This window comes from Nonomuraea sp. IBHARD001 (assembly GCF_056106265.1).
The window spans coordinates 1,755,677-1,868,048 of the sequence record NZ_JBWBBW010000002.1; the positions used below are offsets into that span (position 1 = coordinate 1,755,677).

At 70.4% G+C, this 112,372-nt stretch carries 107 protein-coding genes, 1 tRNA gene and 1 riboswitch (1 of these 109 only partly in view); of the genes, 65 read left to right on the forward strand and 43 right to left on the reverse strand.

Annotated elements, in window-relative coordinates; translation table 11 throughout:
* Positions 1–310: the 5' portion of a hypothetical protein gene (locus ACTWNK_RS10235; protein WP_474303645.1), read on the reverse strand. Its footprint begins 254 nt before the window's first position; the window shows 310 of its 564 coding nt (coding positions 1–310); its start codon is at positions 308–310; the stop codon falls past the left edge of the window.
* 113 nt (positions 311–423) lie between these two features.
* Here ACTWNK_RS10235 and ACTWNK_RS10240 point away from each other — a divergent pair, with 113 nt between their 5' ends.
* Positions 424–1,002 (forward strand): YqgE/AlgH family protein, encoded by a 579-nt coding sequence (locus ACTWNK_RS10240; RefSeq protein ID WP_474303646.1) that lies wholly within the window; start codon positions 424–426, stop codon positions 1,000–1,002.
* Between the two features lie 187 nt (positions 1,003–1,189).
* Here the strand turns inward: ACTWNK_RS10240 and ACTWNK_RS10245 are convergent, their stop codons facing one another.
* Positions 1,190–1,807: a TetR family transcriptional regulator gene (locus ACTWNK_RS10245; RefSeq protein ID WP_474303647.1), complete on the reverse strand. Its 618-nt coding sequence runs from the start codon at positions 1,805–1,807 to the stop codon at positions 1,190–1,192.
* Between the two features lie 158 nt (positions 1,808–1,965).
* Between ACTWNK_RS10245 and ACTWNK_RS10250 the strand changes: the two genes are divergently transcribed.
* Positions 1,966–3,525 carry a DHA2 family efflux MFS transporter permease subunit gene (locus tag ACTWNK_RS10250; RefSeq protein WP_474303648.1) on the forward strand — a complete coding sequence of 520 codons (1,560 nt, stop codon included), beginning with the start codon at positions 1,966–1,968 and terminating at the stop codon, positions 3,523–3,525.
* 113 nt (positions 3,526–3,638) lie between these two features.
* Here the strand turns inward: ACTWNK_RS10250 and ACTWNK_RS10255 are convergent, their stop codons facing one another.
* Positions 3,639–5,045, reverse strand: a complete 1,407-nt coding sequence (locus tag ACTWNK_RS10255) for a cellulase family glycosylhydrolase (RefSeq protein WP_474303649.1) — start codon at positions 5,043–5,045, stop codon at positions 3,639–3,641.
* A gap of 88 nt (positions 5,046–5,133) precedes the next feature.
* Here ACTWNK_RS10255 and ACTWNK_RS10260 point away from each other — a divergent pair, with 88 nt between their 5' ends.
* From ACTWNK_RS10260 to ACTWNK_RS10285, 6 genes are all read left to right on the forward strand, one after another.
* The gene (locus tag ACTWNK_RS10260) at positions 5,134–5,622 is read left to right on the forward strand and encodes a hypothetical protein (RefSeq protein ID WP_474303650.1); all 489 of its coding nucleotides are present in this window, start codon (positions 5,134–5,136) and stop codon (positions 5,620–5,622) included.
* 9 nt (positions 5,623–5,631) lie between these two features.
* A complete protein-coding gene (locus ACTWNK_RS10265) occupies positions 5,632–5,895 on the forward strand; it encodes a DUF3039 domain-containing protein (RefSeq protein WP_474303651.1) in 264 nt (87 codons plus the stop codon).
* A gap of 91 nt (positions 5,896–5,986) precedes the next feature.
* Complete coding sequence (locus ACTWNK_RS10270) at positions 5,987–6,883, forward strand: zinc metalloprotease (protein WP_474303652.1); 897 nt, start codon at positions 5,987–5,989, stop codon at positions 6,881–6,883.
* 41 nt (positions 6,884–6,924) lie between these two features.
* Entirely contained in the window at positions 6,925–8,313 is a 1,389-nt protein-coding gene (locus ACTWNK_RS10275; protein ID WP_474303653.1) for an MFS transporter, read from the forward strand.
* Between the two features lie 85 nt (positions 8,314–8,398).
* Positions 8,399–9,052: a hypothetical protein gene (locus ACTWNK_RS10280; RefSeq protein ID WP_474303654.1), complete on the forward strand. Its 654-nt coding sequence runs from the start codon at positions 8,399–8,401 to the stop codon at positions 9,050–9,052.
* Between the two features lie 168 nt (positions 9,053–9,220).
* On the forward strand, positions 9,221–10,972 hold the full coding sequence (locus ACTWNK_RS10285; protein ID WP_474303655.1) for a DEAD/DEAH box helicase: 1,752 nt from the start codon (positions 9,221–9,223) through the stop codon (positions 10,970–10,972).
* Between the two features lie 77 nt (positions 10,973–11,049).
* On the opposite strand, the gene ACTWNK_RS10290 is transcribed toward ACTWNK_RS10285, so the two are convergent.
* The 3 genes from ACTWNK_RS10290 to ACTWNK_RS10300 all read right to left on the reverse strand — a co-directional run bounded on the left by ACTWNK_RS10290 (position 11,050) and on the right by ACTWNK_RS10300 (position 13,612).
* Positions 11,050–11,598: a hypothetical protein gene (locus ACTWNK_RS10290; protein WP_474303656.1), complete on the reverse strand. Its 549-nt coding sequence runs from the start codon at positions 11,596–11,598 to the stop codon at positions 11,050–11,052.
* A 136-nt stretch (positions 11,599–11,734) separates the two neighbouring features.
* Positions 11,735–12,310 (reverse strand): isochorismatase family protein, encoded by a 576-nt coding sequence (locus tag ACTWNK_RS10295; protein ID WP_474303657.1) that lies wholly within the window; start codon positions 12,308–12,310, stop codon positions 11,735–11,737.
* A 15-nt stretch (positions 12,311–12,325) separates the two neighbouring features.
* The gene (locus ACTWNK_RS10300; RefSeq protein ID WP_474310877.1) at positions 12,326–13,612 is read right to left on the reverse strand and encodes a nicotinate phosphoribosyltransferase; all 1,287 of its coding nucleotides are present in this window, start codon (positions 13,610–13,612) and stop codon (positions 12,326–12,328) included.
* Positions 13,613–13,649: 37 nt separating this feature from the next.
* Between ACTWNK_RS10300 and clpS the strand changes: the two genes are divergently transcribed.
* From clpS to ACTWNK_RS10330, 6 genes are all read left to right on the forward strand, one after another.
* Positions 13,650–13,952, forward strand: coding sequence for an ATP-dependent Clp protease adapter ClpS (gene clpS, locus ACTWNK_RS10305; RefSeq protein WP_474303658.1), 303 nt, complete (start codon positions 13,650–13,652; stop codon positions 13,950–13,952).
* A gap of 40 nt (positions 13,953–13,992) precedes the next feature.
* Positions 13,993–14,517, forward strand: coding sequence for a DUF2017 domain-containing protein (locus ACTWNK_RS10310; protein ID WP_474303659.1), 525 nt, complete (start codon positions 13,993–13,995; stop codon positions 14,515–14,517).
* Positions 14,518–14,562: 45 nt separating this feature from the next.
* A complete protein-coding gene (locus ACTWNK_RS10315; protein WP_474303660.1) occupies positions 14,563–17,580 on the forward strand; it encodes an NACHT domain-containing protein in 3,018 nt (1,005 codons plus the stop codon).
* A 17-nt stretch (positions 17,581–17,597) separates the two neighbouring features.
* A complete protein-coding gene (locus ACTWNK_RS10320; protein WP_474303661.1) occupies positions 17,598–18,002 on the forward strand; it encodes a M67 family metallopeptidase in 405 nt (134 codons plus the stop codon).
* Between the two features lie 216 nt (positions 18,003–18,218).
* Positions 18,219–18,491: a MoaD/ThiS family protein gene (locus ACTWNK_RS10325; RefSeq protein WP_474303662.1), complete on the forward strand. Its 273-nt coding sequence runs from the start codon at positions 18,219–18,221 to the stop codon at positions 18,489–18,491.
* Positions 18,492–18,493: 2 nt separating this feature from the next.
* The gene (locus ACTWNK_RS10330) at positions 18,494–19,441 is read left to right on the forward strand and encodes a PLP-dependent cysteine synthase family protein (RefSeq protein ID WP_474303663.1); all 948 of its coding nucleotides are present in this window, start codon (positions 18,494–18,496) and stop codon (positions 19,439–19,441) included.
* A gap of 96 nt (positions 19,442–19,537) precedes the next feature.
* Here the strand turns inward: ACTWNK_RS10330 and ACTWNK_RS10335 are convergent, their stop codons facing one another.
* A complete protein-coding gene (locus tag ACTWNK_RS10335; RefSeq protein WP_474303664.1) occupies positions 19,538–20,128 on the reverse strand; it encodes a TetR/AcrR family transcriptional regulator in 591 nt (196 codons plus the stop codon).
* Positions 20,129–20,214: 86 nt separating this feature from the next.
* Here ACTWNK_RS10335 and abc-f point away from each other — a divergent pair, with 86 nt between their 5' ends.
* The gene (gene abc-f / locus ACTWNK_RS10340) at positions 20,215–21,801 is read left to right on the forward strand and encodes a ribosomal protection-like ABC-F family protein (protein WP_474310878.1); all 1,587 of its coding nucleotides are present in this window, start codon (positions 20,215–20,217) and stop codon (positions 21,799–21,801) included.
* Positions 21,788–22,654, forward strand: coding sequence for a Vgb family protein (locus ACTWNK_RS10345; RefSeq protein ID WP_474303665.1), 867 nt, complete (start codon positions 21,788–21,790; stop codon positions 22,652–22,654). Before abc-f ends, ACTWNK_RS10345 begins: the two co-directional genes overlap by 14 nt.
* 11 nt (positions 22,655–22,665) lie before the next feature.
* On the opposite strand, the gene ACTWNK_RS10350 is transcribed toward ACTWNK_RS10345, so the two are convergent.
* Positions 22,666–23,001, reverse strand: a complete 336-nt coding sequence (locus tag ACTWNK_RS10350; RefSeq protein WP_474303666.1) for a hypothetical protein — start codon at positions 22,999–23,001, stop codon at positions 22,666–22,668.
* Positions 23,002–23,112: 111 nt separating this feature from the next.
* Here ACTWNK_RS10350 and ACTWNK_RS10355 point away from each other — a divergent pair, with 111 nt between their 5' ends.
* The 3 genes from ACTWNK_RS10355 to ACTWNK_RS10365 are packed head-to-tail and all read left to right on the forward strand — an operon-like array spanning position 23,113 to position 25,536.
* Complete coding sequence (locus ACTWNK_RS10355) at positions 23,113–23,907, forward strand: thioesterase family protein (protein WP_474303667.1); 795 nt, start codon at positions 23,113–23,115, stop codon at positions 23,905–23,907.
* 58 nt (positions 23,908–23,965) lie between these two features.
* Positions 23,966–24,787, forward strand: a complete 822-nt coding sequence (gene murI, locus ACTWNK_RS10360) for a glutamate racemase (protein ID WP_474303668.1) — start codon at positions 23,966–23,968, stop codon at positions 24,785–24,787.
* A complete protein-coding gene (locus ACTWNK_RS10365; protein WP_474303669.1) occupies positions 24,784–25,536 on the forward strand; it encodes an MBL fold metallo-hydrolase in 753 nt (250 codons plus the stop codon). Before murI ends, ACTWNK_RS10365 begins: the two co-directional genes overlap by 4 nt.
* Positions 25,537–25,574: 38 nt before the next feature.
* Here the strand turns inward: ACTWNK_RS10365 and ACTWNK_RS10370 are convergent, their stop codons facing one another.
* Positions 25,575–26,807: an MFS transporter gene (locus tag ACTWNK_RS10370; protein WP_474303670.1), complete on the reverse strand. Its 1,233-nt coding sequence runs from the start codon at positions 26,805–26,807 to the stop codon at positions 25,575–25,577.
* 68 nt (positions 26,808–26,875) lie between these two features.
* Here ACTWNK_RS10370 and rph point away from each other — a divergent pair, with 68 nt between their 5' ends.
* Together rph and rdgB are read left to right on the forward strand one after the other, a co-directional pair.
* A complete protein-coding gene (gene rph, locus ACTWNK_RS10375) occupies positions 26,876–27,595 on the forward strand; it encodes a ribonuclease PH (RefSeq protein ID WP_474303671.1) in 720 nt (239 codons plus the stop codon).
* Between the two features lie 19 nt (positions 27,596–27,614).
* Positions 27,615–28,217 carry an RdgB/HAM1 family non-canonical purine NTP pyrophosphatase gene (gene rdgB / locus ACTWNK_RS10380; protein ID WP_474303672.1) on the forward strand — a complete coding sequence of 201 codons (603 nt, stop codon included), beginning with the start codon at positions 27,615–27,617 and terminating at the stop codon, positions 28,215–28,217.
* A gap of 93 nt (positions 28,218–28,310) precedes the next feature.
* Here rdgB and ACTWNK_RS10385 read toward each other — a convergent pair whose 3' ends face one another.
* Positions 28,311–29,009, reverse strand: a complete 699-nt coding sequence (locus ACTWNK_RS10385; RefSeq protein ID WP_474303673.1) for an alpha/beta fold hydrolase — start codon at positions 29,007–29,009, stop codon at positions 28,311–28,313.
* Between the two features lie 38 nt (positions 29,010–29,047).
* Positions 29,048–29,575: a methyltransferase gene (locus tag ACTWNK_RS10390; RefSeq protein ID WP_474303674.1), complete on the reverse strand. Its 528-nt coding sequence runs from the start codon at positions 29,573–29,575 to the stop codon at positions 29,048–29,050.
* 104 nt (positions 29,576–29,679) lie between these two features.
* On the opposite strand from ACTWNK_RS10390, the gene ACTWNK_RS10395 reads away from it, so the two are divergent.
* The 3 genes from ACTWNK_RS10395 (at position 29,680) to ACTWNK_RS10405 (ending at position 32,525) form a co-directional block, all read left to right on the forward strand.
* The gene (locus ACTWNK_RS10395) at positions 29,680–31,350 is read left to right on the forward strand and encodes a molybdopterin-dependent oxidoreductase (protein ID WP_474303675.1); all 1,671 of its coding nucleotides are present in this window, start codon (positions 29,680–29,682) and stop codon (positions 31,348–31,350) included.
* 114 nt (positions 31,351–31,464) lie between these two features.
* The gene (locus ACTWNK_RS10400) at positions 31,465–32,259 is read left to right on the forward strand and encodes a toxin glutamine deamidase domain-containing protein (RefSeq protein ID WP_474303676.1); all 795 of its coding nucleotides are present in this window, start codon (positions 31,465–31,467) and stop codon (positions 32,257–32,259) included.
* A complete protein-coding gene (locus ACTWNK_RS10405; RefSeq protein ID WP_474303677.1) occupies positions 32,256–32,525 on the forward strand; it encodes a hypothetical protein in 270 nt (89 codons plus the stop codon). The genes ACTWNK_RS10400 and ACTWNK_RS10405 overlap by 4 nt, the downstream gene beginning before the upstream one ends.
* A gap of 57 nt (positions 32,526–32,582) precedes the next feature.
* Here ACTWNK_RS10405 and ACTWNK_RS10410 read toward each other — a convergent pair whose 3' ends face one another.
* From ACTWNK_RS10410 to ACTWNK_RS10425, 4 genes are all read right to left on the reverse strand, one after another.
* The gene (locus ACTWNK_RS10410; RefSeq protein ID WP_474303678.1) at positions 32,583–35,096 is read right to left on the reverse strand and encodes an ABC transporter permease; all 2,514 of its coding nucleotides are present in this window, start codon (positions 35,094–35,096) and stop codon (positions 32,583–32,585) included.
* Positions 35,097–35,100: 4 nt separating this feature from the next.
* A complete protein-coding gene (locus ACTWNK_RS10415; RefSeq protein WP_474303679.1) occupies positions 35,101–35,856 on the reverse strand; it encodes an ABC transporter ATP-binding protein in 756 nt (251 codons plus the stop codon).
* 146 nt (positions 35,857–36,002) lie between these two features.
* Positions 36,003–36,662, reverse strand: coding sequence for a response regulator (locus tag ACTWNK_RS10420; protein WP_474310880.1), 660 nt, complete (start codon positions 36,660–36,662; stop codon positions 36,003–36,005).
* A gap of 61 nt (positions 36,663–36,723) precedes the next feature.
* Complete coding sequence (locus ACTWNK_RS10425; RefSeq protein WP_474303680.1) at positions 36,724–37,902, reverse strand: sensor histidine kinase; 1,179 nt, start codon at positions 37,900–37,902, stop codon at positions 36,724–36,726.
* A 160-nt stretch (positions 37,903–38,062) separates the two neighbouring features.
* Between ACTWNK_RS10425 and ACTWNK_RS10430 the strand changes: the two genes are divergently transcribed.
* Positions 38,063–38,644, forward strand: coding sequence for a hypothetical protein (locus tag ACTWNK_RS10430; protein WP_474303681.1), 582 nt, complete (start codon positions 38,063–38,065; stop codon positions 38,642–38,644).
* 15 nt (positions 38,645–38,659) lie between these two features.
* Here ACTWNK_RS10430 and ACTWNK_RS10435 read toward each other — a convergent pair.
* A tRNA-Leu gene (locus ACTWNK_RS10435) sits at positions 38,660–38,733 on the reverse strand.
* Positions 38,734–38,855: 122 nt separating this feature from the next.
* Positions 38,856–39,329: a thioredoxin-dependent thiol peroxidase gene (bcp, locus tag ACTWNK_RS10440; protein WP_474303682.1), complete on the reverse strand. Its 474-nt coding sequence runs from the start codon at positions 39,327–39,329 to the stop codon at positions 38,856–38,858.
* A 101-nt stretch (positions 39,330–39,430) separates the two neighbouring features.
* On the opposite strand from bcp, the gene ACTWNK_RS10445 reads away from it, so the two are divergent.
* Entirely contained in the window at positions 39,431–39,757 is a 327-nt protein-coding gene (locus ACTWNK_RS10445) for a DUF3618 domain-containing protein (protein WP_474303683.1), read from the forward strand.
* An 86-nt stretch (positions 39,758–39,843) separates the two neighbouring features.
* On the opposite strand, the gene ACTWNK_RS10450 is transcribed toward ACTWNK_RS10445, so the two are convergent.
* Entirely contained in the window at positions 39,844–41,031 is a 1,188-nt protein-coding gene (locus tag ACTWNK_RS10450) for an amino acid deaminase/aldolase (protein WP_474303684.1), read from the reverse strand.
* A gap of 146 nt (positions 41,032–41,177) precedes the next feature.
* Between ACTWNK_RS10450 and ACTWNK_RS10455 the strand changes: the two genes are divergently transcribed.
* Together ACTWNK_RS10455 and ACTWNK_RS10460 are read left to right on the forward strand one after the other, a co-directional pair.
* Positions 41,178–41,780, forward strand: coding sequence for a DUF6286 domain-containing protein (locus tag ACTWNK_RS10455; protein ID WP_474303685.1), 603 nt, complete (start codon positions 41,178–41,180; stop codon positions 41,778–41,780).
* Between the two features lie 43 nt (positions 41,781–41,823).
* Entirely contained in the window at positions 41,824–42,327 is a 504-nt protein-coding gene (locus ACTWNK_RS10460) for a hypothetical protein (RefSeq protein WP_474303686.1), read from the forward strand.
* A gap of 13 nt (positions 42,328–42,340) precedes the next feature.
* Here ACTWNK_RS10460 and ACTWNK_RS10465 read toward each other — a convergent pair whose 3' ends face one another.
* Positions 42,341–43,246, reverse strand: coding sequence for an inositol monophosphatase family protein (locus ACTWNK_RS10465; protein WP_474303687.1), 906 nt, complete (start codon positions 43,244–43,246; stop codon positions 42,341–42,343).
* Positions 43,247–43,262: 16 nt separating this feature from the next.
* Positions 43,263–44,066, reverse strand: a complete 804-nt coding sequence (locus ACTWNK_RS10470; protein WP_474303688.1) for a hypothetical protein — start codon at positions 44,064–44,066, stop codon at positions 43,263–43,265.
* Positions 44,067–44,581: 515 nt separating this feature from the next.
* On the opposite strand from ACTWNK_RS10470, the gene ACTWNK_RS10475 reads away from it, so the two are divergent.
* Positions 44,582–44,797 carry a hypothetical protein gene (locus ACTWNK_RS10475; protein WP_474303689.1) on the forward strand — a complete coding sequence of 72 codons (216 nt, stop codon included), beginning with the start codon at positions 44,582–44,584 and terminating at the stop codon, positions 44,795–44,797.
* Between the two features lie 57 nt (positions 44,798–44,854).
* A complete protein-coding gene (locus tag ACTWNK_RS10480; protein WP_474303690.1) occupies positions 44,855–45,310 on the forward strand; it encodes a hypothetical protein in 456 nt (151 codons plus the stop codon).
* A gap of 281 nt (positions 45,311–45,591) precedes the next feature.
* Here the strand turns inward: ACTWNK_RS10480 and ACTWNK_RS10485 are convergent, their stop codons facing one another.
* The 3 genes from ACTWNK_RS10485 to gcvT all read right to left on the reverse strand — a co-directional run bounded on the left by ACTWNK_RS10485 (position 45,592) and on the right by gcvT (position 48,534).
* A complete protein-coding gene (locus ACTWNK_RS10485; RefSeq protein WP_474303691.1) occupies positions 45,592–46,968 on the reverse strand; it encodes an L-serine ammonia-lyase in 1,377 nt (458 codons plus the stop codon).
* A 94-nt stretch (positions 46,969–47,062) separates the two neighbouring features.
* A complete protein-coding gene (gene gcvH / locus ACTWNK_RS10490) occupies positions 47,063–47,452 on the reverse strand; it encodes a glycine cleavage system protein GcvH (protein WP_474303692.1) in 390 nt (129 codons plus the stop codon).
* Positions 47,449–48,534, reverse strand: coding sequence for a glycine cleavage system aminomethyltransferase GcvT (gene gcvT, locus ACTWNK_RS10495; protein ID WP_474303693.1), 1,086 nt, complete (start codon positions 48,532–48,534; stop codon positions 47,449–47,451). The genes gcvH and gcvT overlap by 4 nt, the downstream gene beginning before the upstream one ends.
* 132 nt (positions 48,535–48,666) lie before the next feature.
* Positions 48,667–48,764, reverse strand: a riboswitch (glycine riboswitch).
* Positions 48,765–48,987: 223 nt separating this feature from the next.
* Here gcvT and ACTWNK_RS10500 point away from each other — a divergent pair.
* Entirely contained in the window at positions 48,988–50,997 is a 2,010-nt protein-coding gene (locus ACTWNK_RS10500; protein WP_474303694.1) for an ATP-binding protein, read from the forward strand.
* Here the strand turns inward: ACTWNK_RS10500 and ACTWNK_RS10505 are convergent.
* The 4 genes from ACTWNK_RS10505 to ACTWNK_RS10520 are packed head-to-tail and all read right to left on the reverse strand — an operon-like array spanning position 50,994 to position 55,170.
* Positions 50,994–51,704, reverse strand: a complete 711-nt coding sequence (locus ACTWNK_RS10505) for a gamma-glutamyl-gamma-aminobutyrate hydrolase family protein (protein WP_474303695.1) — start codon at positions 51,702–51,704, stop codon at positions 50,994–50,996. The genes ACTWNK_RS10500 and ACTWNK_RS10505 overlap by 4 nt on opposite strands.
* Positions 51,701–52,468, reverse strand: a complete 768-nt coding sequence (locus ACTWNK_RS10510) for a 3-oxoacyl-ACP reductase (protein ID WP_474303696.1) — start codon at positions 52,466–52,468, stop codon at positions 51,701–51,703. The genes ACTWNK_RS10505 and ACTWNK_RS10510 overlap by 4 nt, the downstream gene beginning before the upstream one ends.
* 6 nt (positions 52,469–52,474) lie before the next feature.
* Entirely contained in the window at positions 52,475–53,818 is a 1,344-nt protein-coding gene (locus ACTWNK_RS10515; protein WP_474303697.1) for an aldehyde dehydrogenase family protein, read from the reverse strand.
* A complete protein-coding gene (locus ACTWNK_RS10520; protein ID WP_474303698.1) occupies positions 53,815–55,170 on the reverse strand; it encodes a glutamine synthetase family protein in 1,356 nt (451 codons plus the stop codon). The genes ACTWNK_RS10515 and ACTWNK_RS10520 overlap by 4 nt, the downstream gene beginning before the upstream one ends.
* 100 nt (positions 55,171–55,270) lie before the next feature.
* On the opposite strand from ACTWNK_RS10520, the gene ACTWNK_RS10525 reads away from it, so the two are divergent.
* Both ACTWNK_RS10525 and ACTWNK_RS10530 read left to right on the forward strand, forming a co-directional pair.
* Positions 55,271–55,993 (forward strand): FadR/GntR family transcriptional regulator, encoded by a 723-nt coding sequence (locus ACTWNK_RS10525; protein ID WP_474310881.1) that lies wholly within the window; start codon positions 55,271–55,273, stop codon positions 55,991–55,993.
* A gap of 37 nt (positions 55,994–56,030) precedes the next feature.
* The gene (locus ACTWNK_RS10530; protein ID WP_474303699.1) at positions 56,031–56,789 is read left to right on the forward strand and encodes a hypothetical protein; all 759 of its coding nucleotides are present in this window, start codon (positions 56,031–56,033) and stop codon (positions 56,787–56,789) included.
* On the opposite strand, the gene ACTWNK_RS10535 is transcribed toward ACTWNK_RS10530, so the two are convergent.
* The 3 genes from ACTWNK_RS10535 to ACTWNK_RS10545 all read right to left on the reverse strand — a co-directional run bounded on the left by ACTWNK_RS10535 (position 56,786) and on the right by ACTWNK_RS10545 (position 60,928).
* Positions 56,786–58,216: a nickel/cobalt transporter gene (locus ACTWNK_RS10535; protein ID WP_474303700.1), complete on the reverse strand. Its 1,431-nt coding sequence runs from the start codon at positions 58,214–58,216 to the stop codon at positions 56,786–56,788. The two genes, ACTWNK_RS10530 and ACTWNK_RS10535, sit on opposite strands and share 4 nt — an antisense overlap.
* Before the next feature lie 21 nt (positions 58,217–58,237).
* Entirely contained in the window at positions 58,238–59,476 is a 1,239-nt protein-coding gene (locus ACTWNK_RS10540) for a tetratricopeptide repeat protein (protein WP_474303701.1), read from the reverse strand.
* Between the two features lie 69 nt (positions 59,477–59,545).
* Positions 59,546–60,928 carry a DUF4331 domain-containing protein gene (locus ACTWNK_RS10545; RefSeq protein ID WP_474303702.1) on the reverse strand — a complete coding sequence of 461 codons (1,383 nt, stop codon included), beginning with the start codon at positions 60,926–60,928 and terminating at the stop codon, positions 59,546–59,548.
* A 185-nt stretch (positions 60,929–61,113) separates the two neighbouring features.
* On the opposite strand from ACTWNK_RS10545, the gene ACTWNK_RS10550 reads away from it, so the two are divergent.
* The 3 genes from ACTWNK_RS10550 to ACTWNK_RS10560 all read left to right on the forward strand — a co-directional run bounded on the left by ACTWNK_RS10550 (position 61,114) and on the right by ACTWNK_RS10560 (position 65,666).
* The gene (locus tag ACTWNK_RS10550) at positions 61,114–62,850 is read left to right on the forward strand and encodes an ABC transporter ATP-binding protein (RefSeq protein ID WP_474303703.1); all 1,737 of its coding nucleotides are present in this window, start codon (positions 61,114–61,116) and stop codon (positions 62,848–62,850) included.
* 266 nt (positions 62,851–63,116) lie between these two features.
* Positions 63,117–64,772: a urocanate hydratase gene (gene hutU, locus ACTWNK_RS10555; RefSeq protein ID WP_474303704.1), complete on the forward strand. Its 1,656-nt coding sequence runs from the start codon at positions 63,117–63,119 to the stop codon at positions 64,770–64,772.
* Between the two features lie 72 nt (positions 64,773–64,844).
* Positions 64,845–65,666: a MurR/RpiR family transcriptional regulator gene (locus tag ACTWNK_RS10560; RefSeq protein ID WP_474303705.1), complete on the forward strand. Its 822-nt coding sequence runs from the start codon at positions 64,845–64,847 to the stop codon at positions 65,664–65,666.
* Here ACTWNK_RS10560 and ACTWNK_RS10565 read toward each other — a convergent pair.
* The 3 genes from ACTWNK_RS10565 to ACTWNK_RS10575 are packed head-to-tail and all read right to left on the reverse strand — an operon-like array spanning position 65,643 to position 67,920.
* Positions 65,643–66,392 (reverse strand): ABC transporter permease, encoded by a 750-nt coding sequence (locus ACTWNK_RS10565; protein ID WP_474303706.1) that lies wholly within the window; start codon positions 66,390–66,392, stop codon positions 65,643–65,645. The two genes, ACTWNK_RS10560 and ACTWNK_RS10565, sit on opposite strands and share 24 nt — an antisense overlap.
* Positions 66,393–66,424: 32 nt before the next feature.
* Entirely contained in the window at positions 66,425–67,369 is a 945-nt protein-coding gene (locus ACTWNK_RS10570; RefSeq protein ID WP_474303707.1) for an ATP-binding cassette domain-containing protein, read from the reverse strand.
* Positions 67,370–67,389: 20 nt separating this feature from the next.
* Positions 67,390–67,920, reverse strand: a complete 531-nt coding sequence (locus ACTWNK_RS10575; RefSeq protein ID WP_474303708.1) for a PadR family transcriptional regulator — start codon at positions 67,918–67,920, stop codon at positions 67,390–67,392.
* 49 nt (positions 67,921–67,969) lie between these two features.
* Here ACTWNK_RS10575 and ACTWNK_RS10580 point away from each other — a divergent pair, with 49 nt between their 5' ends.
* The 6 genes from ACTWNK_RS10580 (at position 67,970) to ACTWNK_RS10605 (ending at position 74,364) form a co-directional block, all read left to right on the forward strand.
* Positions 67,970–68,644: an SDR family oxidoreductase gene (locus tag ACTWNK_RS10580; protein WP_474303709.1), complete on the forward strand. Its 675-nt coding sequence runs from the start codon at positions 67,970–67,972 to the stop codon at positions 68,642–68,644.
* 43 nt (positions 68,645–68,687) lie between these two features.
* Complete coding sequence (locus tag ACTWNK_RS10585) at positions 68,688–69,584, forward strand: siderophore-interacting protein (protein WP_474303710.1); 897 nt, start codon at positions 68,688–68,690, stop codon at positions 69,582–69,584.
* Positions 69,585–69,623: 39 nt separating this feature from the next.
* On the forward strand, positions 69,624–70,805 hold the full coding sequence (locus ACTWNK_RS10590) for an allantoate amidohydrolase (RefSeq protein WP_474303711.1): 1,182 nt from the start codon (positions 69,624–69,626) through the stop codon (positions 70,803–70,805).
* Positions 70,802–72,130: a formimidoylglutamate deiminase gene (locus ACTWNK_RS10595; RefSeq protein ID WP_474303712.1), complete on the forward strand. Its 1,329-nt coding sequence runs from the start codon at positions 70,802–70,804 to the stop codon at positions 72,128–72,130. Before ACTWNK_RS10590 ends, ACTWNK_RS10595 begins: the two co-directional genes overlap by 4 nt.
* Positions 72,127–73,275, forward strand: a complete 1,149-nt coding sequence (gene hutI, locus ACTWNK_RS10600; protein ID WP_474303713.1) for an imidazolonepropionase — start codon at positions 72,127–72,129, stop codon at positions 73,273–73,275. Before ACTWNK_RS10595 ends, hutI begins: the two co-directional genes overlap by 4 nt.
* Before the next feature lie 147 nt (positions 73,276–73,422).
* Entirely contained in the window at positions 73,423–74,364 is a 942-nt protein-coding gene (locus ACTWNK_RS10605) for a sigma-70 family RNA polymerase sigma factor (RefSeq protein WP_474303714.1), read from the forward strand.
* Between the two features lie 22 nt (positions 74,365–74,386).
* On the opposite strand, the gene ACTWNK_RS10610 is transcribed toward ACTWNK_RS10605, so the two are convergent.
* Complete coding sequence (locus ACTWNK_RS10610; protein WP_474303715.1) at positions 74,387–74,794, reverse strand: nuclear transport factor 2 family protein; 408 nt, start codon at positions 74,792–74,794, stop codon at positions 74,387–74,389.
* A 51-nt stretch (positions 74,795–74,845) separates the two neighbouring features.
* On the opposite strand from ACTWNK_RS10610, the gene ACTWNK_RS10615 reads away from it, so the two are divergent.
* From ACTWNK_RS10615 to ACTWNK_RS10650, 8 genes are all read left to right on the forward strand, one after another.
* The gene (locus tag ACTWNK_RS10615) at positions 74,846–75,445 is read left to right on the forward strand and encodes a CGNR zinc finger domain-containing protein (protein WP_474303716.1); all 600 of its coding nucleotides are present in this window, start codon (positions 74,846–74,848) and stop codon (positions 75,443–75,445) included.
* Between the two features lie 217 nt (positions 75,446–75,662).
* Positions 75,663–77,012: an ammonium transporter gene (locus tag ACTWNK_RS10620; RefSeq protein ID WP_474303717.1), complete on the forward strand. Its 1,350-nt coding sequence runs from the start codon at positions 75,663–75,665 to the stop codon at positions 77,010–77,012.
* Positions 77,009–77,347, forward strand: coding sequence for a P-II family nitrogen regulator (locus ACTWNK_RS10625; protein ID WP_474303718.1), 339 nt, complete (start codon positions 77,009–77,011; stop codon positions 77,345–77,347). The genes ACTWNK_RS10620 and ACTWNK_RS10625 overlap by 4 nt, the downstream gene beginning before the upstream one ends.
* Before the next feature lie 75 nt (positions 77,348–77,422).
* Positions 77,423–79,771, forward strand: coding sequence for a [protein-PII] uridylyltransferase (locus ACTWNK_RS10630; protein ID WP_474310882.1), 2,349 nt, complete (start codon positions 77,423–77,425; stop codon positions 79,769–79,771).
* Between the two features lie 208 nt (positions 79,772–79,979).
* A complete protein-coding gene (locus ACTWNK_RS10635) occupies positions 79,980–83,120 on the forward strand; it encodes a nitrate- and nitrite sensing domain-containing protein (protein WP_474303719.1) in 3,141 nt (1,046 codons plus the stop codon).
* Positions 83,117–83,539 (forward strand): roadblock/LC7 domain-containing protein, encoded by a 423-nt coding sequence (locus ACTWNK_RS10640; protein WP_474303720.1) that lies wholly within the window; start codon positions 83,117–83,119, stop codon positions 83,537–83,539. The genes ACTWNK_RS10635 and ACTWNK_RS10640 overlap by 4 nt, the downstream gene beginning before the upstream one ends.
* 6 nt (positions 83,540–83,545) lie before the next feature.
* On the forward strand, positions 83,546–83,908 hold the full coding sequence (locus tag ACTWNK_RS10645; protein ID WP_474303721.1) for a DUF742 domain-containing protein: 363 nt from the start codon (positions 83,546–83,548) through the stop codon (positions 83,906–83,908).
* A complete protein-coding gene (locus ACTWNK_RS10650) occupies positions 83,889–84,476 on the forward strand; it encodes a GTP-binding protein (protein WP_474303722.1) in 588 nt (195 codons plus the stop codon). Before ACTWNK_RS10645 ends, ACTWNK_RS10650 begins: the two co-directional genes overlap by 20 nt.
* Before the next feature lie 95 nt (positions 84,477–84,571).
* On the opposite strand, the gene ACTWNK_RS10655 is transcribed toward ACTWNK_RS10650, so the two are convergent.
* The 6 genes from ACTWNK_RS10655 to ACTWNK_RS10680 all read right to left on the reverse strand — a co-directional run bounded on the left by ACTWNK_RS10655 (position 84,572) and on the right by ACTWNK_RS10680 (position 92,005).
* A complete protein-coding gene (locus ACTWNK_RS10655; protein WP_474303723.1) occupies positions 84,572–85,342 on the reverse strand; it encodes a TetR/AcrR family transcriptional regulator in 771 nt (256 codons plus the stop codon).
* Positions 85,343–85,407: 65 nt separating this feature from the next.
* Positions 85,408–87,042 (reverse strand): choline dehydrogenase, encoded by a 1,635-nt coding sequence (gene betA / locus ACTWNK_RS10660; RefSeq protein WP_474303724.1) that lies wholly within the window; start codon positions 87,040–87,042, stop codon positions 85,408–85,410.
* A complete protein-coding gene (locus ACTWNK_RS10665; protein WP_474303725.1) occupies positions 87,039–87,899 on the reverse strand; it encodes an ABC transporter substrate-binding protein in 861 nt (286 codons plus the stop codon). Before ACTWNK_RS10665 ends, betA begins: the two co-directional genes overlap by 4 nt.
* Before the next feature lie 147 nt (positions 87,900–88,046).
* Positions 88,047–89,036, reverse strand: coding sequence for an ABC transporter substrate-binding protein (locus ACTWNK_RS10670; RefSeq protein ID WP_474303726.1), 990 nt, complete (start codon positions 89,034–89,036; stop codon positions 88,047–88,049).
* 9 nt (positions 89,037–89,045) lie between these two features.
* Positions 89,046–90,881, reverse strand: coding sequence for an ABC transporter permease (locus ACTWNK_RS10675; protein ID WP_474303727.1), 1,836 nt, complete (start codon positions 90,879–90,881; stop codon positions 89,046–89,048).
* A 38-nt stretch (positions 90,882–90,919) separates the two neighbouring features.
* Positions 90,920–92,005: a quaternary amine ABC transporter ATP-binding protein gene (locus tag ACTWNK_RS10680; protein WP_474303728.1), complete on the reverse strand. Its 1,086-nt coding sequence runs from the start codon at positions 92,003–92,005 to the stop codon at positions 90,920–90,922.
* Positions 92,006–92,328: 323 nt separating this feature from the next.
* Between ACTWNK_RS10680 and ACTWNK_RS10685 the strand changes: the two genes are divergently transcribed.
* The 4 genes from ACTWNK_RS10685 to ACTWNK_RS10700 are packed head-to-tail and all read left to right on the forward strand — an operon-like array spanning position 92,329 to position 96,758.
* On the forward strand, positions 92,329–95,340 hold the full coding sequence (locus ACTWNK_RS10685) for a sensor histidine kinase (protein WP_474303729.1): 3,012 nt from the start codon (positions 92,329–92,331) through the stop codon (positions 95,338–95,340).
* A gap of 35 nt (positions 95,341–95,375) precedes the next feature.
* Positions 95,376–95,807 carry a roadblock/LC7 domain-containing protein gene (locus tag ACTWNK_RS10690; RefSeq protein ID WP_474310884.1) on the forward strand — a complete coding sequence of 144 codons (432 nt, stop codon included), beginning with the start codon at positions 95,376–95,378 and terminating at the stop codon, positions 95,805–95,807.
* Complete coding sequence (locus ACTWNK_RS10695) at positions 95,807–96,205, forward strand: DUF742 domain-containing protein (protein ID WP_474303730.1); 399 nt, start codon at positions 95,807–95,809, stop codon at positions 96,203–96,205. Before ACTWNK_RS10690 ends, ACTWNK_RS10695 begins: the two co-directional genes overlap by 1 nt.
* Entirely contained in the window at positions 96,186–96,758 is a 573-nt protein-coding gene (locus ACTWNK_RS10700) for a GTP-binding protein (protein ID WP_474303731.1), read from the forward strand. Before ACTWNK_RS10695 ends, ACTWNK_RS10700 begins: the two co-directional genes overlap by 20 nt.
* Here ACTWNK_RS10700 and ACTWNK_RS10705 read toward each other — a convergent pair.
* Together ACTWNK_RS10705 and ACTWNK_RS10710 are read right to left on the reverse strand one after the other, a co-directional pair.
* Positions 96,752–97,729 carry an SIS domain-containing protein gene (locus ACTWNK_RS10705; RefSeq protein ID WP_474303732.1) on the reverse strand — a complete coding sequence of 326 codons (978 nt, stop codon included), beginning with the start codon at positions 97,727–97,729 and terminating at the stop codon, positions 96,752–96,754. The two genes, ACTWNK_RS10700 and ACTWNK_RS10705, sit on opposite strands and share 7 nt — an antisense overlap.
* A complete protein-coding gene (locus tag ACTWNK_RS10710) occupies positions 97,726–98,682 on the reverse strand; it encodes a hypothetical protein (protein WP_474303733.1) in 957 nt (318 codons plus the stop codon). Before ACTWNK_RS10710 ends, ACTWNK_RS10705 begins: the two co-directional genes overlap by 4 nt.
* A gap of 331 nt (positions 98,683–99,013) precedes the next feature.
* Between ACTWNK_RS10710 and ACTWNK_RS10715 the strand changes: the two genes are divergently transcribed.
* The 4 genes from ACTWNK_RS10715 to ACTWNK_RS10730 are packed head-to-tail and all read left to right on the forward strand — an operon-like array spanning position 99,014 to position 102,785.
* Positions 99,014–100,129: a polyamine ABC transporter substrate-binding protein gene (locus ACTWNK_RS10715; protein WP_474303734.1), complete on the forward strand. Its 1,116-nt coding sequence runs from the start codon at positions 99,014–99,016 to the stop codon at positions 100,127–100,129.
* Between the two features lie 14 nt (positions 100,130–100,143).
* Positions 100,144–100,998, forward strand: a complete 855-nt coding sequence (locus ACTWNK_RS10720; protein WP_474303735.1) for an ABC transporter permease — start codon at positions 100,144–100,146, stop codon at positions 100,996–100,998.
* Positions 100,991–101,764 (forward strand): ABC transporter permease, encoded by a 774-nt coding sequence (locus tag ACTWNK_RS10725; protein WP_474303736.1) that lies wholly within the window; start codon positions 100,991–100,993, stop codon positions 101,762–101,764. Before ACTWNK_RS10720 ends, ACTWNK_RS10725 begins: the two co-directional genes overlap by 8 nt.
* Complete coding sequence (locus tag ACTWNK_RS10730) at positions 101,757–102,785, forward strand: ABC transporter ATP-binding protein (RefSeq protein ID WP_474303737.1); 1,029 nt, start codon at positions 101,757–101,759, stop codon at positions 102,783–102,785. Before ACTWNK_RS10725 ends, ACTWNK_RS10730 begins: the two co-directional genes overlap by 8 nt.
* On the opposite strand, the gene ACTWNK_RS10735 is transcribed toward ACTWNK_RS10730, so the two are convergent.
* Complete coding sequence (locus ACTWNK_RS10735; RefSeq protein WP_474303738.1) at positions 102,779–103,387, reverse strand: TetR/AcrR family transcriptional regulator; 609 nt, start codon at positions 103,385–103,387, stop codon at positions 102,779–102,781. The two genes, ACTWNK_RS10730 and ACTWNK_RS10735, sit on opposite strands and share 7 nt — an antisense overlap.
* Positions 103,388–103,539: 152 nt before the next feature.
* On the opposite strand from ACTWNK_RS10735, the gene ACTWNK_RS10740 reads away from it, so the two are divergent.
* From ACTWNK_RS10740 to ACTWNK_RS10770, 7 genes are all read left to right on the forward strand, one after another.
* Positions 103,540–104,796, forward strand: a complete 1,257-nt coding sequence (locus ACTWNK_RS10740; RefSeq protein ID WP_474303739.1) for a glycosyltransferase — start codon at positions 103,540–103,542, stop codon at positions 104,794–104,796.
* Positions 104,797–104,985: 189 nt separating this feature from the next.
* On the forward strand, positions 104,986–106,428 hold the full coding sequence (locus tag ACTWNK_RS10745; RefSeq protein ID WP_474303740.1) for an aminobutyraldehyde dehydrogenase: 1,443 nt from the start codon (positions 104,986–104,988) through the stop codon (positions 106,426–106,428).
* A 262-nt stretch (positions 106,429–106,690) separates the two neighbouring features.
* On the forward strand, positions 106,691–109,933 hold the full coding sequence (locus ACTWNK_RS10750) for a nitrate- and nitrite sensing domain-containing protein (RefSeq protein WP_474303741.1): 3,243 nt from the start codon (positions 106,691–106,693) through the stop codon (positions 109,931–109,933).
* A complete protein-coding gene (locus tag ACTWNK_RS10755; RefSeq protein WP_474303742.1) occupies positions 109,930–110,352 on the forward strand; it encodes a roadblock/LC7 domain-containing protein in 423 nt (140 codons plus the stop codon). Before ACTWNK_RS10750 ends, ACTWNK_RS10755 begins: the two co-directional genes overlap by 4 nt.
* Positions 110,353–110,406: 54 nt before the next feature.
* Positions 110,407–110,772: a DUF742 domain-containing protein gene (locus ACTWNK_RS10760; protein WP_474310885.1), complete on the forward strand. Its 366-nt coding sequence runs from the start codon at positions 110,407–110,409 to the stop codon at positions 110,770–110,772.
* Complete coding sequence (locus tag ACTWNK_RS10765; protein WP_474303743.1) at positions 110,753–111,334, forward strand: GTP-binding protein; 582 nt, start codon at positions 110,753–110,755, stop codon at positions 111,332–111,334. The genes ACTWNK_RS10760 and ACTWNK_RS10765 overlap by 20 nt, the downstream gene beginning before the upstream one ends.
* Positions 111,335–111,533: 199 nt before the next feature.
* Complete coding sequence (locus ACTWNK_RS10770) at positions 111,534–112,346, forward strand: SAM-dependent methyltransferase (RefSeq protein WP_474303744.1); 813 nt, start codon at positions 111,534–111,536, stop codon at positions 112,344–112,346.
* Positions 112,347–112,372: the final 26 nt, after the last annotated feature.

The window sequence follows — 112,372 nt, forward strand, 5'->3', positions numbered from 1 at the left end:
TGTTGTTGACGTAGTAGACGTCGAGGTCGGCCGAGCGGCCCCTGGTGACGGGGACGTAGACGGTGACGTTCTTGCGCGCCTTCACCGTGCCGCGTTCGACCAGCTGGCCGTCCTCCTCCAGGCTGAAGCCGGAGGCGTAGTCGCTGACGCTCTGCAGCGTGACGGGGACCATGTTGGTCTTGCAGTTGGCCTTGCCCACGGACATCGTGAACGAGTCGCTGTAGTCGGGCTCGGCGAATGCTGCTGCTGGGAGGAGGAGCGTTGCGCTCAACGGTAGGGCGGCCAGCGTGAGGCGGGCAGCGAATGACATGGGACTCCTCCCGGAAAAGCGATCTTTGATACTTACCGTGCCCATTTGACTGCGGAAAGTAACATCTGGAACGTGGCTGCGGCGAGGGACGCCACATGAGTCATGATGGATGCATGGCGGAAGCGATCTACGTCGGCGGGTTGCTGGTGGCGACGCCACTGCTCGACGACCCCAACTTCCGGCGTAGCGTCGTGTTGATCCTCGAGCACGACCAGGACGGCGGCACGCTCGGCGTGGTGCTCAACCGGCCGAGCGACATCGCGGTGACGCAGGTGCTGCCGGTCTGGGATGCTTTGGTGACCGGTCCTCCGGTGCTGTTCCAGGGGGGTCCTGTGCAGACCGACAGTGCGCTGGCGCTGGCGGCCGTGCCGAGTGGCGGCGAGCCGCTCGGGTGGCGGCGGCTGCACGCGGGCACACCGGCGGTGTCGCGCCTGGGCACCGTGGACCTGGACGCGCCCCCCGAGATCCTGCAGGACGAGATCGCGCAGATGCGGATCTTCGCCGGTTATGCGGGATGGACGACGGGGCAGCTGGAGAGCGAGATCGCCGAAGGCGCCTGGTATGTCGTGGACTCGGAGCCGGGTGACACCTTCCACCCGGACGCCGAGGAGTTGTGGCGCAGGGTGTTACGCCGCCAGCAGGGCGAGCTGGCCTTCGTGGCCACCTATCCGGAAGACCCCTCTATGAACTGAACGCCCGCCCACGTCAGCAGCCCAGGGCCGTGAATCCCAGGGCCGTGCATCCCAGGTCTGCCGCCCCGCGGTGCCCGGGTCCGTGAGCCTCTGGTCTGTGAGCCTCTGGTCCGGGAATCCCCGGCCCCCGCCTCGGCAGCCTGGTCCGAGCCTTGGCGGCCCAGGCCGCAGCAGCCCGGGCCGTGCCTCAGCAGGCCAGGTCCCACCCTGGTCGCATGGAGCGTTCGGCGAGGTCGAGGGCCTCCTCGACGCGGCTGAACAGGGCGGGTATGTCGACGCCCTCCTGCAGCATGCACTCGAAGCCGACCCGTACCGCCGCGGAGGCGTAGGCGACGACCAGGTGGGGCAGCTGGGTGGTCTGCGGGTCGCAGCCCTGGCGTCTGGCGACCTCGGCGGCCAGGCGCTTCTCGCTCTCGGTGTGCCGGGCGAAGGAGCGGCCCATCAGGGTCGGGGTGGTCTCGATCACCCGCTGGAGCTTGAGGAAGCGCTGGGTCTCCTCGGGTGTGGCCGCGGAGATCGCACGCAGCATGCCGCGCATCGCCTGACAGAGCGAGGTGAAGGGCGGCTCGCCTTCGGGGCTCTCGCGCAGTCTGGCCAGGATCTCCTGCTCGTTCTCCTCGTGGAAGAACAGCGCCAGGCCCTCCTTGCTGGCGAAGTAGCGGAAGAACGTCCTGGAGGAGACCTCCACCGCGTCGGCGATCTGGTCGATGGTGGTAGCTTCGTACCCCTGTTCGAGAAACAGGTCGAGGGCGGCGTCGACGAGCGCCAGCCGGGTCTTCTCCTTCTTGCGTTCGCGTAGACCCATGCGTGTAACTCCCTCGCAACCCTGATGTCATCGTCTGTCAGAAGTCATCCTCTGCCCAATAAAAGGATTTGTCATCTGTCAGTCTCTGACATAAGTTACCTGAGGCTTAGAGGTGAGATGGCCCGGTTTGGGCTGCAGGTGAATGAGGGGGACTCCCAATGGCTCAAGCGAAGACGGTGGCGCCACCACCGCCCTCGGGACCGCAGGCGAGTGGCAGCCATCCGTGGCTGACGCTGCTGGCCGTCTCGCTGGGCGTCATCATGGTGATGCTCGACGGCACGGTGGTGGGCATCGCCAGCCCCGTGATCGCGAAGGATCTGGGAGCGTCGCTGGCCGACCTGCAGTGGGTGACCAGCGGCTACCTGCTCGCCCTCGCGGTGTTCCTCATCACGGCGGGCAAGCTCGGTGACCTCTTCGGGCACAAGCGTATCTTCCTCATCGGCGTGGCCGGGTTCACCCTGACCTCGCTGGCGATCGGCTTCAGCGGCTCCATCGGCATGCTGATCGGCCTGCGCGTGGCCCAGGGCCTGTTCGGCGCGCTGCTGCAGCCCGCCGCGCTCGCCCTGCTGCGCAACGCCTTCCCCGGCGACAGGCTGAACATGGCCATGGGCGCCTGGGGCGGCATCATCGGCCTGTCCAGCGCGGCCGGTCCGATCATCGGCGGCCTGCTGGTGGAGAACGTCAGCTGGCAGTCGGTCTTCTTCATCAACGTGCCCGTGGGCATCGTCGCACTCGGCGTCGGTTTGTGGATCATCAAGGAGAGCAAGGCCGAACTGCTCTCGCGCATCGACTGGCCCGGTGTCGCGCTGCTGTCGGGCGCGATGTTCTCGCTGGTCTGGTCGATCATCAAGGCGCCCGAGTGGGGCTGGGGCGACCCCAAGACGCTGGGCTTCCTGGCCGCGTTCGCCGTGCTGACCGGACTGTTCATCTTCTGGCAGTCCAAGGCCAGTCAGCCGCTGGTGCCGCTGGCGCTGTTCAAGAACGCCTCGGTCTCCATCGGCACGGTGCTGATGATGCTGGTCGCGTTCTCGATGTTCGGCGCGATGTTCTTCCTGACCTTCTTCTTCCAGGGCGTGCACGGACTGAGCCCGCTGGACGCGGGTCTGCGGATGCTGCCGATGAGCGCGGGCATGATCGTCGCCTCGCCGCTGGCCGGTGTGCTGATCGGCAAGCTCGGCCCGAGGATCACGATCGCGGGCGGCATGGTGATCACCGCCGTCGCGATGTTCCTGATGTCGAGGCTCGGCGTCGAGGCCACCTTCTTCGACACGGCCGTGCCGTTCGTCCTGCTGGCCTTCGGCCTCTCGCCGGTGTTCGTCGGCGCGACCGAGATCATCGTCGGCAACGCGCCGATCGAGCTCAGCGGTGTCGCAGGTGGCGTGCAGCAGTCGGCCATGCAGGTCGGCGGCGCGCTCGGCACCGCGATCCTGGGCGCCATCGTGGCCGCCGAGATCAAGGACGTGCTGCCCGGCTACCTCGGCCCGGCCGCCGCCCAGATCCCGCCGGACCAGATGGCGGGTCTCGAGGCGCTGGCCGCGATCGGCACCGCGCCTCCCGGGGCGAGCGACTTCATCGTGAGCGCCGTGCACTCCTCCTTCATGGACGGCCTGCACCTGGCCTTCACGATCAGCACCGGCGTCGCGGTGTTCGCCGCGATCATCGCGCTGTTCGTCAAGGCGGGCCGCAAGACCGAGGGCGCCCCGGTCCACGTCGGCTGAGCCCGGCAAAGCAGACAGTCGGCTGAGCCCGGCAAGACAGACAGCCGGCTGAGCCCGGCACAACAGACACCAGGGCCGCCGTCCGCATCGGGACGGCGGCCCTGTCGTCGTGTTCAGGCCGGTGTCACGGTCAGGGTGACGCGCCCGGACGCGGCGGTGGCGACGGTCAGGACGCGGCGGGCGGCGTCCCAGGTCCCGGTGCCGCCGGTGACGCGCCCGCCCTGCGGGAAGGCCGAGGCGGGCAGGTAGATCTCGGTCGGCCCCGAGCCGTTGGCCTCGAAGACGACCGTGACCCGGCCGGGTTCGACCTTGATCGTCTCGGGCGTCCCGCCGATCGCCCTCGGATAGGCCCGGTCGTAGACGGCCACCAGCGGACCGGCCTTGCCCTTGTCGTCGTAGGGACCCCAGGGGCCGGGGTCGCTCGACCAGTACGCCCTGCCCATGCCGCTCTCGTCGGTCAGGTCGAGCACGCGCTCGACCAGGTCGGCGGCGCCCGGCCTGGTCATGTCCAGGCCGAACTCGCCGAGCACGACGGGTGCGTCGAGCCGCTCGGCCGTACGCAGCATGTTGTCGCGCCACCAGGTGAGGGTGCGGTCGGTCCAGGTGCGGGAGTCGCCGGTGTAGTCCATGCCGAGGTCGAGCGGCAGCGGATAGACGTGCGGCGCCAGGCCGATGCGCGCCTCGCCCTCGCGCGGGTCGTCGAAGGCGGGCAGTGCGCTCGGCAGTCCCCAGTTCACCCCGACGGCCTGCGGCTCGACGAAGATCCAGTTGTCCTGGTCCACCTCCCTGATCCGGGCGATCGACCTGCGGTACAGCTCGGCCAGCGGGCCCCTCTCGAAGGCCGCGGCCTGTACGGTGCCGCCCCAGGGCTCGTTCATCAGGTCGTAGCCGATGACGGCGGGCTCGTCCTTGAAGCGTTCGGCGACCGCGCGCCAGGCTCCGGCGTAGTGGTCCATGAGGTCCGGGTGCTCGCCCGTGGTGTTCCAGAAGTGGTCGAAGGCCCGCAGGACGCCGGGCTCCATGTAGTACATCTCCCACGTGGGCTGCGGTGAGCGCACGGGCAGGCCGTCGAGGTGGGTGGCCCAGCCGGGCGCCCCGTTGCCGTGCTCGCCGCCGGGTGTGATCTGGTTGCCCCACAGGTCCTGGTGCATGTCGAGCAGCACGTGGTAGCCGCGCTCGGCGTACCAGGAGACGCGCTCGGCCACCTGGTCGAGGTAGGCCCGGTCGTGCACACCGGGGCTCGGCTCGACGGCACGCCACTGGATGAGGAAGCGCACGAAGTTGGTGCCCATGGCGGCGTACTCGCGTTCGACGTCGGCCTCGGTCCACTTGGGCAGGGCGTCCGGCGTGCTCTTGGCGCTGCTCTGGGTGTTGAAGCCGTGCAGGATCAGCGCACGGCCGCTGTCGTCGGTGACGTACCTGGTGACCCGTTCGGGCGCGGTCCTGGTGGCGGAGGCGACCCCGCCCGTGGCGACGACCGCGAGCAGCAGGGCCCCTGCGACCAGTCGGGTGCGCTTCACGTGGATCTCCTTCAGGCGGCTGGGGGGTCGCGAATCGCCTGTGGTGCGGGGCTTTCGCGGACGGCCTTCGCCCGTTAGCCTGCCGAACATGAGCTTTGTTCGCAATAGCCTGCCCGCGATCGTGACCCTCGTCCTCGTGGTCGCCTTCGGCCTGTACGGCGGGACGCTCGCGACACATGTCGGCTACCTGACCGTGCCTTCCGCGATCGGCGTGCCGTACGGGCTGCCGGGGTTGCGGCCGGTGCCGGTGGGGGAGAGCGGGTGGCTGGTGACGTTCGTCGAGGCGCTGGCGGCGCTGGTGCTGGTGGTGGCGGTGGCCAGGAGCGGCGGGCGCTTCCTCGGCACGTGGGGGGCGTTCGTGCTCGGGCTGCTGGCGGCCAATGTGATCAGGTCGGTCGCGCTGGTGCAGATGGCGAATGCGGGGCTCGGCGCGTATGCGGGACAGGTGGTGGGCGGGCTCGTCGCCGCGTTGCTGTGGGGGCTCGCACTTGGCTGGCTGCCCGCGCTCGGCGCCCTGGCCGGGCGCCGGAGGCCGGTCGTGCCCGCCGCAGAGGAGGGCGCGGCCGTACGGGCATAGACTCGTCACGTGAGTACGAAGATCCTTCCAGAGCAGGAAGTCACGCCGAACCTGTCGCACGGCGACGGCGACCACGAGCGGTTCTCGCACTACGCCGACCGCAACAAGATCACCGAGAGCATGGTCACGGGCACGCCCATCCGCGCCCTGTGCGGCAAGGTGTGGGTGCCGAGCCGAGACCCGAAGAAGTACCCGGTCTGCCCTGACTGCAAGGAGATCTACGAAGGTCTGCCCAAGGGTGGCGACGGCGAAGGCGGCGGCGACAAGCAGTGATCGGCGAAACGCCGAGAGTGTTGATCACGGGTGATCGCCTCCGCTGGAGTTACGGTCGGGATACCGACTAGCTCGTCCAACGGGGGACTGCATGGCCCGGCGTGCGACCGCCGTTGTTCTGGTGTGCCTGCTGGCGGCTCCTGGAGCCGTCCGTGCCGACGTCGAACGCCCTGAGGCCGCCTGCGCGCCCGCCGAGGCGGCACGGAGCGCCGTGCGCCACGAGGCGGGCCGCACGCCGGGCCCGGGACAGGTCGCGGCCATGCTCGACGACCTGCGCGGGCGGCTGCCCGCGGCCAGGCTCGACCTCGGCGCGCCGATCACCGTGCCCGTCTGGGTGCACGTCATCACCGACGGCCGCCGCCGCCCGCCGGACCAGGCGATCACCGCACAGCTCGACACCCTCGACAAGGCGTACGGCGGCTCCTACGGCGGCGCCGCCACCGGGGTGCGTTTCGAACTGGCCGGGATCACGGTCAAGAACAACGCCGCCTGGTTCACCGACCCGCTGGCCCACGAGCGCACGATGAAGACCAGGCTGCGCAAGGGCGGCCCCGAGACGCTCAACCTCTACATCGCCCAGCTCAGCGAACTGGTGCTCGGCTACTCCACCTACCCCTACTGGTACGAGGACAGCCCCGTGCTCGACGGCGTGGTCATCGACTGGCGCAGCCTGCCGGGAGGCGCGTTGCGCAACTTCGACCGCGGGTACACCGGCGTGCACGAGATCGGCCACTGGCTGGGCCTCTTCCACACCTTCGAGAACGGCTGCGCCTCGCCCGGGGACGGCGTGGCCGACACCCCGGCCGAGGACCAGCCGACCGAGGGCTGCCCGAAGAGCAAGGACTCCTGCCCGGCGCCGGGCGACGACCCGATCCACAACTTCATGGACTACGCGCACGACCGGTGCATGTCGGAGTTCACCGAGGGCCAGGCCCGCAGGATGCACGAGATGTGGGCGGTGTACCGGGCCGGGAGTCCCAAGAGGTAGTCCGCCTGTAGGCAGGTGAAGCCGACAATTAGTATGGATCGGTGACAGCACCGAAGACGATTGACACTCCATACTCCCCGCCCCGGATCTTCGGCCCCGAGTACCGAGCCGCGACGATCGGCATCCTGCTCGTCGTCACCCTGATCGCCTTCGAGGGCATGTCCGTCGGCGTCGTGATGCCGGTCGTCTCGCACGAGCTCGACGCGCTGAACCTCTACGGGATCAGCTTCTCCGCCTTCCTCATCGCCAGCCTGTTCGCCAATGTCGTCGCCGGACTGTGGTCGGACAGGCGGGGGCACACCGTGCCCTTCCTCGTGGGCGTGGTGCTGTTCGTCGTCGGCATGGCGCTGGCGGGCGCCTCCGGCACCAAGGAGCTGTTCATCCTGTCGCGGGCCATCCAGGGGCTCGGCGCCGGAGCCGCGATCGTCGCCATCTACGTGATGATCGCCAAGGTGTACCCGCCCGACGCCAGGCCCAAGGTCTTCGCCGGGCTCTCGGCCGCGTGGGTGGTGCCCGCGATGGTCGGCCCGGCCGTGGCCGGAGCGGTCGCCGACAGCGTCGGCTGGCGCTGGGTCTTCTACGGCATCGTGCCGCTCGTCGTGCCCGCCCTGGTCATGCTGCTGCCCGCACTCAGGCAGAGCGCCGGGCTGGTCGGCACGCCGTCGACGGGACCGCGCTCGCGCCCGGTCGCCATGACGGTCGCCGCCACCGCGACGGCCGCGGGCGCGGGCGTGCTGCTCTACGGTGTGGACACGCTGCACCTGACGCTGCTGGCCGGAGCGCTCGCCACGGCGGGCGGGCTGGTCCTGCTGGCGTTCGGGCTGCCCAGGCTGCTGCCGCGCGGGGCGCTCAGGTTCGGTAGGGGACTGCCCACCACGATCATGATGCGTGGCCTGCTGTCCGCCTCGTTCTTCGGGGTGAACGCCTTCATCCCGCTGGCCCTGCAGCAGGTCAAGGGCTTCGGCCCGACCGCGGCGGGCATCGCGCTCACCACGGGCGCGCTCGGCTGGTCGACCGGCTCCTACCTGCAGAGCAGGCGCAAGGCCGAGCCGTACCGGCGGATCAGGCTCGGGGCGTTCGCCGTGTTCACCGGGGTGGCGCTGACCGTGTTGTCGGTGGTGCCGTGGATCTCCGGGTGGATCGCGGTGCCCGCGTGGATCGTGGCCGGGTTCGGGATGGGCATCGGCATCACGACGGTGAGTGTGACCGCGCTCAAGCAGTCGCCCGAGAACGAGCAGGGGGCCAACTCCGCGGCGCTCTCGGTCACCGACATGCTCGGCTCGGCGCTGGCGATCGGCATCGGCGGTGCTCTGGTCAATGTGATCGGGCACAGCTCCGCGCAGATCGCGACCGGCTTCGCGGTGATCTGCGGGCTGATGGCGCTGGTCGCGCTCTCCGCCACTGTGCTGGCCGTACGAATCAAGGGCTGAGACTCTTTCGTACCGTCCGACTCTGTGATCACATTTTTTCTGATCGGCGTTCTGTGAGGTGATAGGACAACGACGAGGAGGTGTGATGGACGCACACGTCTCAGGTCCTGATCCCGCGCCCAGGCGGGCCCTGGACGAGCCCGCGCCGTGGGAGAACGACGAGCCGCTGCCGTGGGAGGCGCTGCCGCCGTCCGCGCGCTTCTACGGCGAGCCGAACGCCCCCGGCGTGTCCACCAGGGCCAGGAACCGGATGCGGCGCTGGAAGAGGTTCGGGATCGTCGTCGGCGGACTGCTCGCGGCCGTCGGGCTGGTCGTGGGGCTCGGCGGTCTGCTGCTGCGTCTGACCTCTCCCGAGCCGGTGCCGACCAGGCTCGACGACCCGCTCGCGCGGATCAGCCTGACGCTGCCGCCCGGCTGGAGCGAGGGCGAGGTGCCGCCCGTCACCGGGTTCACCTCCGTGGCGCGCGACGGCAGGGGCGCCACCGTGCTGATGCGGCAGGCGCCGGAGGGCGCCGACCTCGACACGCTGACCGAGCTGTACACCGATCTGATCCTGCACGGCGACAAGGTGACGGCCGTGGGGCCGGGCGCGGTGCTGGCCGAGTACAAGGACGTCGTCAATCGACCGGCGTTCCTGAAAGTGATGCTCGTCACGGACGCCGTACTCGTCGGCGTTCTGCAACCGGACGAACCCGCAGCAAGGAGGGCCTTGGAGGCCGTCATGGCCAGCGCCGGATGACCGCGAAGCACTCATTAGCACGCAGAGGCCACCTTGGCCAGCTTCCCGCGAGCACGGCACGTCTTGTCGGTGGGGCCGACTAACCTGGGGACGCGTGAGAGAGCGAAGCGAACGACCCGGCGAACCCAGCATGTGCTCACAGTCCGACGAGCGAATCGAGGAGGTGCTGTGAGCACCTTTGCCGCGTCCCACCTGTCGCCCTCCTACCCGGACCGCGCCGCCTGGGGCACCGCGCCCAAGCTGCGCGCCTGGCAGCAGGAGGCGTTCGATCTCTACACCCGGCGCGAGCCGCGCGACTTCCTCACCGTCGCGACGCCCGGCGCGGGCAAGACCACCTACGCGCTGCGCATCGCCAGTGAGCTGCTGGCCACCGGCGTGATCAAGGCGATCACCATCGTGACGCCGACCGAGCACCTCAAGCGCCAGTGGGCCGACGCCGCCGCAAAGGTCGGCATCGGCATCGACCCCGAGTTCAAGAACAGCCAGGGCACGACCTCGCGCGACTACATCGGCGTCGCCGTGACCTACGCCCAGGTCGCCATGCACCCGGCCCTGCACCGGGCCCGCACCGAGGCGCGCAAGACGCTGGTCGTCTTCGACGAGGTGCACCACGCGGGCGACGCAAAGTCGTGGGGCGACGGCATCCGCGAGGCGTTCGAGCCCGCCACCAGGCGGCTGCAGCTGACCGGCACGCCGTTCCGCTCCGACGACAGCCCCATCCCCTTCGTCGAGTACGCCGAGGACGGCGAAGGGCTCAAGCGCAGCGTCTCCGACTACTCCTACGGTTACGGCCCGGCGCTGGCCGACGGGGTCGTCAGGCCGGTCATCTTCCTGGCCTACTCCGGCGAGATGCGCTGGCGCACCAGGGCGGGCGACGAGATCGCCGCCACCCTGGGCACGCCGCTGACCAAGGACCAGCTCTCGCAGGCCTGGCGCGCCGCACTCGACCCGAAGGGCGACTGGATCCGCCAGGTCATGCAGGCGGCCGACCGCCGCCTGACCGAGGTACGCAGGGGAGTGCCCGACGCGGGCGGCCTGGTGATCGCCACCGACCACGAGGCGGCCAGGGCCTATGCCAGGCATCTGCGTGCCATCAGCGGCGAGGGCGCGACCGTCGTGCTGTCGGACGATCCGGGGGCGTCCAAGAAGATCAAGGACTTCGCCGCCTCCGAGGACCGCTGGCTGATCGCGGTCCGCATGGTGTCCGAAGGCGTCGACATCCCGCGCCTGTGTGTCGGGGTCTATGCCACCTCGACCTCGACGCCGCTGTTCTTCGCCCAGGCCGTGGGGCGTTTCGTGCGGGCGCGCAAGCGCGGTGAGATGGCGTCGGTCTTCCTGCCTTCGGTGCCGACCCTCATGGGGCTGGCCAACGAGATGGAGCTTGAGCGCGACCACGTGCTCAACCGCAGGCCACCCGAGGACGGGCTCGACGACAGCCTGCTGGAGAATGCCAATCGCAAGAAGGACAACCCCGACGTTCTCGGCGACGAGCTGCCGTTCGAGACGATGGAGGCGACCGCCACCTTCGACCGGGTGCTGTTCGACGGCGGCGAGTTCGGCACCGGCGCCGAGGTCGGCTCGGCCGAGGAGGAGGACTTCCTCGGCCTGCCCGGCCTGCTGGAGCCCGACCAGGTGGCCTCACTGCTGCGCAAGCGTCAGGCCGACCAGCAGGCGGCCAGGCGCAAGACGCCCAAGGCCGAGCCCGCCCCGCTCGCACCGCACGAGCAGATGGCCGAGCTGCGCAAGGAGCTCAACGGCCTGGTCGGCGCGTGGAACCATCGCACGGGCCAGCCGCACGGCGTGATCCACTCCGAGCTGCGCCGGGCCTGCGGCGGCCCGCCGATCGCCCAGGCGAGCGCCGAGCAGGTCCAGGAGCGCATCGACAAGATCCGCCAGTGGGCCACCCAGCGCTCCCGCTGACCGCACGAGCCTGACAGGCCTACGCCGAAGCCGGCCCCGGGAAGCTCCGGAGCCGGCTTTTCGGCGTCTGTCGTGTCTCACGGGGTCTGCGGGATGCGCTCCCCGCTGCGGCCGTCGATGGCCAGCAGCCTGGCGGGCTTGGCGACCGCCGGCTTCAGGGTGAGCTCGACGGCGGCGCGCCCCTCGCTGACGTGCACGGGCAGGGTGCGAAGACCGGGATGCACGCCGTGCAGCGGGCCCTCGTGCACCCAGATGCGCATCTTGCGGCCCTTGTGGCGCAGGGCGACGCGGGCGGTCGCGCACTCGCGCTCGACCGCGGCCCAGCTGAGCGTGAGCCGTCCCTCGTCCAGCCTGGCCAGCTCCGGCACCGGGTTGCGGGCCAGGCACGAGACGGGCGCGACGGCTGCGGCGACGGGCGGCGCGGGCGCCGGGGTCGAGGGAACGGGGGCGGAGGCGGGCACGTCCGGCTCGGGGGCCGAGCTGTTGGAATAGCCGATCGTGGCCAGCTCAAGGGCGACGAGCACGACCGCGCCCGTGACCCGCAGGGCGGTCGGCCCCTTGATGAGCAGCAGGACGGCGAGGGTGCCGAGCAGCAGCCAGGCCGTGCCGAGAAGGATCGCGAGCATGCGAGACCCCATCCAGTGCGTGAGTGAATGACGACTCTCCGTGGTCACTCTAGGCTCGCATGCTCTGGGCGCACTTGGGTGTCGTATGACCCAAGCGTTGCCCTAAGAGCTCCATTCCCGAGGAGCCGTCCCGCGCCTAGGCGGCTCCGCCGGCCGGGGCGCCGTGCAGGGTCGCGCCCGCGTCGGCGAGTGCGCTGAGGGCGATCTCGGTCGTCTGCGGGGAGACTGCGGCGGTCAGGCCGAGCAGCACGCGGGTGGCGAAGCCGTACTTGACGGCGTCGAGTGCGGTGGCCTTGACGCAGTGGTCGGTGGCGATGCCGACCACGTCGACGGCGTGCACGTCGCGCTCGCCGAGCCAGGCGGCCAGCGAGATCCCGGCCTCGGAGGCGCCTTCGAAGCCGCTGTAGGCCGCCTCGTGCGCGCCCTTGCTGAAGACCTCCTGCACGGCGCTGAGGTCGAAGGCCGGATGGAAGTCGGCGCCGGGGGTGCCGACCACGCAGTGCGGCGGCCAGGAGCGGACGAAGTCGGGGGAGTCGGAGAAGTGGTCGCCGGGGTCGACGTGGTAGTCGCGGGTGGCCACGACGTGGTCGTAGCCGTGGGCGGCGACATGCCTGGAGATCGCGGCGGCGACCTCGGTCCCGCCGGAGACCGGCAGGCTGCCGCCCTCGCAGAAGTCGTTCTGCACGTCAACGATGATCAGCGCGGTGCTCACCCTTATGACGATACGTCAGGCGAACTCCGTTGGAATGGCGGCATATCCCCGGGCCAGATGCAGGGCGTCCTTGGGCAGCCTGGCGACGGCCTGCCCGTGCCTGGCCCTGGCCGCGTCGAGGGGCTCCTCGCCCACCGGCTCGCCCGCCCTGACCAGCTCGTGCAGCAGTCTGATCCCGTCCTGTGCGGGGTCGGCGCCGCCCGTGACGATCAGCTCGGTCTCGAATCGGCCGTCGTCGTCCAGCAGGCGGAAGGCCTCCTTGCGGCCGCCCCTGCTCGGCTTGCCGACCGAGCGCTTGGCGACGGCCTGCATGCCGCCGACCGAGGTCTCGCGCGCCACCAGCTTGTACACCAGCGCGGCCGTCGGCACGCCGGACCCGGTGACCAGCGAGGTGCCCACGCCGTAGCCGTCGACGGGCGCGGCGGCTAGTGCGGCGATGGCGTACTCGTCGAGGTCGGAGGTGACCAGGATGCGCGTGTTCACGGCGCCGAGCGCGTCGAGCTGCTCGCGTACCTCGCGGGCCGCCGCGGCCAGGTCGCCCGAGTCCAGCCGGACCGCGCCGAGCCCCGTCCCGGCCACCTCGACCGCCGTGCGCACGCCTTCGGCCACGTCGTAGGTGTCGACCAGGAGCGTGGTGCCCGGCCCCATCACCTCGACCTGCGCCTCGAAGGCGGCACGCTCGGAGTCGTGCAGCAGGGTGAACGCATGGGCCGCCGTGCCCGCCGTCGGCACGCCGTAGAGGCGTCCGGCCATGAGGTTGGAGGTCGAGCCGAACCCCGCGATGTAGGCGGCACGCGCCGCGGCGACGGCGGCACGCTCGTGGGTACGGCGTGAGCCCATCTCGATGATCGGCCGATCGCCGGCCGCGTTCGTCATCCGCGAGGCGGCCGATGCGATGGCGCAGTCGTGGTTGAGTATCGAGAGGATCACCGTTTCGAGCAGCACGGCCTCGGCGAACGTGCCCTCGACGACGAGGATCGGCGAGGCGGGGAAGTACAGGTCGCCCTCGCGGTAGCCGTACACGTTCCCGGAAAATCGGTAATCGGCGAGAAACGCCAGAGTTTCCTCGTCCACGACGCCGTGCTCGCGCAGGTAGGCGATGTCGTCCTCGTCGAAGGAGAATCGCCGCAGTTCCTCCAGCACACGCCCGACCCCGGCCACCACTCCATATCGCCGTCCACCGGGCAAATGCCGTGCGAACACCTCGAACACCGCCTTGCGATGGGCGGCCCCGCTCCGCAGGGCGGCCTGCACCATCGTCAGCTCATAGTGATCTGTCAGCAACGCACTGCTCATGGCCATCTTCACGACTCGAAGACTACGACCGAGGTAGGGCAGGATGGGGGATGTGGGTAGCACCGCTCCAAACACCGTCGAGCGTCCGTCAACGGACCTCCGACCCGATCTGCCATGGGTCACGATCGTCTGGAACGACCCTGTCAATCTCATGTCATATGTGACATATGTCTTCCAGACTGTTTTCGGCTACTCCAAGGAGAAGGCCGAGAAGCTCATGATGGACGTGCACCAGAAGGGCAAGGCCGTCGTGTCCAGCGGCACGCGCGAGGAGATGGAACGTGACGTGCAGATTCTTCACTCCTACGGCCTGTGGGCGACTCTCCAGTCAGACTCCCTCACATGACCCGGAAGAGTCACATGACCCGCGAGAGGACGAGGTGTCGGTGAGCTCCGGCTTCAAGCAGCGCGGCGGCGGCGGCGTGATCGCCGAGTTCGAGGCAGCCGAGGTCTCCATCCTGCGCTCGCTCGTCACCCAGGTGCTCGGCCTGGTCGAGCCGGGCGAGACCGGCGACGACCCGCTGGAGCGCGCACTCGGCATCGGCTCGGGCGCGGCGCCCTCCGACCCGGTGCTGGCCAGGCTCTTCCCATCGGCCTACCAGGACGACGAGCTGTCGACGGAGTTCCGCCGCTACACCGAGGCCACGCTGCGCGACGCCAAGCGCGCCGACGCCCAGACCATGCTCGACACCGCGAGGCCGGGCCGCAACGAGCTCACTCAGGATCAGGCCCAGGCCTGGTTGCGCTCGCTCAACGACGTGCGGCTGGCGCTGGGCACCAGGCTCGAGGTGACCGAGGAGATCCACGAGGAGATCGCCCAGATGTCGGAGGACGACCCGCGTTATCCGGCGTTCGTCACCTACGACTGGCTGACCTACCTCCAGGACACGCTGGTGCGCGCGCTCTGGTAGCGACGAGCCCCTTGTAACGGGGACAGGGCGTGCAACGCTGACATAGTGATGCTCCCCCTCGCAGCGCCCGAGCTCACCGACTACATCCAGGACTGGCCGGTCGCCGTCATCGTCGGCTTCCTGGTCCTGCTCGTGCTCAAGCAGCTCTGGGACGCCCTCGTCCTGGTGGGCCAGTTCCTCGGCTGGGCACTGCCGCAGCTCTCGCCCGCCCGTTACACCAAGGCCGCACGCGAGGAGGTACGGCGGCGCAGGCGGCTGGCCAGACTGCTGCTGCAGAGCCTGGACGCCCGCGAGCAGGAGCTGCACTGGCAGCGCGCCACCTTCACCAACCTGACCGTCAACATCGAGGCCATCGACTCCACCCGGCCGATCCGCTCGGGCCTGCTCGGCCTGCGGGCCCAGGCCAGCTACCGGACGAGCTCGCTGTCGCGGGCGCTGGCCGCCGAGACCGGCAAGCTGGTGCTGCTGCAGGCCGCGCCGGGCGCGGGCAAGAGCGTCGCCATCCGCCACCACGCCAGGGCCGTGCTGGAGCGGGCGCTGCGGACGCGGGCGCGCGTGGTGCCGCTGGCCGTGTTCGTCAGCCTGCGCGACTACGAGCGCTCGCCCGAGGACACCACGGTCGACTCGTTGCGCGACTACATCGGCACTACGGTCAACCCCAAACGCTCCACCGAACTGGACAAGTACCTCACGCAGGACGAAGGCCTGACCAAGGACCTGCAGGACGGCACCGTCACCCTGCTGCTCGACTCCTTCGACGAGATCCCCGCCGTGCTCGGCAGCGCCAACATCGACAAGGCCGTCATGCCGTACGTCGAGACGATCACCGGCCTGATCGGGGGCGGTGAGGCGCGGTGCATCGTGGCCTCGCGGGAGTACAAGGGGCCCAGGGTGCAGGGGTGGAGCCGGTTGGAGATCATCGGCCTGCAGTACGAGGAGCAGGTCAAGCTGCTGTCGCGGTACGGGACGACGCCCGGCCAGGTGGAGCTGGTCGAGTCGCTGCTGCGCGATCCCCGGGTGGGGTTCGCCGGGGACCTGCGCAATCCGCTGTACCTCTCGCTGCTGGCCGCCTATCTGGAGCGCCACCACCGCTCGCCGACCAGGCCGAGCGAATTGTTCGAGGACTACACGCGCAACCAGATCGCCGACGCGGCGCCCGCCGAGTGGAGCGAGGAGCAGACCGACAGGGTGCTCGCGGCGCTGGCCGAGCTGGCCTTCGAGATGACGGCCACGCCGGGCACCGGACTGGTCGCCGAGGAGGCGGCGCTGCGCGCGCTGATCGGGGAGCCGCTGCTCGGGGTGGCCAGGTCGAGCAAGCTGCTGCTGGTGACGCCCGGCGGGCGGCTGGCCTTCGTGCACCGCCGCGTCCAGGAGTACTTCGCCACCAGGGGCGCGCTGGCCAAGCCGGGTGCGGTGGCGCCGCGCGAGCTGGTCGTCAACGGGCGCTGGCGCGAGACGGCGGTGACGCTGCTGCAGGTCGGCGGCCAGGGCGAGACCGGCCCGCTGGTCGCCGAGATCGAGCAGGTGCTGGGCGAGGAGCTCGCCGAGGTCGGCGCGCAGGGCGACTACGCCTGGACGCCGCAGGCCGTACACGTGCTGGAGCTGCTGGTGGCCGCCTACGGGCCGGGTGGCGCCGAGCCGCCGCAGGGGGTGCGCGACCAGGTGGAGCGACTGGTGAGCGCCGCATGGAACGCGCGTGCCATCTCCGACCGCAAGTTCGCCCTGGACTGCCTGCCGGTCACCACGCCGGAGCACCAGGTCAAGCTGGTGGAGGGCGCGTTCGGCGGCGGCAGCAACTGGCTGCGGCTGGCGGCGTTGCGCGACTGCGCCGCCATCCATCCCCTGCCCGACTCCATCGACGAGGCGATCAGATGCCTGCTGATCACCATGCTCAGCCGGGGCCAGCTCAAGGCCCAGGGCCGGGCGCTGGACAGCGACCTGGGCAGGCTGTACCAGAAGCAGAGCCTGGTCCGCGTGCGCAGAACGGTGGCCAGGGTGCCCGCCACCGTGCTGGCCCTGTGCCTGGTCTCCTTCACCTACGGCCTGGTCGCCTACGGGAACACGCCGACGGTGTCGGACGTGCGCGGTCAGCTCCTGTACTGCCTGCTGATGCCGATGGGCTGGTTCTGGCTCTACCACGGCGCCAGGCCCATGACCTATCTCTCGCGCTCGCCCATGCAGCGCTTCTTCAGGAGGTTCGGCAGGATCGTCGGCTGGGACTTCGAGGGGGTGCGGCTTGAGGCGTTGCTGCACATCTATCTGATACTCGGCTTCTTCTACCTGCTCGCACTCGCGGTCGTGAGTGTGTTCTCGATCGTCGGGGGGCAGACCGCGCCGATCGTGATCAGTGCGATCGACGGGCTGTTCCTGGTGTTCTATCCGTGGATGTGGGGTCCGGCGGTGCTGACCCTGATGAGGTTCGAGACCGGCAGGCAGCTGCGTCCGATCGAGCTGGTCTTCCCGCAGTTCTCCTTCTGGCCCTACATCTCCTACGGCCTGCGCGACGTCGGCGTCGGCGCGCTGGTCGGCGCCATCGCACGTGGGCTGGCGTGGCTGGTGTTCTGGGTCGGGCTCGGCTGGGTGCTGACCACGTTCGGCGGGACGATCGGCAAGATCGTGATCTGGGGGATGGGCGCGGTCCTGCCCGCGTTCCTCGTCGTCGCGGTCGTCAGGGAGGTCATGTCCAGGCGCAGGCTCAGGCGTAGCACCCGCGACACCAGCCTGCTGTCGGACGCCGTGCTGGTGCAGCGGCTGGCGGGGTTCGCCGACTCCATCGAGGCCGCGGCGTACCTGAGGTTCGTCCGGGTCAGCCGTTCCCAGGACGCCAAGCGGCTCAGCCGGGAGACCGTGCGGGCGCTGTCCGGGCTGATCGAGTCGGCGCCCGACTCCGACGAGGTGCTCGCCGGGCTGATGTGGAGCCCGCCGGAGTGGCTGGAGCAGGCGCCTGGCGTGGTCAGGGCCGCGGTCGAGGACGGCAGGCTGGATGCGCACAGGCTGGGCCGCTGGCAGGGCGAGGTACTCGACGAGCTGGGGCAACTCGACGAATTCCTCAGGGAGAAGTGACCGTTACCCTTGGCCTCATGCTCACGATCTCGCAGGAACTGGTTGACAAGATCATCGCGCACGCGCGGGCCGACCACCCCGACGAGGCCTGTGGCATCGTCGCGGGACCGATCGGCTCGGGCAGGCCCGAGCGCTTCGTCGCGATGGAGAACGCCGAGCGCTCGCCGACGTTCTACCGGTTCGACTCGCTGGAGCAGCTCAAGGTGTGGCGCGAGATGGACGACCGTGACGAGGAGCCGGTCGTCATCTACCACTCCCACACTGCGACCGAGGCCTACCCCTCGCGCACCGACGTGAGCTACGCCTCCGAGCCGAACGCGCACTACGTGCTGGTCTCCACCCGTGAGGACGACACGACAGAGTTTCGTGCGTACCGCATCGTGGACGGGGTCATCTCGGAGGAGCAGGTCGTCATTGAGTAATATGTCGGGCATGACGACTGCCGCTCCCGCCGCCGCGCGGGTCCGGCACGTCCAGAGTTATCTCTTCGCGCACACCCCCTCCGTGGTCGTCTACGACTGTCGCTGAGCGCCGGTCCCCGGACGTGTGACGGCCCTTTCCCGGCCGTCCTGGAATCCCACCACCCCTGCCGGTGTTTGCCCCGGTGGTACGACCTGACCTGAGGAGATTGACCTGCGATGGCCATCGAGGTTCGCATTCCGACCATCCTGCGCACCTACACCGACGGCGCCAAGGCCGTCGACGCCGAGGGCGCGACACTCGACGAGCTGATCAGCAACCTGGAGGCCCAGCACCCGGGCATCAAGGCCCGGCTGATCGACCAGGGCGCGCTGCGCCGCTTCGTCAACGTGTACCTCAACGACGAGGACGTGCGTTTCCTCGGCGGTCTCGGCACGCCCGTCGCCGACGGCGACACCGTGACGGTGCTTCCCGCCGTCGCCGGCGGCTGATCGTGCGCTACGACTCCCTGATCGACTCGGTCGGTCGCACCCCCCTCGTCGGGCTGCCCAGGCTCTCGCCGTCGGCCGACGTGCGGGTCTGGGCCAAGCTCGAGGACCGCAATCCGACCGGGTCCATCAAGGACAGGCCGGCGCTGTGGATGATCGAGCAGGCGGAGAAGGACGGCCTGCTCACACCCGGGTGCACGATCCTGGAGCCGACCTCCGGCAACACCGGCATCTCGCTGGCGATGTCGGCCAGGCTCAAGGGCTACAAGCTGATCTGCGTCATGCCGGAGAACACCTCCGACGAGCGCCGCCAGCTCCTGCGCATGTGGGGTGCGGAGATCATCTCCTCACCGGCGGCGGGCGGCTCCAACGAGGCCGTGCGCGTGGCCAAGGGCCTGGCGGCCGAGAACCCGTCCTGGATCATGCTCTACCAGTACGGGAACCCGGCCAACTGGCGCTCGCACTACGAGTCGACCGGTCCCGAGATCCTCGCCGACCTGCCGACCGTGACGCACTTCGTCGCCGGGCTCGGCACGACGGGCACGCTCATGGGCGTGGGGCGCTTCCTGCGCGAGCACGTGCCGGGCGTGCAGATCGTGGCGGCCGAGCCGCGTTACGGCGAGCTGGTCTACGGGCTGCGCAACGTGGACGAGGGGTTCATTCCCGAGCTCTACGACGAGTCGGTGCTGACCACGCGTTTCTCCGTCGGTTCGGGCGACGCCCTGCGGCGCACGCGTGAGCTGCTGGCCGCGGAGGGCATCTTCGCCGGTGTCTCGACGGGAGCCGCCCTGCATGCCGCCCTGGGTGTGGCGCGCAAGGCGGTGCAGGCCGGTGAGCGGGCCGACGTGGTGTTCGTGGTCGCCGACGGCGGCTGGAAGTACCTTTCGACCGGCGCGTACGAAGGCACGCTGGACGAGGCCGAAGAGCGGCTCGAGGGTCAGCTCTGGGCCTGAGAGCAGACCCGCAAGACCGGCTCCGGGCCTGAGACCGGATCCGCGTGTGGAAGCCCCGCTCGTGTGGCGGGGCTTTCGCGTTGCCGGACGCGGCCGTCAGCCGGTGAAGACGCCCGCGCGGGCCGCCGCCGCGGCCGATGCCGCCGCCCTGTCGGCGATCGCGAGGTCGACGGGCTCGCCCGAGACGAACAGCCGGTAGTACATCGGCGCGATGGCCACCCGTACCACCTCGACCGCGTCGGTGCCCTCGGGCAGTTCCCCCCTGGCGACGGAGCGCCTGACCAGCTCGGCCGACTCCTCGTGCCGTGAGGCCAGGAAGGCGTGCAGCGCCTCGGCCGCAGCCGGGCTGCGCATGGCGGCCAGCACGAAGGCGGAGGCGACGGGCCCGGCGACCGGGTCGGTGAAGCCGGTCACCACCAGTCTGGCCAGCTCGCGCAGGTCGTCGTCGAGCGACCCGGTGTCCGGCGTCGGCCACGGCTCCTCGCGCGCCAGTGCCAGCGCGTCGGCGACGAGCCCGTCGACGGTGTTCCACCGCCGGTACACGGTCGTCTTGTGCACCCCCGAAGCGGTGGCGACGCCTTCCACACTCAGCCCTTCGTAGCCCTTGAGCGCCAGCTCGGCCAGCGTGGCCTGCCGTACGGCGTCGCGGATGCGGGCGGATCGGCCGCCGGGGCGTGGCGTGGCCATATTGCGACTCCAGTTGCGTTAGTCGGATCGGGTGTGCCATGCTCAGCTTAACGCAACCGCAGTTGCAATACGGGGGGGATGTCGTTCTGAGTACCACGCAGCTCGCCATGCACGGCGTCGGCAAGTCCTACGGCGACCGGCTGGTCCTCGACCACGTCTCGCTGGCCGTACGCCCGGGAGAGCGGGTCGGGGTCGTCGGGGAGAACGGCTCGGGCAAGTCGACGCTGCTGCGCCTGATGGCGGGCGACGAGCGGCCCGACGACGGCACGGTGACGGTGTCCGCGGCCGGTGGGGTCGGCCGGCTTGCACAGACGCTCGCGGGCGGGACCGTCCAGGACGCCGTGGACGCGGCGCTGGCCGCACTGCGGGGGATGGAGAGGCGCATGCGCGAGCTAGAGGCCGACCTCACACCCGCCAGGATGGAGGAGTACGGCGAGCTGCTGACCGCGTACGAGGCCAGAGGCGGCTACGAGGCCGACGCCAGGGTCGGCAGGTCCCTCGAAGGGCTCGGACTCGCCGGCCTCGACCGCGCCCGCCCGCTGACCGGGCTGTCCGGCGGCGAGAGGGCCAGGCTCGGCCTCGCCTGCCTGCTGGCCGCCTCGCCCGAGATCCTGCTGCTCGACGAGCCCACCAACCACCTGGACGCGGCGGCCACGCACTGGCTGGAGGAACGGCTGCGCGGCCACCACGGCACGGTCGTCGTGGTCAGCCACGACCGAACCTTCCTCGACCGGGTGAGCACCGCGATCGTCGAGGTCGAGGGCGGCTCCCTGACCAGGTACGGAGGCGGCTACCAGGCATTCGTGGCCGCACAGGCGGCGGCGAGGCTGCGCTGGGAGCAGGAGTTCGCCGCCTGGCGAGCCGAGATCGCCCAGGTCGAGACCTATGCCGAGACGACCGCGCACCGGGTGGCCCAGGGCCGTGCCATCAAGGACAACAACAAGATGGCCTACGACCGCAACGCCGGCCGGGTGCAGAGCTCGGTCGCGAGCAGGGTGCGCCAGGCGCACGAGCGGCTCAGACGCCTGCACGCCGACCCCGTGCCCAGACCGCCGCGCCCGCTCACCTTCGCCGGAGCCTTCGACGGCACGGCCGCGGGCGGCGTCGAGGCGTCCGGCATCCGTGTGGGCGACCGGCTCCACGTCGGGTCGCTGCGGGTGGGGCCGGGCGAGCGGCTGCTGGTGCGCGGCGCCAACGGCTCGGGCAAGTCGACCCTGCTCAAGGTGCTCGCGGGCGAGCTGATCCCGGACGAGGGCGAGGTACGCAGGCGCGGCAGCTTCGGTGTGCTCGCCCAGGACACCGCCTTCGACGAGCGGCTCACCGTGGTCGAGGCGTTCGCCCAGGGTCGTGCCGGGTACCCGGACGAGCACAGGGACGGGCTGGCGGTGCTCGGCCTGCTGCGTGCCGACGCGCTCGACCTGCCGATCGGCGCGCTCAGCGCCGGGCAGCGCAGGCGGGTGGCGCTGGCCAGGCTGCTGGTCTCGCCCGTCGACGTCCTGCTGCTGGACGAGCCCGCCAATCACCTGTCGCTCAGGCTCGTCGACGAGCTGGAGGCGGCGCTGGAGGAGTACAAGGGCACCCTGATCGTGGTCTCGCACGACAGGGCGCTCGCCGGAAGGTTCGCCGGACGGCGGATCGAGATACGGGGAGGTCGCATTGTTGAAGATCACTGAAGTCGAGGTGCCTGGCACGGGACCCTATGACGTCGTCACCGGCCCTGACGGAGCCCTGTGGTTCACCCTGGTGCACAGCGACCAGATCGGCAGGCTGGAGCCGGGAGGCCGGGCCGAGCTGTTCGACCTGCCGCCCGGCTCCGGGCCGACGGTGATCGTCGCAGGCCACGACGGCGCGCTGTGGTACACCGCGTACAAGGGCGACGCCGTCGGGCGGATCGGCACGACGGGCGAGGTGACGACGTTCCCCGTGCCCGGGGCCGGGCCGTACGGCATCGCGGCCGGGGCTGACGGGGCCATGTGGTTCACCGCGATGAACACCGACAGCCTGGGACGCATCGGCCCGGACGGCGAGGTGTCGTGGTTCGCGCTGCCGTACCAGGGGGTCTATGTGTCGGCGTTGGTGAGCGGAGGCGACGGGGCGTTGTGGTTCACGCTCAACGCGCGGGGGGCGATCGGGCGGATGACGACGCAGGGGGAGGTCACCACCTACGACCTGCCGACGCAGGGGGCCGCGCCCGTGGGGATCGCGGCGGGCGGCGACGGGTCGATCTGGTTCGTGGAGATCGGCGCGGGTCAGGTCGGGCGGATCGCGCCCGGCGGCGGGCCGAGGGAGTACCCGCTGCCCGACCGGAGTGCCAAGCCGCATGCGATCGTCGTGGACGCCGATGGAGGCGCGTGGTTCACCGAGTGGGGGAGCGGCAGGGCCGGGCGGGTGACGGCCGAGGGGGAGTTCGAGCACGTCGACCTGCCGGGTGGGGGGTCCGCTGAGCCGCACGGGCTGACGATCGGGCCGGACGGAGCCGTGTGGGTCGCCCTGGAGCTCGGCGCGCTGGCCAGGATCGAGCCGTAGGGTCCGCTGGGTCAGACGCGTTCGAGTTCCTTGCGGGCCAGGTTCAGGTGCAGTTCGCCCGTGCCTTGGGAGGCGATGCCCTCCCAGGGCACGTGGTGGCTGCCCGCGTAGATCACGCGGGCCACGAGCTGGGAGACCCAGCCGAACCTGCCCTCCAGGTCGCGCGTGATGCCCAGCATGATCGGTCCTCGGGTCGCCGAGACGACCAGGCCGTAGACGCGATGGCTCTCCTGCATGCCGTGTTTGTCGCCCTTGTTCTTGACCATACGGACGTCCACGACATGTCCCACCCAGACGCCTCGTTTGTCCCAGACGCACTGGCCTACCAGTTCATTCACTGCCCCCATACCGGACAACGCTGTCATGCGGTGCACGTTTGCGCAGGTAGGCGCGCGGATGGGTGGATGCCGTAGAGTATGGACCGACTAGAATATAGTTCGGCCCCGAGGGAAGCGCGCATGACGAAGTTCGACGAGGCGACGCAGGCGATCAGGATCGACGAGCACACCTACGACGTGTGCCTCGACCCGGGATACTCCATCGGCGGGCCGCTCAACGGCGGCTACCTGATGGCGGTGATCCTGCGTGCCGCCGTCGACGCCGCGCCGCACGCGCACCCGGTGAGCACCTCCGCCCAGTTCCTGCGGGCGCCCAGGCCCGGTCCCGCGCAGGTGCGGGTCGAACAGCTCAAGAGCGGGCGCACGGCGGCCTTCGCCAGGGCCACACTCCTGCAGGACGGCCTGCCGTACATCGAGACCTCGATCACCACGGCCACGCTGACCGGCCAGGGGGAGCCGGACTACGCCTCCGCGCCCTCGGTGGCGATGCCCGCGCTCGACGCGTGCGTGCGGCTGCCCGAGCCCCGGCCGGAGTCGGGGATGACGCTCAACGCCCAGGTGGAGATGGTGTTCGACCCGCCGACCGTGGGCTGGCTGAACGGGCGGCCGAGCGGGGTGCCGGAGTCGCGGGCCTACTTCCGCATGGCCGAGGCGCAGGACCCCGATCCGTACGTGCTGGCGCTGGCCGTCGACGTGCTGCCGCCCGTGGTGTTCTCGGCGGGGGCCAGGGGATGGGCGCCGACCGTCGACCTCACCTGGCACCTGCGTGCCCTTCCCGCGCCCGGGTGGCTCACCCTGCTCGGCAGCGGACGGCTGATCGGCGACGGCTGGTTCGACGAGGAGGTCGAGGTCTGGGACTCGGCGGGCCGCCTGGTCGCCCAGTCGCGCCAGCTCGCGCGGGTCGGCAGAGGTTGAACGTGTTGTGAGGATTCTTACGGTGAGCCGGAGGCCAGGGTCGCCTAATCTCTGAAACGTGCCGGAAGCGAGCATCGGAATCTTCGACAGCGGGGTGGGCGGCCTGACGGTCGCCCGGGCGATCATCGACCAGATGCCCCACGAGTCCATCACCTACGTCGCCGACACCGCGCGACAGCCCTACGGCCCCAAGCCGCTGGCGGAGCTCAGAGGCTACGCGCTGGAGGTGATGGACCATCTCGTCGCCGACGGCGTGAAGATGCTCGTCATCGCCTGCAACAGTGCGAGCTCCGCCGTGCTGCGCGACGCGCGCGAGCGCTACGACGTGCCGGTCGTCGAGGTCATCCAGCCGGCCGCCAGGAGAGCGGCGCGCGCCACCCGCAACGGCAGGGTCGGCGTCATCGCCACCAGGGCGACCATCGAGTCCATGGCCTACGAGGACGCCTTCGCCGCGGCGCCCGACGTCCAGCTCACCGGGGTGGCCGCACCGCTCCTGGTGGAGTACGTCGAGCGCGGCGAGACCACGGGCGACGAACTGCTTGAGGTGGTCGGGGACTACCTGGCGCCGATCAGGGCCGCCGGGTGCGACACGCTCATCCTCGGCTGCACCCACTATCCCTTGCTGGCCGGAGCCGTGGCCTATGTCGCGGGCGAGGGCGTCACGCTGGTCTCCAGCGCCGACGAGACGGCCAAGGATGTCTTCCGCATCCTGCACGACCGCGGTTTGGCGAGCGGCGGCGCCTCCCCCCTGCACCGCTTTCGCGCAACCGGCGATTCCCTCCTTTTCGCCCAGCTCGGGCGGCGTTTTCTGGGACCGGAGATCGAAGGGGTCGAGCTTGCCGCAGTCGGGGGTACATCCTCAAACGGGAGGTCGGCATGAAGGTGACCATCGTCGGCTGTTCGGGCAGCTTTCCCGGACCGGACAGCCCCTCGTCCTGCTATCTGTTCGAGGCCGAAGGCTTCCGCATGTTGCTCGATTTCGGCAACGGCGCGCTGGGAGCGCTCCAGAGGCATATCGGGCTGTATGACGTCGACGCCATCTGCCTGACCCATCTGCACGCCGATCACTGCCTGGACATGTGCCCGTACCACGTCGTCCGTACCTACGGACCCGACGGCGCCCTGCCCAAGGTCCCGGTCTGGGCGCCCGCCGACGCACCCCACCGCCTGGCCGCCGCGTACGGCATGCCGGACGAGCCGGGGATGGAGACCGCGTTCGACTTCACCGCGCTCGCGCCGGGCACGTTCGAGGTCGGGCCCTTCCGGGTCACCGCCGGGCTGGTCAACCATCCGGTCGAGGCCTACGGCTTCCGCGTCGCGCACGGTGGCAGGACCGTGACGTACTCGGGGGACACGGGGGAGTCGGCCGAGCTGGTCAAGCTGGCCGAAGGCGCCGACCTGCTGCTGTGCGAGGCGTCCTTCCCCGACGAGCCCGGACTGCCCGCCGATCTGCACATGACCGGGCGGCAGGCGGCCGAGCACGCGGCCAAGGCCGGGGTGGACCGGCTGGTGCTGACCCACCTGGTGCCCTGGTACGACCAGCGCGCGATCCTGGCGCACGCCCACACGGCGGGATTCGAGGGAGGGATCGACCTGGCGAGAAGTGGAGCCGTCTACGACCTGGGCTGACCGGCCCGTCGGCTCGTCGGTTCATGGGGGCAGGGGTCTCACAGGGGCGCCTGGTCGAAGGTGCGCATCCGCGCCAGCGGGGAGAACAGCAGGGGAAGCGGGGAGATCAGCTTGCCCGTCATCAGGATCCACAGCGCCTCACGGACGCCGACCTGCTGGGCGAGCGCACCGCCGAGCAGGGCGCCCAACGGGATCGTGCCCCACATCAGCATGCGGATCGTCGCGTTGACCCGGCCCAGCAGGTGCTCGGGTGTCACGGTCTGGCGGTAGGTGATCTGACCGACGTTGTAGAGGACCGAGCCGAGGGTCAGGGCGATCGAGGTGATCGCGAAGAACGAGATACGCCAGTCGTTCTCCGTCATCGGCAGCAGCATGGCGAACGGGGTCGAGAGGAGCGGCGCGTACAACGTCAGCTTCGGCGCGCCGAACCTCCTGGATAACCGGGTGCTGGACGCGGCGCCCAGCAGCGCGCCGACCGTGCCGGACGTGAGCAGCACGCCGATCAGCGCCGGTCCGAGCCCGACCAGCTCCGACAGGAACAACACCGAGAGGCCGAGCACGCCCGCGACGCTCAGATTGGCGATCGCCGTGCTCAGCGCCAGCATGCGCAGCAGCTTGTCGCCCAGCACGAACGCCAGTCCCTCGCGCATCTCCGCCCACATTCCGGTGCGCGAGTTCACGGCCGGAGGCGGATCGGCGGTGCTGACCTGGCCGAGCAGCAGCACACTGGCCAGAGCGCTCAGCGCCGTCACCAGCAGGGTCCTGGGCGCGGCCAGCGCCTGCACCAGCAGGCCGCCGATGCCGGGACCGCTCACCCCGCCCAGCGCGCGTACGAACTCCAGCCTGGCGTTTCCCTCGGTCAGCTGCTGCTTGCCCACGAGGGTCGGCAGGTAGCTCTGGTCGGCGATGTCGTTGAACAGCTGCGCGCACCCGACCAGGAGCGCCACGCAGTACAGCATGGGCATCGACAGCACGCCCAGCGAGGCGGCCAGCGGAATACTGGCCAGCAGGACGAACCTGACGGCGTCGGCTGTCACCATCACGCGGCGGCGGCGCATCCGGTCGACCCAGACCCCTGCGGGCAGGCCGAGCACGAGAAAGGCCACCGTCTGCGTGGCGGCCAGCGCCCCCACCTCGAACGGCGAAGCATGCAGTGTGACGACCGCGACGAGTGGAAGAGCCACGCGGGCGACGTTGGCACCGAGCTCGTTGAACACATGGGAGCCCAGGAACCGGAGGAAGTCAGGGTTTCTCAACACCCCCGTTGTCATTGGGTAAGGATCTATGTTTCATTGTGCGGCGGTCAAGGGTGTTCGGCGGCGAGGATAGGGTGATCTGCATGTCTCGACAGGATGGGCGCACGCCCGACCAGCTCCGCCCGGTGACCATCACGAGGGGTTGGCTGGCCCATGCTGAAGGCTCGGTGCTCGTGGAGTTCGGCGGCACCAAGGTGCTCGTGGCCGCCTCCGTGCAGGACAGCGTGCCGCGCTGGCGCAGGGGGAGCGGGCAGGGCTGGGTGACGGCCGAGTACTCCATGCTGCCGAGGGCGACCAACACCCGCAACGACCGCGAGTCGGTCCGGGGGAAGATCGGCGGCAGGACCCACGAGATCTCCCGGCTGATCGGGCGCTCGCTGCGGGCCTGCGTCGACTACAAGGCGCTCGGCGAGAACTCCGTCGTGCTCGACTGCGACGTGCTGCAGGCCGACGGCGGCACCCGCACGGCGGCCATCACCGGCGCCTACGTGGCGCTCGCCGACGCCGTCGCGTGGATGCGCAAGCGCAAGATGTGCCCCGGGGACCCGCTCGTCGACTCGGTCGCGGCCGTGTCGGTCGGCGTGGTCGGCGGCACGCCGCTGCTCGACCTGTGCTACACCGAGGACGTCTCGGCCGAGACCGATATGAATGTCGTCATGACCGGCTCGGGGGCGTTCGTCGAGGTGCAGGGCACGGCCGAGGGGGCGCCGTTCGACCGGGCGGCGCTCGACGCGCTTCTCGACCTGGCCGTGACCGGCTGCGAGGAGCTGACCCTGCACCAGCAGGAGTCCCTGGGCCGATGACGTTGGACGGAGCAGCCGTATGAAGATCATTCTTGCCACGCGCAACGCCGGGAAGATCGAGGAGTTGCGCCGTATTCTGGCCGGCTTCGACATCGTGGGCCTGGAGGAGTTCCCCGAGATCGGGGAGGTGGCCGAGACCGGCCTGACGTTCGCCGAGAACGCCCTGCTCAAGGCACATGCCGTCGCCAAGGCCTCGGGCCTGCCCGCCGTCGCCGACGACTCCGGCCTGTGCGTCGACGCGCTCAACGGCATGCCCGGCGTCTTCTCGGCCCGCTGGTCGGGTCCGCAGGACGCCGAGGTCAAGGACAAGGCCAATCTGGAGCTGCTGCTGGCCCAGATCTCCGACGTCTTCGACGAGTTCCGCACCGCGCACTTCACCTGCGCCGCTGCCCTGGCCCTGCCCAACGGCGAGGAGCACGTCGTCGAGGGCATCTTCCCCGGCGCGGTCATCCGCACCCCGAGAGGCACGGGCGGTTTCGGCTACGACCCGATCTTCCTGCCCGACGGCGAGACCCACACCCTGGCCGAACTCTCCCCGCAGCGCAAGGACGAGATCAGCCACCGGGGCCGCGCTTTCCGTGCCCTCGTTCCTGTCGTACGGCAGGTCCTCGCCGCGGGCTGAGGCCCGGAGGTGTGTCTGACGGCTGGGATTCGGGTGCACGCCTTGGAGTCACGCCGTCCGGCAACCTGAGCGGCATGCCGTACCCCCTTCATCTCACCGGTTGCCCGCCTGGAGGAGCACCTCCGTGAGGGCCTTCGGCTGGGAGAGCATCGGCCAGTGGCCGGTGGGCAGGGTGGTGAGGCGCCAGTGGGGGCTCTTGAGGAGGGTGGCGACTGCGGGCATGGGGTCCTCGCCGTCGAGCAGGCACTTGACGTAGGTGGCGGGCAGGTCGGCCAAGGGGCGGGTGAGGACCGCGGGCTCGGTCAGGCAGGCGCCGGGGTGGGGCGTGGCGCGGGTGAGGAGGGTGGCGATCTGCTCGTCGGACAGGTCCTGGCCGGCGAAGTCGGCGGCGGGCGGCGGCGGCCAGAAGCCGTCGGCGGCCTCGATCGCGGCCACGACCGACCGGCCCCATTCGGGCCAGGGCGAGACGAACGACTCCCCGTCGACGGGCACGTTGGAGTCGACGAACACCACATGCCTCAGCCGGTCCCCGATCCGCTCGGCGGCCTGCCCCACGGGAATGCCGGAGTAGCTGTGCCCGACCAGCACGACGTCACGCAGGTCGAGCCGCTCGACCTCCTCGACGACGTCGCGCACGTGGGTCTGCTGACCGGCGGGCAGGTCCTGCCTCTCCGCCAGGCCGGACAACGTCAGGGGATGAACGCCGTGCCCGGCCTCACGCAGCCCCGGCGTCACCTCCTCCCACGCCCACGACCCGAGCCATGCGCCTGCGACGAGCACGTATTGCGTCATGCGGGCACCCTAACGAAGGCCACCGACAGTCCCGGCCCCTACGCGCCGACGGCCGGGCAGGAAGCCAGCACACCCAGCAGGCCGGGCCGTTCCAGCGTCGTGGTGGTGAAGCCGTTGGCATGCAGTTCGGCGGGTACCTTGGCGGCGAGTTCGGCCAGCCGATCGGCAGGAGGCTCGTAGAACAGCCCGAGCACCCCGCCGGGGGCCAGCAGCCGCCTGACGACGTCGAGCTCGACGGCGGCGGGCCGGGTCCAGAACAGGTTCACATTCACCGCGAAGATCTTGGCGAACGTCTCGCCGAGCCCGTCGAGCCCGGCCAGTTCGTCGACGCGGAAACAGGCGAGCCCGGCGTCGATGTGACGCTGGTTGCGCCGGGTGGCCAGTGCGGTCAGCGTCACCGAGCGGTCGACGCCGAGCACACGGCCGGTCGTGAGCGACTCGCACAGCACCTCGACGGCCACACCGCTGCCGCAGCCGATCTCCAGGACGTGGTCGGCGGGGTCGACGGCCATGCTCGCCACCGCCCATCGCAACCGTTCGGGAACGTTCACCGGAAGGGGCGTCATGCCGGGAATGTACTCCGGACGATCCGGCAAGGGGAGACAAGCGGGCGAGCGCCGTCACCACCACGTAAGATCCCGCGCCCGCCCATGGGCGTAGCGTCTGTGGGATGAGGAGCGAAGCGGGCGTGCCCGCGTGGGCCGGAGCCCTGGCCGGTGTGGTGTCGGGCGCCGTCGGCCTGGGCGTCGCACAGGCGGTGGCCGCGGTGATCAACCCGTCGGCCGCGCCGGTGGTGGCGGTGGGCGACGCCGCGGTCGACCTGTCCCCGGCCCCGCTGAAGGAATGGGCGATCGCCACGTTCGGCGCCAACGACAAGGCCGTCCTGGTCGGCGGCATCCTGGTGGTCCTGCTCGCCCTCGCGGCCGGTCTCGGCATCCTGGCCATGCGCCGCCCCGCGTACGGCAGAGCCGGGTTCACCGTCGTCGGCCTCGCCGGGCTGGCGGCCGTGCTGACCAGGCCGGACACGGGCCCGCTCGACCTCCTGCCGACCCTGCTCGGCATCCTCGCCACCCTCTGGACCCTGCCCCGCCTCCTACGCCGCGCCCAAGGCCCCCAAACCGCACCCATCCCCCAGACGGAGCCCACCCGCCAAACCGAACCCACCCCCCAGACCGAACCCACCCCTCAAACGGAGCCCGCCAGCCAAACGGACCCCGCCGCCACCCACGCAGCCCAGCTCCCGCCCGTGATGCGCCCCACCAGGCCCGTCCCCCACACCTTCGACCGCCGTTCCCTGCTCACCGGCGCGGCGGGCGGCCTGGTCGTGGCCGGTGTGGGCGCGGGCGTGGGGCGCCTGATCGGCGGGCGTCAGGTCGCCGAGACCGCACGGGCGACGATCGCCCTGCCGAGGCCCGCGCACCCGGCCGCGCCGCTCCCGGCGGGAGCCGATCTCCGGCTGGACGGCCTGGCCTCGTTCGTCACCCCGAACCGTGACTTCTACCGCGTCGACACCGCCCTGGTCATCCCCCAGGTCGATCCGGCCACCTGGACCCTGCGCGTGCACGGCCTGGTGGACAGGCCCGTCGAGCTGAGCTTCGCCGACCTGCTGAAGCGCCCGCTGACCGAGGCCGACGTCACGCTGACGTGCGTGTCCAACGAGGTCGGCGGGCCGTACGTGGGCAATGCGCGATGGCTCGGCGTCCCGATGGCCGACGTGCTGCGCGAGGCGGGCGTCAGGGCGGGCGCCGACATGCTGCTGTCGACGTCGGCCGACGGCTGGACCTGCGGCACGCCGGTCGACGTCGTGATGGACGGCAGGAACGCGCTGTTCGCCGTCGCGATGAACGGCGAGGCGTTGCCCGTGGCGCACGGCTTCCCCGTACGCCAGGTGGTGCCCGGCCTGTATGGCTATGTGTCGGCCACGAAGTGGGTGGTGGACGTGAAGGTGACGAGGTTCGACGCCGACGAGGCGTACTGGACGCCCAGGGGCTGGTCGGCCAAGGGACCGATCAAGGTCCAGTCGCGCATCGACGTGCCGGGAGGCGGCTCGCTCGCGCCCGGCCGTACGGCGATCGCGGGGGTGGCGTGGGCGCAGCACACGGGCGTGGAGGCGGTGGAGGTACGCGTGGACTCGGGCGCGTGGCAGCGGGCCCGCCTGGCTCCGACGCCCGGCCCCGACACCTGGCGGCAGTGGTCCTACGACTGGGACGCGACGCCGGGCGAGCACACGATCGAGGTACGCGCGACGGACGCCTCCGGCCGTACCCAGACCGAGGAGCGCATGCCTCCGGCGCCCGACGGAGCCACGGGGCTGCATGCGGTCAGCGTCCGGGTCGGCTGACCGGCTTGGGGGCGTTTGCGCTGGTACGGCCCTTGGCTTGGGGTGTGGATGTGGCCGACTTGGCCGCCAGGACACGTCGCTCGCCCTACGATCGGTCGTCAACTGACAGGAGGCATGGACGTGTTCCGCGACGACTACCGCGGCGTCCGGTGGAGCCTTCCCGAGGGGCAGTACAACCCGGTGGTGGCCGACGGGGTCAGATGGCGCGACTACGAGCGCGCCGCTGACGCCGCGGATCTGAGCCCGCCACCGCGTCCAGACCCCGCCTCTCCGGTGCCCGCTCCAGGACCCGATTGGTTCGACCTGCCGGACCGGCCCCCACGGCTGGCCGACTGCCGTCCCTACGGCGTGAAAGGCGGGCTGGCCAGGCCGGACCCGCAACTGGAGGAGGACCTCGCCAAGGCGGTGCCGCCCGAGGCCCGCTTCCCCGATCCGCGTGGCACGTGGATCAGGCTGATCAACGGCTCGGGCCCGGCCGAAGACCCCTTCCGATCGAGCAATTCCGCCGACTGCGCGCTGGCCGTGCTGTCGACCTGGCACGGCGAGTCGGTGGTCGCCGCGCCCAGGCAGCCCGAGTACGACAGGGTGGGGCGGCCGTTGCTCACAGGGGAGAGCGGTGCGACGGCCAGGATCGAGAGGTGGACCGGCCAGGCGTTCGAGTGCGCGGGGCAGGGCCGTCACGCCTACCCCTTGGTGGCCAGGAGGCTGACCGAGGCGGGACACGGCGCGGCGGCCGTCCTCGTGGTGCGCTGGCCGGGAGGCGGCTGCCATGTGTGGAATGCCGTCAACTCGGGCGGCGAGGTCATCTGGATCGACGCCCAGCGCGGCCACATGGCGGTCGAGCCGCCCTACGGCTCGGTCACCGGCGTGTTCTGCGTGATCATGGACAGGAAGGGCGAGCCGAGGTGAACCTCGACCAGGCCAGAGCCATAGCGGAGGAGTACTTCAACGGCGTGCGCCCGGCCGACGAGGCGGTCCCCGTCGGCCTGCACGGCTTCAACGAGGGCTATGTGGCCTGGGCCCGCGAGCCCGAGCCAGAGGACCTCGCCGTCCTGCCCGACACCCTGGGCGGCGGCTGTGTGGTGATCGACAAGAGCACGGGCGAGATCGTGATCAGGCCCCTGCTCGATCCCGAGACGGTCGCCGAGCAGTGGCCGGGACGCCACACCCGCTGACGGCCGAAGGGCCGGGCGCCACCCCCATCCGGCGCCCGGCCCCTCGACCCCTCCCGCTCAGCCGCCGGCCAGCGACCCCACGATGGAGGCGCGTGCCGCCTTGCGCGCCGGAAGCACCGCGGCCAGCACGCCCGCCAGACCCGACAGGGCGATGAACGCCAGCACCTGGAGCACCGGCGCCACGAACGTGGCGTTGTCGCTCATCGTCTGCACCGCGGCCCAGCCGAACACCGCCCCGAGCGCCACCCCCACCAGCGCCCCGATCAGCCCGAGCACGAACGCCTCGACCGAGAGCATCCGCCGCAACTGCGGCCTGGTCAGCCCCAGGGCCCGCAGCAGCGCCGACTCCCTGGTGCGCTCGTGCACCGACAGCGACAGCGTGTTGGCGATGCCGAGCAGCGAGATGAGGATCGCCAGACCGAGCAGCCCCGTGATGATCATCAACATCATGTCGAGCGCCTCGTCGAACTCCCCCCTGATCTCCGTCGAACTGGCCACCTGCACGGTCGGGTACGGCTGCGCGACGGCCTCGACGATCTTGCGTGCCGCGTCGGGATCGACGCCGTCCCTCAGATTGACCATGACCTGCGCGTCGGGCACCTTCCCGAAGTAGGAGGCGAAGTCGCGTTCGGGCACGGTCAGCTCGGGCAGCAGCGACCCCTCGGTCTTGAAGATCGCCGCGACCTTCACCTCGGCCTTCCCGTGCTCGGGCGTGGCCAGGGTGAACGTGCCGCCCACCTTGACCCCGAGGTCCTTGGCCGCCCAGTCGACCAGGGCGATCGAGCCGGGCCCGAAGTCCTTCATCGATCCGCTCTGCAGACCGGCCGCGGTGTTGAGCGGGCCGCTGAACGTGCTGACCGTGTAGGCCTGCTTGCCGATCTTCGCCTCGGCGCCGCGGATCTGCACGACGGAGGTCAGCTCGGCCTTCGTCCGCAGGGCGGAGGCGACCTCCAGCGGGATCGTGGAGTCGTTGCCCTGCGTGGTGAGCATGTAGTCGACGGGGAACTGCCCGTCCAGCCGATCGGTCATGGTCACCCTGGCCGACGCCGTGACGACCGAGATGAGCGTCATCAGCGTCACGCCGATGGTCAGGGCGATCGTCGTGGTCGCGGCCCGCCTGGGATTGCGGCCCGAGTTGTCGACCGCGAGCCTGCCGGGCACGCCGAACGCCTTGCCCGGCAGCCAGCCGACGAGCGCGCTGAGCGGCTTGACGATGACCGGGCCGAGGATCAGCACGGCGACGAACGTCAGCGCGCCGCCCGCCGCCACCACGATCAGCGCGTCCTGACCGGGCTCCTTGGTCACCCCGAACGCCGTCGCGGCCACGCCCGCCAGCAGGAACAGCGCCGCGAAGAGCGAGCGCAGCACGCCGGTGCGGAACGTCTGCTCCTCCACCTGGGTCCGCAGCGCCGCGATCGGGGCCACCCGGGTGGCGCCCCTGGCGGGCAGCACGGCGGCCAGCACGGTCACCAGCACGCCGACGACCAGCCCGACGACGATCGTCCTGGGGGCGAGCGAGGCGCCCACACCGACCGGGATGGGCGCGCCGGTCCCACCGAGCACGACGAGCGCGAGCGCGCCGAGGCCGTAGCCGACCAGCAGGCCGAGCACCGACGACAGCAGCCCGACCACGGCCGACTCCAGCAGGATCGAGCCGAAGATCTGCCTGCGCGTCGCGCCGATGCAGCGCAGCAGCGCCATCTCCCTGGTGCGCTGGGCGACCAGGATGTTGAAGGTGTTGTAGATGACCAGCGCCGCCACCATCATCGAGATGACGCCGAACATCAGCAGGCCGAACGTCAGGAACTCGGTCTCGAGCCCCACCTCCTTGGCCAGGTGCGAGGCGAGCTCCGCACCGGTCTTGGCACTCAGGCCCGAGCCGACCGCGGTGGCGACGCTGTCGCGCAGGCTCTGCGCGTCGGTGCCGTCGGCGGCGACCACGTCGATCTCGGCGAAGTTCGTGACGCCGGTGACCTCGTGCGCCTTCGCAGTGGTCAGGCCGACGCCGCCGGTGTAGGCGAGCTCCTGGTCGGTGCCGCCGTCGAACAGGCCGACCAGAGTGAACTCGTGCCTGGCCTGGTCCTTGCCGAGCACCGTCACCCGGTCGCCGACCGCGAACTTCTGTGTCCTGGCCGTGTTGGTGTCGACGACCGCCTCGGTGGCCGAAGCGGGCGTGCGGCCCTCGGTGATCGTGGTGCGGTTCAGCTGTCCGGTGCTGACCGAGACGACCGTCGTCGGCTGGCTGCCGATGGCCTTGCCGTCCTTGCCGAGCAGCGGGGCCGGGCCGCGTACCAGGCCCTGGGCGTCGGCGACGCCGGGCAGGGCGCGGACCTTGGCCAGCGTGGCGGGGGACAGGACCGGGGGTTCGCCGCCGCGCCCGCCCGGTTGGGGGATGACGGCCACGTCCACCTTGTCGGCCTGTGCGGTGATCTTCTGGGCGAACCCGGCGTCGATGCTGTCGGTGAGCACGAACGTGCCCGCGATGAAGCCGACGCCGAGCGTGATCGCCAGCGAGGTGAGCAGCAGGCGCAACTTGTGCGCCCTGAGCCCGGCCAGTGTGGTCTTCAGCACCGGCTCAGACCTCCAGCTTCATCAGCGTGTCGTGCACGGACTGCGGCGTGGGCTGGTTCAGCTCGCTGACCAGCAGACCGTCCCGCAGGAAGATCACCCGATCGGCGTAGGAGGCGGCGACCGGGTCGTGGGTGACCATGACGATCGTCTGGCCGAGCTCACGCACCGAGGTACGCAGGAAGGAGAGGATCTCGGCGCCGCTGCGCGAGTCGAGGTTGCCGGTGGGCTCGTCGGCGAAGATGACCTGCGGCTTGCTGATCAGCGCCCTGGCCACGGCCACACGCTGCTGCTGGCCGCCCGACAGCTCCGTCGGCTTGTGCCTGAGCCGGTCGCGCAGGCCGACGGTCTCGATGACCCGGTCGAAGAGCAACTGGTCGGCCTGGCGTCCGGCGATCTCCAGCGGCAGCCTGACGTTCTCCTCGGCCGTCAGCGTGGGCAGCAGGTTGAACGCCTGGAAGATGAAGCCGATGCGGTCCCTGCGCAGCAGCGTGAGCTGCTTGTCGCCGAGACCGGTCAGCTCCACGTCGCCGATGTGCACCGAGCCGGACGTGACGGTGTCCAGACCGGCCAGGCAGTGCATGAGGGTGGACTTGCCCGACCCCGAAGGGCCCATGATGGCCGTGAACGCGCCCGTGGCGAAGGCGACGTCCACCTCGCGCAGGGCGTGCACCTGGGCGTCGCCCTGGCCGTAGACCTTGGACAGTCCCCGCGCCACGACGGCTGGCGGTGCTTGGCGGCGGACATCGGTGACTGCGGTCACGTTCACTCACTCCTACGAAGGGGCCGGATTCGACGTCACCAACGCTAGAGCGGGCCCATGGCCCGGACCTGGGCCTTGAGGAGGGACTTCGGGTGCGACTGCGGTGGAACGCGGGGTCGGCCATTCGGCCGATCCGGCGCCTCGCCTCAGCCCTTGGGACGATCGGCGGGCACGATCAGCCCGGCCTCGTAGGCGTGGACCACGACCTGCGCGCGGTCGCGCAGGTCCAGCTTGGCCAGCACCCTGCCCAGGTGCGTCTTCACCGTGGCCTCCGCCAGGTCGAGGCGTTCGGCGATCTCGGAGTTGGACAGCCCGCGCGCCACCAGCAACATCACCTCGCGTTCGCGTGCGGTGAGGGCCGCGACGTCGCCCGGCTCCTTGTGCGGGCCGATCGGCAGATGGCTGGCGAAGCGTTCGAGCAGCCTGCGCGTGGTGCTCGGCGCCATGACGGCGTCGCCGCTGTGCACCGACCTGATCGCACTGACCAGGTCGCCGGGCGGCACGTCCTTGAGCAGGAAGCCGGAGGCGCCCGCCCTGATCGCACTGAAGGCGTACTCGTCGAGGTCGAACGTCGTCAGGATGAGCACCCTCGGCCCGTCCTGCCCGGCGCAGATCAGCCGGGTGGTCTCGACGCCGTCCAGGCGCGGCATGCGCACGTCCATGAGCACGACGTCCACCTCGGTGTGCGTCAGCAGGTCGAGCGCCGCCCGGCCGTCGCCCGCCTCGGCCACGACCTCGATGTCGGGCTGTGCGCCGAGCACCATGCGGAAGCCGGTGCGCAACAACTCCTGGTCGTCGACCAGCATCACACGAATGCTCAAGCTCGGACCTCCACGGCTCTGCCGGTTTCGCGGGGATTCATCGGGATCAGGCCGCCTTGGCCGAGGGTACGGGCATCGTCGCGCACACCTGGAAGCCGCCTCCCGTCCTGGGTGAGGCCGAGACCGCGCCGCCGTACATGCCGACGCGTTCGCGCATGCCGACCAGGCCGTGGCCGCCGCCGGTGGTGCCGGCCGCGACGCCTCTGCCGTCGTCGGTCACCCTGACGGTGACGTCGCGCCCGCCGTAGGTGAGCTCGACCGTGGCGCTGACCTCGGGGCCGCCGTGCTTGAGCGCGTTGGTGAGCGCCTCCTGCACGATGCGGTAGATGGCGAGCTGCTCGCCTTCGGGCAGGTCGACCGGTGTGCCGGAGACGGTGAGCACGGCGGGCACGCCCGACCCCTCGATGAGGTCGGGCAACTGCCCGAGCCCCGGCTGTGGCACGTACTCCGCCGGAGTGCCCCCGTCCTGGCGCAGCACGCCCACCATCCTGCGCATCTCGGCGAGCGCCTCCCTGCCGGTGCGTGAGATGTTCTGTACGGCGATGCGGGCCTGTTCGGGATCGCTGTCGATGGCATATCCGGCGCCGTCGGCCTGGACGATGATCACGCTGACGTTGTGCGCGACGACGTCGTGCAGTTCGCGGGCGATCCTGGCCCGTTCGGCGGCGGCGGCGAGCATGGCCTGCTGGTCGCGTTCGAGCTCGGCGCGTTCGGCGCGCTCCTCCAGGCCTTCGAGGTATCTCCTTCGCATGCTGGCGTAGATGCCGGAGATCCAGATCGTCATCGGGATGACCGACATCGCGACGAACACACTCAGCCGAGGCGTCTCCACATGGCTGAGCCCGAGGAAGACGCCCAGCTCGGTGACCAGCAGCGAGGCCACCGCCCACGGCCGTGAGCTGCGCGAGGCGACGGAGTACATCGCCACCAGCACGGCGACGTTCGGCGCCAGCGGCTCGGTGCCGGACAGCCACTGCGCGAAGCTGGTCAGCGCGATGACGGCGTAGACGGCACGCGGATGGGTGCTGCGCCACAGCAGCGGCGCGAGCAGCAGCACGCACAGCATCGCGTACCCGGCCACGTCGAGGATCTCACGCCCCTCGGGCGGCTGCGCGCCGATGTAGGTCAGCCCGAACAGCAGGCAGAAGGCGACCAGCGGCGTCATGAGCAGGACGTCGACCAGCCTGGTGTGGCGCCGGGACCAGGCGCGAATGCTGCCGAACACACCATCAGGCTACGTACGGGCAGAGGATGCGCCTTCCACCCATAGGTGGAGGTGCGCATACGACTGTGGTCGCACATCGGCCGTGCTTACGCGGTCCTTACGGCCCGTTGGGCAGAGTCTGTATTGGGAGCGCCTTCGGGGCGAGTAAAGGGAGATCGTGATGGCGGATCATGATCGTGATGCCGGGTCGCGCGGCGAAGAGGAAGCGTCGCGCGACCCATTGGCCGAGCAGGCCACCGTACCCGAGCAACCGGTCCACGGGCGCCCGGACCCCGACCCGCAGGCCTCGCCGCCGCGGCCGTCGGAGACCGGACCCGTGGCCGGCTCCCGCCAACCTCCGGGCGGCGCCGGTGACCGTGTGCCGCCGCGTGACGGGTTCGGCGAGTTCGCGCGCAGGCACTCGACGCAGCTGGTCGGGGTCGGGCTGATCGCCCTGCTGGTCGGCGCGGTGCTCGGCGGGGCCGGTGTGATCATCCTGGGTGGGCTCTTCGATCGGCTCGGGCCTCGCGGTGGGCACGAGGTGATGCGCGAGTGGCGAGGGCACGCGCCCTTCGACCGCGGAATGCCCCGTGGCAGGGGTCAGGCGGAGTTCTGCTCGTCGAACCCGGAGGGCGGCTGGTATTGCGTCATGCCGCGTGAGGATCGGTTCTTCCCGCCGCCGGGCCGGATCATGCCCCCGCAGCCGCCGTCCGCTCCCAGCCCCGGCCCGGTGAGCCCTAGTCCGAGCAGCACGGGCACCTGAGCGAGCGGGCGCACGTGGGGCCGGTGGGATTCGAACCCACACTGTAAGGCACCTAAAGCCTTCGCCTCCTGCCGTTGGGCTACGGCCCCTCTACGCCTTGCCGCCCTGCCCGGCGGGGGTGTCAGCCCCTTGCCGGACGCCCTGATCTTACAGCCCAACGCCTCATGGCGACCACGCGTTCGCCCCGCCGCCGCGAGACGGCGGGGCCCGCTCAGGCCAGGCCGAGCTTCTTCTTCAGCGAGGCCACGTGACCCGTCGCCTTCACGTTGTAGAGCGCCAGCTCGATCTTGCCGTCGCCGTCGATCACGAAGGTCGAGCGGATGACGCCGACGACTTCCTTGCCGTAGAGCTTCTTGGGCCCGTAGGCGCCGTAGGCCTTGTGCACGTCGAGGTCCGGGTCGGACAGCAGCGGGAAGGTCAGCGCGTCGTGCTCGGCGAACGCGCGCAGCTTCTCCGGCTTGTCCTTCGACACGCCCAGCACCACGAACCCGGAATCGGTCAACTGCCCCAGGTTGTCGCGGAAGTCGCACGCCTGCTTGGTGCAGCCTGGCGTCATCGCGGCTGGGTAGAAGTACACGATGACACGCTTGCCCCGGTAGGCGGCCAGCGACACGGGGTCGCCCTCTGCTGCGGGTAGCGTGAAGTCGGGCGCGGCGTCGCCGGGTGCGAGCTTGGTTTCGGTCACGAACTCCTCCTGAGGTTCCGTGGCCAACCTACCGGCCTGCCCGGCGTGCCGTACGTTGGTGCGACCTGACAGACTGATCACTTGACCACGAGGGGAGTGCCATGTCCGACATCGATCCCGATGAGCTGGAGCGGCGGATCGCGCAGACGCGCACGGAGCTGGCGCAGACGGTGGACGCCATCGCCGACCGGGTGAGTCCCAAGCGGGTCGCCGAGCGCGGCGTGGCCAAGGTCAAGTCCGACGTGGGGCAGTTCGTCGCCTCGGTCGGCGACCTGGTGGGCGTCACGCCGAGGCCGGTCACCTTCGGCGACGACCCGGACGACCTGTGGGACGACGAGCGGCCGAACCTGGCGCCGTTGCTGATCGGCGTGGGGGCCGTGCTCGTGGTGGGGGCCGCGATCGTGCTGTTCCGACGCCGCCGCCGATAGGCTCGGCAGCCCGTTCGGCCGGTCGCTCAGAGCCGATCGCTCAGAGCCGGTCGCTCAGAGGGCCGGTCGCTCAGAGGGCCGGTCGCTCAGAGGAAGGTCCTGCCCTCGCCGCGGTAGGTCGGGACCTCGTCCACGCGCTCGTCGCCGTCCACCAGATGCAGGCTCGCGAACCGCTCGCACATCTCGCCCGCCTTGGCGTGCCTGAACCACACCCTGTCGCCGACGCGCAGGTCGTGCGCGGCCTGCCCGAGCAGCGGCGTCTGCACCTCGCCCGCCCCCTCGTCCGGCGCGTAGGTCAGCCCCGCAGGAAGGTACGGCTGGGGCAGCCTGCTCGGGCCCGCCGCGCCGGAGGCGGGGTACCCGCCGCCCAGCACGGTCACGACGCCGGGCGACGGCCGCCTGACGACCGGCAGGGCGAACAGCGCGGCCGGCCTGCCGGTGAAGGCGCTGTAGTGGTCGAACAGCCTGGGATGGAAGAATCCCGATCCGGCCGCGACCTCGGTGATCGCCTTCTCGCGCACGGTCCGCTCGATGCTGCCGGTGCCGCCGCCGTTGACGAACTCCAGGTCGGCATGCTGCCTGACGGCATTGACGATACGGCCTCGCCGTACGATCAGCTCTCTGGCCGAGCGGCTCTGCATGAGTCTGACAACGCGGCTCATGGCGGCGTTGCCGGGCACCTCGTCGCCCACGCCCGCGATCTGCGCCTCGTAGGCCATGAGCCCGGCCAGCCTGAACCCGGGGCGCTCGGCGACGGCGGCGGCGAGGTCGGCGGCCTGCTCGGGCTCGCGTACGGGCGATCGCAGGGCGCCTGCCCTGAACCTGCCGCCGAACGCGACATATCCGGCGTCGATGTCGAGGCTGAGCCTGATCTCGTGGTGGCCCGGCGGCAGCGCCTCCTCGATGAAGTCGAGGTGTTCCAGCCTGTCGACGGTGACGGTGATCTCGCGTGCCGCCCTGGCGTCGGCCCCGAGCTCGGCCAGCGCCGCACGGTCGGCCGTGGGATAGGCGACCAGCACGTCGGTGTGCCCGCACGCGACCAGCCACAACGCCTCGGGCAGGGTGAAGGCCATGATGCCGCTGAAGCCGTCCATCGCCAGGATGCGTTCGAGCACGGCCCGGCTCCTGATCGACTTGCTGGCCACCCTGATCGGCTTGCCCGCCGCCCGCCGTACCAGGTCGGTGGCGTTGGAGCGCAGCGCTGCCAGGTCGAGGATGGCGAAGGGGGCCTCCAGGTCGGCGGTCACCCGGTCATAGCGCTGGCGGTCGTCCATAGCAGCAGCGTAACGGGCTGATGTCCGGTTGAACATGAGTGGGTGTCACATTAACTCCCTCGCCGTCCATCCTTTTCCCAGCATCGGGCAAAACACCGGCGGCGCATCTGCCGCTGTGCTCGCCCGTCCGTGTACTCCTGGGCGATGTGACGACCACACTGCAGCAGATCCGGCCGAGCGCCTATGCCGAGGAGACACCGCGCCGCAGGTCCAGCCGTACCCTCAGACCCGCACGCACCCCCGCGGGCGTGGGCGTCGCACTCGCCAGCACCGCCGCGCTCGGCCTGACCGTGGTCGAGGTCGTCGCGAGGCTCATGGACAAGCCGATCGGCCTGCTTCCCGTCGACCAGGCGCTCGCGCTCGCCGGATCGCACACCTGGGAGGAGCCCCTGCTGTCGGCCGGAGCCGCCGTCGTGGCCGCCGCCGGAGCCGCCCTCGTCACGCTCGCACTCGTACCCGGCCGGTCGCGTCTGGTGCCTCTGGAGACCTCCGACCCGCTCATCGTCATCGGCATCACCCGCTCCGGCCTGCGCCGTACCCTGCGCTCCGTCGCCCAGCAGGTCGAAGGCGTGGACAAGGCCAAGGTACGGCTGCGCCGCCGCCTCATCGAGGTCACCGTCGTCACCCGCGCCGAACGCACCGGCGTCGTGCTCCGGCAGGTCGGTACGGCGGTCGGGGATCGGCTCAACGGGCTCGGGGCGCTGTGCGGGGGAGAGGTCGTGGTGCGGTTGCGGAGGAAAGGGCTGTGAGGGCGGGGGCCGCGATCGTCGGATGGTGTGGGAAGGGGCTTGTGTGAAGCAGTACACGGGTAATCGCTGGGGGCTCGGCATCGTGGGAGGCGTCCTGCTGCTGCTCGGCGCCTACGCCTGGCTACGCGGCCAGGGCCGCCTGCCCGGCCTGCCGCCCGGGACCCGCCTCCTGCCCGCCAAGACCGCGGCCGCCGTCGCCGCCCACCCCTGGTCGATGTGGGTGGCGTCCCTGGCCATGGTCCTGCTCGCCCTGCTGGCCCTGCGCTGGCTCCTGCTGGCCCTCGGCTGGGGCCGCCTCGGCGTCCGCACCGGCACCGGCACCGCCCTGCTGTGCGTCGGCCTCAAGGACATCGACGGCATGGGCCGGGCGACCGTACGCGTGGTCGGCGACGTCGACCGCCTCCGCATCGGGGTGACCTGCCCGGCCTCGGCGGACGCGGGAAGCGTGGTGGGCAAACTCGACCGCGAGATCGTCGGCCGCATCCGCCGAGAGGTCTGCGACGACGCCCTGGGCGCGGTCGTACGGGTACACGTGTCACGCCGGTAGGGTGCCGTGCGACTCAGGTCAAGGCCTCGACAATCGAATGCGCCAAGGGCAGGGACGACGCCGCGACGAACTTGTGGCGATCGTCCATGGCGGCCACGATCTCGGCGACCGACGTGAACCCGTAGTCCAGTGGAACGGTGTCACCTCGCAGGTCCACCACGACGCCTCCCGCCGCGTTCAGGATGTAGTGGCCGGGGGCGAGGTCCCATACGGCGAAGCCCTTGTTGAACTCGATCACCGAGTCGGTGAGCCCGGCCGCCACGTGGCACAGGCTGATGGAGCCGAAGTCCACACCGATGCGCCCTCGGCCCGACCGCCCGAGCTCCTCGAACAATCGGCTCTGCCCGGCCAATGCCGTGAACCGGCCGGGCTTCATCAGGAAATTGGTCACCAGTGCCTCCTGGAGAGGCGCGAATCGGTTCAGGCGCAGAGCATGGCGGGTTCCGTCGCGCTCCAGCAGCCAGGCATGGTCTCGCCCGTCCTCGTCCCGCGCGGCGAGATACAGCTGAAGCTCATGAAAGATGTCGCCCACCGCCGCGGCCACCGGACGTCGCAGGCTCCGGGAGTAGACCATCACGTGTGTGTAGCCGAAGAGGGAACGCACGGCCATCTCACTGGTGTCCAGTGGATCGACGAGCACGCAGAGGTCCGGGTCGGAGGCGGTGCCGACGATCTGAGGATCGGCTTCCTCGGAGGCGTAGACGAAGGAGGGAAAGATATCCGTGAGCAGTTCCCGATATCGCTCGTGCAGCTGAAGGTCGAAGGCCGACAGGAAGTTGCCGGCATGGCGGGAATTGGCGAGATCGGCATGGTCTCCGGTCAGAGCCGCCTTGATCAATTGCGGTCGGATCTCCCCGATCAGGGTGGTGACCAGCCTGGCGAGGTCCTCGGCGATGCCGGGCATCGGACGGTGCGACATGGGTGGCCTCCTGATGTCAACGTAGCTCCAAGGGCGGTTCGAGCCCCGGAGGGCTCATCGTGGCGGCTATGAAGACCGCCTTGAAGTCGGCGGCTCGCATGATCGCCGCCCCGGTCAGGTCGTCGAAACCGGCCACTGCGAGGTCGCGTTCTTTCGTCATGGCCCCGAACACGGCGAAATAGATCTCCGCTCCCGGATATCGGTCGCGGATCTTCTTGGCAATGAATCCCACGACGTCCGCGTGCTTGACCTCGAAGTCGGTGAGAACGACCGAAGGGGCCTCGGGAAGGTCCGGATAAACCGAGGCCGGGTCGAGGGTGATGGAGTCACGGCTGGTGTTGCACTTGAGATAGCCGATGGGACACCTTCCGAATTGGGCCGACGCGAGAAATGTCGCCATCACCAGTCCTGCCTCGTTGATTCCGAAACAGGCGTCGACGTCGAGGCGTCGCCCGACATTCTTTATCTGGTGTATCAGCCGTTCCACTCCGAAGCCGAAGGAGGCCCAGTTCAGGCTCAGCAATTGTCCGGGATCGGGGTTGGGAAGGGAGCGGACCAGCCTGTTCGCATTGTCGTGCTCCGGCGTCGGCGCGGCGAGCACGAAATCCGAGCCTATGTCGGTGGCGTTCCCGGCGTGTCGCCGCAGTCCGGGAACGGGTGACGGCACGCGGACCGGGTGATCGGCCGTGGTGAATCTCCGCAGGGACAGCCGGTCCTCGGGGGCGAGGCGTTCGTATGCCCCGGCGACCAGGTCGCTGGGGGAGAGCTGTTCGTCGGCGATGCCGAGCGGCCCTCGGCCGTACGCCATGGCGAGGATCACCAGGGTGGAGAAGGTCGGCGGCGATCCCGCGCGCCCGCGCGTCCGAGCCCAGGTTTCCCAGGTGTTGATGGATGTGCCACCCAATCCCGTGGTGTTCCCCGTGACCTCGTTGTATCGGGTTGCGGCTTGATCCTGGGACAGTGCGCAGACGTAACGATGAGCCTGAAGGCTGGGTATGTCCGGGTGTCGAGTCATCAACTCGATTGCTGCGGCCTTTACTGATTTGGCGTCTTGCCATAGCTGCTGTCCAATTCGAGCCAGTTCGCGACCCCGCGCCTGAGGACTGACTCCAAGACGTTTCTGGGTTGACACCCCACATCCCTCCGGATTCACGAGCAGATTACCCATTCCGATGGGCGGCTGCTCGGGAATCTGCCGTCCGGCCAGGTCGGAGTTACCGCCATTCCCGAGCGCCCTCCGACCTCCTCGCAGGTGTGCGTGCCGACCTCGGAGTTCTACCGTCGGGAGGTGCCTCCACGTATGTCCACCAGCCCGTCGAGAGATGAGGACGCCCGATGAATCTCTACATGGCCGACACGCGAGACGCCGTCCTGGTCCCGCTGTGCGGCGGCAATCAGCAGGAGGAGGAGATGGACTCCTGCCTCACGTTCGCCCGCATCCCCGGCATCGAGGACGCGTACCTGCTGGGCGACTCCAAGCTGCCCGGCGCGACCCTGCGCTTCACCGGCGCCGAGCTGCGAGCAGCAGGCGTCGACACCAGTCACATCTAGCTCGACACCGTCCATGCCTCCGTCCGGAAGGGCGGAGGCCTGTCTTGAGGGGAAGGCATGCCGAACGTCGCAGCCGTCAGGGTAGGCCACTGGCATGCCTACCAGTGGGCCGGGCAGGGCAGGGAGCGCGAGCAGGAGTCGCTGCGCCGCCCGTCCGCCGACGCGGCCGCCCAGGCCGCGTTCCTGGCCTCGCCTCTGCCGCCCAATCGGACCTGCGACTGGCTGCTGAAGGGCCGGACGCAGATCAAGGCCACCTTCCACGAGGTGGACGAGGCGGTGATGTGGCTGGAGAGCCAGTGGCACGGCTACTGCGGGCGGATGCCGAGCCATCGGGACAACCGGCTGGGCCACCGCGAGCAGTTCCAGCACCGCGTCAAGAACGCCCGGGTGAGCCTGCCGGGGCAGGTGGATGTCCAGTGGGGCGACTGGCTGGAGGGCGGAGCCTTCATCAGCACGGCCGTGATCTGCTGCCCCAACTTCCATGCTGCTCATCGATGCCCGGTCGGCTCATGACGGGGACCTCACGTCTTGCGCGAGGTGACCCCTGCCTGCCCGGCCAGGCGCTCGGGGCCGCTGCCGAGCAGACAGGGGTCACTCGCAGTGGTAGCGAGCCTGCAAGATCTGTCGATCCGCCACCTGCCAATGGACGTAGTCCTCCCAGCTCTGGCTGGTGAAAGCCACCTTAATCGCGTGGTCTCGTCACCGACCAAGTCGTGCTGCTCGTATCGTCCGCCGAGAGCCTCCTGGTAGGACCTGATCAACCGGCGGGCGGCGCCCAGGAGGCACGCCCGCCTTCAGCACTCGATGATGTTGACCGCCAGTCCCCCCCGTGACGTCTCCTTGTACTTGTCGAGCATGTCGCGGCCGGTGGCCTTCATCGTGCGGATGGCCTTGTCCAGGGAGACGAAGTGCTGGCCGTCGCCTCGCAGGGCGATGCGGGCGGCGGTGATCGCCTTGATGGAGGCGACGGCGTTGCGTTCGATGCAGGGGATCTGGACCAGGCCGCCGATGGGGTCGCAGGTCAGGCCGAGGTTGTGTTCGATGCCGATCTCGGCGGCGTTCTCCACCTGTTCGGGGGTGCCGCCGAGTACCTCGGTGAGGCCGGCGGCGGCCATCGAGCAGGCGGAGCCGACCTCGCCCTGGCAGCCGACCTCGGCGCCGGAGATGGAGGCGTTCTCCTTGAACAGCACGCCGATCGCGGCGGCCGTCAGCAGGAAGCGTACGACGCCGTCGGTGTCGGCCTGCGGGATGAAGCGGGAGTAGTAGGTGAGCACGGCGGGGATGATGCCGGCCGCGCCGTTGGTGGGGGCGGTGACGACGCGCCCGCCGGAGGCGTTCTCCTCGTTGACGGCCAGGGCGAACAGCGACACCCAGTCCATGGTCTGCAGCGGGTCCTTCTCGGGCGCCTCGATCTGCAGCCGACGGTAGAGCTTGTTGGCCCGGCGCTTGACCTTGAGTCCGCCGGGCAGCACGCCCTCCTGGGCGATGCCGCGCTGGACGCATTCGGACATGACGCGCCAGATGTTGAGCAGTTCGTCGCGGATCTGCTGGGCCGATCGGCCGAACGCCTTCTCGTTCTCCAGCATCAGCCCGGAGACGGAGAGCCCGGTCTCCGAGCACAGGGCGAGCAGTTCGTGCGCGGTCGTGAAGGGGTAGGGCAGGACGGTGTCGTCCTGTTTGATGCGGTCGGCGCCGGTGGCGTTCTCGTCGACGACGAAGCCGCCGCCGACCGAGAAGTACACCTTCTCGCGCAGGGGGTGGCCGTCGTCGGTGAAGGCGGTGAAGCGCATGCCGTTGGGGTGTTCGGGCAGCGAGATCTTGCGTTCGAACACGAGGTGCTCGCCGACGACGAAGTCGATCTCGTGCTGGCCGTACAGGCGGATCCTGCCGGTGGTGCGCATGTCGGCCATGCGGGCCTCTACGGTGTCGACGTCGACGAGTTCGGGCTTGTCGCCCGAGAGGCCGAGCAGGACGGCCTTGTCGCTGCCGTGGCCCTTGCCGGTCAGGCCGAGCGAGCCGTACAGGATGCAGTCGACGCGGGCGGTCTTCTCCAGCAGGCCGTCCTCGTGCAGGCCCCTGGCGAACTTGTGTGCCGCGGCCATGGGGCCACCGGTGTGCGAGCTGGACGGGCCGATGCCGATCTTGAAGAGGTCGAAGACGCTGATCGCCATTGATGTGCGCCTTTCAGGCGGCGAAGGGGAAGCGTGCGGCCGGGGCCGGCCGGCTGGTGGAGCTCTCTCCAGAGTAACGGCCCCGGCCGAAAAGTCAGGAAGCGCCCGACGTCAGTGCCGAGTACTCCTCGGCCGTCAGCAGGTCCTCGGGGTCGCTGCTCAGGCGGACGCGGAACATCCAGCCGTCGCCGTAGGGCTCGGAGTTCACCAGGTCGGGCTTGTCGGCCACCTCCTGGTTCACCTCGACGATCTCACCGCTGACGGGGGCGTAGATCTCGCTGACCGACTTGGTCGACTCGACCTCGCCGATGGAGTCCCCGGCCTCGACGGTGGAGCCCTGCTCAGGCAGCTGTACGAAGACCACGTCGCCCAGGGCCTCGGCCGCGAAAGCGGTGATGCCGACGGTCACCGTGCGACCGTCGTCGAGACCGCTCACCCACTCGTGCTCCTTGGTGTAGCTCAGCTCGTCAGGGATGGTGCTCATTTCTTCCTCCTGTAAAAGGGCAGCTCCACCAGGTCTACAGCCTCTTGGCTGCCCCGGATGTCGACGGCCAGACCTTCGGTGGCGTCGGTGTCCACGTAAGCCATGGCGATCGGCCTGCCCAGGGACTGGGACGGCGCTCCGCTGGTGACCTCGCCGACAACGGCGCCGTTCTTCGTGACCGCGTACCCGTGGCGGGGTACCCGGCGGCCCGTCGCGACCAGGCCGACCAGGCGGCGGCGCGGCGGGAGGTCCTTCAACGGCTCAAGAGCGGCGCGGCCCACGAAGTCGCCCGGCTTCTCGAACTTCACCACACGCCCGAGCCCGGCGTCGAACGGCGTCAGCGCCGTGCTCAGCTCGTTGCCGTAGAGCGGCATACCGGCTTCGAGCCTGAGGGTGTCGCGACTGGACAGCCCGGCCGGAATCAGCCCGTACGGCTCGCCCGCCTCGGTCAGCGCCTGCCAGAGCGCCACGGCGTCGGCGCCCGCGACGAACAGCTCGAAGCCGTCCTCGCCGGTGTAGCCGGTCCTGGCGATCAGCGCCTGGACCCCGGCGACGACGCCGGGCAGCCCCGCGTAGTACTTCAGACCGGCCAGATCGGCGTCGGTGAGCCCGGCCAGGATCTCCTGCGCGCGCGGACCCTGTACGGCGATGAGCGCCCACTGGTCGGAGCGGTCCTCGACGACCGCGTCGAAGTCCTTGGCCCGCTCCAGCAGCTCGGCCGCGACCAGCTCGTAGTTGGAGGCGTTGGCGACGACCATGAACTCCTCGTCGGCCAGCCGGTAGACGATGAGGTCGTCCAGCACACCGCCCGCCTCGTTGACGATCATGGTGTAGCGGGCCCGGCCGGGGTCGAGCGCGGACAGATGGCCGACCAGCGCGTAGTCGAGCGCCTGTCCCGCCTGCGGCCCGGTGAGGTGGATCTCGCCCATGTGGGAGAGGTCGAACAGGCCGGCCGCGGTGCGGACGGCGTTGTGCTCGGCGGACTCGCTGCCGTAACGCAGCGGCATCAGCCAGCCGGCGAAGTCGGTCAGCGTCGCGCCGAGACTCTCGTGGACGTCTCGCAACGGTGTCGGTCGGGACATTGTTCGCACCTCAGAAAGGGTCGGATGCCAGGATCCTCCCCCTCTGTCATCGGTGCCTGAGAGCTTCGCCCGGATTTTGGCCGGACTTTCACCTTCGGCGAGGCCCACAGGGCCTGCTTTCCAGAGGTCACCCTGGCCCGTACGGTCCTTTGCCTTGAGAGGTTCGCGGGGAGGGCTTGCTCCTTCAGGGGACCTGACCGGATGTCAGGACGCTCTCCCGCACGGGTTCATCGGTGTCGGAACCCAGACTAGTGGGCTCGATGGGTCCGGCGAAATCCCCACGAGGGCGACTGTCGTGCCTCCTGTGGCCCTGACCTCGGAGACAGGCCTTTCCGCAGGCCGCTGTTTGTCGGGCGATACGTGGTTACCATTCGGTAAGCACTGCGCGGCCAGTCATCGCGGGAGGACAGTGTGATCGGTACTGCGGGCCACGGGCGAGTGGGGAACCTACCCGTGGAGACGACGAGTTTCGTCGGCAGGTCGAGGGAGCTGGCCGACGCGGCCGAGCTGCTCGGTCACGAACGCCTCGTGACGCTGACAGGAGTCGGCGGGGTCGGCAAGACCAGGCTCGCCCTCCGGGTGGCCACAGGACAGGCGGAGGCGCATCCCGACGGGGTCTGGCTGGTGGAGCTGTCGGCGCTCAGGGAGGCGAGCCTGCTGGCGCACACCGTCGCCAGCACGGTCGGGGTGACGCCGGAGGCCACGCGGTCACAGGCCAGGGCGCTCGGCGACTACCTGGCGGGCAGGCGTGCGCTGATCGTGCTCGACACCTGCGAGCATCTCGTCGGCCCCTGCGCCAGGCTGGCCGACGCGCTGCTGCGGGCCGCGCCCGGCCTGCGGCTGCTGGTCACCAGCAGGCAGCCGCTGCGCGCGACGGGTGAGCACGTGCTGGCCGTGCACCCGATGCCGGTGGAGGCTCCGGCGGGCGGGCCCGAGGGGGCGGTCACGCTGTTCGCCGAGCGGGCGGGCGCCGTCAGGCCGGGGTTCACGGCCGGGGAGGCGGTGTGGCGGCTGTGCCACAAGCTCGACGGCATCCCGCTCGCCATCGAACTGGCTGCGGCGCACCTGCGCACGGTGTCGGCGGACGAACTGCTGACCACACTCGGCGAGAGACTGGCCTCCGGCGACGGGGAGCGGCCTTCGTCCAGGCACAGGACGATGCGCACCGCGATCGGCTGGAGCCACGAGCTGTGCACGCCGCTGGAGCGGCTGCTGTGGGCCAGGCTCTCGGTCTTCCACGGCGACTTCGGGGCCGAGGCGGCGCTGACCGTGTGCGCGCACGCCCCGCTGACCCCGCGCCTGGCCGAGCAGGCGCTGGCCTCGCTGGTCGACAAGTCGATCGTGCGCGCGCTCGACGACGGGCGCTATCGCATGCTCGACACCATCAGGGCATACGGCGCCGGATGGCTGCGCGAGCTCGGTCTGGCCACCGACATGCGGCGCAGGCACCGCGACTTCTACCTGGGCCTGGCCCGATGGTTCCACGCCGAGTGGAAGGGCCCGGACCAGGTGGGCTGGTCGCGCCGGATGTCGAGGGAGCTGCCCAATCTGCGGGCGGCGTTCGGGCACTGCTGGTCCGACCCGGACGACTACGCGGCGGGCCTGGACCTGGCCACCAGCCTGGTCTACTTCTGGGTGGCGTGCGGCCATCTGCACGAGGGCAGGCACCAGCTCGGCAACGCCCTGGCCCGCTGCCCCGAGCCGGGCGGCACGCGTACCTCGGCGTTGTGGGCCTACGCGCTGGTGACGATGATCCAGGGCGACCACGACACGGCGGGCCGCCTGCTCACCGAGGCCGTGGCCGCGGCGGCCGAGCAGGGCGACGTGACCGCGGGCGCCTACGCGCACACGATGCGGGCCCTGCTGGCCGTGCTCAGGGGCGATCTCGGCGAGGCCATGAGGATCGCCGAGGAGGCGGCGGCCATCCACAGGAAGCTCGGCGACCCCGGGTTCGGCGTGCTGATCTCCCAGTCGGCCGGAGCGCTGGCCCTGGTGATGCAGGGCACCGACCTGTGTGCGGCCGAGCGTCTGGTCGAGGCGATGTGGCGAGGCGCGGACGCCTTCGGCGGGCACTGGCTGCGCTCCTACGCCGACCACCACATGAGCGGTGTACGGCTGCAGCGGGGCGACCTGGACGGAGCGGCCGGACTGGCCCGCCGATGCCTGGCCACCAAGTGGAGCATGCGCGACATGCTGGGCACCGCGCTCGCCCTCGACATGCTGGCCAGGATCGCCGTGGCCGGACAGGAGGGCAAGGCGGCGGCCGTGGCGCTGGGGCTGTCGCAGCAGGTGTGGGACAGGCAGGGCGCGGTCTCCATGAACGCGCCAGGCCTGACCGCCCTGCGCCGGGAGTGCGCGGGATCGGCCCGGCGCCTGGCGGGTGAGGAGGCCTACGAGGCCGCGTTCCGCTTCGGCGCCGAACGCGACCTCGACGAGGCGATCACCGCACTGTCGACGCCCTAGGCCGTGCCGTCGCGCCGATCGCGGGCCGCGGCGACCAGCGCCTCGAACAGCGTGCCGTCGTCGCCCGCCTCCGGGTGCCACTGCACGGCCAGGGCGAAGGTGGCGGCGTCGAGCTCGACGGCCTCGACGGTGCCGTCACCGGCGACGGCCGAGACCGTGAGGCCTTCGCCGAGCCTGTCGATGGCCTGGTGGTGGTAGTGCCTGACGACCTGCTCGCCCTCCAGCAGCTTGGCCAGCCTGGTGCCGTCGGCCGGGTGCACCGGCATCAGGCCGAACTCGGCGGGCGCGGGCGCGTGATCGGTGTGGCCGGTCACGTCGGGCAGGTGCTGGTGCAGCGAGCCGCCCAGGCTGACGTTGAGCACCTGCAGCCCCCTGCACACGCCGAGGAAGGGCAGGTCGGCCTCCAGCGCCGCACTCATCAGCCCGAACTCGGACGCGTCGCGGAACTCGCGGATGTAGCCGGTCTGCTCATGAGGTTCGGCCTGGTAGCGGGCGGGGTCGATGTCGCCGCCACCCGCGATGATCAGTCCGTCCAGCCTGGAGATCAGGTCGGCGGGCGTGCCGATCGGCGGGATCATGACGGGCTGGCCGCCCGCCCGCACGATGTGCTCGATGTACATGAAGGGCAGCAGGGCGGTCGGCAGGTCCCAGACCGTGAAGCGCGCGGGTTCGACGTAGCACGTGACGCCGATGACGGGCCTGCTCATGACAGCGGGGTGACATAGGCGCCGGAGATGCCTCCGTCGACGAGGAACTCAGAGCCCGTGATGAACGAGGCGTCGTCGGAGGCCAGGAAGGCCACCGCCGCCGCGATCTCGCTCGCCTCGGCGAACCTGCCGACGGGGATGTGCACCAGGCGGCGCTGGGCCCGCTCCTGGTCCTTGGCGAACAGCTCCTGCAGCAACGGCGTGTTGACCGGCCCCGGGCACAGGGCGTTGACCCGGATGCCCTCCCGTGCGAACTGCACGCCGAGCTCGCGCGACATGGCGAGCACGCCGCCCTTGGACGCGGTGTAGGAGACCTGTGAGGTGGCCGACCCCATCACCGCGACGAACGAGGCCGTGTTGATGATCGAGCCCTTGCCCTGGCGCCGCATGTAGGGGATGACGTACTTGCAGCACAGGTAGACGCTGGTCAGGTTCACCTCCTGCACCCTGCGCCAGGCGTCGAGACCGGTGGTGAGGATCGAGTCGTCGTCCGGCGGTGAGATCCCGGCGTTGTTGAAGGCGATGTCCACACTGCCGTAGGCGTCGAACGCCGTCTCGTACATCCGGACGACGTCGGCCTCGCTGGTCACGTCGGCCTTGACGAACAGCCCGCCGACCTCGGCCGCGGCGGCGGCGCCCGTGGTCTCGTCGAGGTCGGCGCAGACCACCTTGGCGCCCTCCTGGGCGAACCTGTGCGCGGTGGCCAGGCCTATCCCGCTCCCGGCGCCGGTGATGACGGCGACGCGATCCTGCAAACGCTGCATGTTTCCCTACTCCGATGCGATGAAGACGTTCTTGGTCTCGGTGAAGGCGCTCAACGCGTCAGGACCGAGCTCCCTGCCGAGGCCCGACTGCTTGAATCCGCCGAACGGCGTCCAGTAGCGGACCGACGAGTGCGAGTTGACGCTCAGGTTGCCCGCCTCGACCGCACGCGCCACCCGCAACGCCCTGCCGACGTCACGGGTCCAGATGGAGCCGCTCAGCCCGTAGGGGGTGTCGTTGGCGATCCGCACGGCCTCCTGCTCGTCGGCGAACCCCACCACCGAGACGACGGGCCCGAAGATCTCCTCGGTGAAGGCCCGGTCGGTGACCTGCGAGGTCAGCACCGTCGGCGGGAACCAGTAGCCGGGCCCGGCCGGGCATTCCCCTTGCAGGTACGGCGTGCCGTCGACGAAGCCGCGCACCCTGGCCAGGTGCTCGGCGCTGATCAGCGGGCCCATCTCGGTGCCCTCGTCGAGCGGGTCGCCGACCCTGACGCCGGACACGGCCGTGCCGAGCAGGTCGAGGAACTCCTCGCGCACCGACTCCTGCACCAGGATGCGCGAGCGTGCGCAGCAGTCCTGCCCGGCGTTGTCGAACACGGCGTAGGGCGCGGTGGCCGCGGCCTTGGCCAGGTCGCAGTCGGCGAACACGATATTGGCCGACTTGCCGCCCAGCTCCAGGGTGAGGCGCTTGACGGTGGCGGCGCCCCTGGCGGCGATCTCCTTGCCCACCTCGGTCGAACCGGTGAACACGATCTTGGCGACATGCGGGTGCTCGACCAGCCGGGCGCCCGCGACCTCGCCCAGGCCGGGCAGCACCTGGAGCACGCCTTCGGGCAGTCCGGCGTCGAGGGCCAGCTCGGCCAGCCGCATCGCGGTCAGCGGCGTCCACTCGGCCGGTTTGACGATCACGGTGTTGCCCGCCGCCAGCGCGGGGGCCACTCCCCAGGTCATGACCACCATGGGGAAGTTCCACGGCACGATGACGCCGACCACGCCCAGCGGCTCGTGGAAGGTGACGTCCAGACCGCCCGCCACCGGGATCTGCCTGCCATACAGGCGTTCGGGGGCTGCGGCGTAGTAGTGCAGGACGTCGCGGACGTTGCCGGCCTCCCAGCGGGCGTTGCCGATCGTGTGCCCGGCGTTGGCCACCTCCAGCAGGGCGAGCTCTTCGGCGTGCGCCTCGACCGATGCGGCGAAGGCGCGCAGCAACCTGGCCCGGTCGCCGGGAGCGAGGGCCTTCCAGGGGCCGTGGGCCGCCCTGGCACGCTCCACCGCCCGGTCGACCTCGGCGGCGTCGGCGGGCTCGACGTCGGCGAGCACGGCCTCGGTGGCCGGGTTGATGATCTTCACAGTCGCTCGAATCCCCTGAACAGTTCCCAGTCGGTGACGGCGGCGTCGAAGGCGGCCAGCTCGACGCGCGCGTTATTGGCGTAGTGTGCCACCACCTCCTGTCCGAACGTTCGGGCGGCCAGCCCGGATGACTCGAACAGGGCGAGAGCGTCACGCAGTGTGTACGGCACGCTGTCCGCGCCGCTGTCATAGGCGTTGCCCGCAAACGCCTCCTCCAGCGGGAGCCGCTCGTCGATGCCGTGCAGCCCGGCCGCCACCAGGGCGGCGACCGCGAGATAGGGATTGACGTCGCCGCCGGGCACCCGGTTCTCGATGCGCAGGGAGTGGCCGTGGCCGACCAGGCGCAACGAGCACGTGCGGTTGTCGACGCCCCACTTGACGGCGGTGGGGGCGAAGCTGCCCGGCACGTAGCGTTTGTAGGAGTTGATGTGGGGCGCGTACATCAGCGTCAGCTCGCGCAGGCAGGCGAGCTGACCGGCGATGAAGTGCTCGCCCAGCGGTGACAGGCCGTGCGCGCCCTCGCCCGCCATGACGGCCGAGCCGTCCTTGCCGCGCAGCGAGATGTGGATGTGGCAGGAGTTGCCCTCACGCTGGTTCGGCTTGGCCATGAAGGTGATCGACCTGCCCTCCTGGGCGGCGATCTCCTTGGCGCCGTTCTTGTAGATCGAGTGGTTGTCGCACGTGCGCAGCGCCTCGTCGTACTTGAAGGCGATCTCGTGCTGGCCCAGGTTGCACTCGCCCTTGGCCGACTCGACGTACATCCCGGCGCCGTCCATGTCGCGCCTGATCCTGCGCAGCAGTGGTTCGACCCTGGCGGTGCCGAGCAGGGAGTAGTCGACGTTGTACTGGTTGGCGGGCGTCAGATCGCGGTAGCCGCGCCGCCAGGCGTCCTCGTAGGAGTCGTCGAACACCACGAACTCCAGCTCGGTGCCGACGAAGGCGACCAGGTCGCGCTCGGCCAGGCGGGCGAGCTGGCGGCGCAGGATCTGGCGGGGCGAGGCGACGACGTCGGAGCCGTCGGCCCAGGTGAGGTCGGCCATCAGCAGGGCGGTGCCCTCCTGCCACGGCACCCTGCGCAGGGTGGACAGGTCGGGCTTCATCACGAAGTCGCCGTAGCCGCGCTCCCACGACGACATCGCGTAGCCCCCGACGGTGTTCATGTCCACGTCGACGGCCAGCAGGTAGTTGCAGCCCTCCGAGCCGTGTTCGAGCACGTCGTCGAGGAAGTAGCGGGCGGCCAGGCGCTTGCCCTGGAGGCGGCCCTGCATGTCGGCGACGGCCAGGAGGACCGTGTCGATCCGGCCTGCGGCGACTTCTTGTCTGAGTTCGTCGATCGACAGCAGTCCCGACACCGCACGCTCCCTTTTATTGGGCTAGTGTCAGACCATTGATGTGCATCGTGGGATCGGTTGTCAAGAGCCTGAGGACACCTTGGACGAGTCGGCGCGGTTGATGACGGTGTTGCGTCCCGTGCGGGCGGGCAACGCCTTCGAGGAGACGGTCGAGCGTCTGCTGCAGGCCATCAAGCTCGGCGTCGTCGGGCGGGGCGAGAAGCTGCCGCCCGAGCGCGAGCTGGCCGTACAGCTGGGCATCAGCAGGGTGACGCTGCGCGAGGCGATCAGGGCGTTGCAGGAGGCGGGCTACCTCGACGTGCGCAGGGGGCGCTACGGCGGCGCGTTCGTCACCTACAGCCCGGCTCCGCCCCGCACGGGCGACCTGCGCAGGGTCGTCACCGACATGGGCACCGACGACCTGCACGACGCGCTCGTCTTCCGCATGGCCGTGGAGTGCGGCGCGGCCCAGGTGCTGGCCACCACCGCGCTGACCGAGGCGCAGCGCGCGGCCCTGCTGCGGCGCCTGGCCGACCTCGACGACGCCAGGCCCGAGGACTACCGGCGGCTCGACACGGCCTTCCATCTGTCGATCGCCGAGCTCACCGGCTCGCCGCTGCTGGCCGCGGCCTGCGCCGACGCCAGGCTGCGGGTGACCGATCTGCTCAACGCCATTCCGGTGCTGCAGCGCAACATCGAGCACGCCGCCGCCCAGCACGCGGCCATCGTCGCGGCCATACTCGCCCAGGACCCCGAGGCGGCGCGCAGGGCGGTCGCCGAGCACCTCGAAGGCACGGCTGCGCTGCTGCGCGGCTTCCTGGCCAGGCCCCCTTCGATGGCGTGAGGAGTTGAAAGGGCTCGTAGCATCGAATTCGAGACCTATGGGGCAATGGCTGGAAGAACGGATCATCGACACGGGGCGGCTGCCGCTGTTCTGCTTCTTCGTCGCGCTCATCGTGTCGTTCATCGCCACCCGTATCAATGTCAGGCTGATCAGGGCGAAGATCGGCTGGTTCCGTAACGTCAACGTCGGCGAGATGCACATCCACCACGTCGTGTTCGGCGTCGTGCTCATGCTGCTCGGCGGGGTCACCGGGCTCATCGTCTCGGGCACGTCGGAGGCCTGGTACGCCGTGGCGGCGGGCGTGTTCGGGGTGGGGGCGGCGCTCGTGCTGGACGAGTTCGCGCTGATCCTGCACCTGCACGACGTGTACTGGGAGGAGGAGGGGCGTACCTCCGTCGACGCCGTGTTCGTCGCGGTGGCGGTGACCGGGCTGCTGCTGCTCGGGCTACGGCCGCTGGCCTGGGACTACGGCACGCCGGTGGGGTCGTGGCTGGCGGCGCCCGTGCTGGTCGGCAATCTGGGGCTGGCCGTCGTCACGCTGCTCAAGGGCAAGATCTGGACCGGTCTGGTCGGACTGTTCGTGCCGGTCCTGCTCGTCGTCGGCGCGGTGCGGCTGGCCAGGCCCGGCTCGCCGTGGGCGCACTGGTTCTTCGCCAGGAGCTCGCCGCGCAAGCTGGCCGTGGCCATCCATCGCGAGGAGCGCTGGCGCAGGCCGGTGATCCGGGCGAAGATCGCCTTCCAGGAGTTCCTCTCCGGCCGCCACGACCTGCCCTCCTCGCGCAAGAAGCGCCGTTAGAGCACCGCCGCCGAGCGCAGGGCGAGCCCGGCGCCGAGCACGACGACCATGGCGGCGGTGCCCACGGGTGCCAGGCCGGACAGCCTGGCGGCGAACGCGTGCCCGCGCGCGGCCCTGCGCTCCAGCCGGTCGCCCACCTTGACGAGCAGCAGTCCCGTCGCGGTCAGCGTGGCCGCCATCCCGACGCCGTACGCCGTCACCAGCGCCACCCCGAACCACGTCCGGCCCAGTGCGATCGCCCCGAGCAGCACGATCAGCGCCGAAGGACTCGGCACCAGCCCCCCGGCCACCCCGAGCCCGACCAGCCCGGACCGCCCATGCCCGTGTCCGTGTCCGTGCCCGTGCCCATGTCCGTGCCCGTGCCCATGGCCGTGCCCGTGTCCGGCCTCCCCGCCGGTACGGCGGGCCGCGACGAGCAGCCTCGCGCCCACCACCACGATGAGCACGCCGCTCGCCACCCCCAGCCAGCCCAGCACCGACTCACCGGCCAGCGACGTGAACACACTCAGCAGCGCCCCCACCACCAGCACCCCGGCCGTGTGCGTGCCCGTCACGGTCGCCCCGACGATCAGCGCGTCCCTGGGCCGCCCCCTGCGTCCGGCCAGGTAGGCCGCCATGATGGTCTTGCCGTGCCCGGGAATCAGCGCGTGCCCGGCGCCCAGCACGGCGGCCAGCGCCACGGCCAGCAGGCCGAGCGGCACCGTCAGGTCGTCGGCGCCGACGAGATCGGTGAACGTGGCGTCGACGGCGCCGAGGAACTCCCCGACGGGCCCGCCGATCGACAGGCCGCCCAGCCCCTCACCCGCGGGAGCCGCCCGGCCGATCGAGGCCGTGCCCTCGCCCAGCGTGAAGGCGGCGCCGCGCTGGTCCAGCGGCGAGGAGAGCAGGTCGTCCGGGTAGGCGCGCAACTCCCGGCTCACACTCGTGGCGGGGATCGCCGACGGCGCGAGCCGTACCCCTTGGGCTCCGGCGGCGGTCAGTTCGCGCCAGCCGATGCGGTCGGGCTCGAAGCCGTCGTGGAAGGCGAACCCGCCGCGCGCCGAGGCGGACGCCTCCAGGCGGCAGGTCAGGCGGCTGACCCGCAGGCCGCCCTGGCCGGGCGCGTAGGCGAAGGAGGCCGAGGCGACCCGCCAGGCGACCGCCGCGCCGTCCACGGTCAGGCGCTGGGCGGCGGCGAGCGCGGCGCACCTGGAGGCGGCGTAGGCCACCTGGCCGGCCGCCGCGACCTCGGGCTCGGCCTGCAGTGTGGGCAGCTCGGCGGCGTCGAGCACGGCGGTGTTCTCGATCGCCGACGGCAGCACCCGCAGCCCGTTGTAGTGGTTGACGGTGAAGTTGCCCAGCGGATGGGCGGCGGCGGGCCGGGTCAGCAGGAGCAGCGACACCAGCAGCGCCAGGCCGGTCGTCAGACAGAGCCGGATCGCGCGCATGGAAAACCTCTCAGGCAGTCGTCACGAGAACCGCGCCAGCGCGGGCAGGGCGGGGTCGAACAGCGGATTGAACCGCGCGGCGCGTGCGGCCGAACGCCCGGCGGCGCGATCCAGGCCGAGTGCGCGCTCGATCTCGGCGCGATGATGCTGCAGCAGCGCGTTGCGCCAGCCGGTGCCGGTGGCCCGCTCGGCATAGGGCAGCGCCTCCTTCGAACGCCCGGCCCGGTGCAACGCCCACGCCAGCGCGTCGGCCGCCACCAGGTTGGGAGCGCGCCCGTACTCCGCCTCCGCATGCCGTACGGCCAGCAGGGGGTCGCCGTGGTCGGCCTCGAACTCGGCCAGTGTCAGGTCGTCGAGCACACCGGCCGCGGCCATCAGCCCGCGCTGGGCCCGCAACAGGGTCCAGTCGGCGGGCAGCCCGGCCTTGATCCGCACCTCGCCCTGTTCGAGGAGGTACTGCGGCAGCGGCAGCCGGTCGACGACGCGCTGGTAGAGCGTGAGCGCCTCGGTCGTCCGGCCGCGCAGTGCGGCGAGCCTGGCGAGTCCGGCCATCGCCGGGGTGAAGGCGGGATCGGCCCGCAGCGCCTCGGCGTACCTGGCCGAGGCCTCGCCGAGTTCGCCCGAGCGCAGGGCCAGCTCACCCAGGTAGTGGGCGCTGTAGGCCCGGTCGGCGCGGCCGGTGGCATCACGCAGCGCGTAGCGCAGATGGTCGCGTGCCGCATCGGCGTCGCCGCGCAGTTCGGCCGCGTAGGAGGCGCGGGTGAAGGCGGCGACGCCGGGCCGCAGGGCGAGCATCCTGTCGACGGCACGCTGGGCGCCTTCGAGGTCGCCGAGCTGCGTCCTGGCGTCGGCGAGCACGCCCTGGGCCGCCGCGCCGTAGGGGTTGGCCAGCACCGCGCGCTCGGCCAGCGAGGCGGCGGCGGCGAAGTCGTGGCGTGCCGCGGCCAGTGCGGCCTGTCCGGTGAGCACGGCGTCGTCGCCGGGGTCGAGCCGGGAGGCGGTGGCCAGGGCGCGCTCGGCCTTGGCGTAGAAGGCCGGGTCGCCGGTCAGCCTGGCCTGTTCGATGTGGGAGACGCCGAGCTCGGCCCAGGCGCGATGGTCGCGGGGCAGGCGTTCCAGCCTGCTCTGCAGGGTCTCGGTGAAGGGCCGCTGCTGCTGCGAGGAGGCGGCGGGTGTCGAGGGGGGAGCGGCCACCGCGACGGCGGTGACGAGTGCGACGGCGGCCAGCGTGCCGCCCACGGCCACGGCGAGCGTGCGCATGGCGAGGTCCTCTCACGGACGGGAGGGAGCGCCCTGCCCGGGGAGGGCCGGGCAGGGCGCGGGAGATGGTCAGGACTGGTTGACCGACTTGTTCCCGGGAAGCGGGATGTACGGGAAGACGGTCCCGAACGGCTTGTCGTTCTTGTCGACCTTGTCGCCCGCGGCCAGCGCGGGGACCAGCTTGCCGGTCAGGGCGGCGCCCGCCATGGCCTGCAGCGCGATGTCGACGACGTCGTCGGACAGGCGCCTGCCGTTGGGGAAGCCCTGCAGGTCTCCGGCCAGGACGCCGAGCCTGTTGGGATCCTTGGCCGGAGCGATGCCCATGTTGAGGCGCAACATCTCACTGGGGCGCAGCTTGCCCGCGTCCTTGTTGAGGGACTGCGAGTTCAGATCGGCCTTGATCGGGCCGTTGGCCTTGGCGATGCCGGTCAGGAAGATCTCCACCAGGTCGTTGCGTGGCGTCGCGGGAGCCTTGATCCCGTAGATGCTCTCCAGCAGACGGGCCACCTCGGGGTCGGTCACACGCTTGACGACCGCCGGGATGTCGGCGTCCTTGTCGGGGCCGATCGAGTTGAAGGCGTCCTTGAGCCTGGCCGGGACCACGACCTCGTTGACCAGCGGCTGGCCCAGGCGCGAGACCTGGACGTAGCCCTTGGGGCTCCACTTGTCGGTGGTGGACCACACGCCGATCACCGGGTTGCGCTTGGCGTCGCCCTTGAGCGCCAGGTCCTCGGCGGGGATCTGCAGGCCGAGCGTGTGCACGTTGTAGCCGCGCGTGGTGTCCTGGCCGACCTCCGACAGGTCGCCGCCGTAGAGCAGGTCGAAGACGCGCAGGTCGAGGAAGAACGCCTCGTCCGACTGGCCGGCGAACGTCTGGCCGCCGCCGGGCAGGCTCTTGATCGACTGGGCGCGCAGCGTGCCGTAGTCGGGCATCGAGGCCGGGCCGACATTGCTCGGCGCGACCACACCGTTGGCGATCAGCGTCTTGGAGCCGCCGTCGGTGATGCGCTTGAGCGTGTAGCGCTGGCGGTAGAGCAGGTTGGGGTCGTCGAGCGAGGTGACGGGCCCGTTGTTGTAGAGGAAGGTGCTCTCGCCGCGCTTGTCCTCGTCGCGGAAGGTCCACTGGTAGGTGATGTCCGGCTTGGCGTCGCCGTCGTTGTCGACCTTGATGTTGTAGCGCGAGTTGGTGTCGAAGGTGTAGAAGTTCGGCCCGCCGTTCGGCTCCTCGAAGGGGATCCAGTTGGACAGCAGGGTCACGGTGTCGGCCTTGTCGGGGCTGACGAACGCGTAGACGTCGGTGTTGTCGTTGCGCGGGTCGCCCGCGATCATCGGGGCCTCGCGGTGCGAGGAGGCGGTGCCGGTGTCAGTTCGGAGCAGGGCGAAGGAAGAGACGGTCAGTGCCGCCGCGACGCCGAGTCCGATCACAGCGCGCCGGTTGATCCGGAGCTCCATGACGGTCCTCTCGATTCTCGATGGAAGTACTTCGGAGAGGTTCCGGCCGGGTTCCTCGACGGCCTATTCGCGGTGGAGGCCGCAGCGGATTGCTGCGTCAAGCAAAGTTGACATACTTAAGTCGTCAATTTAGGTTGACGGGTGAGGAATTCGGGTCGCCGGACGTTGGGGGAGTTGTGGAGAATGTGAAGTCGGAGAGAGCGCCGCTACGGGCGCTGCTGGCCTATGTGCGGCCGCACCGGAAGGTCCTGGTGCTGGGCGGCGTACTCGGCCTGGTCGGCTCGGCCGCGGGACTGGCCATGCCCCTGCTGGCCAAGTACGTCGTCGATGCGTTCGGCAGCGGCACGTCGATCATGGGTCCGCTGCTGGGCCTGACGGTCGTGGTGCTCGTGGGGGCCGTGGTCTCGGCCTACGGCACCTACATGATGGAGAAGACCGGCGAAGGCGTGGTCTACACGGCCAGGCGCAACCTCGTCGACAAGCTGCTGCGGCTCAAGGTGGCCGACGTCGACCGGCTCAAGCCGGGCGACCTGCTGTCCAGGGTCACGGGCGACACCACACTGCTGCGCTCGGTGCTGACCAACGGCATCGTCGACTCCATCAGCTCGGTCTTCATGCTGGTGGGCGCGATCGTGATGATGGCGTTGATGGACGGCGTGCTGCTGCTGGTCACCCTGCTGGTCGTGGTGGTCGTCGGCGGGATGACCGGGCTCATCATGCCCAAGATCCAGAAGGCCCAGCACCAGGCGCAGGAGGCCGTCGGCGAGATGGGCTCGGTGCTGGACCGGGCGCTGCAGGCCTACCGCACGGTCAAGGCGAGCGGGGCCGAGGACCGCGAGGTCGAGATCGTCGGGCAGGCGGCCGAGCGGGCGCGTGCGCGTGGTCTGCAGGTGGCCGGATGGACCTCGCTGGCCGGGGTGTCGACCTGGATGATGGTCCAGATCGCCTTCCTCGCCGTGCTGGCCGTCGGCGGCTCGCGGGTCGCGTCCGGCGCGATGGAGGTCTCCTCGCTGATCGCGTTCCTGCTCTACCTGTTCTACCTGGTGGCGCCGATCGGTCAGATCGTCGAGGGCGCGGTGCAGTTGCAGAACGGCCTGGCGGCGCTCAAGCGCATCAGGGAGGTGGAGGACCTGCCGGGCGAGGTCGCGGTGTCGGTCCGCTCCGGCTCCGAGCGCGACGGCGACCTGCTGGGCGTGCGGTTCGACGACGTGGTCTTCGCCTATGGCGACGACCGGCCGACCGTGCATCACGGGGTCACGTTCGAGGTGACTCCCGGTGGGCTGACCGCGCTCGTCGGGCCTTCGGGGTCGGGCAAGTCGACGGTGTTCGCCCTGCTGGAGAGGTTCTACGAGCACCAGGACGGGCTGATCCGCGTCGGCGGGCGCGACATCCGCGACTGGCCGCTCGGCGAGCTGCGCGCGGCGCTCGGCTATGTGGAGCAGGACGCCCCGGTGCTGGCCGGGACGCTGCGCGAGAACCTGCTGTTCGCCGCGCCCGACGCCACCGACGAGGAGGTGACGCGAGCCCTGGCGCGTACCAAGCTCGACGACCTGGTCTCACGGCTGCCCGAAGGGCTGGAGACCGCGGTCGGGCACAGGGGGATCATGCTGTCGGGCGGTGAGCGGCAGCGGGTGGCCATCGCGCGTGCCCTGCTGCGCAAGCCCAGGCTGCTGCTCATGGACGAGGCCACCTCGCAGCTCGACGCGGTCAACGAGCTCAGGCTGCGCGAGGTCATCGCCGAGGTGTCGAAGGAGACGACGGTCCTGGTGATCGCGCACCGGCTGTCCACCGTGGCCGAGGCCGATCGCATCATCGTCATGGAGGCGGGCATGGTCAGGGCGGTGGGCACGCACGACGAACTGGTCAGCGGCGACGCCCTCTACCGTGAGCTGGCCGCGACGCAGTTCATGGTCACCGGGTAGACCGGATGCCCGGCCTTTTTCCTGGGGTTTTCCGGCTTTTGTGACTTGGCAGGACACATCTGGCATGAGGGGTTGACGAGCGCCCGAGCAGGGAAGTCCCGGGATGCGGAGCCTCTCTTCCGTGTCATGCCGGTCGTCGTTCGTGCGGAGCCCCGGCCGGGGTCTGCAAGCGGGGCGTTCTCCACTCTAGGAGAACGCCCCGCTTGACCTGTAGTCTCCGGGTGACAAACATGAATACATCCATTCACCGCATGGGGGAGACAGCCATGACCAGCAGCCGGACCGTGCGCGCGCCCCGCGGCACCACGCTCACCGCCAAGGGCTGGCCGCAGGAGGCGGCGCTGCGGATGATCCAGAACAACCTGGATCCCGAAGTCGCCGAGCACCCCGAGCAGCTCGTCGTCTACGGCGGATCGGGCAAGGCGGCCCGCGACTGGCGCTCCTTCGACGCCATCACCCGCACCCTCACCACGCTGGAGGGCGACGAGACCCTGCTGGTGCAGTCGGGCCGTCCCGTCGGCGTCTTCCGCACCCACGAATGGGCGCCGCGCGTGCTCATCGCCAACTCCAACCTGGTGCCCGACTGGGCCAACTGGGAGGAGTTCCGCAGGCTCGAAGCCGCTGGCCTGACCATGTACGGGCAGATGACCGCGGGCTCGTGGATCTACATCGGCACGCAGGGCATCCTCCAGGGCACCTACGAGACGTTCGCCGCCGTCGCGGCCAAGAGGTTCGGCGGCACGCTGGCCGGGACGATCACGCTGACCGCCGGGCTCGGCGGCATGGGCGGCGCCCAGCCGCTGGCCGTCACCATGAACGGCGGCGTCGCCATCTGCATCGACGTCGACCCCCGCTCGGTCGAGCGGCGCATCGAGCACCGCTACCTCGACGTGCGCGCCGACTCGCTGCCCGAGGCGCTGCGCCTGGCCTACGAGGCCCGGTACGCGCGCCGCCCGCTGTCGATCGGCGTGGTCGCCAACGCCGCCGAGGCCCTGCCCGAGCTGCTCGCGGGCGGCGCCGAGATCGACATCGTCACCGACCAGACCTCCGCGCACGACCCGCTCATGTACCTTCCCGTCGGCATCGCCTTCGAGGACATGGCCGACGCCAGGGACAAGGACCCGGCCGGGTTCACCACCCGCGCACGCCAGTCGATGGCCGCGCACGTCGAGGCCATGGTCGGCTTCCAGGACGCGGGCGCCGAGGTCTTCGACTACGGCAACTCCATCAGAGGAGAGGCCCAGCTCGCCGGATACGGCCGCGCCTTCGACTTCCCCGGCTTCGTGCCCGCCTACATCAGGCCGCTGTTCTGCGAGGGCAAGGGCCCCTTCCGCTGGGCGGCGCTGTCCGGCGAGGCCTCCGACATCGCGGCCACCGACAAGGCCATCCTGGAGCTCTTCCCCGACAACGAGCCGCTGGCGCGCTGGATCCGCATGGCGGGCGAGCGCGTGCACTTCCAGGGCCTGCCCGCCCGCATCTGCTGGCTCGGGTACGGCGAGCGGCACCTGGCGGGCGAGCGGTTCAACGACATGGTCGCCTCGGGGCAGATCCAGGCGCCGCTGGTGATCGGGCGCGACCACCTCGACTGCGGGTCGGTGGCCTCGCCGTACCGGGAGACCGAGGCGATGGCCGACGGGTCGGACGCCATCGCGGACTGGCCGCTGCTCAACGCCATGCTCAATGTGGCGTCGGGGGCGGCGTGGGTGTCGATCCACCACGGTGGCGGGGTCGGCATCGGGCGTTCGATCCACGCGGGACAGGTCACGGTCGCCGACGGCACCGCGCTCGCGGGGGAGAAGCTGCGCCGTGTGCTGACCAACGACCCGGGTATGGGCGTCATCCGGCACGTGGACGCGGGCTACGACGAGGCGGTCAGCGTGGCCGACGAGAAGGATGTCCGCATTCCTATGCGTGAGTCCTGATCTGCTGGAGTTCCAGCCGGGCTGTGCGGGCACGTGGGAAGCTCTTGAGGTTCCTGAGGTGTTGGAGGTGGCGTGGCGGACGGACTGGAGAGGCTGATCGACGGGCGCAGGCTGTCGCCGGTCCAGCGGCGCATTGCCCACTATCTCGACCTGCACCTGGAAGAGGCGATCTTCCTGTCGAGCGTGGAGCTGGCCGAGCGGGCGGGCGTCAGCCAGCCGTCGGTGACCAGGTTCGCCATGGTCCTGGGCTTCGCCGGGTACCCCGAGCTGCGTCAGGCGCTGCGTCCGCTGGTGCTCGGCGGCAAGGCGCCCAAGGCGGGCGGGCTGGTCAGGGAGGCCGTCGACGCCGAGATCGACAACCTGCGCCACACCCGCGACCGCCTCGACCGCCTCCCCCTGCGGGAGACGGGCGAGGCGCTGGCCGCCAGCGAGCCGCTGCCGGTGCTCGGACTGCGCGTCTCCAGCGGCCTGGCCACCACTTTCGCCTACTACGCCAGGCGCATACACCCCGACGTGCGGCTGCTCGTGCACGGCGGCTCCGAGCTCATCGACGGCCTGCACGCCGCCCGCAGGGCCGGAGCCGGATGGGTGCTGGCCGTCGTGCTGCCGAGGTACCCCGCCGAGACGCTTTCGGCCCTGGACTACGCGGGCAAGCTGGGCCTGAAGCGAGCGGTCATCACCGACAGGCCGGGCCTGCCCGCCGAGGTCGTGCTGGACGCCCCCGTCGGCGAGCGTCTGGTCTTCGACTCCCACGTCGCCCCGCTGGCCCTGGCGATGGCCCTGGTCGAGGCGATGGCCGACGCGGCGCCGCTGCGCACGCAGGCCAGGCTGGAGGAGTACGAACGCATGACCGACGAGACCGGCGTCTTCTCAACCGGCGATCTTCCGCAGTGACCTGACCGACCAGCCGAGCGTCAACGCCGCCAGCGCCAGCATGATGCCGAACGCCAGCGGCACCGAGGCGTCGCCCAGGTCACCGGCGAACAGCGCCCGGCCCGCCGTGACCGGATGGTAGAGCGGGTTGAACACCGCCACCGACCGCATCCACTCGGGCGCCAGCGTCATCGGCAGCAGCGCCCCCGACAGCAGCATGATGGGCAGTGCGAAGAAGTTCATGATCTGCGACATGCCGTTCTCGTCCCGCAGGGCCAGCGCCAGCCCGTACGCGATGCCGGAGGAGAACAGCCCGGTCGCCGCCAGCAGCGCCATCATCACCGCCAGCCCGGCGGGCGAGACCCGCATCCCCATGGCCAGCGCGATCACCACCACGACGGACGACTGCACGACCAGCACGACCACATCGCGAAGGGTACGGCCGAGCACGATCGCCGGTCGCCACGCCGGGCTGACCGCGATGCGCTCGAGGACGCCGCTGCGGATCTCGAAGATGAGCGCGTAGCCCACCGCGATCGACCCGAACAGCGCCGTGATGACGAGCATGCCGGGCGCGAACGAGGTGAGCGCCTGCGCCGTGCTGCGGCCGGGCACGGTCCCGGCCACCAGCGGCCCGAACAGAAGCAGGTACACGACCGGCTGCACGATGCCGAACAACGGCCAGACGGGGTTGCGGAAGGTGCCTCTGAGCTCGTAGCCCAGGAAGAGCAGGGTATGTCTGAGCATGGGGGTGTCCTAGGTCGGAGTACGGCTGGGGCTCAGGCGGCGTCGCGCAGCGAACGGCCGGTCTTGGCGAGGAAGACGTCGTCGAGCGTGGCCCGGTCGAGTGCGATCGAGGTGATGGCCAGGCGGTGGCTTTCGAGCGTGCGCAGCATGTCGGGCAGCGTGTGCTCGCCGTCGTCGACGTACACGCGCAGGACCTCGCCGTCGGCGCGGATCTCCCTGGCCATCGGGGTCAGTGCCTCGGCGGCGCGCTCGCGCTCCTCCAGGCGCAGGGTGACGACGTCGCCGGTGACCTCGCGCTTGAGCTCGCCCGGCGTGCCCTCGGCCACGACCAGGCCGTGGTCGACGATGGCGATCCTGTCGCACAGGGCGTCGGCCTCGTCGAGGTAGTGCGTGGTGAGCAGCACGCTGGTGCCGAGGTCGCGCAGGGCCCTGATCTGCTCCCAGAGGTTGGCCCTGTTCTGCGGGTCGAGGCCGGTCGTCGGCTCGTCGAGGAAGAGCAGGGGCGGCCTGTGCACCAGGCCGAGTGCGATGGCGACCCTGCGCTTCTGGCCGCCCGACAGCGTGCGGCCCGGCCGGTCGGCCACCTCGGTCAGGTCGAAGCGGCTCAGCACGTCGGCGGTCGCGGCGGCGGGGTCGGGCACGTCGTGCAGGCGTGCGGCCATCACGATCTGGGCCCGCGCCGACGCCGCGTCCTCCACGCCTCCCGCCTGGCTGACGTAGCCGAGGCGGGGCCGGATCCTGGCGGGCGCGCCGAGCAGGTCGTGCCCGGCGACGGTGGCGCTGCCCGCGTCCGGCCTGATGAGGGTGGCGAGCATCCGTACGGTGGTGGTCTTGCCGGCGCCGTTGGGGCCGAGAACGCCGTAGATCTGGCCGCTTTCGACCGTGAGGTCGACGCCGCGCACGGCCTCGACGCTCTTGGGGCCCTTGCGGCTGCGGGTGGGGAAGCTCTTGCGCAGTCCTTGAGCAGTGATGATCACTTTGGCTCCGGTCAGGGGGGTCAGGGAAGGTCGCCGTTGCGTACCTTCTCGAAGGCCTCTTCGCACCAGGCGAGCTGGGCCTGGAGCATGCCGATGTTGAGCTTGAGGTTCTCGTCGATGTGCCGGGGCGCGCCGAAGGCCTGTTTGCCGCCGAGTGCGTGCTCGGTCATCGTGATGGAGAACTTGAGCTGCTCGATGCGCGCCCTGAAGGCGCCGCGCAGCTGGGCGTTGTCCAGGCGGTCCATGAAGGTGAGCGCCACCTGGAAGGGGTCGACGATGGGCTTGATCTCGTACCAGAAGCTCATGAGCAGCCGGTGGAACTCCATGCGCCCGTCCTCGGTCAGGGCGAAGACGGTCTTGCCTCCCTTGCCTCCTTCCGTGATCTCCAGCAGGCCTTCGTCGGCCATCTTGTTCAGCCCGTGGTAGATCGAGCCGAAGGCGACGTTGGCCCAGAAGTCGGCGCCCATGACCTCCAGGCGCCGCCGCACCTGATAGCCGTGCTGCGGGCCGTCGAGGAGCATGCCGAGAATGAGAACACGAGTGGAGGACATGTTCAAGTTTGTATATAAATTTGAATAGGTCGTCAAGTACGCTGATCACATGACACGACGACCTCTTGCCCTGGTGACCGGAGCCTCCAAGGGCATCGGCCGAGCGGTGGCCGAAGCGCTCGCGCCCACCCACGACCTGGTGCTAGGCGGCAGGGACGAGGCCGCACTCGCCCGCCTGGCCGCCTCGCTGCCCGGCGCCAGGGCGTGGCCGGTCGAGCTGACCGGGGTCGGGCCCTCGGACGTGGCCGGGATCGACAGGCTGGACGTGCTCGTGCACAGTGCGGGCGTGGTGCGTCTCGGGTCGATCGCGCAGACGCCCGCCGAGGTGTGGCGCAGCACGCTCGATGTCAACGTGGTCGCGGTCGCCGAGCTCACCAGGCTGCTGCTGCCCGCGTTGCGTGCGGCCGGTGGGCATGTCGTCTGTGTGAACTCCGGTGCCGGGCAGCGCGCCAATCCGGGCTGGGTGTCCTATGCGGCCAGTAAGTTCGCCCTGCGCGCCTTCGCCGACGGCCTGCGCCTCGAGGAGCCCGAACTGCGGGTGACGAGCGTCCATCCCGGCCGTACGGCCACCGACATGCAGCGCGGCGTGCGTGAGCAGGAGGGCGGCGACTTCGAGCCCGACCGCTACCTGACGCCGCAGAGCGTGGCCTCGGCCGTGCTCGCCGCCGTGTTCGCGGGGCCGGACGCCCATGTGACCGAGGTGACGATCAGGCCCAGAGGCTGACCCGGCTTGGCTGCTTAGGTAAGGCTAAGCTAATTTCTTGAGGGTGAGCGATGAGAACCAGATCCAGCCCCATCGGCCCTTCCACGTCAGGGTCGCCTCCACCGCGCGGCTGAGCCCGAGCTTCCTGCGCGTCACGTTCGCCGGGGACGACCTCGGCGGATTCGGCGACCACGGCTTCGACCAGCGCATCAAGCTGCTGTTCCCACACCCGGAGCACGGCTTCACCCACGTGCCCGACGGCCCGGACTGGTATCGCCGCTGGCTGGCGCTGCCGGGCGAGCTGCGCTGCCTGATGCGTACCTACACGGTCAGGGCGGTCAGGCAGGGCAAGGGCGAGATCGACGTCGACTTCGTCCTGCACGGCGACAGCGGTCCGGCCTCGGCCTGGGCCGGGCGGGTCGCGCCCGGCGACCGGCTGGTCGTCGTGGGGCCCGACGCCCGCTGGAGCGGCCCGCCCGCCGGTCTGGACTTCAGGCCGGGGCCCGACGCCACCCGGCTGCTCGTCGTCGGCGACGAGACCGCGGTGCCCGCCGTTTCGGCCATCGCGGAGAAGCTGGACGGCGACGCGCGCGGCCGGATCCTGCTGGAGGTGCCAGACGAGGACGACGCCCTCCCGCTGCAGCTCCCGCCCGGTGTGGAGATCACCTGGCTGCCCAGGGGTGAGCGCCGCCACGGCGAGCTGCTCGTGCCCGCCGTGCTCGCCGCCGTCGCCGGGCTCGGCCTGACGGGCGCGGCCGAGGCCGAGCTGGAGGACGTCGACGTGGACGCCGACATCCTCTGGGAGGTGCCCACCGGCACCGGCGACTTCTACGCCTGGCTGGCGGGCGAGGCGGGAGTCGTCAAGCAGTTGCGCCGCCATCTGGTCCAGGAGATCGGCGTCCCGCGCGAGCAGGTCGCGTTCATGGGCTACTGGCGGTACGGCAGGGCCGAGCTGAACTGACCCCTCCATATGAATGGATTCATTCACTAGAGTGGATCCATGCTGGATGAACTCGCGCACATCGGACGAGACCCCGCGACGGGCGGCTACCTCAGGGATGCCTGGTCGCCTGCCGACATGGAACTGCGCGAATGGTTCCGTCAAGAAGCCGGGCGCAGGTCACTCGACCTGGACGAAGACCGCAACGGCAACCTCTGGGCCTGGTGGGGCGACCCCGCGACCGGGCCAGGCGTCGTCACCGGCAGCCATCTCGACTCGGTGCGCCAGGGCGGCGCCTTCGACGGGCCGCTGGGCGTGGTGTCGTCGTTCGCCGCGCTCGACCTGCTGCGCGAGCGCGGCTTCGCCCCGGCCAGGCCCATCGGCGTGGCCTGCTTCACCGACGAGGAGGGCGCCAGGTTCGGGGTGCCGTGCATGGGCTCACGGCTGCTGACCGGCGTGCTCGCCCCCGAGCGCGCGCTCGGCCTGACCGACGACCAGGGCCTCTCGCTCGCCGAGGCGCTCAAGGGCGCGGGACGCGACCCGCACGCGCTCGGCGCCGACGCCGAGACGCTCGCCCGGGTGGGCGTCTTCGTCGAGCTGCACGTCGAGCAGGGCAAGGGCCTGGTCGACCTCGGTGCGCCCGTCGGCGTGGCCAGCGCCATCTGGCCGCACGGCCGCTGGCGCTTCGACTTCGCCGGTGAGGCCAACCACGCGGGAACCACCCGGCTGGCCGACAGGGACGACCCCATGCTGCCCTTCGCCAGGACCGTCCTGCACGCCAGGCAGGCGGCCGAGCGCAGGGGAGTGGTGGCGACGTTCGGCAAGGTACGCGTCTCGCCCAACAACGCCAACGCGGTGCCCGGCCTGGTCTCGGCCTGGCTGGACGCGCGCGGCGGCGAGGAGGAGGCGGTGCGCGCGCTGGTGGCCGAGGTCGCCGAGTTCTCCGGCGCCGAGGTGAACGTGGAGTCGTGGACGCCGGTCGTGGACTTCGAGAGCGGCCTGCGCGACCGGCTGGCGGCGGCGATCGGGACCGCGTCGGCCGCCGGGACGCCCGCGCCGGTGCTGCCCACGGGAGCCGGGCACGACGCCGGGATTCTCGCCTCGGCAGGAGTGTCGAGTGCGATGGTGTTCGTTCGCAATCCAACGGGAATCTCCCACTCTCCGGCAGAACACGCCGAGGACGACGACTGCACGGCCGGGGTCGAGGCCCTGGCCACCGTTCTGGAGGAACTGGCACGATGACCACGTACTGGTGCGAACTGGCCTGGCTGCCCGAAGGCGTGACGGAGAGTGTGCTCGTCGAGGTGTCGGGCAGCCGCATCGCCGCCGTCGGGCAGGGCGAACCCGGCTCGGCGCACCGGCTGACCGGACTCACCCTGCCCGGCCTGGCCAACGCGCACAGCCACGCCTTCCACCGGGCGCTGCGCGGCCGCACCCAGACCGGCAAGGGCGACTTCTGGACCTGGCGCGAACAGATGTACGGCGTGGCCGAGGCGCTCGAACCCGACACCTATCTCCAACTGGCCAGGGCCGCCTACGCAGAGATGGCCCTGACCGGCGTCACCTGTGTGGGCGAGTTCCACTACCTGCACCACCGCAAGGACGGCACGCCCTACGACGACCCCAACGCCATGGGACACGCGCTGATCCAGGCGGCACGCGAGGCGGGCCTGCGCATCGCCCTGCTCGACACCTGCTACCTCACCGGCGGCATCGGCGCCGAGCTCGCCGGGGCGCAGGTCAGGTTCGGCGACGGGGACGCCGACCGCTGGGCGCTGCGGGCCCAGGCGCTGGCCGAGGCCTACGAAGGACAGGAGGACGTCGAGATCGGCGCCGCCATCCACTCGGTCAGGGCGGTGCCGCCCGAGCACATGGGCCCGGTCGTGGAGTTCGCGCGCAAACACGCGGCTCCCCTGCACGCCCACGTCTCCGAGCAGCGCGCCGAGAACGACGCCTGCGTCGCCGCGCACGGCGCGAGCCCCGTCGCCCTGCTGCACGACAGAGGCGCGCTCGGGCCCCGCTCGACGGCCGTGCACGCCACCCATCTGTCGCAGGCCGACATCGCCCTGCTCGGCCGGACTCAGACATACGTGTGCATGTGCCCCACCACCGAACGCGACCTGGCCGACGGCATCGGCCCGGCCCGCACCCTGTACGAGGCGGGCTCGCCCATCACGCTCGGCTCCGACAGCCACGCGGTCGTCGACCTGTTCGAGGAGGCCAGGGCCGTCGAGCTGAACGAACGCCTGGCCACCGAGCGCCGCGGCCACTGGCCGGCGGCCGACCTGCTCACGGCGGCCACCGCCGCCGGCCACGCCTCGCTCGGCTTCCCCGACGCCGGCACGCTCGTGCCCGGCGCCTTTGCCGACCTCGTCTCCGTGGCCCTGGACAGCCCGCGTACGGCGGGCGCGACACGCGGGAGCGCCGTGGAGGCCGTGGTGTTCGCCGCGACGGCCTCCGACGTGCACTCTGTGGTGTCTGGCGGACGGCGGGTGATCTCCGAAGGTCGCCACATACTCGGGGACGTCGGTGCGATGCTGAACGAGGCGATGGGACGACTGCGATGACCTCTGTGGTTTTCGACCGTATTGGCGTTCTCTACACCGGGGATCCGGGGCGTGAGGAGATCGAGGGCGCGGCACTGGTGATCGACGGCGGCACCGTGGTCTGGACCGGCCCCTCGGGACTGGCCCCGCACGCCGACGAGCGCGTCGACGTCGACGGGCGATGCGTGCTGCCCGGTTTCGTGGACAGCCATGCCCATCTGGTCTTCGCCGGGGACCGGACGGCCGAGTTCAACGCCAGGATGTCCGGCGTGCCGTACTCCGCCGGAGGGATCAGGACCACGGTCGCGGCCACCCGGGCGGCCTCCGACGCGCTGCTGGCCACCAATGCCGCCGAGCTGGTCGCCGAGATGCTCTCGCAGGGCACGACGACCATGGAGATCAAGAGCGGCTACGGGCTGACGGTCGAGGACGAGCGCAGGGCGCTGGAGATCGCCACGGCCTTCACCGACGAGACGACCTTCCTCGGCGCGCACGTCGTCCCGGCGGGGGAGGACCCCGACGACTACGTGCGCTCGGTGACGGGCGAGATGTTGCAGGCGTGCGGGCCGTACTCCAAGTGGGTGGACGTCTTCTGCGAGCGCGGGGCGTTCGACGGGGACCAGACGCGTGAGATCCTCTCGGCCGGGATCAAGGCGGGGCTGCGGGCCAGGGTGCACGCGGGGCAGCTCGGTCTCGGGCCGGGCGTGCAGATCGCGGTGGACCTCGACGCGGCGTCGGCCGACCACTGCACGCATCTCAGCGACGACGACGTGGAGGCGCTCGCCTCCTCCGACACGGTGGCGACGCTGCTGCCCGGCGCCGAGTTCTCCACCCGCCAGCCCTATCCCGACGCGCGCAGGCTCATCGACGCCGGGGCGACCGTGGCCATCGCCACCGACTGCAATCCCGGCTCCTCCTTCACCTCCTCCATGCCGTTCTGCATCGCGCTGGCCGTACGCGAGATGCGGATGACGCCTCTTGAGGCGGTCAGGGCGGCCACCGCCGGAGGGGCGAGGGCGCTGCGGCGCAGCGACGTCGGCGTGCTGCGGCCGGGCTCGCGCGCCGATCTCGTGATCCTCGACGCGCCCTCCTACGTGCACCTGGCCTACCGGCCAGGCGTGCCGCTCGTGCTGCAGGTGTGGCAGGCGGGGCGCAGGGTCGTTTAGCGGTATTCACCTGGGGTAACGCGGTGTCCTCCTCCTCAAGGAGGACACCGGAAACCGTCCTGTGGGCGTAGTTGTTTAGGGAATCTTTGCCACGGGCCGGACGTTGGTCGGGTAAGTACGCAGCTTGCGGGAACGAGGTGCCTGGGGATGGCAAGGCCTACGGGGAATCGCACGCAGGAGCAGCATGTCGCCGATCGCGACCTGCTGGGGACATATCTGGCCGAGATCGGCAGAGTCCCGCTGCTCAGCGCCGAGGGGGAGGTCGAGCTCGCCAAGCGGATCGAGGCCGGACTCTTCGCCGAGCAGTTGCTCGACAGCGGGCTTTCCGAGCCGCGTGTGTCGGACGCGGCGGACGAAGAGCTGGAACGGCTGGCGGTTTCGGGGCAACGCGCCAAGGACGAGTTCATCCAGGCCAACCTGCGCCTGGTGGTGGCGGTGGCCAGGAAGTACTCAGGGCGGGGCATGCCCCTGATCGACCTGGTCCAGGAGGGCAACCTCGGCCTGGTGCGCGCGGTGGAGAAGTTCGACTACCGGCGTGGTTACAAGTTCTCCACCTATGCGACCTGGTGGATCAGGCAGTCGGTCGGCAGGGCCATCCACGAGCAGGCGCGGCCGGTCAGGCTGCCCACGCACGCGGGTGAGCAGATGACCAGGCTGATGCGCGTGCGCCGCGACATGCTGGCCGAGTTCGACACCGAGCCGACGGACGTCGACCTCGCCGAGGTGCTCGACCTGCCGATCGAGCGGGTGCGCGAGCTCAGGCGCTGGGCGTCGGACCCGGTCTCGCTGCAGCTCGGCGTGGGCGACGAGGACGAGACCGAGCTCGGCGACATGATCGCCGACGACACCTGGGCCGACCCGGAGCAGCAGGCGATCGACATCCTGGAGCGCGAGCGGCTCGACGTGTGGCTGACCGGGCTCGAAGGCGACACGCGCGACATGCTGCGCTGGCGCTACGGGCTGGTCGACGGCCGTGAGCACACGCTGACCGAGGTCGGCGAGCGCTACGGCATCGGCCGCGACCGGGCGCGCAGGATCGAGCGCGACGCGCTGGCCCGCCTGCGCAAGATGGCCACGGCCGCCGCCTGAGCCGCCCGATCCGCCGGTCGCGTCACCCGGCGGGCGCCGGGGTGATCTGGAAGAAGGGGCACTTCCACACGCCGTCCTCACGCACGAGCACGGTGGTGGCATAGACGCGCTGCGTCAGCTTGTCGTTGCCGTCGACCAGCACGTCGATCTCCACCGTGCTGGTGTGCACCGCGCTGTCGGCGCTCAGCAGCCGCACCCGGTGGTCGGACTGCTCGGTGCGCACGTAGGGGTTGTGGTTGGCGGCGAACCCAGCCAGGATCGCCGCCCTGTCGCTCATGATGCCCCAGTGCGAGACGCTGACCGGGTCGTCGGTGAGGAAGGCGTCGTAGAAGGCGGCGTCGCCCTCCCTGTTGGCCTGCCACGAGCGCTCGCTCAGCTCGATGATCTCCTGGATCTCCTGAATCTCCTGGCCCATCGTCTTCTCCTTCATGAGCGGCTGCTGACACCAGTTTAACCGGTGTCAGATGTTACGCTTTGTTCCATGGATGAGGCAATCGGGCTGGTGCTGACCGGGCGCGACGGGCAGAGCTTCCGCTTCGACGCGGGGACGATGTGTCTGGAGTTCCTGCTCAGCGGCTGTCTGCCCGAGTGGGAGCGCTTGCACGCCCCGGCCGACCTCGCCGACTGGATCACCTCCTCGACGCGCTACGGAGCCGGAGGCGCCGAGGCCGGGCAGGCCGACCTCGACGCGGCCAAGCGCCTGCGCGCCTCGGTGTACCGGCTGGCCGTGCTCGGCGCCGAAGGCGATCTCGCCGCCGCGCCCGCCGCCGATCTCGCCGTGCTCGCCGCCGCCGCCACGCCGGCCCCTCCCGTCCCCACGATCGCGCCAGGCGCGTCGGGGCCGGTGTCCGGCTGGCTGGGTCCGGTGGCGGCCTCGCAGTACCTCTCCGCGGTCGCCAGGGACGCCGTGGAGCTCTTCAGCGGGCCTTCGGCCGCCCGCATCCGCGTGTGCGGGGGCGAGCGCTGCCTTCTCGTCTTCCTCGACACCTCGCGGCCCGGCGCACGGCGCTGGTGCTCGATGGAGCGCTGCGGCAACCGGCACAAGATGCGCACGCGCAAGGACCGCCACCACAAAGGCTGAGCTCAGCGGTCCTCATCCCGTGTGGTGCGCGGTCCGAAACACCGGCGAAATCTCCGGTGACCGGGTTTCACGCCTGCGAAACAGACGCGGTCCACCTCTGAAACGGCGAAAGAACACGATTCTCCTCAGTCAGTGCGCAGCCGGTCGACGGTGCCCGTGGAGGCGTCACTGCGACACGAGAAATCGGCCACACGCCAATCGAAGGAGGGTCGCGTCGATGATCGACAGCGGCACTACCGCCTGGATGCTCGTATGCACCGCACTGGTGCTGCTGATGACACCGGGCCTCGCGTTCTTCTACGGGGGCATGACCCGGGCCAAGAGCGTGCTCAACATGATGATGATGTCGTTCGTCAGCATCATCGTGGTGACCGTCGCCTGGGTGCTCTACGGCTACTCCCTCGCGTTCGACGCCTCGGGCAGCGACACGCTCAACTACGTCGTCGGCGGCCTGGACAACATCGGGCTCAGCGGTGTGTTCAACGCCGTGTACGAAGGGCTCACGGTCGCGGGCGGGCAGGTCACCGAGGAGGCCGCCGCCGCCGACAACTTCCCGATGATGGTCTTCTCCGCCTTCCAGCTCACCTTCGCCGTCATCACCGTGGCCCTGATCAGCGGGGCCGTCGCCGACCGGGCCAAGTTCGGGGCCTGGGTGCTGTTCTCCCTGGTGTGGGCGAGCGTGGTGTACTTCCCCGTCGCCCACTGGGTGTGGGGAGGCGGCTGGCTCGGGCAGCTCGGCATCGAGGACTTCGCCGGCGGCACGGTCGTGCACATCAACGCGGGAGCGGCGGCCCTCGCCCTCGCGCTCGTGCTCGGCAAGCGGGTGGGCTGGCGCAAGGAGCCCATGCGGCCGCACAACCTGACGCTGGTCCTGCTCGGCACCGGGCTGCTGTGGTTCGGCTGGTTCGGGTTCAACGCGGGCTCCGAGCTCGCGCCCGACCAGACGGCGGGCCTCGCCTTCATGAACACCCAGATCGCCGCGGCCGTCGCCGCCGGAGGCTGGCTGGTGGTGGAGAAGCTGCGCGACGGGCACGCCACCACGCTCGGCGTCGCCTCCGGCGCGGTCGCCGGCCTGGTCGCCATCACGCCCGCGTGCGGGTTCGTCGACCCGTGGGCGGCCGTGGTGATCGGCCTGCTCGCCGGTGTGGCCTGCGCCTACGCCGTGGGCCTGAAGTACCGCCTCGGCTTCGACGACTCCCTCGACGTCGTCGGCGTGCACCTGGTCGGTGGTGTGATCGGCGCGGTCAGCCTCGGCTTCTTCGCCGCCTACCCCTTCCTGGAGCAGCAGGACGAGGGCCTGCTGTACGGCGGGCCGCTCAGCCAGCTCGGCCTGCAGATCCTCGGTCCGGTGGCCGTCGGGCTCTACTCCTTCGCCGTCTCCTGGGTGATCGCCAAGGTCATCGACAAGACGATGGGCTTCAGGCTGGACGCCGAGGAGGAGGTCGCGGGCATCGACGTCACCACGCATGCGGAGACCGGCTACGACCTCGGATCCGTCCACGCCTCCGGCGTGGTCTCGGCGGGTGGGCCCCTCGTGGTGCCCGCAGGCAAGAAGGTGGACGCATGAGACTCATCACCGCCGTCGTCAAGCCGTTCAAGCTCGACGACGTCAAGGCAGCCCTTGAGCAGTTCGGCATCAAGGGCATGACGGTCAGCGAGGCCAGCGGCTACGGCCGCCAGCGGGGGCACACCGAGGTCTACCGGGGCGCCGAGTACCAGGTCGACCTGGTGCCCAAGGTCAGGCTGGAGGTGCTGGCCGAGGAGGACGACGCCGAGGACGTCATCGACGTCATCGTCAAGGCGGCGCAGACCGGGAAGATCGGCGACGGCAAGGTCTGGTCGGTCCCCGTCGACACCGTCGTGCGGGTGCGCACGGGGGAGCGGGGCCCCGAGGCCCTGTGACGGACGAGGGCGGCGCGCGGGCCACGACGGCCCCGCGCCGCCTCATGCCGTGGATACGCGGGTCGCGAGCGGAGGCTGAGCTGCTGCTCCGGATCGGCCCGGTGGCAAGGACGCGGATACGCGGGTCGTGCAGGTCGAAGTCGAAGAGGAGCTCGGGAGCGTATGAGAGGTGACGCCAGGTCGTTCGCGGGAGCTCGCAAGGAACGGGGCGCCGATGTCGACCGCTGGCTGAACGACCTGCTGCGCACGGCCGCCGGCCCGGAGGGCGCACAGCCGGGTGGTCCCCGAGGTGTCGCGCTCGTCGCCGTCGGCAGCCTCGGACGCGGAGAGCTCGCACCGGGCAGCGACCTGGACCTGGTGCTCCTGCACACCGGCAAACACGACATCCCGACGATCGCCGATCGCATCTGGTACCCCATCTGGGATTCCGGCCTCGGCCTCGACCACTCGGTCCGCACGGTCGACCAGGCCGTGGACGTGGCCGGGAAAGACCTCAAGGTGGCCCTCAGCCTCATCCAGGCCAGACATGTGGCAGGCGACCGGGATCTCACCAGGGCGTTGCGCGAGGCGGTGCTCGCCGAGTGGCGTGCCGACGCCAGACGCAGGCTCGGTGAGCTCAGGGAGGCCGCCGACCAGCGGGCGGGCGTCAGCGGCGAGGTGGCCTTCAGGCTGGAGCCCGACCTCAAGGACGGCAGGGGCGGCCTGCGCGACGTCCAGGCGATGCAGGCCGTGGCCGCCGCCTGGGTGGCGTCGGCGCCGGGACCACGCGTGCGCGAGGCCTGCGAACTCCTCCTCGACGTCAGGCACGCCCTGCACCTGGTGACCTCCCGAGGCGCCGATCGGCTGGTGCTCCAGGAACAGGACGCGGTGGCGGGCATGCTGGGCCTGCTCGACGCCGAGACGCTCATGCGCGGGCTGGCCGAGGCCGGCCGTACGGTCGCGCATGCCTTCGACGGCACCTGGCGCACGGTCGACCGGCTGCTGTCGGGCCCGGCGCCGCGCGGGCGCAGGCCGCTGGCCGACGGGGTGGTCGAGCACGGCGGCGAGGTGGTGCTGGCCAGGGGCGTCGATCCGCGCAAGGACCCGGTGCTGGTGCTGAGGGCGGCTGCCGCCGCGGCCGAGTCGGGGCTGTCGCTGGCTCCCGCCACGGTCGCCGCACTGGCCTCGGCCATGCCCGCCAGGGGCCCGGCGCTGCCTTCGCCGTGGCCGGAGGAGGCCAGGGACGCGTTGGTGGCGCTGCTGGGCGCGGGGCGTGCGGCGGTGCCGGTGTGGGAGGACCTCGACCAGGCCGGTGTGCTGGTCAGACTGCTGCCCGACTGGGAACGCGTCAGGCACAGGCCGCAGCGCAACCCGATACACCGCTTCACCGTCGACCGGCATCTCATCGAGACGGCGGCGGGCGCGGCGGCGTTCACGCGTGAGGTGAGCAGGCCGGACCTGCTGCTCATCGGCGCACTGCTGCACGACATCGGCAAGGGCTGGCCCGGCGACCACTCCACGACGGGCCAGGTCGTGGTCCGCGACATCGCGGCCGGGCTGGGGCTCCCGGCCGCCGACGCGGAGATCCTCGCCACCATGGTCCGCCATCACCTGCTGCTGCCCGAGACCGCGACCAGGCGCGACCTCGACGACCCGATGACGATCAGCAAGGTGGCGCAGGCGGTCGGCACGCGCGAGGTGCTCGACCTGCTGGCCGCACTCGCCGTGGCCGACGGCCTGGCCACCGGCCCGGCCGCCTGGAACTCCTGGAAGGCCTCCCTGGTCGCCGACCTGGTCAGACGGGTACGGTCGGCGCTGGCCGGTTCCCCGCCGCCGCCCGCGCCGAGCCTGTCCCCGGCCCAGGCGGCGCTGGCCAGGCACGGCGGGGGAGCGGTCCGGGTCAACGGCGGCGCGGTCACGGTCGTCGCGCCGGACCGGCCGGGCCTGCTGTGGCGGGCCGCGGGCGTGCTCGCCGCCCACCGCATGGTGGTACGATCCGCCGCCTCCGCGGCTGCGGGCGCCACGGCGGTCATCGAGTTCTCGGTCGTGCCCGAGTACGGCTCGCCGCCGGATCCGGCGACTTTGGAGGCGGATCTGCGCCTCGTTCTCGCGGGCCGGCTGGACATCGAGCAGCGCCTGGCCCGCCGTACCCGGTCGATGCGGCCGTCGCGGGTTCCGGTCGCGCCACCTCGGGTGACGCTGGTGGAGGACGCCTCCGCCACCGCCACGGTCGTCGAGGTGAGGGCGCACGATCGCCCGGGGCTTCTGTGGCGTATTGGGAGAACTTTTGGTGAATGTGGCCTTGACGTGAGAGCTGCTCGCGTGGAGACTCTCGGCGCAGAGGCGGTGGACGTCTTCTATGTGGTTGACCGCGCCGGACGCCCCCTCAGCGACGACGCGCAGCGCATCCAAGTGCGCGATCTAGTCCTCGCCGCCCTGCGATAACCAACTACTGTCACATTTGTAACGATTCTCCCGTTTTGCCTGGTAGTTGGGTGAATCATGGTGACCTTGTGGTCGAATGAGGCCACTCGTACTGGGCATGTCTGAGGGGTATCGATCGGTGACGACGGGGAATTCCGACAGCGGCCGTGCCGCGAGGCGGGACCGCGGAAAGCGGTCGCTGCCACGCCTCGGTCTGCGCAACTGGCGTGTGAGATGGCGTCTGACGGCGCTCATCCTGGTGCCCACCATGGCCGGCGTCATCCTCGCCGGCGCGAGGGTGGTCTCATCGGTCGACAGCGTGGCCGCCTACGACCGCACCGCGGTCGCCGCCGAACAGGCGGGCCACCTGCGCGAACTGCTGCAGGCCATCGCCCTGGAGCGTGACACCGGCGGCTGGTACCACGCCACGCGGAAGAACAGCAAGCTGGAGAAGCCGTTCAAGGACCGCAAGGCCGCGGTCGACCGCCTGGTCGGCGTGGTCCAGGCCGACCTCGCGACCATCGACGACAGCTACGGCCCGCGTATCTCCTACGCCGCCACGCTCGTCAGGCCGATGCTCAAGCGGCTCCCCGCGCTCCGCCTGGAGAAGGCGTCGGAGCGCTACGAGATCATCCAGAACCTGCTGCTGCGCCTGCACGAGGAGCTCTCGCTCATCAGCGACGACCCGCAGGTCACCGGTAACTTCCGTGGACTGAGCACGCTGGCCAGGGCCAAGGAAGAGGTCTCCAAGCAGCGCGTCAGGCTCCTGGTCGGCGTCTACCAGCCCTCCAGGATCGACAGCCAGGAGGTCGAGAAGTTCATCGCCTCCAGGTCGCTGCAGGTCGACGAGATCAACAGCTTCAGCTCAGAGGCCGGTCTCGCCTTCGGCCAGCTGCTGCTGAAGGAGCTCAACACCGAGGAGTACTACCGCGCCGAGCTGACCAAGTCCCGCGCGATCGTGCTGGCCAGCGACAGGCAGCGGGGAGCCACCTTCCGCGCCAACCTCATCGAGGACGTCGGCCAGTGGTTCGACGACAACAGCGCGACGATCGCGCTGATGCAGCGGGTGGAGAAGAAGGTCGGCGACGCGGTGCTCACCCGGGCCCGCGACCTGCGCGACAGCGAGCTCAACAACGCCATCCTGGCCGGTATCTCCATTCTCGGCCTGCTGGTGCTGGTTCTGCTGCTCACCGCGCTCATCGCACGCTCGATGGTCGCCCCGCTGCGCCACCTGCGCTCGGAGGCGCTGGAGATCGCCGGCTTCCGCCTGCCCGACGTGGTGCGCAAGCTGCGCGCCTCCAACGACAGCACGCCGCCCGACGTCGATCCGATCGACATCGACGGCAAGGACGAGATCGGCGAAGTGGCGCAGGCCTTCGACGAGGTACACCGTCAGGCCATCCGCCTCGCGGCCGAGGAGGCCGACCTCCGCAGCAACATCAGCTCGATGTTCGTCAACCTCTCCCGCCGTACCCAGACGCTGGTCGAACGGCAGATCTCGCTCATCGACGGTCTGGAGAAGGGCGAGCAGGACGGCGGCAGGCTGGCCGACCTGTTCAAGCTCGACCACCTCGCCACCCGCATGCGGCGCAACTCCGAGAACCTCCTGGTCCTGGCCGGGCACGAGCCCACCCGCAGGCGCAGCCAGCCGGCCAAGCTCGTCGACGTCGTCCGCGCCTCGCTGTCGGAGGTCGAGGACTACGAGCGCGTCCAGGTCAAGGTGCACAGGGCGACCTCGGTCGTCGGCAGTGCCGCCAACGACCTGGTGCACCTGGTCGCCGAGCTGGTCGAGAACGCCATCCAGTTCTCGCCGAAGAACACCCAGGTCATCGTCTCCAGCAGCCTCATCGAGGGCGGCGGCGCCCTGCTCTCGGTCAGCGACGCCGGTATCAGCATGACGGCCGAGGAGCTCGGCGAGGCCAACCGCCGCCTGGCCGAGCCGCCCGTCGTCGACGTGTCGGTCTCGCGCCGCATGGGCCTGTTCGTGGTCGGCCGTCTGGCCCTGCGCCACGGCATCCGCGTGCAGCTGCGCCAGGGCGAGGGCAGCGGCCTCATCGCGATGGTCCTGCTCCCGCCGAACGTCATCGTCGACGGCTCCCAGCCGCCCGCCCCGCAGCGTCCCGCGTTCGGCGGCTCGGGCCAGCCCCAGCAGGGGTTCGGCGCGCAGCCCAACGGCACCTTCGGCCAGTTCGGCGGCAAGCAGCCCGCTGGAGCCTTCGGCGGACCGGCACCCCAGCAGGGGCCCGGCTCCTTCGGCGGGCCGCCCTCGCCGTTCGACTCCTTCGAGAGCGGCTCGTTCGCCGACTCCGGCCCGATGCGCCCGCCGGGTCTCGGCTCGTTCACCGCCGACACCTCCGACAGCGGCGGCTTCCGCAGGGGCCAGCTCGGCGGCACCGACAGCCCCAGCCAGGGCGGCTTCAACAGCTTCGACACCGGCGGCTACGGCAGCCAGGGCGGTCAGGGCGGTCAGGGCGGCTTCCCCGGCCAGGCTGGTTTCCCGAGTCAGGGCGGCTACCCGAGTCAGGGTGGTTTCCCGAGTCAGGGCGGCTTCGACACCGGCGCGGGCGGCTACCCCAGCCAGAGCGGCTACCCGAGTCAGGGCGGCTACCCCAGCCAGGGCGGGTTCGACACCGGCAGCGGCTTCGGCGGCTACCCGTCTCAGCCGGACCTGCCGCGCCGCGAGCCCAGGCAGGGCGGCCCCGGGCCGGGCGCCTTCCCGACCCCGCCGCCGTCCTACCCCTCGTACGAGACCTCGGGCGAGGGCCGCAGGGGCGACTTCAACGCCTGGCACACCCCGAGTGTCGACGACGCCCACACCGCGTCCATGCCCGCCGTGGACGTCTCCGCGCTCGAACACGAAGAGGAGTTCCTCCCGATCTTCGCCTCGGTCGAGTCGGCCTGGTTCCGCAAGCCCGAGGAGCCGGTCGAGGCCGAGGAGGCCGTGGCGGAAGAGGTCGAGGCCGAGGTCGTCGAGCAGGCCCCGCCTGTCACGTCGGCCGAGCCGGCCAAGCCCTCGCCCGTCGCGGATCCGCCCCCGAGGCCCGAACCCGTGCGGCGGCCGCAGGCCGTACCCTCGGGTGGGGACGTCTGGCAGAACGCCGCGGACGCCGGATGGCGGGCGGCGGCGGCGGCCAGCGACCCCAGCCTCGGCGGCATCACCTCCGCCGGGCTGCCCAAGCGCACTCCGAAGGCCAACCTCGTCCCCGGAACGGCAAGCAAGGCCGCCGAGCCGCTCTCCCCGATGCCGCCGGTCTCGGCCGATCGGGTACGCAGCCGGATGTCGAGCTTCCAGCAGGGGGTACGGCGAGGCCGGGCAGAAGTTCGTGATGACTCCACCCCGTCCGGGATGGAAAAGGAGGAGGGATCGTGACGACTCTCAGTCACGAGGCACACCGGTTCGACTGGCTGATCACTGACTTCGTCAGGAACACCCCCGGTGTCGCCCATGCGGTGGTCGTCTCAGCCGACGGCCTGTGCCTCGCGAGCTCGGAGGGCTTCCCCCAAGACCGGGCCGACCAGCTCGCCGCGGTGTCGGCGGGACTGCTCAGCCTCACGGTGGGCGCCTCACGGGTGTTCGAGGGCGGCGCGGTGACCCAGACGGTCGTCGAGATGCAGCGAGGCCTGCTGCTCGTGATGGCCATCAGCGACGGGTCCGTGCTGACGGTGCTCGCCTCTCCCGAGTGCGACATGGGCCTGGTGGCCTACCAGATGACGCTTCTGGTCGACAGGGCGGGACAGGTGCTGACGCCGGCACTGCGTGCCGAGCTCCAGGCTTCCAGGACACGGTGATCGCCCGTGTACGGGAGTGAGGGGACAGGGGACGACGAGCCGCTGTTCCGTCCGTACGCGGTCACGGGTGGCCGGTCGGAACCGCGCTACCACCTGGCGTTGGAGACGCTGGTCTCGTCCATGTCGATCCCGGACGACGAGATGGCCCTGCTCACTCCCGAGCAGGAGGCCATCATGACGCTGTGCCGGTCCTTCAGGTCGGTGGCCGAGATCTCGGCGCTCCTGCGCGTCCCGCTCGGCGTGGCCCGAGTGGTGGTGGCCGACATGTCCGACGAGGGCCTGGTCCGCCTCCACCAGCCGCGTCTCAGCTCGGGACAGCCAGACCTCAACATGCTCGAAAGGGTGCTCAGTGGACTTCGCAGGCTCTAGCGGCGGAGGGCTCACCTCGACGAAGATCGTCGTCGCGGGCGGGTTCGGCGTCGGCAAGACGACGTTCGTGGGTGCGGTGTCGGAGATCCTTCCGCTCACGACCGAGGCGGTCATGACCGACGCGTCGGCCGGCATCGACGACCTCGGCATGACTCCCAACAAGGCGACCACGACGGTCGCCATGGACTTCGGGCGGCTCTCCCTCGACCGCGACCTGATCCTCTACCTGTTCGGCACGCCTGGACAGCACCGGTTCTGGTTCATGTGGGACGACCTGGTCCGCGGTGCGATCGGCGCCGTCGTGCTGCTCGACACCCGGCGGCTGGCCGACAGCTTTCCCGCCATCGACTACTTCGAAGAGGCCAGGCTGCCCTTCGTGGTCGGGATCAACGGCTGGGACGGGCACTTCCTGCACAGCGAGGACGAGGTGCGCGAGGCGCTCGCCCTGGCCCCGCACATCCCGATCGTGCGCACCGACGCCCGTTCGCGCGACTCGGTGAAGGCGACGCTGATCTCGCTGGTCGAGCACGTCGTCCGGGTCCGCGCCGCCTACGGCGCGCCCGCGTAGTCCTGCTCCTGCTTTCGCGAGGGCCTCGCCGCGTGTCGGCGGGGTCCTCGCTTGTTCGTGCCCGGGTGTACGTCCTTTTCGTGCCCGGGTGTACGTCAGGCCGCGGTGGTGCGTCCGGCGATCAGGGCCTCGATGCCGTCCAGCACGCGGGCCAGGCCGAACTCCAGGCTGTGGGCCGGGCTCAGGGCAGCGCCGTGCGCCTCGCCTGCGGCGGTGCCGACGCGTGCGGCCGTCGGGTAGCGCTCGGCGTCACCGATCCTGGCCAGGAAGGGCGCGTGGGCGTGCCACCACTGCTCGTCGTCCATGCCGGTGTGCCGCTTGGCCTCGGCCGCCTCGACCGCGCCCCTGGCGACGCCGTGCACGAATCCGGTGATGAGCGTGACGACAGAGTCCATCTCGACGTCGCTCAGCCCGATCCCGTCGACGGCCTTCAGCTCGTAGTCGTACTTGGCGGTGAAGTTCGGCCCCAGCACCGGCCTGGTGGTGGCGACCTGCAGCAGCCAGGGGTGGCGCAGGTAGAGCGCCCAGTTCTCCCTGGCGATCTGCTCGAGACGGCCACGCCACCCGCCGGGCACGTCCGGCGGCCTGGCCGTCTCGGCGTAGACGGTGTCCAGCATGACGTCGAGCAGTTCGGCCTTGCCTGGCACGTAGGTGTAGAGCGACATCGTGCCGACGCCGAGCCGTTCGGCCACCTTGCGCATGGACAGCGCGCCCAGGCCTTCGGCGTCGGCCAGTTCGATCGCGGCCCGGACGATCCTGTCGACGCCGAGATCGGGCTTGCCCTTGCGGCTCGGCCGGTCGCTGGTGCGCCACAGCAGGGCCAGACTGCGGGCCGGATCGCCCTTGCCTACGTACTCGGTCGTCATGATGCGGCCAGCCTATCGCCTGCCGTACAGCGTACGGAAGAGGTGGGGAGGGCGGCGTGGCGTGGTCAGGAGACGCCGTGGCGGTGGAAGGGGGTGTGGTCGGCGGGCAGCGGGGTGCGGCCGAGTATGAGGTCGGCGGCCTTCTCGGCCAGCATCATCACGGGGGCGTAGATATTGCCGTTGGTGACGTACGGCATGACCGAGGCGTCGACGACGCGTAGTCCCGCGAGGCCGTGCACCCGCATCGTCGCCGGGTCGACCACGGACATCTCGTCCACGCCCATCCGGCAGGTGCACGAGGGATGCAGTGCGGTCTCGGCGTCGCGGGCCACCCAGGCGAGGATCTCCTCGTCGGTGGTGACCGAGGGGCCGGGCGAGATCTCGCCGCCGTCCAGGTCGCGCCAGGCGGGACGGGACATGATCGCGCGCGTGTGCCTGATGGCCTCGACCCACTCGCGCTTGTCCTGGGCCGTGGACAGGTAGTTGAAGCGCAGGGCGGGCTTGACCCGGGGATCGGGCGACTGGATGCGGACCGAGCCCCTGGCGTCGGAGTACATCGGCCCGATGTGCACCTGGTAGCCGTGCCCGCCCGCCGGGGCGCTGCCGTCGTAGCGCACGGCGATCGGCAGGAAGTGGAACATCAGGTTCGGATAGTCCACCTCGTCGTTGGACCTGATGAAGCCGCCCGCCTCGAAGTGGTTCGTCGCGCCGGGCCCGCGCCGCAGGAACAGCCAGGCCGCGCCGATGAAGGGCCGCCGCCAGGGCGACAGCGACGGCTGCATGCTGACCGGCCTGCGGCAGGCGTGCTGCACGTAGACCTCCAGATGGTCCTGGAGGTTCTCCCCGACGCCGGGCAGATGGTGCACGACCTCGATGCCGAGCGGCTTGAGCAGGGCGGCGTCGCCCACGCCCGAGACCTGGAGCAGTTGCGGCGAGTTGATCGCACCACCGCACAGCACGACCTCGCGCGCCTTGATCGTCTCGCCGTCGCACACCACGCCCGTCGCGCGCCGCCCGTCGAACACGATCCGCTCGACGAAGGCCCGTGTGCGCACGGTCAGGTTGCGGCGGCGCCGTACCGGATGCAGGTAGGCGCGGGCGGCGCTGAGCCTGCGGCCCCGGTGCAGGTTGCGGTCGAAGGCGGCGAAGCCCTCCTGCCTGAAGCCGTTGACGTCGTCGGTGAGCCGGTGGCCCGCCTGCTGGACGGCCGCGAAGAACGCCTCGAACAGCGTGCCGCGCGCGGGCCCGCGCTCCAGCTTCAGCGGCCCCGACGCCCCCCGGTGCGCCGAGCCGGGATCGGCCAGGCAACTCTCCATCCGCTTGAAGTACGGCAGGCAGTGCGCGTAGTCCCAGTGCTCCATGCCGGGATCGGCGGCCCAGCGTTCGTAGTCGAGCGGGTTGCCGCGCTGGAAGATCATGCCGTTGATGCTGCTGGAGCCGCCGAGCACCTTGCCTCTGGCGTGGTAGACGCGCCTGCCGTTCAGATGCGGCTCGGGGTCGGACTCATACCTCCAGTCGTAGAAGCGGCTGCCGATCGGGAACATCAACGCGGCGGGCATGTGGATGAAGACGTCCCACAGCCGGTCCGGCCTGCCCGCCTCCAGCACGAGCACGTTCACACCGGGGTCGGCGCTGAGCCTGTTGGCCAGGGCGCAACCGGCCGAGCCGCCGCCGACGACGATGTAGTCCCAGGTGGTCAATTGGGCAGCCAGTCCTTCCAGATGATCTTGTTCTGGTCGATCCAGCGGGTGGCGGCGTCGTCGGCGGTGAGGCCCTCGTTGACGATGTCGCTCGCGACCGCGTTCTGGTGGTCGTTGGTCCAGGAGAAGTTGCGCACCAGCTCGTAGGCCTTGCCGCCGGTGCTGGCGAAGCGGCTGCTGACGATCTTGTCGAGCAGGTACGGGGGGTAGTCGCAGGCCACCTTCGCCGGGTCGGCGTCGCAGCCGATCGCGTGCGGGGGAAGGTTGATCTTGACGAGCTTGAGTTTGGTGAAAAGCCATTGCGGCTCGTAGAAGTACATGAGCAGCGGCGTGCGCTCGGCGGTGGCCGTTTTCGCCGCTTTGATCAGCGCGTCCTCGCTGCCGGCATAGACGACTTTGTAGTCGAGGTCGAGATTTTTCACGATGGCCTCGTCGTTGGTGACGAACGAAGGATCACCGTCCAACATCTGTCCGAAATTCCCGGATTTGTCGGTCCGAAAGAGCTTGGCGTACTTATTGAGGTTGCGCCAGTCGGTGATGTCGGGATACTTGTCGGCCATCCATTGCGGGACGTACCAACCGATTATTCCTTTGTTACCGTTCAGTCCGGCCGAGACCGCGACCTTGCTCTCGTCGATGTATTTCTTCTTCTCCTCCGGATGGCCCCAGTTCTCGACGATGACGTCGATCGAGCCGCTCTCCAGGCCCTTCCAGGCGTCCACCTCGGTGAGCACCGTGCGTTGCACCTGGTAACCGAGCTGCTTCTCCAACAGGTGGGTGAGCACGGCGGCGCTCGCCTCGTACCCGAGCCACTCGTTGACGGCGAGCTTCACCACGCCCTTGGGTTCGGGCGCCACGGGGCTCTCCCGGGCGCTGCACGCGCTCAGCAGGAGCAGGAGGCAGGCGAACGACAGAGTTCTGCTTCTCATGGCGGACATCTCACGATTCGACGGGGACAGAGGGCCGCGGCCGCCACGGCCGGGCGACGGATCGGCGGGGGAGGCTCAGCCCTGCGGAAGCCAGGCCTTGACCTTGTCTGGATTGGCGTCGACCCACTTCCTGGCCGCCTCATCGGCCGACAGGTCGTTGTTCTGGATGTCGTTGGCGACCGCGTTCTGGTCGTCGTTGGTCCACTGGAACCTCTTCACGATCTGGAACGCCAGGCTGCCGCCCTCGGCGAACCGCTTGGCCGCGATCTTGTCCAGGTCCAGTTCGGCGTAGTCGCAGGCGACCTTCTTCGGATCGGCGTCGCAGCCCTCGCTCCAGGCGGGCAGGTTGACCCTGACCAGGTCGACCTTGTCGAAGAGCCAATGCGGGTTCCAGAAGTAGAACAGCAGCGCCTTCTTCTGCGCCTGCGCCTGGGTGGCGCCCTCGATGAGCGCGGCCTCGCTGCCTCCGGCCACGACCTTGAGGTTCAGCCCGAGGTTCTTGATGATCGCCTCCTCGTTGCTCACGTAGGAGGGGTCGCCGAACAGCAACTGGCCCTTGCCGCCCGACTCGGAGGTCCTGAACAGCCCGGCGTACTTGTTCAGGCTCTTGTAGTCGGTGATGTCGGGGTACTTCTCGGCCATCCACTTGGGTACGTACCAGCCGATCACTCCCTTGTTGCCGGTGGAGCCCGCCTCGACGGCGACGGCCTTCTGCTCGATGTACTTCTTCTTCTCGTCCGGGTGGCCCCAGTTCTCGACGATGAGGTCGACGTCGCCGCTCTCGAAGCCCTCCCACGAGACCTGCTCGGTGAGCTCCTTCTTCTCCACCTTCACGCCGGCCTCGCGCTCAAGGACGTGACCGAGTACGGCGGCGCTGGCCTCGTAGCCGACCCAGGGGTTGATGGCGATCTTGACGGTGCCGCCGCTGCCGGGGGCGGGTGCCTCCGTCGCCTTCGTGGCCGGGGGCAGGGCCGTGCCCTCGCTCGTCACTCCGACGCACCCGGTGGCGGTCATGCCGATCGCGAGTACGCCCACGAGCAGGCGGCCTCTGTGTCCGAGCTTCATCTGGGGGGTTCATCCTTTCGATTGCGTGCCTTGGGTGATCCGGTCGAGCATGATTCCGAGCAGGACCGTCGCCACCCCTGCGGCCAGCCCCAGGCCGAAGTCGGAGCGCTGCACGAATCCGGAGACGACGTCGTAGCCGAGACCGCCCGCGCCGACCAGGCCGCCGACGACGACCATGGCGAGCGTCATGACGATGCCCTGGTTGGCGGCCAGCAGGATGGAACGGCGGGCCAGGGGCAACTGGACCTTGCGCAGGAGCTGGCCCGGCGTCGACCCGCTGGCCAGGGCCGCCTCCACGACCGAGGGCGAGACCCCGCGCACACCGTCCTCGACCAGGCGCACGACGGGCGGCGCCGCGTATATCACCGAGGCCAGGATCGCGGTGAACCTGCTGGCCCCGAACAGGGCGAGCGCGGGCAGCAGATAGACGAAGGCGGGCATCGTCTGGGCGGCGTCGAGCACGGGCCGCAGCACGGCGGAGAAACGCGGCGCCCGCGCCGAGATCACCCCGAGCACGAGTCCGGCCAGCAGCGTCAGCGCCACCGCGACCAGCACGGTGGTCAGCGTCTCCATGCTGTGCTCCCACACGCCGAGCAGCGCGATCGCCAGCAGGCACGCCACCGCGACCGCCGCCTTGCGCCACCCGCTCGCCCACCAGGCCAGGACGAGCACGGCCGCCACCACCAGCCACCACGGCGAGCCGGTCAGCACCTGCTGCAACGGGTTGAGCAGCCCTTCGGACACCGCGTTCCGCACCGCGTCCGTCCAGCCGTACCAGCTCACCTTGGCCCAGTCCACGGCCGCGTTGACGGGTACGGCGAAGCCCACCGACAGCGGGAAGGCGGCGGGAAGCACCCAGGTGAGGCCCACACCGGCGGCCGTGACGGCGACGGCGGGCAGCAGGCGCGTGCGAGCCCGGCCGCCCCGCGTGGCGGCGGCCATCGTCATGCGGTCGAGCACGATCGCCATGACCACGATCGCGATCCCCGCCGGCAGCATGTGCCCGACGTCGGCCCTGGACAGGCCCCTGACGATGTCGGAGCCGAGCCCGGGAGCCGCGATCAGCGCCGCGATCACCACCATCGACAGCGCCATCATCACGGTCTGGTTCACCGCCAGGGTGATCGTCTCGCGGGCCAGCGGCAGGTGCACCTTGCGCAGGGTCTGCCAGCGGGTGGCGCCGAGCGCGGCCGAGGCCTCCACGGCGGGCGGCGAGACGCGCTCGATGGCCAGCGCGGTGATCCGGATCGCCGGTGGGAGCGCGTATATCAGCGTCGCCACCGTGGCCGAGGCGGGCCCGATCTGGAAGAGCAGCACCATGGGCGCGAGATAGGCGAAGGTCGGCATGATCTGCATGACGTCCAGCAGTGGAGCCAGCGCCCTGCGCAGCCTGGGCGAGCGCCCCGCGCGAATGCCTAGCGGCAGCCCCACGACCAGCGCGAGCAGCACCGAGGCCAGGACGAGGGCCAGCGTGCGCACCGACGCCTCCCACACCCCGAGCAGGCCGAAGGAGGCGAATCCAAGCCCGGCGAGCAGCCCGACGCGCCAGCCGCCTGCCAGCAGCCCGAGCCCGGCCAGCACCCCGATCAGGCCCGGCCAGCCGAGCAGCAGCAGCCCGGTCTCGATCCCGGCGTACAACCAGCCCACGTACAGCCGTATGTAGTTGACGAAGAACAGGAAGAACGGATCGCTGTCACGCCCGGCGTCGACGGCCTCGCGGGCGTCGTTCGCCAGCAGGAAGGGCGCGGCCTCGTCGTCGTGCGGCAACGTCCACGTGCCCTCGAACGCCAGGTACCCGGCCGTGAACAGCACGGCGACCGCCACGGGCGCGACCCATCGGGGCACCCGCGCCCCCCTGAGTGGGAGCGCGGCCACCGAGACCGTCACGACGCACCCTCACTGACCAGTGGGAGCGCATCCACCCCTCGGGGTACGGCGTCGCCGGGCGCGGCCATCGCCGACAGGATGTCGACCCGGTCGACCACGCCGATCAGCCGGTCGCCGTCCAGTACGCGGATCGGCCTGGCCGAGGCGGTGACGGCGGGCACGGCGTCCCTGATGACGGTGCTCGCGGGAAGCGAGGGCCCGTTGAGGTGCTCGTCCACGTCGGGCGTGCGGCAGATCCAGCGCAGCGAGAGCACGTGGCTCCTGGGCACGTCACGCACGAAGTCGGCCACGTAGTCGTCGGCGGGCGACCCGACCAGCTCCTCGGGCGTGCCGATCTGCACGATGGCGCCGTCCCGCATGATCGCGATACGCGCGCCGAGCTTGAGCGCCTCCGACAGGTCGTGGGTGATGAACACCATCGTCTTGCCGACCTCGCGGTGCAGCCTGATCACCTCGGCCTGCATGTCACGCCTGATCAGCGGGTCGAGCGCACTGAACGGCTCGTCGAACAGCAGGATCTTGGGGTCGGCGGCGAGCGCCCTGGCCAGGCCGACGCGCTGCTGCATACCGCCGGACAGCTGGTCGGGGTAGTGGTCGGCATGGCCTTCGAGGCCGACCAGGGCGAGCATCTCCCTGGCGCGGGCGCGTCTGGTCCTGCGGCGCACGCCCTGGATCTCCAGGCCGTAGCCGATGTTGTCGAGCACGCGGCGGTGCGGGAGCAGGCCGAAGTGCTGGAAGACCATGCTCACCTCACGCCTGCGCAGGTGCCGCAGCCGGGAGCGCGAGGCGGCGCCCACGTTCTCGCCGCCGATCCTGACCGTGCCCGCCGTGGGCTCGATCAGGCGGGTGAGGCAGCGCACCAGGGTGGACTTGCCGCTGCCTGACAGGCCCATGACCACGAAGACCTCGCCGGGCGCCACACTGAGGGTGACGTCCCTCACGGCCACCGTGCAGCCGGTGCGCTCACGCAGCGTCACGGGGTCGAGGTCCTGGGCCGAGGTGCCCATGATGCGGTCGGCCTTGGGGCCGAAGATCTTCCACAGCCCGTCGACTTCGATGGCCGGATCCACGTTCTTCTCCATCTCCTCCATGAGGCTGCCGCCCGTCGGAAGGGCTCAACATAGGCCCTAAATAACGCGAATCACAATGTCGGAACCGGTATCTAGGTGATGGATCGCTCCAAGTGGGCAAAAATCGCCAAAGCGCCAATATGAATATTAAGTGATGCCCGAAAATGGGGCTCCAAGTTCTCGACGCATCGGCGGTCCGCGCTGTAGTTTGTCGCGTTACGTTCTACTAGCCTGTTGCTAAATTGCGATTTGCGCCAAATGCAGCTCAATGCCGCCCAATACAGCTCTATGCCGCTCGTGCTGGAGTTATCCCATACGCCGAGGTGTCGCGTTCGGTGAGTAGAGACAACGCACGATCTGTCGAGGACAGTGGCTGGCGCCTGCGCAACTGGCGGGTCCGTGCCCGCCTCGTCGCGCTCATCCTGGTGCCGACCGCCGCAGCCGTACTGCTCGGCGGTGTCCAGGTGCTGTCCTCGGTCAACGGGGCACAGGACTACGGCCGGGCCAACTCGCTGGCCAAGCTCGCGGGCAAGGTTGGCGAGCTGACCCACGAGCTCTCCGCCGAACGCGTGCTGACCTCCTGGTACATCGCGCTCGGCCGCCCGCAGAAGCTCAAGGTCGACGTCAACGCGCAGATGGGCCGGGTGGACGGCGCCGTCGACGAGGTCCGCACCTACGCCGAAGGACTCGGCGCCGACGTCAGCGGACGCACGGCCGACGAGGTCGACACCGTGCTGTGGCGCATCGAGGACCTCAACGCGCTGCGCGACCAGGCGCTCGACTCCGAACTGCTGGCCGGAGCCTCGGTCGACCTGTACACGCTGCTCATCGCCGACCTGCTCTCGCTGCACGACGAGCTGGCCAAGGGCAGCGACGACGACGTGCTCTTCCGCCAGTCGGCCACGCTCGACGCGGTCTCCAGGACCAAGGAGAGCGTCTCGCTGCAGCAGGCCCTGCTGACGGTCGTCCTGGTCAGAGGCCGTTTCGAGCAGAACCAGCTGAAGACCTTCCTGGGCGAGCTCGCCCGCGAGAGCAACGGGCGAAGGGCGTTCTCCGGCGAGGCCACGGCCGTCGAGCGCAGGTTCTTCGACGAGACCGTCAACGGCCGAGGCGCCGACCGTGCGCTGTTCCTGCGTGAACTGGTCCTCACCAGGCAGGCGGCCGGAGCCTCCCTTGAGGGCCTCGACCTGGCCAAACGCGACGACGCCGGTGAGTGGTACAACGCCCAGCAGGTCACCGTCGACGCCCTGCGCACGGTCGAGCAGCGCCACTCCGACGCCATCGTCGCCAGGACCTTCGAGCTGGCCGAGGCCGAGCGCGAGCGCGCCTACTACGTGGCCGGAGCCGTGCTCGCCCTGCTGCTGGCCGTCCTGCTCATCACCACGGGCGTGGCCCGCTCCCTGGTCAAGCCGCTGCGCAGGCTGCGCACCGAGGCCCTTGAGGTCGCGGGCGAGCGGCTGCCGGAGTTCGTCCAGCGGCTGCGCGAGTCGCGTGACGGGGCCGAGCCCGCCGAGGTGCACCCGATCGGCGTGTTCTCCAAGGACGAGGTCGGCGAGGTCGCCAGGGCCTTCGACGAGGTGCACCGCGAGGCCGTGCGGCTGGCCGGCGACGAGGCCAAGCTGCGCAGCAATGTCAACGCGATGTTCGTCAACCTCTCGCGCCGCAGCCAGACCCTGGTCGAGCGGCAGCTCACGCTGATCGAACGCCTGGAGCGCGGCGAACGCGACGACGGCAGGCTCGGCGACCTGTTCAAGCTCGACCACCTGGCCACCCGCATGCGCCGCAACAGCGAGAACCTGCTGGTCCTGGCCGGGCAGGAGGCCGCGCGCAAGTGGAGCGAGCCGGTCGAGCTGATGGACGTCGTACGGGCCTCGCTCGGCGAGGTCGAGAGCTACGACCGGGTACGCCTGCAGGTCTCCTCCGAGGTGGCCATCGCGGGCCAGGCGGTCAGCGACTCGGTGCACCTGCTGGCCGAGCTGGTGGAGAACGCGGTCTCCTTCTCCTCGCGCGACACCCAGGTGACGATCTCCAGCAGCCGCATCGACGGCGGCGGCCTGATGATCGCCGTCTCCGACCACGGCATCGGGATGAACCAGGAGGAGATCGTCGCGGCGAACTGGCGGCTGGCCAATCCGCCGGTGGTCGACGTGTCGGTCTCGCGGCGGATGGGCCTGTTCGTGGTCGGCAGGCTCGCGCTGCGGCACGCCATCCGGGTGCAGCTGCGCCGGCAGGACAGCGGCGGGCTGACCGCGATGGTCCTGCTGCCCGAGAAGCTCATCGCGCCGATCCCCGGCACCCCGACCTCGGCCCAGCCGACCGGTGTGTTCGCCCAGGCGCACGCCGGACCGCAGGGCGCGCCCCGCCCCTACGAACCGGCCCCGGCCAGGCCGTACGCGCCGCAGCCGACCGGCGCCTACGACACGCAAGGCCCGTCCTCGTACTACGGCCATCCCTCGTTCGACGGGCCTGAGCCGGGCGCCGACCGCTCCGGAGCGGCCTCCGGGCCGGGTACGGCCGAGCCCACGTGGTTCGCCGCCGAGCGCACCCCGACGGGCCCGGCGCCGACCGGCCTGCCCCGGCGTACACCCGGCAGCGCCTCCCCATCGCCGAGCCTCGGCCCGCCGCGCCGCCCCGGCACCCAGCCCCATCCCGGCCAGCCCCATCCCGGCCAGCCCCATCCCGGCAGGCCGGGACCGCAGATCAGGCCGGGACCGCTCGACGCCAAGCCGGACCTGGGCACACCCGACCAGCTCGGGCGGCCGGGCCAGTCGGCACATCCCGGCTTCCTCAGCGAGTTCGGCCAGCCGGACCTGTGGCCTTCGCTCAGCGACCCCGGCGACGCCGAGAACGTCCCCCAGGGCCCGCTCGACCGGCACCTGCGCGAGGGGCTGCGCAGGGACCAGCCGAACTACGACGAGACCGGACCGCTGCCCCGCGTGGAGAGCGCGGACGAGGACTTCCTGCCGATCTTCGCGGCCGTCGAGTCCGGCTGGTTCACCAAGGCCGAGTCCACCCAGGACGAAGCCGCCGAGCCGCCCGAGCAGGCCAAGCGGCCCGAACCGCAGCCGGAACGCGACTGGTCGTCGCCGTCCGACCCCGGCTGGCAGGCGGCGGAGGCGGTGAAGGACCCGCAGCTCGGCGGCCTGACCTCGGCGGGCCTGCCGAAACGCAAGCCGAAGGCCAACCTCGTCCCCGGCACCGCGGGCCCCTCCGCGGCCAAGGGACCGCCGTCGCCGCCGCCGCGCGTCTCGCCCGACCGGGTGCGCAGCCGGTTGGCCGGCTACCAGCAAGGTGTCAGGAAGGGCAGGGCCGAGATCGAGGCCGACGTCGAGGAGGAGAAGCCGTGAGCGGCGGACGAACGACAGACTGGGGCGCGCAGGCCGTGCGCCGGGCTCAGGAGCCGAGCCAGGCTGCCAGGGACGTCAACTGGCTGATCAGCGGGTTCGCCGAGGAGGTGCCCGGCGTCGCCCATGCCGTCGTGGTCTCCTCGGACGGCCTGCCGCTGGCCTTCTCCAGGGGCTTCCCCCGCGACAGCGCCGACCAGCTCGCCGCCGTCGCGGCCGGGCTGGTCAGCCTGACCCAGGGCGCGGCCAAGGTGTTCGAGGGCGGCGGCGTGACCCAGACCATGATCGAGATGCAGCACGGCCTGCTGCTCGTCATGGCGATCAGCGACGGGTCCTGTCTGTCGGTCCTGGCCTCGCCCGACTGTGACATGGGCCTGGTGGCCTACCAGATGACGGTCCTGGTGGAGCGCGCGGGCCTGGTGCTCACGCCTGCCGTACGCGCGGAGCTTTCGGCCGTACGGCCCTGGTGATGACCTGGTCGAGGGGAGGCGTCGTGCCGCAGTGGGACGAAGGCGAGCAGCAGGAGCCGCAGGAACGCAGCTCCCTGGTTCGCATGTACGCGGTGACAGGGGGCCGGACGACCCCGCGCACGGTGCTGGCCATGGAGGCCCTGGTGTCGTCGGCGACGTCGGCGCAGCTCGGCCTCACCTACACACGTGAGTATCGGGCGATCAGCGAGCTGTGCGGGCAGGTGAGATCGGTGGCAGAGATCTCGGCGATGCTCGGCATGCCGCTCGGCGTGGCCAGGGTTCTCGTGGCCGACATGGAGGCCGAGGGGCTCGTGCGGATCTACCAGCCGCAGCTGGAGGAGGGTCTGCCCGACCGGAACCTGCTGGAAAGGGTGCTGAGTGGACTACGCAGGCTATGACAACGGGCTGACCTCGACGAAGATCGTCGTGGCCGGAGGGTTCGGTGTCGGCAAGACGACGTTCGTGGGAGCGGTCTCGGAGATCCTCCCGCTCACGACGGAGGCGGTCATGACCGACGCCTCCGCCGGGATCGACGACATCGGGATGACACCCGGCAAGACCACCACGACGGTCGCCATGGACTTCGGCAGGCTGTCGCTGGACTCCCAGCTGATCCTCTATCTGTTCGGGACGCCGGGCCAGCATCGGTTCTGGTTCATGTGGGACGACCTGGTCAGGGGGGCGATCGGCGCCGTGGTGCTCGCCGACGCCAGGCGGCTGGCCGACAGCTTCCCCGCGATCGACTACTTCGAGGAGGCGCGCCTGCCGTTCGTCGTCGGGCTGAACGGCTGGGACGGCGCCTTCCCGCACCAGGAGCACGAGGTGCGTGAGGCGCTCACGCTCTCGCCGCACGTGCCGCTGGTCCGCACGGACGCCCGCTCGCGCGAGGCGGTCAAGAGCACGCTCATCACGCTCGTCGAGCACGCCCTGACCGCGCGCACGGCCTACTGAGCCCGGGACCGGGCCGCCGCGCGCCACCAGCGGGCGGCGAGGAGCTCGGCGACCAGCGTCTCGGTGAGAAGAGCCACGTCCGGCTCGTCGTCGTGCCGGTAGCGGATCGAGCCGCGCTCGCCGTCGACGTGCCCGCCGACCGTCAGCACCGCCGAGCCCCGCTCGCGTACCCACTGCATCGCCTGTTCGTCGTAGGCGGAGCCGGGGAACAGCAGCGCGCGGTAGTCGCGCGTCTTGGTCAGGTACACGTCGACATGCGACCAGTCGCCGCTCTCGCACGCGTCGGCGACCCGGCGCGGCCCTTCGCGGACCATGAGCGCCGACTGCTCGGCGGACGACAGCCGCTCGACCGGAGCGATCATGTAGACACCGTCGGGCCCGTCGAGCAGCTCGTCGGCGGCGGGCAGCCATGCGTCCCTGCGCTCCAGCAGGTCGGCCGTGGCCTGTGCGGTGCGCCTCACCAGGCCGGGCAGGTCGGCGGCCACACCGGTCAGCCGGGCCTGCAGGGCCAGCAGGAGCACCAGCGTGTGCTGGAAGCTACGGCACGACACGCCGCCACGCTCCTCACCGGCCAGCATCGGCACGACGAGTCCGGCATGCCGGGTGATCTTCGACTCCGGTGTGTTGGTGAGCGCGGCGACGAAGGAGGAACGCCCGGCGTAGGACTCGACCGCCTCCAGCGTCTCCCTGCTGCCGCCCGTCGCCGAGATCGGCACGACGAGCGTCTCCGGCCCGGCGGGGAAGGTCGCGGCGGCCGAGCCGTACTCGGCGTAGGCGTCGAACCCGGCGGCGCGCAGGCGCAGGGCGGCGACCCCGGCGGCGTAGCGGGAGCTGCCCATGCCCAGCAGCACGACCCGTCGCAGGCCCTGCGGCAGGCCCGCCCACGGGTCGCCCGCTTCGAGCGCTCCGGCCAGTGCGGCCAGCGCGGCGGGCTTGGCTTCGAGGTCGGCCTGGAAGAGGTCGGGATTCACTGGTTCTCCTTAACGTGCCCCGAGGGATCGTGCCCCGAGGGATCGTGCCCCGAGCGATCGTGCCCCGAGGGGTCGTACCACGTGCGCAGCACGCCCATCGGGGCGTATCGCCAGCGCGGCAGGTGCCTGGCGGCGTAGATGAGCTCGCGGCACTCCTGTTCGATCGCGCAGGCGCGGATCAGCCGCTCGTCCAGCAGGTGCCCGGCCCTGGCCCGGTAGGCCGCCAGCATCGCCCCGGCCGCCCGGGCCGCCCATCGCGCGGCGGACCCGGCCTCGACGCCCCTGCGCAGGATCGCCACCTGCGCGACGTGCTCCAGGCTGGTCCACAGCTGTGCGATGTCCCGCGCGGCCTGCTGGTACGGCGGCGCGTCGGCCAGCGTGGGATTGCCGTCGAAGTCGATCACCGCGTACCCGCCCTCCCAGCGCAGGACCTGCCCGACGTGCAGATCGCCGTGCACCCGGATGGGCGCGACGCCGTACGGCCCGGCCAGCGGGGTGAGCCCGGCGCGCATCGCGGGTGCGACCGAGTCCAGCCACGGGTCGCCGGTGAGCTCCAGCGCCTCCCGCAGGGCCAGCTCGGCCCTGACGAGCTCGGCGTCGCCCCGCGCGGCGACGGCGCCGGGGGGAGTGGCCGCGGCCAGCGCGAGATGCAGATCGGCGGCCAGCCTGCCGAGCGGCTCGGCGAAGGCGACGTCGTCGGCCTCGGCGTCGTCCACGCACCACTGCCACCCGTCGCGCGCGCCGGGCAGGAACCCGGTGACGAGAGCGACCAGCCGCTCGACACCGCCGGAGGTGAGCGTCACGGCGGCGTACGGAGGAGCGGTGTCGCCGAACCCGGCCGCGACGAGCGATGCGAAGATCTCCGGTGTGGGATGCGGCATCGGCTGCGCGGGTGTGAGCCACTTCACCACGACCCGCTCGCCGACGACGACGGACCGATGGGTCTGGTCCACATCGAAGCCCCGCTCTGAAGGACTGAGCAGAGGCGGGCAGGACTGGTACCGGCTGACCCGGAATGGCATCGGGACTGGACCGGAAAGCGCGGCGAGCAGGGCTGAGGAGAGTCCGTCGCCCGCCTGGGGCGTGCTCGCGCGCTCACCGAGGGAGCGCAGTCGTGCCCATATTGAAGCCGAGTTCAATTCACAGCCCAAACTTCCACGTGGCAATGTCATGAAAAGTCTTGCCCATGTTGATGTTGACTGCAACACTCCTGCTTTGGTCGGATGCGCCCGTTTACGGAGTGCGTGGCCCCATGTACATCTGAATGTAGAAGGAGTAGCGGTCGTGTCCCGAACCCGGTACGCCCGTCGTCTTCAGGGCGCCGCTCTGATCTCAGGTCTCGCACTCGCCGTGGCGTCGTGCGGCGGTGAGTCGGGCGGCGAGGCCGCGGCCCCGAGCGCGGCGGCCACCCTCGCGGCCAACGCCGACCTCACCAAGCAGAGCGTGACGATCACGGTCTGGGACGGCTACACCCCCGCCGAGCTGCCCGCCAAGGCCAAGGAGAAGCTCGGCATCCAGGAGCTCAAGGTCGGCAAGCACGCCACCAACGAAGAGGCGATGGCCAAGCTGACCACCGGCGCCGACAGCGGCATCGACGTGGCCTTCGTGTCCGGGCAGTACGCCCAGGCGCTGCAGGAGCAGGGCCTGCTGGAGCCGATCCACCCCGAGCTGATCCCGAACCTGGCCAACCTCTACCCCGAGGCCACCCAGCTGTCCTACGACAAGGGCAACAAGTTCTCCGTGCCCTACACCTGGGGCACCACGGGCATCTGCTACCGCAAGGACCTGGTCAAGGCCGAGCCCAAGAGCTGGAACGACCTGCTGAACCCGCCGGAGTGGGCCAAGAAGAAGGTCACGCTGATGACCACCGAGCGCTGGCTGGCCCTGCCCGCCATCAAGTCGCTCGGCTACTCGGTCAACACCGCCAAGGACGACGAGATCGCCAAGGTCAAGCAGCTGCTCGTCGACGCCAAGCCCAACCTGCTCGGCTTCGACGACACCACCTTCGGCGACAAGCTGAAGAGCGGCGAGGCCCTCATGGTCGAGGCGTGGGACGGCTGGTGCCCCACCACCGACGAGAAGCAGAACATCGGCTGGGTGGTGCCGCAGGAGGGCAGCGACCTCTGGGTGGACACGATGGTCGTGCTGAAGTCCTCCAAGAACAAGGAGGCGGCGCACGCCCTCATCAACTACATCCTCGACCCCGAGATCCACAGCTGGGCCGCCGAGAACATCAACTACAAGGTCCCGAACAAGGCCGCGATGGACAAGGTCAAGCCCGGCCCCGGCTCGCTGCTCGGCATCACGCCCGCCGAGCTGCTGAACGGCGAGTCCATCATCGACCTCGGCGCCGACTCCGCCAAGTACACGCGCCTGGCGACCGAGGTCGCGGCGCAGTAGCGGTGGCAACCGACGTGACATCCCAGCCGGCGCCCCGAACGAGGGGGCGCCGGCTGGCCGCGCTGGTCTTCCTGGCGCCGGGCCTGACCTATCTGGTGGTCCTGCTGCTGGTGCCGCTCGCCCTGGTGCTCAGCTACACCGTCTTCGAGCGCGGCCGGTTCGGCGGCGTCGTCCACGAGTTCACCACCGAGAACTTCACCCGCCTTTTCGATCCGCTCTACATGAACGTCGTGCTCGGCTCGCTCAAGCTGGCCACGATCACCACGGTGCTCGCCCTGCTGCTCGGCTATCCGACCGCCTATGTCATCGCGCACCTGCCGCGCAGGTGGAAGACGCTGGCGCTGATCGCGGTCGTGCTGCCGTTCTGGACGAACTTCATCATCAGGGTCTACGCCTGGATCGTCCTGCTCAGCGGACCCGGCCTGGTCAACAGCGCGCTGGGCAAGGTCGGGCTCGGGCCCTACGAGCTGCTCTACAACGAGGGCGCGATCGTCACCGGCCTGCTGTACTCCTTCCTGCCGCTCATGGTGCTGCCGCTGTACGCCGCCATCGAGAAGCTCGACCCGCAGCTGCGCGAGGCCTCGGCCAATCTCGGCGCCACCCCGTTCACCACCTTCCGCAGGGTGACGCTGCCGCTGACCACACCGGCGATGCTGACCGGCGCGCTGTTCGTGTTCGTGCCGAGCTTCGGCAACTTCGTCATCCCCGAACTGCTCGGCGGCGGGCGCTCGGTGATGGTCGGCAACCTGATCCGGACCGAGTTCCTCAAGTCGCGCGACTGGCCCTTCGGCTCCACGCTGGCGCTCGCGCTCATCGCGGTGCTGGTCGTGCTGCTGCTCCTGCAGGCGAAGGCGGCCCGCCGTGGCTAGGCCCCGACTGCTGCACGTGCCGTTCTGGCTGACCTACCTCTTCCTGTACGCGCCGATCGTCGTGCTCGTCGTCATGTCCTTCAACGGCGGCGACTCGCCGTACGTGCTGGAGGGCCTGAGCCTGAAGTGGTACGGCGAGCTCGCGGGCAATGCCGATGTGCGGCAGGGGCTGGTCAACACGCTCATCGTGGCGGCGGGCTCGACCGTGCTGTCGACGGTGCTCGGGACCATGCTGGCCGTGGGGCTGGCCAGGTACACGCGCTCGCGGGTGCTCGACGCCATCGGGCTGCTGCCCGCCGTGCTGCCCGATCTGGTGCTGGCGATCGGCCTGGTCGTCTTCTACGGCATGGTCAAGATCACACTCGGGCTGCAGTCGGTGATCCTGTCGCATGTCGTGTTCGGCATGGCGTTCGTGGCGGCCGTGGTGCGCACGCGGCTGACGCATACCGACACCTCGCTCGAGGAGGCCTCGCGCGATCTCGGCGCGGGTGCGGTCACCACGTTCTTCAGGATCACGCTTCCGCAGCTCGCGCCCGGTGTGATCGCCGGTGCGCTGCTGGCCTTCACCCTGTCGATCGACGAGTTCGTCATCGCCTTCTTCACCGCGGCTCCCACCGAGCCGACGCTGCCCATCGTCATCTACTCGATGATCCGTTTCGGGGTCAGCCCGGAGATCAACGCGCTCGCCTCGGTGCTGCTGCTGGTGAGCTTCACCGTGGTGATCGTGGCCCAGCGGATCACCAAGCTGGGGGAGTCCGATGCTTGAAATCCAGGGAGTCACCCGCAGGTTCGGCGAGGTCACCGCGCTGCAGGAGGTGTCGCTTTCGATCGGCCAGGGCGAGTTCTTCGCCCTGCTCGGGCCTTCGGGCTGCGGCAAGACCACCCTGCTGCGCATCCTGGCCGGCTTCGAGTCGCCGGACGCGGGCACGGTCACGCTGGACGGCGCCGACCTGCTGAACCGCCCGGCGCACCGGCGGCCGATCAATCTGATGTTCCAGTCCTATGCCCTCTTCCCGCACATGTCGATCGCCAAGAACGTCGCCTACGGCCTTGAGCAGGAGAAGCTGCCCAAGGCCGAGGTCGCCGAGCGGGTGGCGGGCGTGCTGGAGACGGTGGGGCTGAGCGAGCAGGCCGGGCGCAGGCCGCACCAGCTGTCAGGCGGCCAGCGCCAGCGCGTCGCCCTGGCCAGGGCGATCGTCAAGCGGCCCCGCCTGCTGCTGCTGGACGAGCCGCTCTCGGCGCTGGACAAGAAGGTGCGCGCGGAGATGCAGCTCGAACTCAAGCGGCTGCAGCACGAGGTCGGCATCACCTTCGTCGTGGTCACCCACGACCAGGAGGAGGCGATGTCGCTGGCCGACAGGATCGCCGTCTTCGACCGCGGCCGCGTGCGTCAGATCGACGAGCCGATCGCCCTGTACGAACGGCCGCGCACCAGGTTCGTCGCCGACTTCGTCGGGGCCAACAACCTCTTCGAGGGCGTCGCGACCGCCGAGGGCATCGCCGTGCCCGAACTCGGCGAGCTGCCGGGCACGGGCGAGCTGGCCGAGGGGCAGGAGGCGTTGCTGGCCGTACGGCCGGAGAGGGTGCGGCTGGGGGAGCGCGGGCTGCTCGGGACGGTGCTGGACGTGAGCTTCTACGGCGGCGTCTCGCACATCTCGGTCACGGTCGCCGGGCACGCCAAGCCGGTGCTGGTGGCCGAGCAGGGCGCCAGCAGGGTGGAGGCGGGCGCCCAGGTGCGCCTGGGCTGGGAGGCGCGAGACGCCGTGCTGATCCCGAGCGGTCAATGAGCCTTCAGGTCGCAGCCGGTCGCCGTGCGCGCGTAGGACAGGATCAGCTCGGCCGCCTCGGCCGGGGTGATCACCGGGTGCCTGGCGGTGATCCGATAGCCGTAGGCGTCCTCAAGAGCCACCAGGTTGCGCGAGATCGTCAGCGCCTGGCCGGTGAGGGTGAACCTGCCGAGCGCCGAGCCCACCTCCAGGATCGACTGGTACATCGACACCTGGCGGTCGTAGAGCGTGGTGAGCAGCATGCCGTACATCCTGTTGCGCCCGGCGGCGCCGCCGAGCTCGTTGAACAGTCGCACGTCCGGGTCGTCCGGGCCGGTCGGCAGGCCGCAGCGGATCGTCATGACGAGCTTGGCCGCCGGGTCGGAGATGCCCTGGATCTGGCGCAGCCGCTGCTCGTAGAAGCGTTCGATGCCGGCCTGGTGCGCCTCGATGAGCAGTTCGCTCAGGTCGGGGTAGTGGTAGAGCACCGCGCCGGAGGTGAGACCGGCCTCCTCGGCGACATGGGCGAGATGCACGCCGTCGATGCCGTGGCCGATGATCGCCCGCCTGGCCGCCTCGATGAGGTCCAGACGCCGGTCGGACCGGCTCTTGCGCACCGCCATGAATACTCCCGCTTATTACGGTCAGGTGGAAATCGGACCTGAGCCCCCGAGGGCCATAGTGCCTTGAAGTTGACCTTCACGCTAGATCAGCATTTAAATCGAAATTCAGATGGATTCCCCCGGAGTTGATGATGTCACTCACCATCCTGTTCATGCCGGAGAGCGCCTACGGGCCGACGAACAACAGCATCGGCGTCGGCGACATCCTGCGCAGGCGCGGTCACCGTGTGGTGTTCGCCGCCGAAGCCTCGTGGAAGGGCAAGCTGGAGGCGCTCGGCTTCGAGGAGGACCTGGTCGACCTGGCCCCTCCGGCCCCGGCCGACGAGGAGCAGGACCCGGGCCAGTTCTGGAAGGACTTCATCCGCGAGACCGCGCCCGAGTACCGCAAGAGCACGTTCGAGCAGATCGAGACCGTCACCAAGCCCATCTGGGAATCGCTCATCGACGGCGTGAAGTACTGCGAGCCGCAGCTCAAGGAGATCATCGAGCGCGTGCGGCCCGACGTCATCGTCGAGGACAACGTCATCACCTTCCCGGCGCTGCTGACCTCGGGCAAGCCGTTCGTGCGCATCGTGTCCTGCAACCCGCTGGAGGTACGCGGCGAGGGCGTGGCCCCCGTCTTCTCCGGCCTGCCGGCGGCCGATCGCGCCGACTGGCCCGCCTTCACCGCGGAGTACGAGCGCACGCACCGCGAGCTGTGGACGGCGTTCAACGCCTGGGTCGTCGAGCAGGGCGCCGAGCCGCTGCCCGACCTGGACTTCATCCACGAGGGCGCGCTCAACCTCTATGTGTACCCGGAGATCCTCGACTACACCGCCGAACGGCCGCTCGGGCCCACCTGGCACCGTCTGGACTCCTCCGTGCGCGAGACCGACGTGGAGTTCACGCTGCCCGAGATCAAGGGCGAGGGCTCGCTGGTCTACTTCTCGCTCGGCTCGCTCGGCTCCTCCGACGTGGAGCTGATGCAGCGCGTGATCGACGTGCTCGGCACGACCAGGCACCGCTTCATCGTCTCGCTGGGCCCGCTGCACGAGGAGATCGAGCTGGCGGCCAACATGTGGGGCGCGGAGTTCGTGCCGCAGACTAAGATCATTCCGCTGGTCGACCTCGTCATCACCCACGGTGGCAACAACACCACGACCGAGGCGCTGCACTTCGGCAAGCCGATGATCCTGCTGCCGCTGTTCTGGGACCAGTACGACAACGCCCAGCGTGTCGACGAACTCGGCTACGGGGTGCGTCTTGCCACCTACGCCTTCACCGACGAGGAGCTCACCGGGGCCGTGGAGCGTCTGCTCGGCGACACCGGGCTGCGCGCCAGGCTGGAGGCGGCGGGTGCGGAGATCCGCGAGCGTGACGGCCTGCGCAGGGCCGCCGACCTGATCGAGGAGCTCGGCCTGCGGGCCTGAGCCCCGCTGTTGTCATCACATCCCAGGTGAGCCGCCGCCGCCCGGCGGCCCGCCTGGGCCAGACCCGCGAGAGGCCGCCGCCCGGCCGCACGCGGACCGCGACTCGCCGTAGACCGCCGCCCGGTCCCCGGCGAGAGATCCGGGTGGTACGGCCCCCGCCGTACCGCCCTGTTGTGGGGGGTTTTGCAGATGCGTGAACTGATCAACCCGGCGACCGGCCAGGTCGCGGACACCGTGCCGGACACGCCGGTGGAGCAGGTGGCGGGTGTGGTGCGCCGGGCGCGTGCCGCCTTCCAGGAGTGGTCGCAGGCCACGCCGGGCGAGCGCGCCAAGGTGCTGCTGCGCCTGGCCGATCTGGTCGAGGCCGACGCCGACGAGCTGACCAGGCTCGAAGTGGAGGAGACGGGCAAGCCGCTGGCGGTGTTCAGGGACGGCGAGCTGCCGTTCGCCGCCGACAACCTGCGTTTCTTCGCGGGGGCCGCCCGCTCGCTCGACGGCAGCGGGGCCGGTGTGTTCAGCACCGGGTACACCTCGGTGCTGATGCGCCGTCCGGTCGGCGTGGTCGGCTCGATCGCGCCGTGGAACTTCCCGTTCGTCATGGCCGTGTGGAAGATCGGCCCCGCCGTGGCCGCGGGCAACGCCGTCGTCATCAAGCCGGCCCCGCAGACGCCGCGTACGACCATGCGCCTGGCCGAACTGCTGGAGCGGGCCGGTGCGCCGAAGGACCTCGTCCAGGTCGTCACCGGCGACGCGGAGGTGGGCTCGGCGCTGGTCACCGACCCGGGCGTCGACATGGTGAGCGTCACCGGCTCGACCGAGACCGGCAGGGCCGTCATGGCGGGCGCGGCACGCACCCTCAAGCGCGTGCACCTCGAACTCGGCGGCAAGGCGCCGGCCCTGGTCTTCGCCGACGCCGACCTCGCCGCCATGGCCAGGGGCGTCGCCATGGGCGCGACCTACAACACCGGCCAGGACTGCACCGCCGCCACCCGCGTCTACATCGCCAGGGAGGTCTACGGCGAGGCCGTCGAGGCGCTGGCCGAGACCCTGGCCGGGATCGTGGTCGGCGACCCGCTGGACGCCGCCACCGACATCGGCCCGCTGATCTCGGCCGCGCACCGCGACCGCGTGCACGGCTTCGTCGAGCGCTCCGGCGCGCGGCTCGTCAAGGGCATCGGCGAGCGCGCGGGCGCCCGGCTGGTGGCCGGGGGGACTCCCGTCGAGGGGCCCGGTTTCTACTATCCTCCGACACTGATCGCCGGAGCCCGTCAAGACAGTGAGATAGTGCAGGGAGAGCTTTTCGGTCCTGTCCTCGTCGCCCTGCCGTTCGACGGCGAGGTGGAGGCGGTCCAGCTGGCCAACGACACGAAGTACGGCCTCGCCTCCTCGATCTGGTCGAGCGACGTGACCCGGGCCGTGCGGGTTTCGCATCAGCTCGACGTGGGTGTGACCTGGGTGAACGACCATCTTCCCATCGCTTCGGAGGCGCCGCACGGCGGTGTCAAGGGCAGCGGCTTCGGCAAGGACATGAGCCAGGAGGCGGTCCAGGAATACTCTGTGACCCGTCATCTGATGATCAAGCACGCGGCTCCGCAGTCCGATGACGAGAAGGACTCGTTCCGGCCAGCCTAAAAAGCGTGCGGCGATTGCGACCTACTATCCCTTTTTGGTCGTCTTTAATGGGGTTTGTTCCGTTGGCCGTTCTAGGCGGGGTGTGTTCCAATTACCCTCGCCCGCGGAATCCCATGCGCCGCATGCGTGACAAGTTTCTGCACGCGCAGGCGAGAGGTTGAGTAACTCAGTGAGGACGGAAAACCCCCGGCACGCTGCCGCCCCGGGGGAGCAGACAGCCAAGCCCGAGACGCACAGCCGTTTCCGGCTTGCCAACTGGCGGGTGCGGTCACGACTCGTGGCGCTCATCCTCATCCCCACGGTCGTGGGCGTGCTGCTGGCCGGTATCCAGCTCGCCGACTCCGTGGGAACCGCGGCCGAGTACCGGCGGCTGACCCAGGTCGCCGAGCTCGTCCAGCGGGTCGGCGCGCTCTCCCACGAGCTCGGCAAGGAACGGGCGCTCATCGCCTGGTACATCGCCGACCGGCGCAGGCAGGGCAGGCTGAGCCAGGTCAGGGAGCAGCAGGACGTCGTCGACACCGCGGCCAAGGCCGTCACGAGCGCGATCGGCGCCGTCGACGAGTCGCATCCCGCACGCGTCAGGCACCAGGTCGAGCAGGTCACCCGCTGGATGGACGGCCTGTCCGGCTTCCGCAAGTCGATCGTCGGTGACGACAGCGTGCCCGCACGCGCCGCCGTGCGCACCTACTCCACGATCATCGACGTGCTCGAAGGGCTGCAGGGCGAGCTCGCCACCGGCACGGCCGACGACAGGCTCGTCGGCGACGTGAGCGCGCTGGCCGCATTGCACCGCACCAAGGAGGAGGTCTCGCGCCAGCAGGTCATCCTCGTCGTCGCCCTCGTCGAGCGCAGCCTCGACTACGACGACCTGTCGGACTTCCTCGGCTCGTGGAACCGCCAGCAGACCGAGCTCGCCACGTTCGAGGCCGAGGCCGGGCCCGCCGACCTCGCCGCCTACCGCGCGAACGTCAGGGGCGTGGCCGTCGACCGCGCCGACGCCATGCGCCAGCGCGCCCTGGCCCAGCTGCGCGAGTACAAGGCCGTGCGCGACCTCGACATCACCTCACGGCGCGACCTCACGCTCTGGTACGACAGCACCACGATGACCGTCAACGCCATGCGCAAGGTCGAGGAGCGTATCGCCGCCTCGATCGTGGCGCGGAGCCAGGCGCTCACCGACGCCGAGCAGCGCAGCGCCATGATCCTCGGCGCGGTCATCCTCGTCCTGCTCATCCTGGTGTTGCTCATCACCGTCAAGGTCGCGGGCTCGCTCGTCCGCCCATTGCGCAAGCTGCGCGCCGAGGCCCTCGAGGTCGCAGGCAGCAGGTTGCCCGCGACCGTGCAGTGGCTGCGCGAGTCCGGCGACACCAATCCGCCCAAGGTCGCCTCGATCGGCGTGCTCTCACGCGACGAGATCGGCGAAGTGGCCCGCGCCTTCGACGAGGTGCACCGCGAAGCCGTACGGCTGGCCGGTGAGGAGTCCAGGCTGCGCAGCAACGTCAACGCGATGTTCGTCAACCTCTCGCGTCGCAGCCAGACGCTCGTGGAGCGGCAGCTGTCGCTCATCGAGGGCCTGGAGCACGGCGAGGAGGACGAGCAGCGACTGGCCAACCTCTTCAGGCTCGACCACCTGGCCACCCGCATGCGCCGCAACAGCGAGAACCTCCTGGTGCTGGCGGGCCAGGAGGCCGCGCGCAAGTGGACCGACCCGGTCGAGCTCGTCGACATCGCCCGCGCCTCGCTGTCGGAGGTCGAGAACTACGAGCGGGTCCAGATCCAGGTGCCATCGGGCGTGCAGGTGGTCGGCCCGGCCGTCACCGACGTCGTGCACCTGCTGGCCGAGCTGATCGAGAACGCCATCGCGTTCTCGCCGCGCGAGGCCAAGGTCAATGTGACCAGCGGGCAGACCGACAGGGGCGTCGTGCTCACGGTGCGCGACTTCGGCATCGGCATGACGGCCGACGAGCTCGGCGACGCCAACTGGCGGCTGCTCAACCCGCCGGTCGTGGACGTCGCGGTGTCGCGTCGCATGGGCCTGTTCGTGGTCGGCAGGCTGGCGCTGCGGCACGGCGTCAAGGTCGAGCTGCGGGCCCAGCAGCCCGGTGGGCTCGCCGCCATCGTGCTGCTGCCGCCCTCGCTCATCGCCCTGGGCGGCGGGCAGTACCCGGCGGCGTTCGGGCATGGCGCGAAGCCCGGCACGCCGGGCTTCGACTCCTCCGACGGCTTCGGCGGTGTCCGCACGCCGTTCGGTGAGCCGGTGCTCGCCGCGCCCGCCTTCCCGGCCGCTCCGGTCAAGCCCTACGGGGCCGACACGCCCGACGCCAGGCCGCCCTTCGAGGGGGCGCCGATCCACACGCCGTGGCCGGACAACATCCCGGCGCCCGGCAGCACCGGCTGGCCCACCATCGACGGGCCGAAGGCCGAACAGCCGCTCGGCGAGAGCCGCGACCCGTTCGACAGCTTCGACAGCTCGGCGATCACCGGTCCGGGCAGCTCGTTCTTCGACGGCCAGGACGACCGGGCCTTCGGCGACCCGCCGCAGACCGGCGCCTCGGCCTTCGGCACCCCGCTCCCGCCCGCGGGCACGTTCGGCGCCGACGACCCGCTCGCCTCGCAGAACACCGGCGTCTTCGACACCGGCGCGGCCTTCGGCGAGCCTCTGCCGCGCCGTTCGCCTGAGCCGACGGGCGCGTTCGGTGAGGAACTGCCTCGCCGTTCGGCCGAACCAACGGGCGGGTTCGGTGAGGAACTGCCTCGCCGCACGCCCGAGCCCGCCGCTCCCTTCGGCGAACCTCTGCCGCGTCGCATGCCTGAGCCGACGGGCGCGTTCGGTGAGGAACTGCCTCGCCGTTCGCCCGAGCCGACCGGTGCGTTCGGCGAGGAGTTGCCGCGGCGTGCGCCTCAGGGCGGAGGGACGAGGGAGTTCGACGCCTTCAGCGCGTTCACGCCGCCCGCGCCGGTCGAGCACGACATGACGGGCCCGATGCCGGTCGTACGGGACGCTCCCGCCGAAGGCGAGTACCTGCCGATCTTCAACCAGGTCGGCTCCGACTGGTTCCGCAGGCCCGACGCGTCCGCCGAACCCGTCGCCGAGCCGCCCGCGCCCGTCAGGCCGCGTGCGCCGCAGGCGTCCGAGCAGCTCAGGCCAGCGCGTCTCGCGCCCGATGAGCCGCTCGTCCGTCCGGCGCCGCAGCCGGGGCCGCTCGACCCCCCGCCGGGCATGCCGCACGGCGACTCCCTGTCCTGGGACTCGCCCGGCGACGGCGGCTGGGCCGCGGCCAGGGCGGCCGTCGACCCGGCGCTCGGCGGACTCACCCAGTCGGGGCTGCCCCGGCGGGTGCCCAAGGCCAACCTGGTGCCGGGCACGGTCGGCTCGGGCGAACCCGCCCTCGCCGAGCCGCGCGAGCCGATCTCACCCGATCGCGTGCGCAACAGGCTGTCCAGCTTCCAGCAGGGCGTACGGCAGGGCCGTGCGTTCAAAGAGAACCAGGAGGATGACCGATGAGGGAGCTTAGCCAGGGCGCACGGGGCGTCAATTGGCTGATCACCGACTTCGTGAACAACGTGCCCGGTGTCGCCCACACGGTCGTGGTGTCGTCGGACGGACTGCCGCTCGCCTACTCCGAGGGATTCCCCAAGGACAGGGCCGACCAGCTCGCCGCGGTGGCGTCCGGACTGATCAGCCTGACCCAGGGCGCGGCCCGCGTCTTCGAGGGCGGTCAGGTCAGCCAGACCGTGGTCGAGATGCAGCGCGGCCTGTTGATGATCATGTCGATCAGCGACGGCTCCTGCCTGGCCGTACTCGCCTCGCCCGACTGTGACATGGGGCTCGTCGCGTACCAGATGACACTGCTCGTCGAGCGGGCGGGACAGGTGCTCACGCCTGCCGTGCGCGCGGAGCTGCAGGCCACACGACCTCGTTGACGGCGGTGACAGGAGAACACAGTGACTCACGGTTGGGTTGGTGATAACGATCCGTTGCCTCAGGCGGCGTCGCCCCCGCAGAAACCGAGCTCCCTGGTACGGCCTTACGCCGTGACCGGGGGGCGCACGGCGCCGCGGATGAAGTTCGCGCTGGAGGCTTTGGTGTCCTCGGCGACGTCCGACCACCAAGATTTATCCCTCTTTACTCCGGAATACCAGGCGATCATCGCGTTGTGCCGACAGATCAGGTCGGTCGCGGAGATCTCCGCGTTGCTCAACATCCCCCTGGGTGTGGCACGCGTGTTGATCGCCGACATGGCCTCAGCAGGGTTGATCCGCGTGCACCAGCCACAGCTGGACGCAGGTAAGCCGGACCTCAACCTGCTCGAAAGGGTGCTCAGTGGACTTCGCAGGCTCTAGCGGCGGAGGGCTCACCTCGACGAAGATCGTCGTGGCGGGCGGGTTCGGTGTCGGCAAGACCACATTCGTGGGCGCCGTGTCGGAGATCCTCCCGCTCACGACGGAGGCGGTCATGACCGACGCCTCCGCCGGAATCGACGACCTGGCCCACACGCCGAACAAGACGACGACGACCGTCGCGATGGACTTCGGCAGGGTCTCGCTCGACCAGGATCTGATCCTCTATCTGTTCGGCACACCGGGACAGCACCGGTTCTGGTTCATGTGGGACGACCTCGTCCGCGGCGCGATCGGCGCCGTCGTCCTGGTCGACACCCGCCGCCTGGCCGACTGTTTCCCGGCCATCGACTACTTCGAGGAGGCCGGCCTGCCGTTCGTCATCGGGATCAACGGCTGGGACGGCAACCACGCGCACGCCGAGGAGGAGGTGCGCGAGGCGCTGACGCTGAACGGCGCCGTCCCCATCGTCAGGCTCGACGCCCGCAACAGGGAGTCGGTCAAGACGACGCTGATCCGTCTGGTCGAGCACGCGCTCACGTGGCGGATGGCGCTTCCCGGCTGAGGTGCGGTTCTGGCCCGACCAGAACCGCACCCTTCGGCTGTGATCTGTATTACACGTGGCTTTGGGGGTGCTTTGGGGGTGTACGCGAATGCTGTGGGGAATCAGAATGGCGCTCGCGGACTTGTCCTGTTCAGCGGTTTATGTGGGGGTAGACCGCTAAAGTCATGCTTGATCGCGTTTGGACGCTGCGGAGGGTGACTTGTCCGATGACACTCGGGGGCACGACGGCTGGGCACCGCAGGGCATCGACCTGACGAAGGCCAGCGCGGCCCGCGTGTACGACTACCTGCTCGGCGGCAAGGACCACTTCGCCGTCGACCGCGCGGCCGGTGATCGCATCCGCGAGCGCATGCCCGGAGTACATCTCGGTGTCTCCGAACAGCGTGCGCTGCTGCGCCGCGTCGTGCGCTTCCTCGTCGGCGAGGTCGGCATCGACCAGCTCGTCGACATCGGCACCGGCCTGCCGACCGCCGACAACGTGCACCAGGTGGCCCAGGAGGTCGACGAGAACGCCAAGGTGGTCTACGTCGACAACGACCCCATCGTGCTCGTCCACGCCCGCGCCCTGCTGGCCAGGGACTCGGGCACGATCGTCATCGACGGCGACCTGAGGCGGCCCGAGGAACTGCTGGCCAACCCGGCGCTGGTCCACCACATCGACCTCGACCGGCCGGTCGGGCTCATCATGTGCGGGGTCCTGCATCACGTCGCCGACGTCGACGACCCGTGGACCAGTGCGGAGAAGCTGGTGTCGGCGCTCGCGCCGGGCAGCTACGTCTTCATCCACCACCTCGTCGACACCGGCGACGCCCAAGCGCACGCGCTCCAGGCCCTCAACCGGGGCAGGTACCGCAAGGTCGAGCAGATCCGCAGGTTCTTCGGCGACCTCGAACTCGTCGAGCCCGGCCTCGTGCCCGCCGCCGAGTGGCGTCCCGATCCCGATCTGGTGCCGCTCAACGACCATCCCGTGCTGCGGCTCGCGGTCGCGGGTGTGGGCCGCAAGCTGCGCTGAGCGACTCCCGCGCCAGGCGTCGGTGG

What these genes read in the sequence shown, in the direction of transcription:
- ACTWNK_RS10355 (WP_474303667.1), top strand. Translation starts at nt 23,113, where the DNA reads ATGACGAAGTTCGACGAGGCGACGCAGGCGATCAGGATCGACGAGCAC.
- ACTWNK_RS10365 (WP_474303669.1), top strand. Translation starts at nt 24,784, where the DNA reads ATGAAGGTGACCATCGTCGGCTGTTCGGGCAGCTTTCCCGGACCGGAC.
- ACTWNK_RS10390 (WP_474303674.1), bottom strand. Translation starts at nt 29,575, where the DNA reads ATGACGCCCCTTCCGGTGAACGTTCCCGAACGGTTGCGATGGGCGGTG.
- ACTWNK_RS10745 (WP_474303740.1), top strand. Translation starts at nt 104,986, where the DNA reads ATGCGTGAACTGATCAACCCGGCGACCGGCCAGGTCGCGGACACCGTG.
- ACTWNK_RS10320 (WP_474303661.1), top strand. Translation starts at nt 17,598, where the DNA reads ATGCTCACGATCTCGCAGGAACTGGTTGACAAGATCATCGCGCACGCG.
- ACTWNK_RS10605 (WP_474303714.1), top strand. Translation starts at nt 73,423, where the DNA reads ATGGCAAGGCCTACGGGGAATCGCACGCAGGAGCAGCATGTCGCCGAT.
- hutU (WP_474303704.1), top strand. Translation starts at nt 63,117, where the DNA reads ATGACCAGCAGCCGGACCGTGCGCGCGCCCCGCGGCACCACGCTCACC.
- ACTWNK_RS10350 (WP_474303666.1), bottom strand. Translation starts at nt 23,001, where the DNA reads ATGGGGGCAGTGAATGAACTGGTAGGCCAGTGCGTCTGGGACAAACGA.
- hutI (WP_474303713.1), top strand. Translation starts at nt 72,127, where the DNA reads ATGACCTCTGTGGTTTTCGACCGTATTGGCGTTCTCTACACCGGGGAT.
- gcvH (WP_474303692.1), bottom strand. Translation starts at nt 47,452, where the DNA reads ATGAGCACCATCCCTGACGAGCTGAGCTACACCAAGGAGCACGAGTGG.
- ACTWNK_RS10730 (WP_474303737.1), top strand. Translation starts at nt 101,757, where the DNA reads ATGCTTGAAATCCAGGGAGTCACCCGCAGGTTCGGCGAGGTCACCGCG.
- ACTWNK_RS10540 (WP_474303701.1), bottom strand. Translation starts at nt 59,476, where the DNA reads ATGCGCACGCTCGCCGTGGCCGTGGGCGGCACGCTGGCCGCCGTCGCA.
- ACTWNK_RS10430 (WP_474303681.1), top strand. Translation starts at nt 38,063, where the DNA reads ATGGCGGATCATGATCGTGATGCCGGGTCGCGCGGCGAAGAGGAAGCG.
- ACTWNK_RS10505 (WP_474303695.1), bottom strand. Translation starts at nt 51,704, where the DNA reads ATGAGCAGGCCCGTCATCGGCGTCACGTGCTACGTCGAACCCGCGCGC.
- ACTWNK_RS10565 (WP_474303706.1), bottom strand. Translation starts at nt 66,392, where the DNA reads ATGCTCAGACATACCCTGCTCTTCCTGGGCTACGAGCTCAGAGGCACC.
- ACTWNK_RS10335 (WP_474303664.1), bottom strand. Translation starts at nt 20,128, where the DNA reads ATGGCCACGCCACGCCCCGGCGGCCGATCCGCCCGCATCCGCGACGCC.
- ACTWNK_RS10510 (WP_474303696.1), bottom strand. Translation starts at nt 52,468, where the DNA reads ATGCAGCGTTTGCAGGATCGCGTCGCCGTCATCACCGGCGCCGGGAGC.
- ACTWNK_RS10250 (WP_474303648.1), top strand. Translation starts at nt 1,966, where the DNA reads ATGGCTCAAGCGAAGACGGTGGCGCCACCACCGCCCTCGGGACCGCAG.
- ACTWNK_RS10260 (WP_474303650.1), top strand. Translation starts at nt 5,134, where the DNA reads ATGAGCTTTGTTCGCAATAGCCTGCCCGCGATCGTGACCCTCGTCCTC.
- ACTWNK_RS10740 (WP_474303739.1), top strand. Translation starts at nt 103,540, where the DNA reads ATGCCGGAGAGCGCCTACGGGCCGACGAACAACAGCATCGGCGTCGGC.
- ACTWNK_RS10400 (WP_474303676.1), top strand. Translation starts at nt 31,465, where the DNA reads ATGGACGTGTTCCGCGACGACTACCGCGGCGTCCGGTGGAGCCTTCCC.
- ACTWNK_RS10670 (WP_474303726.1), bottom strand. Translation starts at nt 89,036, where the DNA reads ATGAAGCTCGGACACAGAGGCCGCCTGCTCGTGGGCGTACTCGCGATC.
- ACTWNK_RS10325 (WP_474303662.1), top strand. Translation starts at nt 18,219, where the DNA reads ATGGCCATCGAGGTTCGCATTCCGACCATCCTGCGCACCTACACCGAC.
- gcvT (WP_474303693.1), bottom strand. Translation starts at nt 48,534, where the DNA reads ATGTCCCGACCGACACCGTTGCGAGACGTCCACGAGAGTCTCGGCGCG.
- rdgB (WP_474303672.1), top strand. Translation starts at nt 27,615, where the DNA reads ATGAAGATCATTCTTGCCACGCGCAACGCCGGGAAGATCGAGGAGTTG.
- ACTWNK_RS10420 (WP_474310880.1), bottom strand. Translation starts at nt 36,662, where the DNA reads ATGCTGGTCGACGACCAGGAGTTGTTGCGCACCGGCTTCCGCATGGTG.
- ACTWNK_RS10465 (WP_474303687.1), bottom strand. Translation starts at nt 43,246, where the DNA reads ATGTCGCACCGTCCGATGCCCGGCATCGCCGAGGACCTCGCCAGGCTG.
- ACTWNK_RS10695 (WP_474303730.1), top strand. Translation starts at nt 95,807, where the DNA reads ATGACCTGGTCGAGGGGAGGCGTCGTGCCGCAGTGGGACGAAGGCGAG.
- ACTWNK_RS10300 (WP_474310877.1), bottom strand. Translation starts at nt 13,612, where the DNA reads ATGGCCATGAGCAGTGCGTTGCTGACAGATCACTATGAGCTGACGATG.
- ACTWNK_RS10615 (WP_474303716.1), top strand. Translation starts at nt 74,846, where the DNA reads ATGGATGAGGCAATCGGGCTGGTGCTGACCGGGCGCGACGGGCAGAGC.
- ACTWNK_RS10395 (WP_474303675.1), top strand. Translation starts at nt 29,680, where the DNA reads ATGAGGAGCGAAGCGGGCGTGCCCGCGTGGGCCGGAGCCCTGGCCGGT.
- ACTWNK_RS10480 (WP_474303690.1), top strand. Translation starts at nt 44,855, where the DNA reads ATGCCGAACGTCGCAGCCGTCAGGGTAGGCCACTGGCATGCCTACCAG.
- ACTWNK_RS10655 (WP_474303723.1), bottom strand. Translation starts at nt 85,342, where the DNA reads ATGACGACCGAGTACGTAGGCAAGGGCGATCCGGCCCGCAGTCTGGCC.
- ACTWNK_RS10680 (WP_474303728.1), bottom strand. Translation starts at nt 92,005, where the DNA reads ATGGAGAAGAACGTGGATCCGGCCATCGAAGTCGACGGGCTGTGGAAG.
- ACTWNK_RS10240 (WP_474303646.1), top strand. Translation starts at nt 424, where the DNA reads ATGGCGGAAGCGATCTACGTCGGCGGGTTGCTGGTGGCGACGCCACTG.
- ACTWNK_RS10450 (WP_474303684.1), bottom strand. Translation starts at nt 41,031, where the DNA reads ATGGACGACCGCCAGCGCTATGACCGGGTGACCGCCGACCTGGAGGCC.
- ACTWNK_RS10270 (WP_474303652.1), top strand. Translation starts at nt 5,987, where the DNA reads ATGGCCCGGCGTGCGACCGCCGTTGTTCTGGTGTGCCTGCTGGCGGCT.
- ACTWNK_RS10620 (WP_474303717.1), top strand. Translation starts at nt 75,663, where the DNA reads ATGATCGACAGCGGCACTACCGCCTGGATGCTCGTATGCACCGCACTG.
- ACTWNK_RS10280 (WP_474303654.1), top strand. Translation starts at nt 8,399, where the DNA reads ATGGACGCACACGTCTCAGGTCCTGATCCCGCGCCCAGGCGGGCCCTG.
- ACTWNK_RS10385 (WP_474303673.1), bottom strand. Translation starts at nt 29,009, where the DNA reads ATGACGCAATACGTGCTCGTCGCAGGCGCATGGCTCGGGTCGTGGGCG.
- ACTWNK_RS10535 (WP_474303700.1), bottom strand. Translation starts at nt 58,216, where the DNA reads ATGCGCGCGATCCGGCTCTGTCTGACGACCGGCCTGGCGCTGCTGGTG.
- ACTWNK_RS10485 (WP_474303691.1), bottom strand. Translation starts at nt 46,968, where the DNA reads ATGGCGATCAGCGTCTTCGACCTCTTCAAGATCGGCATCGGCCCGTCC.
- ACTWNK_RS10735 (WP_474303738.1), bottom strand. Translation starts at nt 103,387, where the DNA reads ATGGCGGTGCGCAAGAGCCGGTCCGACCGGCGTCTGGACCTCATCGAG.
- ACTWNK_RS10545 (WP_474303702.1), bottom strand. Translation starts at nt 60,928, where the DNA reads ATGGAGCTCCGGATCAACCGGCGCGCTGTGATCGGACTCGGCGTCGCG.
- rph (WP_474303671.1), top strand. Translation starts at nt 26,876, where the DNA reads ATGTCTCGACAGGATGGGCGCACGCCCGACCAGCTCCGCCCGGTGACC.
- ACTWNK_RS10625 (WP_474303718.1), top strand. Translation starts at nt 77,009, where the DNA reads ATGAGACTCATCACCGCCGTCGTCAAGCCGTTCAAGCTCGACGACGTC.
- ACTWNK_RS10580 (WP_474303709.1), top strand. Translation starts at nt 67,970, where the DNA reads ATGACACGACGACCTCTTGCCCTGGTGACCGGAGCCTCCAAGGGCATC.
- ACTWNK_RS10590 (WP_474303711.1), top strand. Translation starts at nt 69,624, where the DNA reads ATGCTGGATGAACTCGCGCACATCGGACGAGACCCCGCGACGGGCGGC.
- ACTWNK_RS10245 (WP_474303647.1), bottom strand. Translation starts at nt 1,807, where the DNA reads ATGGGTCTACGCGAACGCAAGAAGGAGAAGACCCGGCTGGCGCTCGTC.
- ACTWNK_RS10445 (WP_474303683.1), top strand. Translation starts at nt 39,431, where the DNA reads ATGTCCGACATCGATCCCGATGAGCTGGAGCGGCGGATCGCGCAGACG.
- ACTWNK_RS10370 (WP_474303670.1), bottom strand. Translation starts at nt 26,807, where the DNA reads ATGACAACGGGGGTGTTGAGAAACCCTGACTTCCTCCGGTTCCTGGGC.
- ACTWNK_RS10595 (WP_474303712.1), top strand. Translation starts at nt 70,802, where the DNA reads ATGACCACGTACTGGTGCGAACTGGCCTGGCTGCCCGAAGGCGTGACG.
- ACTWNK_RS10530 (WP_474303699.1), top strand. Translation starts at nt 56,031, where the DNA reads ATGGGGCAATGGCTGGAAGAACGGATCATCGACACGGGGCGGCTGCCG.
- ACTWNK_RS10755 (WP_474303742.1), top strand. Translation starts at nt 109,930, where the DNA reads ATGAGGGAGCTTAGCCAGGGCGCACGGGGCGTCAATTGGCTGATCACC.
- ACTWNK_RS10525 (WP_474310881.1), top strand. Translation starts at nt 55,271, where the DNA reads ATGACGGTGTTGCGTCCCGTGCGGGCGGGCAACGCCTTCGAGGAGACG.
- ACTWNK_RS10475 (WP_474303689.1), top strand. Translation starts at nt 44,582, where the DNA reads ATGAATCTCTACATGGCCGACACGCGAGACGCCGTCCTGGTCCCGCTG.
- ACTWNK_RS10575 (WP_474303708.1), bottom strand. Translation starts at nt 67,920, where the DNA reads ATGTCCTCCACTCGTGTTCTCATTCTCGGCATGCTCCTCGACGGCCCG.
- ACTWNK_RS10610 (WP_474303715.1), bottom strand. Translation starts at nt 74,794, where the DNA reads ATGAAGGAGAAGACGATGGGCCAGGAGATTCAGGAGATCCAGGAGATC.
- ACTWNK_RS10290 (WP_474303656.1), bottom strand. Translation starts at nt 11,598, where the DNA reads ATGCTCGCGATCCTTCTCGGCACGGCCTGGCTGCTGCTCGGCACCCTC.
- clpS (WP_474303658.1), top strand. Translation starts at nt 13,650, where the DNA reads ATGGGGGATGTGGGTAGCACCGCTCCAAACACCGTCGAGCGTCCGTCA.